This is a genomic window from Shewanella sp. SM87, assembly GCF_025653705.1.
In the GTDB taxonomy this organism is placed as follows: Bacteria; Pseudomonadota; Gammaproteobacteria; order Enterobacterales; family Shewanellaceae; genus Shewanella; species Shewanella oncorhynchi.
The window spans coordinates 173,014-288,356 of the sequence record NZ_JAKKSC010000001.1; the positions used below are offsets into that span (position 1 = coordinate 173,014).

At 44.2% G+C, this 115,343-nt stretch carries 108 protein-coding genes, 1 tRNA gene and 2 pseudogenes (2 of these 111 only partly in view); 41 read left to right on the plus strand and 70 right to left on the minus strand.

From position 1 onward, the window contains the following. The 12 genes and pseudogenes from L5M11_RS00795 to L5M11_RS23925 all read right to left on the minus strand — a co-directional run. Positions 1-28, minus strand: the beginning of a protein-coding gene (locus L5M11_RS00795; protein ID WP_263191063.1) for a MinD/ParA family protein. 854 nt of this gene lie to the left of the window's left edge; only the first 28 of its 882 coding nucleotides appear in the window; its start codon is at positions 26-28; its stop codon lies beyond the left edge, outside the window. A gap of 4 nt (positions 29-32) precedes the next feature. Then, entirely contained in the window at positions 33-1,415 is a 1,383-nt protein-coding gene (gene flhF, locus L5M11_RS00800; RefSeq protein ID WP_131523092.1) for a flagellar biosynthesis protein FlhF, read from the minus strand. 11 nt (positions 1,416-1,426) lie between these two features. Then, positions 1,427-3,526: a flagellar biosynthesis protein FlhA gene (gene flhA, locus L5M11_RS00805; protein ID WP_263191064.1), complete on the minus strand. Its 2,100-nt coding sequence runs from the start codon at positions 3,524-3,526 to the stop codon at positions 1,427-1,429. A gap of 182 nt (positions 3,527-3,708) precedes the next feature. Next, on the minus strand, positions 3,709-4,839 hold the full coding sequence (gene flhB / locus L5M11_RS00810) for a flagellar biosynthesis protein FlhB (protein ID WP_263191065.1): 1,131 nt from the start codon (positions 4,837-4,839) through the stop codon (positions 3,709-3,711). A gap of 18 nt (positions 4,840-4,857) precedes the next feature. Beyond that, complete coding sequence (fliR, locus tag L5M11_RS00815) at positions 4,858-5,655, minus strand: flagellar biosynthetic protein FliR (protein WP_028761179.1); 798 nt, start codon at positions 5,653-5,655, stop codon at positions 4,858-4,860. Positions 5,656-5,659: 4 nt separating this feature from the next. Further along, positions 5,660-5,929, minus strand: coding sequence for a flagellar biosynthesis protein FliQ (fliQ, locus tag L5M11_RS00820; RefSeq protein ID WP_012587225.1), 270 nt, complete (start codon positions 5,927-5,929; stop codon positions 5,660-5,662). An 18-nt stretch (positions 5,930-5,947) separates the two neighbouring features. Beyond that, entirely contained in the window at positions 5,948-6,694 is a 747-nt protein-coding gene (gene fliP, locus L5M11_RS00825) for a flagellar type III secretion system pore protein FliP (RefSeq protein WP_028761180.1), read from the minus strand. After that, positions 6,691-7,119, minus strand: coding sequence for a flagellar biosynthetic protein FliO (gene fliO, locus L5M11_RS00830; RefSeq protein WP_105251944.1), 429 nt, complete (start codon positions 7,117-7,119; stop codon positions 6,691-6,693). Before fliO ends, fliP begins: the two co-directional genes overlap by 4 nt. A 30-nt stretch (positions 7,120-7,149) precedes the next feature. Then, complete coding sequence (gene fliN / locus L5M11_RS00835) at positions 7,150-7,530, minus strand: flagellar motor switch protein FliN (RefSeq protein WP_028761182.1); 381 nt, start codon at positions 7,528-7,530, stop codon at positions 7,150-7,152. Positions 7,531-7,541: 11 nt separating this feature from the next. Continuing rightward, positions 7,542-8,570 (minus strand): flagellar motor switch protein FliM, encoded by a 1,029-nt coding sequence (gene fliM / locus L5M11_RS00840; RefSeq protein WP_105251943.1) that lies wholly within the window; start codon positions 8,568-8,570, stop codon positions 7,542-7,544. 39 nt (positions 8,571-8,609) lie between these two features. Beyond that, entirely contained in the window at positions 8,610-9,137 is a 528-nt protein-coding gene (gene fliL, locus L5M11_RS00845; RefSeq protein ID WP_028761184.1) for a flagellar basal body-associated protein FliL, read from the minus strand. Between the two features lie 84 nt (positions 9,138-9,221). Beyond that, positions 9,222-9,698 (minus strand): annotated as a pseudogene (locus L5M11_RS23925) (flagellar hook-length control protein FliK); the annotation flags it as partial. Between the two features lie 547 nt (positions 9,699-10,245). Between L5M11_RS23925 and L5M11_RS00855 the strand changes: the two are divergent. Next, positions 10,246-11,094, plus strand: coding sequence for a hypothetical protein (locus tag L5M11_RS00855; protein WP_263191068.1), 849 nt, complete (start codon positions 10,246-10,248; stop codon positions 11,092-11,094). 199 nt (positions 11,095-11,293) lie between these two features. Here the strand turns inward: L5M11_RS00855 and fliJ are convergent, their stop codons facing one another. The 28 genes from fliJ to L5M11_RS00995 all read right to left on the minus strand — a co-directional run bounded on the left by fliJ (position 11,294) and on the right by L5M11_RS00995 (position 39,270). Beyond that, a complete protein-coding gene (gene fliJ, locus L5M11_RS00860) occupies positions 11,294-11,740 on the minus strand; it encodes a flagellar export protein FliJ (protein WP_006082402.1) in 447 nt (148 codons plus the stop codon). Between the two features lie 29 nt (positions 11,741-11,769). After that, positions 11,770-13,107, minus strand: coding sequence for a flagellar protein export ATPase FliI (gene fliI, locus L5M11_RS00865; protein WP_028761187.1), 1,338 nt, complete (start codon positions 13,105-13,107; stop codon positions 11,770-11,772). Beyond that, positions 13,076-14,071 carry a flagellar assembly protein FliH gene (fliH, locus tag L5M11_RS00870; RefSeq protein WP_263139365.1) on the minus strand — a complete coding sequence of 332 codons (996 nt, stop codon included), beginning with the start codon at positions 14,069-14,071 and terminating at the stop codon, positions 13,076-13,078. The genes fliI and fliH overlap by 32 nt, the downstream gene beginning before the upstream one ends. Further along, entirely contained in the window at positions 14,058-15,110 is a 1,053-nt protein-coding gene (gene fliG / locus L5M11_RS00875; protein ID WP_028761189.1) for a flagellar motor switch protein FliG, read from the minus strand. The genes fliH and fliG overlap by 14 nt, the downstream gene beginning before the upstream one ends. Next, a complete protein-coding gene (gene fliF / locus L5M11_RS00880; RefSeq protein WP_263139440.1) occupies positions 15,103-16,785 on the minus strand; it encodes a flagellar basal-body MS-ring/collar protein FliF in 1,683 nt (560 codons plus the stop codon). The genes fliG and fliF overlap by 8 nt, the downstream gene beginning before the upstream one ends. Before the next feature lie 45 nt (positions 16,786-16,830). Continuing rightward, positions 16,831-17,166, minus strand: a complete 336-nt coding sequence (fliE, locus tag L5M11_RS00885) for a flagellar hook-basal body complex protein FliE (RefSeq protein ID WP_028761191.1) — start codon at positions 17,164-17,166, stop codon at positions 16,831-16,833. Positions 17,167-17,397: 231 nt separating this feature from the next. Continuing rightward, on the minus strand, positions 17,398-18,741 hold the full coding sequence (locus tag L5M11_RS00890) for a sigma-54-dependent transcriptional regulator (protein WP_028761192.1): 1,344 nt from the start codon (positions 18,739-18,741) through the stop codon (positions 17,398-17,400). Further along, positions 18,734-19,816 carry a sensor histidine kinase gene (locus tag L5M11_RS00895; protein ID WP_263191070.1) on the minus strand — a complete coding sequence of 361 codons (1,083 nt, stop codon included), beginning with the start codon at positions 19,814-19,816 and terminating at the stop codon, positions 18,734-18,736. The genes L5M11_RS00890 and L5M11_RS00895 overlap by 8 nt, the downstream gene beginning before the upstream one ends. 109 nt (positions 19,817-19,925) lie before the next feature. After that, positions 19,926-21,359 carry a sigma-54 dependent transcriptional regulator gene (locus L5M11_RS00900; RefSeq protein ID WP_317629857.1) on the minus strand — a complete coding sequence of 478 codons (1,434 nt, stop codon included), beginning with the start codon at positions 21,357-21,359 and terminating at the stop codon, positions 19,926-19,928. A 288-nt stretch (positions 21,360-21,647) separates the two neighbouring features. Next, positions 21,648-22,058 carry a flagellar export chaperone FliS gene (fliS, locus tag L5M11_RS00905; RefSeq protein WP_263191071.1) on the minus strand — a complete coding sequence of 137 codons (411 nt, stop codon included), beginning with the start codon at positions 22,056-22,058 and terminating at the stop codon, positions 21,648-21,650. Between the two features lie 6 nt (positions 22,059-22,064). After that, on the minus strand, positions 22,065-22,385 hold the full coding sequence (locus tag L5M11_RS00910; protein WP_263191072.1) for a flagella biosynthesis chaperone for FliD, FliT: 321 nt from the start codon (positions 22,383-22,385) through the stop codon (positions 22,065-22,067). Positions 22,386-22,415: 30 nt separating this feature from the next. Continuing rightward, on the minus strand, positions 22,416-23,786 hold the full coding sequence (gene fliD, locus L5M11_RS00915; protein WP_263191074.1) for a flagellar filament capping protein FliD: 1,371 nt from the start codon (positions 23,784-23,786) through the stop codon (positions 22,416-22,418). 44 nt (positions 23,787-23,830) lie between these two features. Then, positions 23,831-24,217, minus strand: coding sequence for a flagellar protein FlaG (locus L5M11_RS00920; protein WP_263191076.1), 387 nt, complete (start codon positions 24,215-24,217; stop codon positions 23,831-23,833). A gap of 144 nt (positions 24,218-24,361) precedes the next feature. Then, positions 24,362-25,180, minus strand: coding sequence for a flagellin (locus tag L5M11_RS00925; RefSeq protein ID WP_263191078.1), 819 nt, complete (start codon positions 25,178-25,180; stop codon positions 24,362-24,364). A 253-nt stretch (positions 25,181-25,433) separates the two neighbouring features. After that, the gene (locus tag L5M11_RS00930) at positions 25,434-26,255 is read right to left on the minus strand and encodes a flagellin (RefSeq protein ID WP_263191079.1); all 822 of its coding nucleotides are present in this window, start codon (positions 26,253-26,255) and stop codon (positions 25,434-25,436) included. 95 nt (positions 26,256-26,350) lie between these two features. After that, positions 26,351-27,562, minus strand: a complete 1,212-nt coding sequence (flgL, locus tag L5M11_RS00935; protein WP_263191082.1) for a flagellar hook-associated protein FlgL — start codon at positions 27,560-27,562, stop codon at positions 26,351-26,353. A gap of 11 nt (positions 27,563-27,573) precedes the next feature. Next, entirely contained in the window at positions 27,574-29,499 is a 1,926-nt protein-coding gene (flgK, locus tag L5M11_RS00940; RefSeq protein ID WP_028761201.1) for a flagellar hook-associated protein FlgK, read from the minus strand. Between the two features lie 40 nt (positions 29,500-29,539). Beyond that, positions 29,540-30,682 (minus strand): flagellar assembly peptidoglycan hydrolase FlgJ, encoded by a 1,143-nt coding sequence (flgJ, locus tag L5M11_RS00945; RefSeq protein ID WP_263191084.1) that lies wholly within the window; start codon positions 30,680-30,682, stop codon positions 29,540-29,542. 17 nt (positions 30,683-30,699) lie between these two features. Further along, a complete protein-coding gene (locus L5M11_RS00950; RefSeq protein ID WP_028761203.1) occupies positions 30,700-31,791 on the minus strand; it encodes a flagellar basal body P-ring protein FlgI in 1,092 nt (363 codons plus the stop codon). An 11-nt stretch (positions 31,792-31,802) separates the two neighbouring features. Further along, positions 31,803-32,477: a flagellar basal body L-ring protein FlgH gene (gene flgH, locus L5M11_RS00955; protein WP_028761204.1), complete on the minus strand. Its 675-nt coding sequence runs from the start codon at positions 32,475-32,477 to the stop codon at positions 31,803-31,805. A gap of 11 nt (positions 32,478-32,488) precedes the next feature. Then, positions 32,489-33,277: a flagellar basal-body rod protein FlgG gene (gene flgG / locus L5M11_RS00960; protein ID WP_028761205.1), complete on the minus strand. Its 789-nt coding sequence runs from the start codon at positions 33,275-33,277 to the stop codon at positions 32,489-32,491. A 10-nt stretch (positions 33,278-33,287) separates the two neighbouring features. Continuing rightward, on the minus strand, positions 33,288-34,031 hold the full coding sequence (gene flgF / locus L5M11_RS00965; RefSeq protein ID WP_105251930.1) for a flagellar basal-body rod protein FlgF: 744 nt from the start codon (positions 34,029-34,031) through the stop codon (positions 33,288-33,290). A 172-nt stretch (positions 34,032-34,203) separates the two neighbouring features. Further along, positions 34,204-35,565 carry a flagellar hook protein FlgE gene (gene flgE / locus L5M11_RS00970; protein ID WP_105251929.1) on the minus strand — a complete coding sequence of 454 codons (1,362 nt, stop codon included), beginning with the start codon at positions 35,563-35,565 and terminating at the stop codon, positions 34,204-34,206. Positions 35,566-35,647: 82 nt separating this feature from the next. Then, the gene (gene flgD, locus L5M11_RS00975; protein WP_168824475.1) at positions 35,648-36,418 is read right to left on the minus strand and encodes a flagellar hook assembly protein FlgD; all 771 of its coding nucleotides are present in this window, start codon (positions 36,416-36,418) and stop codon (positions 35,648-35,650) included. Between the two features lie 24 nt (positions 36,419-36,442). Beyond that, complete coding sequence (gene flgC / locus L5M11_RS00980; RefSeq protein ID WP_006085646.1) at positions 36,443-36,859, minus strand: flagellar basal body rod protein FlgC; 417 nt, start codon at positions 36,857-36,859, stop codon at positions 36,443-36,445. Positions 36,860-36,861: 2 nt separating this feature from the next. Further along, the gene (flgB, locus tag L5M11_RS00985; protein ID WP_113939454.1) at positions 36,862-37,266 is read right to left on the minus strand and encodes a flagellar basal body rod protein FlgB; all 405 of its coding nucleotides are present in this window, start codon (positions 37,264-37,266) and stop codon (positions 36,862-36,864) included. Positions 37,267-37,409: 143 nt separating this feature from the next. After that, positions 37,410-38,249, minus strand: a complete 840-nt coding sequence (locus tag L5M11_RS00990; RefSeq protein WP_168824478.1) for a CheR family methyltransferase — start codon at positions 38,247-38,249, stop codon at positions 37,410-37,412. A 100-nt stretch (positions 38,250-38,349) separates the two neighbouring features. Beyond that, positions 38,350-39,270, minus strand: a complete 921-nt coding sequence (locus L5M11_RS00995; protein ID WP_028761211.1) for a chemotaxis protein CheV — start codon at positions 39,268-39,270, stop codon at positions 38,350-38,352. Positions 39,271-39,475: 205 nt separating this feature from the next. On the opposite strand from L5M11_RS00995, the gene flgA reads away from it, so the two are divergent. The 3 genes from flgA (at position 39,476) to L5M11_RS01010 (ending at position 41,010) form a co-directional block, all read left to right on the plus strand. Continuing rightward, positions 39,476-40,183: a flagellar basal body P-ring formation chaperone FlgA gene (gene flgA / locus L5M11_RS01000; protein ID WP_263191086.1), complete on the plus strand. Its 708-nt coding sequence runs from the start codon at positions 39,476-39,478 to the stop codon at positions 40,181-40,183. A gap of 75 nt (positions 40,184-40,258) precedes the next feature. Further along, complete coding sequence (gene flgM / locus L5M11_RS01005) at positions 40,259-40,582, plus strand: flagellar biosynthesis anti-sigma factor FlgM (RefSeq protein WP_107948432.1); 324 nt, start codon at positions 40,259-40,261, stop codon at positions 40,580-40,582. Between the two features lie 2 nt (positions 40,583-40,584). Further along, the gene (locus tag L5M11_RS01010; RefSeq protein ID WP_263191087.1) at positions 40,585-41,010 is read left to right on the plus strand and encodes a flagella synthesis protein FlgN; all 426 of its coding nucleotides are present in this window, start codon (positions 40,585-40,587) and stop codon (positions 41,008-41,010) included. Between the two features lie 127 nt (positions 41,011-41,137). On the opposite strand, the gene L5M11_RS01015 is transcribed toward L5M11_RS01010, so the two are convergent. Next, a complete protein-coding gene (locus tag L5M11_RS01015; protein WP_263191088.1) occupies positions 41,138-41,587 on the minus strand; it encodes an LPP20 family lipoprotein in 450 nt (149 codons plus the stop codon). Then, positions 41,584-42,216 (minus strand): FlgO family outer membrane protein, encoded by a 633-nt coding sequence (locus tag L5M11_RS01020; protein WP_028761216.1) that lies wholly within the window; start codon positions 42,214-42,216, stop codon positions 41,584-41,586. The genes L5M11_RS01015 and L5M11_RS01020 overlap by 4 nt, the downstream gene beginning before the upstream one ends. A 280-nt stretch (positions 42,217-42,496) precedes the next feature. On the opposite strand from L5M11_RS01020, the gene L5M11_RS01025 reads away from it, so the two are divergent. The 18 genes from L5M11_RS01025 (at position 42,497) to L5M11_RS01110 (ending at position 59,378) form a co-directional block, all read left to right on the plus strand. Continuing rightward, positions 42,497-43,663 (plus strand): flagellar assembly protein FlgT, encoded by a 1,167-nt coding sequence (locus tag L5M11_RS01025; protein WP_263191090.1) that lies wholly within the window; start codon positions 42,497-42,499, stop codon positions 43,661-43,663. Positions 43,664-43,718: 55 nt separating this feature from the next. Further along, a tRNA-Arg gene (locus tag L5M11_RS01030) sits at positions 43,719-43,794 on the plus strand. A gap of 50 nt (positions 43,795-43,844) precedes the next feature. Beyond that, entirely contained in the window at positions 43,845-45,143 is a 1,299-nt protein-coding gene (locus L5M11_RS01035; protein WP_263191092.1) for a motility associated factor glycosyltransferase family protein, read from the plus strand. After that, on the plus strand, positions 45,140-45,409 hold the full coding sequence (locus L5M11_RS01040; protein ID WP_263191093.1) for a hypothetical protein: 270 nt from the start codon (positions 45,140-45,142) through the stop codon (positions 45,407-45,409). The genes L5M11_RS01035 and L5M11_RS01040 overlap by 4 nt, the downstream gene beginning before the upstream one ends. Before the next feature lie 172 nt (positions 45,410-45,581). Then, on the plus strand, positions 45,582-46,772 hold the full coding sequence (locus tag L5M11_RS01045; protein ID WP_263191094.1) for a UDP-N-acetylglucosamine 4,6-dehydratase: 1,191 nt from the start codon (positions 45,582-45,584) through the stop codon (positions 46,770-46,772). Between the two features lie 29 nt (positions 46,773-46,801). Continuing rightward, positions 46,802-47,959, plus strand: coding sequence for a LegC family aminotransferase (locus L5M11_RS01050; protein ID WP_263191095.1), 1,158 nt, complete (start codon positions 46,802-46,804; stop codon positions 47,957-47,959). Then, positions 47,952-49,109, plus strand: coding sequence for a UDP-N-acetylglucosamine 2-epimerase (gene neuC, locus L5M11_RS01055; RefSeq protein WP_263191096.1), 1,158 nt, complete (start codon positions 47,952-47,954; stop codon positions 49,107-49,109). The genes L5M11_RS01050 and neuC overlap by 8 nt, the downstream gene beginning before the upstream one ends. A 7-nt stretch (positions 49,110-49,116) precedes the next feature. Then, complete coding sequence (neuB, locus tag L5M11_RS01060) at positions 49,117-50,190, plus strand: N-acetylneuraminate synthase (RefSeq protein ID WP_263191098.1); 1,074 nt, start codon at positions 49,117-49,119, stop codon at positions 50,188-50,190. Then, positions 50,183-50,821, plus strand: a complete 639-nt coding sequence (locus tag L5M11_RS01065; protein WP_263191099.1) for an acetyltransferase — start codon at positions 50,183-50,185, stop codon at positions 50,819-50,821. The genes neuB and L5M11_RS01065 overlap by 8 nt, the downstream gene beginning before the upstream one ends. Before the next feature lies 1 nt (position 50,822). Then, positions 50,823-51,881 carry a nucleotidyltransferase family protein gene (locus L5M11_RS01070; protein ID WP_263191101.1) on the plus strand — a complete coding sequence of 353 codons (1,059 nt, stop codon included), beginning with the start codon at positions 50,823-50,825 and terminating at the stop codon, positions 51,879-51,881. Further along, a complete protein-coding gene (locus L5M11_RS01075) occupies positions 51,878-52,858 on the plus strand; it encodes a Gfo/Idh/MocA family protein (RefSeq protein ID WP_263191102.1) in 981 nt (326 codons plus the stop codon). The genes L5M11_RS01070 and L5M11_RS01075 overlap by 4 nt, the downstream gene beginning before the upstream one ends. After that, positions 52,855-53,553, plus strand: coding sequence for a cytidylyltransferase domain-containing protein (locus tag L5M11_RS01080; RefSeq protein WP_263191103.1), 699 nt, complete (start codon positions 52,855-52,857; stop codon positions 53,551-53,553). Before L5M11_RS01075 ends, L5M11_RS01080 begins: the two co-directional genes overlap by 4 nt. Beyond that, positions 53,547-54,305 carry an oxidoreductase gene (locus L5M11_RS01085; RefSeq protein ID WP_263191104.1) on the plus strand — a complete coding sequence of 253 codons (759 nt, stop codon included), beginning with the start codon at positions 53,547-53,549 and terminating at the stop codon, positions 54,303-54,305. The genes L5M11_RS01080 and L5M11_RS01085 overlap by 7 nt, the downstream gene beginning before the upstream one ends. 3 nt (positions 54,306-54,308) lie before the next feature. Continuing rightward, positions 54,309-54,848, plus strand: coding sequence for an acyltransferase (locus L5M11_RS01090; RefSeq protein ID WP_263191105.1), 540 nt, complete (start codon positions 54,309-54,311; stop codon positions 54,846-54,848). 192 nt (positions 54,849-55,040) lie between these two features. After that, the gene (locus L5M11_RS01095) at positions 55,041-57,458 is read left to right on the plus strand and encodes a 6-hydroxymethylpterin diphosphokinase MptE-like protein (RefSeq protein WP_263191107.1); all 2,418 of its coding nucleotides are present in this window, start codon (positions 55,041-55,043) and stop codon (positions 57,456-57,458) included. Between the two features lie 276 nt (positions 57,459-57,734). Next, complete coding sequence (locus L5M11_RS01100; RefSeq protein ID WP_263191109.1) at positions 57,735-57,887, plus strand: hypothetical protein; 153 nt, start codon at positions 57,735-57,737, stop codon at positions 57,885-57,887. 160 nt (positions 57,888-58,047) lie between these two features. Beyond that, a complete protein-coding gene (locus tag L5M11_RS01105) occupies positions 58,048-58,527 on the plus strand; it encodes a DUF2947 domain-containing protein (RefSeq protein WP_028761235.1) in 480 nt (159 codons plus the stop codon). 290 nt (positions 58,528-58,817) lie between these two features. Then, positions 58,818-59,378 carry a chalcone isomerase family protein gene (locus tag L5M11_RS01110; protein WP_263191111.1) on the plus strand — a complete coding sequence of 187 codons (561 nt, stop codon included), beginning with the start codon at positions 58,818-58,820 and terminating at the stop codon, positions 59,376-59,378. A 12-nt stretch (positions 59,379-59,390) separates the two neighbouring features. Here L5M11_RS01110 and L5M11_RS01115 read toward each other — a convergent pair whose 3' ends face one another. Both L5M11_RS01115 and L5M11_RS01120 read right to left on the minus strand, forming a co-directional pair. Next, positions 59,391-60,335: an autotransporter outer membrane beta-barrel domain-containing protein gene (locus L5M11_RS01115; protein WP_263191113.1), complete on the minus strand. Its 945-nt coding sequence runs from the start codon at positions 60,333-60,335 to the stop codon at positions 59,391-59,393. A 120-nt stretch (positions 60,336-60,455) separates the two neighbouring features. Then, on the minus strand, positions 60,456-61,085 hold the full coding sequence (locus L5M11_RS01120; protein WP_131523683.1) for a TetR/AcrR family transcriptional regulator: 630 nt from the start codon (positions 61,083-61,085) through the stop codon (positions 60,456-60,458). A 139-nt stretch (positions 61,086-61,224) separates the two neighbouring features. Between L5M11_RS01120 and L5M11_RS01125 the strand changes: the two genes are divergently transcribed. Continuing rightward, on the plus strand, positions 61,225-62,331 hold the full coding sequence (locus L5M11_RS01125) for an efflux RND transporter periplasmic adaptor subunit (protein ID WP_263191116.1): 1,107 nt from the start codon (positions 61,225-61,227) through the stop codon (positions 62,329-62,331). 2 nt (positions 62,332-62,333) lie between these two features. Beyond that, positions 62,334-65,414, plus strand: coding sequence for an efflux RND transporter permease subunit (locus L5M11_RS01130; RefSeq protein ID WP_263191117.1), 3,081 nt, complete (start codon positions 62,334-62,336; stop codon positions 65,412-65,414). Here L5M11_RS01130 and L5M11_RS01135 read toward each other — a convergent pair. Then, on the minus strand, positions 65,399-65,644 hold the full coding sequence (locus L5M11_RS01135) for a YdcH family protein (RefSeq protein WP_263191118.1): 246 nt from the start codon (positions 65,642-65,644) through the stop codon (positions 65,399-65,401). The genes L5M11_RS01130 and L5M11_RS01135 overlap by 16 nt on opposite strands. A 260-nt stretch (positions 65,645-65,904) precedes the next feature. Here L5M11_RS01135 and L5M11_RS01140 point away from each other — a divergent pair, with 260 nt between their 5' ends. Continuing rightward, positions 65,905-67,908, plus strand: coding sequence for a methyl-accepting chemotaxis protein (locus L5M11_RS01140; protein ID WP_263191119.1), 2,004 nt, complete (start codon positions 65,905-65,907; stop codon positions 67,906-67,908). Between the two features lie 640 nt (positions 67,909-68,548). Here the strand turns inward: L5M11_RS01140 and cydX are convergent. The 4 genes from cydX to purL all read right to left on the minus strand — a co-directional run bounded on the left by cydX (position 68,549) and on the right by purL (position 76,548). Continuing rightward, entirely contained in the window at positions 68,549-68,665 is a 117-nt protein-coding gene (gene cydX / locus L5M11_RS01145; RefSeq protein WP_011788717.1) for a cytochrome bd-I oxidase subunit CydX, read from the minus strand. A gap of 19 nt (positions 68,666-68,684) precedes the next feature. After that, entirely contained in the window at positions 68,685-69,824 is a 1,140-nt protein-coding gene (gene cydB / locus L5M11_RS01150; RefSeq protein ID WP_028761243.1) for a cytochrome d ubiquinol oxidase subunit II, read from the minus strand. 15 nt (positions 69,825-69,839) lie between these two features. Beyond that, a complete protein-coding gene (locus L5M11_RS01155) occupies positions 69,840-71,396 on the minus strand; it encodes a cytochrome ubiquinol oxidase subunit I (RefSeq protein WP_028761244.1) in 1,557 nt (518 codons plus the stop codon). A gap of 1,270 nt (positions 71,397-72,666) precedes the next feature. Then, a complete protein-coding gene (gene purL, locus L5M11_RS01160; RefSeq protein WP_263191149.1) occupies positions 72,667-76,548 on the minus strand; it encodes a phosphoribosylformylglycinamidine synthase in 3,882 nt (1,293 codons plus the stop codon). A gap of 279 nt (positions 76,549-76,827) precedes the next feature. On the opposite strand from purL, the gene mltF reads away from it, so the two are divergent. Continuing rightward, complete coding sequence (gene mltF, locus L5M11_RS01165; protein ID WP_168824519.1) at positions 76,828-78,258, plus strand: membrane-bound lytic murein transglycosylase MltF; 1,431 nt, start codon at positions 76,828-76,830, stop codon at positions 78,256-78,258. Between the two features lie 465 nt (positions 78,259-78,723). Here mltF and tadA read toward each other — a convergent pair whose 3' ends face one another. The 3 genes from tadA to guaB form a co-directional block, all read right to left on the minus strand. Next, positions 78,724-79,251, minus strand: a complete 528-nt coding sequence (tadA, locus tag L5M11_RS01170; RefSeq protein WP_411569072.1) for a tRNA adenosine(34) deaminase TadA — start codon at positions 79,249-79,251, stop codon at positions 78,724-78,726. 154 nt (positions 79,252-79,405) lie between these two features. After that, entirely contained in the window at positions 79,406-80,983 is a 1,578-nt protein-coding gene (gene guaA / locus L5M11_RS01175) for a glutamine-hydrolyzing GMP synthase (protein WP_263173080.1), read from the minus strand. Between the two features lie 120 nt (positions 80,984-81,103). Beyond that, positions 81,104-82,570 carry an IMP dehydrogenase gene (gene guaB / locus L5M11_RS01180; protein ID WP_006085677.1) on the minus strand — a complete coding sequence of 489 codons (1,467 nt, stop codon included), beginning with the start codon at positions 82,568-82,570 and terminating at the stop codon, positions 81,104-81,106. 120 nt (positions 82,571-82,690) lie between these two features. Between guaB and xseA the strand changes: the two genes are divergently transcribed. Continuing rightward, positions 82,691-84,037 (plus strand): exodeoxyribonuclease VII large subunit, encoded by a 1,347-nt coding sequence (gene xseA / locus L5M11_RS01185; RefSeq protein WP_168824523.1) that lies wholly within the window; start codon positions 82,691-82,693, stop codon positions 84,035-84,037. Positions 84,038-84,119: 82 nt separating this feature from the next. Here the strand turns inward: xseA and der are convergent, their stop codons facing one another. From der to L5M11_RS01225, 8 genes are all read right to left on the minus strand, one after another. Next, complete coding sequence (der, locus tag L5M11_RS01190; protein WP_105251897.1) at positions 84,120-85,586, minus strand: ribosome biogenesis GTPase Der; 1,467 nt, start codon at positions 85,584-85,586, stop codon at positions 84,120-84,122. A 79-nt stretch (positions 85,587-85,665) separates the two neighbouring features. Then, a complete protein-coding gene (gene bamB / locus L5M11_RS01195) occupies positions 85,666-86,853 on the minus strand; it encodes an outer membrane protein assembly factor BamB (protein WP_263177092.1) in 1,188 nt (395 codons plus the stop codon). Between the two features lie 11 nt (positions 86,854-86,864). After that, complete coding sequence (locus L5M11_RS01200; RefSeq protein WP_131523676.1) at positions 86,865-87,485, minus strand: tetratricopeptide repeat protein; 621 nt, start codon at positions 87,483-87,485, stop codon at positions 86,865-86,867. A 13-nt stretch (positions 87,486-87,498) separates the two neighbouring features. Then, positions 87,499-88,776 (minus strand): histidine--tRNA ligase, encoded by a 1,278-nt coding sequence (gene hisS / locus L5M11_RS01205; protein WP_131523675.1) that lies wholly within the window; start codon positions 88,774-88,776, stop codon positions 87,499-87,501. 144 nt (positions 88,777-88,920) lie between these two features. Further along, positions 88,921-90,036: a flavodoxin-dependent (E)-4-hydroxy-3-methylbut-2-enyl-diphosphate synthase gene (ispG, locus tag L5M11_RS01210; protein WP_105251894.1), complete on the minus strand. Its 1,116-nt coding sequence runs from the start codon at positions 90,034-90,036 to the stop codon at positions 88,921-88,923. Between the two features lie 48 nt (positions 90,037-90,084). Next, the gene (locus tag L5M11_RS01215) at positions 90,085-91,149 is read right to left on the minus strand and encodes a RodZ domain-containing protein (RefSeq protein WP_131523674.1); all 1,065 of its coding nucleotides are present in this window, start codon (positions 91,147-91,149) and stop codon (positions 90,085-90,087) included. Further along, positions 91,146-91,934, minus strand: a complete 789-nt coding sequence (pilW, locus tag L5M11_RS01220) for a type IV pilus biogenesis/stability protein PilW (protein WP_028761255.1) — start codon at positions 91,932-91,934, stop codon at positions 91,146-91,148. Before pilW ends, L5M11_RS01215 begins: the two co-directional genes overlap by 4 nt. A 32-nt stretch (positions 91,935-91,966) precedes the next feature. Beyond that, entirely contained in the window at positions 91,967-93,088 is a 1,122-nt protein-coding gene (locus L5M11_RS01225; RefSeq protein WP_028761256.1) for a bifunctional tRNA (adenosine(37)-C2)-methyltransferase TrmG/ribosomal RNA large subunit methyltransferase RlmN, read from the minus strand. Positions 93,089-93,239: 151 nt separating this feature from the next. On the opposite strand from L5M11_RS01225, the gene L5M11_RS01230 reads away from it, so the two are divergent. Together L5M11_RS01230 and L5M11_RS01235 are read left to right on the plus strand one after the other, a co-directional pair. Continuing rightward, positions 93,240-94,331, plus strand: coding sequence for a CNNM domain-containing protein (locus L5M11_RS01230; RefSeq protein WP_028761257.1), 1,092 nt, complete (start codon positions 93,240-93,242; stop codon positions 94,329-94,331). Positions 94,332-94,475: 144 nt separating this feature from the next. After that, on the plus strand, positions 94,476-96,221 hold the full coding sequence (locus L5M11_RS01235) for a bifunctional metallophosphatase/5'-nucleotidase (RefSeq protein WP_263191121.1): 1,746 nt from the start codon (positions 94,476-94,478) through the stop codon (positions 96,219-96,221). Positions 96,222-96,305: 84 nt separating this feature from the next. On the opposite strand, the gene L5M11_RS01240 is transcribed toward L5M11_RS01235, so the two are convergent. Then, complete coding sequence (locus tag L5M11_RS01240) at positions 96,306-97,199, minus strand: LysR substrate-binding domain-containing protein (RefSeq protein WP_263191123.1); 894 nt, start codon at positions 97,197-97,199, stop codon at positions 96,306-96,308. Between the two features lie 183 nt (positions 97,200-97,382). On the opposite strand from L5M11_RS01240, the gene L5M11_RS01245 reads away from it, so the two are divergent. Together L5M11_RS01245 and L5M11_RS01250 are read left to right on the plus strand one after the other, a co-directional pair. Beyond that, on the plus strand, positions 97,383-97,826 hold the full coding sequence (locus L5M11_RS01245) for a DoxX family protein (RefSeq protein WP_263142350.1): 444 nt from the start codon (positions 97,383-97,385) through the stop codon (positions 97,824-97,826). 13 nt (positions 97,827-97,839) lie between these two features. Further along, on the plus strand, positions 97,840-98,550 hold the full coding sequence (locus L5M11_RS01250; protein WP_219250964.1) for a pirin family protein: 711 nt from the start codon (positions 97,840-97,842) through the stop codon (positions 98,548-98,550). A gap of 258 nt (positions 98,551-98,808) precedes the next feature. Here L5M11_RS01250 and L5M11_RS01255 read toward each other — a convergent pair whose 3' ends face one another. The 5 genes from L5M11_RS01255 to L5M11_RS01275 all read right to left on the minus strand — a co-directional run bounded on the left by L5M11_RS01255 (position 98,809) and on the right by L5M11_RS01275 (position 101,468). Next, complete coding sequence (locus L5M11_RS01255) at positions 98,809-99,333, minus strand: GNAT family N-acetyltransferase (RefSeq protein ID WP_219250965.1); 525 nt, start codon at positions 99,331-99,333, stop codon at positions 98,809-98,811. A gap of 166 nt (positions 99,334-99,499) precedes the next feature. Next, positions 99,500-100,021: a GNAT family N-acetyltransferase gene (locus L5M11_RS01260; RefSeq protein WP_219250966.1), complete on the minus strand. Its 522-nt coding sequence runs from the start codon at positions 100,019-100,021 to the stop codon at positions 99,500-99,502. Positions 100,022-100,207: 186 nt separating this feature from the next. Next, positions 100,208-100,510 (minus strand): hypothetical protein, encoded by a 303-nt coding sequence (locus L5M11_RS01265; RefSeq protein WP_006082493.1) that lies wholly within the window; start codon positions 100,508-100,510, stop codon positions 100,208-100,210. Positions 100,511-100,635: 125 nt separating this feature from the next. Next, positions 100,636-100,845 carry a DUF3820 family protein gene (locus tag L5M11_RS01270; RefSeq protein WP_006082494.1) on the minus strand — a complete coding sequence of 70 codons (210 nt, stop codon included), beginning with the start codon at positions 100,843-100,845 and terminating at the stop codon, positions 100,636-100,638. 152 nt (positions 100,846-100,997) lie between these two features. Next, on the minus strand, positions 100,998-101,468 hold the full coding sequence (locus L5M11_RS01275) for a GNAT family N-acetyltransferase (protein WP_263191125.1): 471 nt from the start codon (positions 101,466-101,468) through the stop codon (positions 100,998-101,000). A gap of 526 nt (positions 101,469-101,994) precedes the next feature. Between L5M11_RS01275 and L5M11_RS01280 the strand changes: the two genes are divergently transcribed. The 6 genes and pseudogenes from L5M11_RS01280 (at position 101,995) to L5M11_RS01305 (ending at position 108,113) form a co-directional block, all read left to right on the plus strand. After that, entirely contained in the window at positions 101,995-102,801 is an 807-nt protein-coding gene (locus L5M11_RS01280) for an AAA family ATPase (protein ID WP_263191126.1), read from the plus strand. After that, complete coding sequence (locus tag L5M11_RS01285; RefSeq protein WP_131523666.1) at positions 102,761-103,225, plus strand: CopG family transcriptional regulator; 465 nt, start codon at positions 102,761-102,763, stop codon at positions 103,223-103,225. Before L5M11_RS01280 ends, L5M11_RS01285 begins: the two co-directional genes overlap by 41 nt. Positions 103,226-103,475: 250 nt before the next feature. Then, positions 103,476-104,880 (plus strand): annotated as a pseudogene (locus L5M11_RS01290) (ABC transporter substrate-binding protein). Next, positions 104,867-106,606, plus strand: a complete 1,740-nt coding sequence (locus L5M11_RS01295; protein ID WP_263191127.1) for a GGDEF domain-containing protein — start codon at positions 104,867-104,869, stop codon at positions 106,604-106,606. Before L5M11_RS01290 ends, L5M11_RS01295 begins: the two are co-directional and overlap by 14 nt. A 109-nt stretch (positions 106,607-106,715) precedes the next feature. Next, on the plus strand, positions 106,716-107,540 hold the full coding sequence (locus tag L5M11_RS01300; RefSeq protein WP_263177622.1) for a zinc-dependent peptidase: 825 nt from the start codon (positions 106,716-106,718) through the stop codon (positions 107,538-107,540). A 24-nt stretch (positions 107,541-107,564) separates the two neighbouring features. Then, the gene (locus L5M11_RS01305) at positions 107,565-108,113 is read left to right on the plus strand and encodes a nuclear transport factor 2 family protein (protein ID WP_263191128.1); all 549 of its coding nucleotides are present in this window, start codon (positions 107,565-107,567) and stop codon (positions 108,111-108,113) included. A gap of 97 nt (positions 108,114-108,210) precedes the next feature. Here the strand turns inward: L5M11_RS01305 and L5M11_RS01310 are convergent, their stop codons facing one another. Both L5M11_RS01310 and ltaE read right to left on the minus strand, forming a co-directional pair. Further along, on the minus strand, positions 108,211-109,686 hold the full coding sequence (locus tag L5M11_RS01310; protein ID WP_263191130.1) for an HDOD domain-containing protein: 1,476 nt from the start codon (positions 109,684-109,686) through the stop codon (positions 108,211-108,213). A 194-nt stretch (positions 109,687-109,880) separates the two neighbouring features. After that, positions 109,881-110,894, minus strand: coding sequence for a low-specificity L-threonine aldolase (ltaE, locus tag L5M11_RS01315; protein WP_263177620.1), 1,014 nt, complete (start codon positions 110,892-110,894; stop codon positions 109,881-109,883). 343 nt (positions 110,895-111,237) lie between these two features. On the opposite strand from ltaE, the gene L5M11_RS01320 reads away from it, so the two are divergent. The 3 genes from L5M11_RS01320 to tpx all read left to right on the plus strand — a co-directional run bounded on the left by L5M11_RS01320 (position 111,238) and on the right by tpx (position 113,405). After that, positions 111,238-111,828, plus strand: coding sequence for an OmpA family protein (locus L5M11_RS01320; protein WP_131523661.1), 591 nt, complete (start codon positions 111,238-111,240; stop codon positions 111,826-111,828). Between the two features lie 32 nt (positions 111,829-111,860). Then, complete coding sequence (locus L5M11_RS01325) at positions 111,861-112,688, plus strand: mechanosensitive ion channel family protein (protein WP_028761273.1); 828 nt, start codon at positions 111,861-111,863, stop codon at positions 112,686-112,688. A gap of 123 nt (positions 112,689-112,811) precedes the next feature. Next, positions 112,812-113,405, plus strand: coding sequence for a thiol peroxidase (tpx, locus tag L5M11_RS01330; RefSeq protein ID WP_131523660.1), 594 nt, complete (start codon positions 112,812-112,814; stop codon positions 113,403-113,405). Between the two features lie 75 nt (positions 113,406-113,480). Here tpx and L5M11_RS01335 read toward each other — a convergent pair whose 3' ends face one another. Both L5M11_RS01335 and L5M11_RS01340 read right to left on the minus strand, forming a co-directional pair. Next, positions 113,481-114,122: a trimeric intracellular cation channel family protein gene (locus L5M11_RS01335; protein ID WP_028761275.1), complete on the minus strand. Its 642-nt coding sequence runs from the start codon at positions 114,120-114,122 to the stop codon at positions 113,481-113,483. Between the two features lie 360 nt (positions 114,123-114,482). Further along, positions 114,483-115,043: a DUF4136 domain-containing protein gene (locus L5M11_RS01340; protein ID WP_028761276.1), complete on the minus strand. Its 561-nt coding sequence runs from the start codon at positions 115,041-115,043 to the stop codon at positions 114,483-114,485. Between the two features lie 179 nt (positions 115,044-115,222). Here L5M11_RS01340 and L5M11_RS01345 point away from each other — a divergent pair, with 179 nt between their 5' ends. Next, positions 115,223-115,343 carry the beginning of a hypothetical protein gene (locus L5M11_RS01345; protein WP_105253083.1) on the plus strand. The gene runs 197 nt beyond the window's last position, so 121 of the gene's 318 nt are visible here — the first part of the coding sequence; it begins with the start codon at positions 115,223-115,225; its stop codon lies off the right edge, out of view.

The following is a 115,343-nucleotide window of genomic DNA, read 5'->3' on the forward strand; positions in this document are numbered from 1 at the left end:
GTAAACCACTTGCTTGATCCAGGGTCATAAATCTACTCAAATGCACAGGCCATATTATCTGACCACGCTGTGTCTTGTAATGATTGTTGTTCTGTACTATCTAACGCTGCGAGTGCCTGCTGGGCTAAATCTAGGGTATCCGCAACTTTCATATCTTCAGGAACTCTTTGTCCATCAGTAATATAACTTAATGGTAATCCGTTTTGGATCAACACACTTAATGCCCCTGCTAACGACACAGATTCATCGAGTTTTGTGAGAACGACACCAGATAGGGGAATGCGTTTAAAATGATTGACTGCATCTTGCAGCACACGGCGCTGCCCTGTCGCAGACAGTACCAGATAACTGCGGATAGGTATCCTGCTATTTGCAGTTAAATTATCAAGTTGCTGGTAAAGGCGCATATCTCGCTGTCCCATGCCAGCCGTATCTATCAATACTAGCTTGCGATTCCTAAACTGATAGAGAATTTGCTCTAATTCATTTAGATCATGAGCTTGCTTTACTGGGCAGCCCATTATTTTGCCATAAGTTGCTAATTGCTCATAGGCTCCGATGCGATAATGATCTGTGGTAATTAAAGCAACATGTTCAGCACCATGATGTGCCGCAAAACGGGCAGCAAGTTTAGCTAATGACGTTGTTTTACCAACGCCAGTAGGACCAACTAATGCAACCACCCCGCCCTGCTTAACAATGTCATCGCCCTGATTATCAAGCATATTAGCGAGACTTTGTGGTAATGCTCTGACTAATTCAGCCGGCGTATAATGCTGGCTCAGCGCGGCTAATTTATTCGCAACCGCAGGGGAGAATTCAGCCTCAAGCAATTTGGCTTCGAGCATAGCACCGACGGGATCGATGCGTTTTTTATGTTCCGTCATCAAGGAGGATACTTGATGTGTCAGTAAATTACGCAATGATGCTAATTCATCACGCATAGCCTCAATATCAGCACTTTGTTTCTGTGATGTTTGTGGCTTTTTATCAAACGAGGAAGGCGCTTCACGACGTTCTGGTTTCACAGCAGTAGGGGCTTGTAAGCCCTTAGCCCATGCAGGTAACTCGGCATCAACTTGCTGATGTGACATTTGTTGATTCAAACGGCTTTGCTGCTTCTCAAGTAAGGCTTGTAATGAATCTGCTGGTGCGGCTGGCTTAGCGCGAGTTTCTACACGAACTGGCTGCTTAGCACCTAGGGACACGAGATCGTCGCTAACGTCCATAAAGGTCGGTGCTGGCGCAGTGGCTGCAGTTTTCGCTTTAGGTTCGTCATAGTCAACGGCAGCGACAATTTCGATGCCACCGTTCACTTTTTTATTTGACATAATGACGGCATCTGAGCCGAGTGTTTCTTTCACTTGGGCCAGTGCGGCGCGCATGTCTTTGGCAAAAAATCGTTTAATCTTCACTTATGCGTCCTCTACTGGCCGACTGCAGATACGATACGTATTTGCTTCTCATCAGGTATTTCTTGATATGAAATGACTCTGAGATTAGGAATAGTATGTTTAACAAAGCGTGACAGCGTCGCGCGTAACATACCTGACGTCAACAATATGGCGGGTTGTCCGACCATTTCTTGCTTCTGAGCCGCATCGGCAAGGGACTGCTGCATGCGTTCTGCAAGACCGGGTTCAATATTAGGACCATCACCACCGGTTGCTTGCATTGACTGATGCAACATCTGTTCCAACTCTGGCGCCAAAGTAATGACGGGGATTTCGAGCTCTGGGCCTGAGATTTCCTGAACTATCATACGTTTCAAAGCGATACGTACAGCGGCAGTCAAGACTTCAGTATCATTGCTCTTAGTGCCATATTCTAACAAAGTTTGCACTATAGTACGCAAGTCTCTAACTGAAACCCCTTCATTTAATAGGTTCTGCATCACTTTTACGACATGTCCTAGTGGCATGATATCTGGAATAAAGCCATCAACCAGCTTAGGTGAGTGCTTCGCAAGCATATCCATCAGTTGTTGCACTTCTTCGTAGCCTAACAACTTAGCGGCATTATTTGTGAGTAATTGACTAATATGAGTTGCAACAACAGTGGCGGCATCGACGACGGTATAACCTAATGTTTGTGCGTGCTCACGTAACTCAGGAGCGATCCATACCGCTTCTAGGCCAAAAGCGGGATCGCGCGTTTCGATACCATCGAGTTTGCCATAGACTTGACCAGGGTTGATCGCCAATTCGCAATCATGACGAATATCTGCCTCTCCGACGACGACGCCCATTAATGAAATGCGATAAGCATTAGGCGATAAATCTAAGTTATCGCGAATATGCACCGCGGGCACTAAGAAGCCTAGTTCTTGGGATAACTTTTTACGTACGCCTTTGATACGGCTCAGTAACTCGCCACCTTGGCCCTTGTCTACCAGAGGGATCAAACGATATCCAACCTCAAGACCAATAGTATCAACATGATGTACATCGTCCCAACCTAGCTCTTTAGGCTCTTTATCTTGTCTTTCTATTGGGCCCGATTTCACTTGTTCTAGCGCTTTAAGACGTTTGTTTTCATTTCGTTTATAAACAAAATAAGCTGCACCAGCAGTCATAAAGGCAAAGCTTAAAAACGCCATGTGTGGCATACCAGGAACAATACCCATGACAAACAGGACTCCGGCGGCGATACCCAATGACTTATGACTGTCAAACATCTGACTCATCATCATTTGGCCCATATCACCCGACTCATTTTGACGAGTCACCATCAAGGCCGCGGCGATTGACAATAATAGACCAGGGATCTGCGCCACTAAACCATCACCGATAGTCAGTAAGGTATAAATTTCAACCGCTTCAGAGAAACTTAAGCCATGCTGCACAATCCCTATGATGAAACCACCTACGATATTGATCACTAAGATCATGATACCGGCAATTGCATCCCCTTTAACGAATTTGGACGCACCGTCCATCGCACCATAGAAATCGGCTTCACGGGTCACTTCAGCACGGCGTAATCTCGCTTGGTCTTGGTTTAAGGTTCCGGCATTTAAATCGGCATCGATTGCCATTTGCTTACCAGGCATAGCATCCAAGGTAAAACGGGCGCTAACTTCTGCGATACGACCTGCACCTTTAGTCACTACCGCAAAGTTGATGATAATCAAAATGATAAAGACCACTAAACCAACGGCATAGTTACCACCGATAACCACAGAACCGAAGGCTTCAATCACCTTACCCGCGGCATCACCGCCATTATGACCCTCAAGTAAAACCACACGAGTAGAGGCAACGTTGAGCGCAAGACGTAATAACGTCGCCACCAGTAACACAGTTGGGAAGGCAGCAAAATCTAAGGGTCTATCGGTATAAATAGCCACCAGCAATACGATGAGAGCTAACGCAATGTTGAATGAAAAGAGTATGTCTAATAGAAATGGAGGGATAGGTAAAACAATCATGGCCAATGCAGCAAGCACAACCACCGGCGTGCCAATGCCTTTAAAAGTGCTGAGCCTAATTTGTTTTACTTGACCAAGAGTCGCTTTAACATCCATTCGCTATAACCTAAACTTTGACGTGTAATAGCATAAAGCAAAAAACGCGCCAACAAGATTAAAGCCATTAATGAAGGAAAGATATGTACTGTGACTGATTGATATACATAAAATTAGCTATAAAAAACAAATGAACTCGACATCATCAGCTTTACCAATGACTACCATCTGAGACTAGTGGTTCAATATTTCAATTCATCTGGTATAGGTTGATTAAGTGGGACAGGAATAGGTTTACGGCCGCGTCCTTTTTGATATTGGCGCAGCTGGAATACATAAGCCAAAATCTGTGCGACAGCAGTAAACAAACCTTCAGGGATCTGCTGGTCTAACTTAGTCGTATGGTAAATCGCCCTTGCAAGTGGTGGGGCCGAGACAATCGCAATATTGTGCGCGCGGGCAATCTCACGTATTTTAAAGGCCACATCATCAACACCTTTCGCTATCACAAAGGGAGCCGCAGAGCGCTGCACATCGTATTTAATCGCAACGGCAAAATGCTCAGGGTTAACGACAATCACATCGGCATTTGGCACTTCAGCCATCATACGCCTTTGTGCTAGTTCACGTTGCATCTGCCGTATATGCCCTTTCACCTCAGGTTTGCCCTCAGTGTCTTTATATTCATCTTTTACTTCTTGTTTGGTCATCTTAAGTTGCTTGTTGTGATTCCAAATTTGGAACGGCACATCGATGACGACAATAAACAAAATCGAGGAACATAACAGGATAAACATCCAAACCAACAAATCTAATGCATGGTAAACATTACCTGGAAGATGGTCGCTAGACAGCAACATGATGTCATTGAAATAGAAGCTTAATAAAAAATAAGCAGAAAACGCTACTACCGAAAATTTTGCAATGCCTTTGGTGAGTTCAACCAGAGCCTGTACGCCAAACATGCGTTTAAAACCAGCAAGGGGACTCATTTTACTGGCTTTTGGCATCATAGCTTGGGTCGAAAAATTGATCCCTCCAAGAGAGACATTACCGATAAACGCAACAACCACAATCAGTAGCATAATTTTAGCCATGGGCCAGGCTATTTCACTCGCAACAACGCCCCACACTTTGAACATTTCATTAGTATCAAAAATTTGCGCCCTATCCATGGTAAATACAATTTCAAACACCCGAGTTAGGCTAATGGCCAAGCTTGGGCCTAGCATATAAAACCCACATGCTGCCGAAATTAATACCGCTGCAGTTCCAAGTTCTTTCGAACGTGCAATCTGTCCTTTTGTTCGCGCCTGTTCTAGACGCCTCCCCGTGGGTTCCTCTGTACGTTCGCCACTTGATTCTTCAGCCATGGGCTTCTCCTAATCCCATCATATCAAGCCATCAGCGTTACATTGGAGCGCTAACATATCGCAAAGCAGCACTTGAGCCGTCGACCATACTTCATCGAAGTGTGCCATTACCGGTGTTAGGGTTAACCACAGAATAAACAGTCCACCAATCATAGTGATCGGAAAACCAATAGAGAAAATATTCAATTGCGGCGCGGCGCGGGTCATGACCCCGAAGGACAAGTTGACTAATAACAAGGCGATAATCGCAGATATCGACATAGTGAGTGCCGCACCAAACATATACGACCCCCAATCAGCCAGCGATCGATAACTTGTCAGTGTTAAGCCTTGATTAGAAATTGGCAAAGTTTCAAAGCTTGCCACTAGCATACGGATCATCAAAAGATGGCCGTCCACAGCTAAGAAAATCAATGTCGCCAATAAAAGGAAAAAGTTACCGATAACGGGTGTTTGTTGGCCAGAACCAGGGTCAACCATAGAGGCAAAGCCTAAACTGGTCTGCATACCAATGATCTGTCCGGTGAGCACAAAGACTTGCATCACCATTTGGGTCACAAATCCCATGGCAACACCGATAATAATTTGCTGCGCCGTGATGAACACTGCGCTTAACGAAAATAAATCCACATTTTGAGTTGGAGGAAGAACGGGTGCTATCGCAAAGGTAATTGCCATCGCCAATAATAAGCGAACTCGTGTTGGTGTCGTTGCCGCCCCAAATACTACCATGACCATCAACATGCTCGCGACGCGAAACAATGGCCAAATATAAGCGGCAATGGTTTGCATTAAGGTATCGAGCAGCAGCTCCATCGCGTTAGCCTATCACTTGAGGAATGCGATTCACCATCTCGATGAAAAAGTCCATCAGGGTTTCAACTAACCAATGTCCCATAAACATTAGGCCAAAAAGTGTCACTAACAAACGCGGAAGGAAACTTAAGGTCTGCTCGTTAATAGAAGTCGCCGCTTGAAACACAGCAACGATCAACCCAATTCCCAGCCCAGGCAACACAATAGCAGACACCATCATGACGATAACAGCGAGAGCTTCACGAAAAATATCAATTAGCGCCTCAGGACTCATGTGTTTACTCTCCCTTGGCTATCCGAAACTATTCGCTAATGTCCCGAGGACTAAACTCCAACCATCTACGAGCACAAACAACATGATCTTAAACGGCAGCGACACTATCATGGGGGATAACATCATCATACCCATAGCCATCAAGATACTCGCCACCACTAAATCGAGTACTAAAAAAGGCACAAATAGCATAAAGCCAATCTGAAATGCGGTTTTTAACTCACTGGTAATGAAAGCGGGCACTAACACACTCATAGGTGCTTCTTCTGGAGACTTAATATCCTTATAGCCAGAAATCTCAATAAAGGTCTTTAAATCCGTCGTTCTTACTTGGCCCAACATAAAGCCTCTCAGCGGCTCTTTCCCTTTATCAAACGCTTGCTGCAAGGTTAATTGCTCATCGATATAAGGCTTCACCCCTTCATCATAAATCCGGTCGAATACCGGTGCCATGATAAAAAAAGTCATGAACAAACTCATGCCAATTAAGACTTGATTAGATGGAGTCTGTTGTAATCCAATGGCTTGGCGTAATATCGACAGGACAATGATAATCCGCGTGAAAGAGGTCAACATGATGAGCATCGCAGGTAAAAAACTCAGCGATGTCATCAGCAGTAAAATCTGCATTGTGACCGAATATTCCGTTGAGCCGTCTGGCGCCGTTGTTACTGTTACAGCAGGTAAGACGCCATCTGCGGCCCATGCTGACGGCATCAATAGCAGCATAACTAACCCAACTAACGCGAGGATACGTGTTGTCATTGTTTTAATTTCGCCTGGCGTAATCGACTCGCAAACGAATCGGCTTCTAGATGGATAGGTTCAGCTAACTTATCAATCAAACTCACCTGCTGCGAGCTAACCCCAAGTAAATATTGTTGTTCTCCCACCTGAACCAAGACTAAACGCTCTTTTTGACCGAGGGAAGTCACAGCAATGGTCTTTAGTACGCCATTGGTCGTGGGGACTAAATTAAACCTTCTCAGTAAATAAGCTAACGCGAAAATTAATAATAAAACCAGAATCAAGCCGCCTAACATGCTTGCTAAGGTCGCAACTTGAGAAGGTTCTGCCATTTTTGTAGCAGCAGGCGCTATTGAAGCAATATTCGCTGCGCCTTCCCCACCGAGGCTATCGGCGCTCGCTTGAACCGCTACCACTAAACTCTGTATTACCGATGTGCTCATTTAAAGTTCCAACGACTTTTACATCTCGAATTATTTAAGCTTTTTAATTCGCTCAGTTTGACTGATCACATCCGTTAAGCGAATACCGAATTTATCGTTTACCACCACCACTTCACCGTGAGCGATAAGCGTGCCATTGACCATCACATCTAACGGTTCACCAGCGACTCTATCTAACTCAACCACAGAACCTTGGTTAAGTTGTAATAAATTTCGAATACTAATATAGCTACGGCCCACTTCCATCGAAATGGTGACAGGAATATCTAAAATTGTATCTAACTTAGCCGCTTCAGCCTTAGAAATAGGTCTTGAATCATCAACCAGCTCATCGAGTTCAATTGCGTTGGCTTCTTCTAACGCTTGTTCTGCCATTGCTGCAGCCCAATCATCCGTATCGTCTGTGCTCATCTTACTTCACCTTATAATTCTGATATATCACGAGATTTACCCTTACGCGTCACCAATTGCAGCTCAGATTTAACTGTCTCTGGCCGAGGGATTTTCTCACATATTTTAAGCGCTAGGTTATCTCTAGAACGGCCCATTTTACAACGATATGTCGGTAAATCCTCGATTTTCATCATGATAAACTCGGGTAACTCAATCGGAATAATATCGCCCGCTTTAAAATTCATGACCTCTTTGAGCGTTAATTCATGTTCAACAATATTGGCATCGAACCCGACCTTCACATCCATGATTTCATCGTGTAATGCCTGTGACCAACGCATATCAGTATCTTGCTTGTCACTTTGCACCCCCGCATCGAGTAACTCTCGGATAGGTTCAATCATGGAGTAAGGCATAGTGATATGAAAATCACCACCGCCTCCATCGACTTCAATATGGAATGAATTAATCACCACAACTTCGGTAGGACTAACAATGTTCGCCATGGCGGGATTGACTTCAGAGTCCAAATAATCAAACTCAACATCCATTACGGGCGCCCAAGCATCTTTATAATCTTCAAATATAATCTTAAGCAGTAACTGCACGATTCGTCTTTCTGTCGGCGTAAATTCTCGCCCTTCAATCTTGGCATGGAAACGCCCATCGCCACCAAAGAAGTTATCCACCAGGATAAATACCAGTCGCGCTTCCATGGTGATCAATGCTGTGCCTTTGAGTGGGCTAAAACGCACCATATTCAAGCTAGTAGGAACAAAAAGCGTATGTACGTACTCACCAAACTTGAGCATCTGTACACCGTTGATCGACACTTCGGCCGCTCGGCGCATCATATTAAACATGCTGATGCGCAAATGGCGCGCAAAACGCTCATTCACGATTTCCAGCGTCGGCATACGCCCACGAACTATTCGATCTTGGGAAGAGAAATCGTAGGAACGGGCATCTTCTCCAACAGCGTCAATTTCGTCATCATCGACGTCATCAACCCCGTGCAATAGCGCATCAATTTCGTCTTGGCTTAATAAATCACTCACTATATTGCCTTCGCCTCTTTTGGTGCTGAAGTTAAAGGGTTATTGCATTACAAAACCGGTAAATAGTACTTTCTCGACAACCTTACGCCCAGTTACTGACTGTAGAGTATTTTGCACACTCAAAAGTGCTAACTGCCGTAACTCATCTTTCCCCGCTTGCGTGCTGAGCTTTTGCACATCTGCACCACTAAAGGTCGTTAAAAGCGCATCTTCAATCAGCGGAATATGTTTTTGTGTTAGCACATCATCATCGGTACCACGCACCATAAGCTGCACTTTAATCTCAACTAAACGAGCCCTATCAGGCCCTGGTAAGTTGAATAAAAAAGGACGTGGCATAGGCACGTATGATGCGGTAGCTACTTCTCCTGATGCAGGTACTTCAGCCTGAACAGCACTATCTGCTGCTACGGCGGGAACCTCTTCGGTACTGCTTCCCATAAAGAACCAGACACCGCCACCGATTAACAGCGCGACTAAAACGCCCACACCAGCAAAAATAAATAGTTTCTTCTTACTCTTAGGCTCTTCAGTACTTTCAAGTTCTAACGATTCTTCCTTAGCCATCACTATTCTCTTTAATTTAGGCGGAAACTCATTACAGTTTTATTTGAAACGTAATTATGTCAGTCATTGCTATAGGTTACCTGCTTAAGCGTAATAATCTATACCTGAAGTTACACTAATCGCTTGATTTAAACCTAAATGTAACTCTTCTGCCGAGATTTCATCCATATCAGCCGCATTTGAACTGCCGCCATCACCGAAACTACCTTCCCGACGCTCACCTTGATCGCCTTGAGAAACATGGCTGTCAGCCAACTGCATCCCTTGCTCTTGCAATAACTCACGTAATCTTGGCATAGCTTGTTCAACCAGATCGCGCGTTTGCGGCTGAGTAACATGGAACTGTACTTGGGTTTGGTCGCCATGCACTTGGATCTTTACCAACATATGCCCAAGCTCAGGGGGATCGAGCCGGATTTCCGCATGTTGGATGCCTTGACTCACCATAGTAATCAATTGCTGCTTCATCACAGGTGAAAATCGTTGGATCATCTCCTGCATTTGGTTTTGCTGTTCTACTCCTTGACGCAATGACAGCTGAACTTGCATGGTTTCTTGGCGATTTAATTGTGACATCGAGAGTGTCTGTATGGATGATGTCGACTTAAGTTCTGAGAAAGTATTACTACTATCATCCATAAAACTTTCGTCTCTGGGAATATCCATCGCAACCGTCAATTTAGCATCTTTCAGTAATAGGTTAGCAGCCAAATCGGAATTGGGGCTCCCATCAAGATCACTTTCTGTTACAGATGTTGTATCTAATGGTTCAGATGAAATTGAAGAGCCTAAGGTATTCAGGTCGAAAGTATTTCCCGAGGTCGCGATATTACCCGTATTGAGACTATTCACTGTAGAGCTACTAGTCGTTGCTTTTGCCGCAGTGTTGGTTGCCGACTTTATCGTTGCACTGTTCGCTAAGCCCGCTTGATTAATCACAGCATTAAGTGTGACCTCATTCTCAACTAAAGACTCATCTATACTCACCCCGACTTCAGTGGCAGAGACAAGCTCAGTGTCTTCTAAAGGTAATTCTGAAGCGTCATCGGTCAAATTTGGATCAATCACAGCATCACTATCCGCTGACGCTTCAAGTATATTTGGGTCTATGGGAAGAATATGTACGAGTGACTTATCAGTCAAAGAAGATGGCTTCACGTCATCTGCGATTGAAATTGCTGCCATATCTGGGCTAGTAGAAACTAACTTTTGTAATTCAGCAGAAAAACCCGCTTCATCTATATCAGATGCCAGTTCAATCTCAGCAAAAACAGTAGAAACAGTAGATGCCAATGCTGAATCAGCAGAAACAGCAGAAACAGTAGGTGCCAATGTTGAATTATCAGGAACAGTAGGTGCCAATGCTGAATCAGCAGAAATAGTAGAGGCCAATGCTGAATCGGCAGAAACAGTAGAGGCCAATGCTGAATCAGTAGAAACAGTAGATGCCAATGTTGAATCAGTAGAAACAGTAGAAACAGTAGATGCCAATGTTGAATTATCAGAAACAGTAGATACCAATGCTGAGCTGGTTAATAAAGCTGGTGAAGTATCAATATTTTCTTCACCAGTTATATCTTCTTCAGCATTTAAAAATGCTAGCGGCAAACTATCTCCATCTGATGCCGTTTTCTTCATATCATTTGCCATGCTAATTTGGGCAAAAATGAGATTTACGTCGGCGTCATCAGTTGATATATCGTCATCTTTTACTTTATCAGCAGAGGTAACCTGCACAGCATCATCAGTGTTAGCAATGGTTTTTTTAGACGCAGAAATAGAAAATGAGCTAGCGGTGACTGACGCAAGTGTAGATGAAAAGTCTTCATTATTAGACTCTTGGGAAGATGTCTTAGCGGAGTTGGCCGCAGAGTTGCCTGTTTTACTTAACAGGATATTGGTCATTTGTTGCATAAGTGCTCCCAAACATCACCCAGCAAAAAAAGAAAATGGCTAGGTAGAAACGTCAATTAAACACTGCGGTTGCAGGGTCATGGACTAAACCAAAGCAAATAAGATGCCAAAACATGAGGTTTTACGACAGCATATCGAAAAGAATTAACTCTGAGAGGTGTCGAATTGATGCTTATGCCATCAATACAAAAAGACTAAAGAGCCTATCCGGCTCGCGAGCGGTAAAGATGCCTATCATTTCACTAACGTTGATGACGGCGATAAAATTGTTGGGAAGCAAATTCATCGGTCATTTTCTGCTCTCTTTTTTGTTCAACAACTTGGCGCTTCTTCTCTTTACTCGCTAACAGTAATTCCACTGCCTTACGTTTTTTCTGTTTTTCCAACCAATGCTGTTGTCGATATTCTTTTTGTTTTTCACCGTCGGCCACAACGCGATTTTGCTGAGTAATAGCGTCATCAATCTGACGAATAAAGCGATGAAACTGGTGATAGTGACTGGCACTAATGGCTTGACCTTGCTGGGATTGCATTTGCTTCATGTATTCTAAGCGATAGTTATTGAGTGCACTGAGTTGATTCAACCGCTTTTGACACTCTAACTGCGCCGACTTTAACAATAACGCCGCTTGTTCTTCGGCATCATTGGCGAGCTTTAACACTAACAACAAGGGATCGGCGTTAGCCATACTAGACCTCGATTAATTCGATGACGCCATTATTTGCACTGTGCAGCAAGTTGCCCAAGCATGACTTGGCTATCGGCAAAGCTAAATGCATCACGCATGGTTTGTCGCAAAAAAGCATTCATTGCTGGCTGCAGTCGTATCGCATTATCAATGCGAGGATCGCTTCCTTGGGCATAGGCCCCAATAGAAATCAAATCTCGATTTTGCTGATACAAAGAATAGGTTTGTTTCACGCGGCGCATCGCCTCCAAATGTTCATTGGAGATCACCATAGGCGCGACTCGGCTAATAGAAGCTTCAATATCAATCGCAGGATAGTGCCCCGAATCCGCAAGCGAACGTGACAAGACAATGTGACCATCGAGGATCGCCCGCGAAGCATCGGCAATGGGATCCTGTTGATCGTCCCCTTCCGTCAACACAGTATAAAATGCCGTAATTGAACCTTGCCCGGGGCCACCGTTTCCGGCGCGCTCAACTAAACGTGGCAATTTTGCAAACACAGAAGGCGGATAACCTTTAGTCGCAGGCGGTTCACCCACAGCCAAAGCAATTTCACGCTGCGCTTGGGCGTAGCGTGTTAAACTGTCCATAAGCAATAAAACGTTATAGCCTAAATCGCGAAAGTATTCGGCAATACGAGTCGAGGTTTCACAGGCGCGAAGGCGCATCAGAGGCGATGTATCCGCAGGCGCAGCAACAACGACTGAACGCGCTCGACCCTTCTCACCAAGAATTTCCTCAATAAACTCTTTCACTTCCCGGCCACGCTCACCCACTAGCCCAACCACAATAATGTCGGCGGTAGTACCGCGAGTCATCATACCTAAGAGCACACTCTTACCTACACCTGAGCCCGCAAACAAGCCCATACGTTGGCCTTTGCCCACGGTCAGCATAGCGTTGATAGCGCGAACGCCAACGTCCAGCGGTTCAGTAATAGCACGGCGGGATAAGGGATTAATGGCGGCGCTATGTCTTGGTGCTTGTTGATCGGTCTGCAACGCGCCTAAACCATCTAAAGGCACACCGTTACCATCGAGTACGCGTCCTAGCAGGGATAAACCAACATTGAGTCCAGTTTGTTCCCCCAAAGGCACAACCCGCGCACCGGGCAATACACCACGTAATTCTTCAATGGGCATTAAATATAATAGTTCGCCATCAAACCCGACCACCTCGGCGATTAACTCGCCCGCCATGGTTTCGATCGAACATAAACTGCCCACAGGCGCACGGCAACCGCTTGCTTCTAAGGTTAAGCCGACAACACGCACCAGTTGACCACTGGCCACAGCGCGAAATGGCGGCACCTTACCCTGATGATGATTAAGTCTATTCAGCAGTTGATGTTGGCGATTTTGCATCTGATTTTGCCTCTAATTGCTCACCTGTGTTTGAGGCAGATTGTATATCCTCAGCATGTTGAGAAACCGTATCGACAACCTGATCATCAAGCTCTGATCCCACAGCCTCAGAAGCAGCAACGTGTTTAGCGGTATCTTCAACCTCTATCGCCTCTTGCAATTGACGCTGCTTGTCACTTAAGTGAGCATGTTGGTTCCGTAAAGACTCAAACACAGCATCAATACGCGATGCGAGGGTCAAATCGACTAAAGAACGATGACTACTGAGAATACAGTCACCTGGGCTTAAGGAAGGGTCAACTTCAAGTTCCCACTTACTGCGGGTCAATTGAGCGCTGGAATAAAGTTGTTCGACTAAAATAACATCGTCAGGATGCAAGCGGATTGTGACTGTTTGTTCTTTTATCGGCAGTGATTCTATACCTAAGCGCAATGCCGAAAGCACTTGTTCTGGATGAGTTTTTAATTCGTGGCCAATGACAGATTTCGCTAATGTCATACTCAGGTTCAGTAGCGAAAGTTCAATATCGCCATCGAGCAATTGCAATGGTTTTTCAAATTGAGCTAATAAGGTTTCAAAACGCGAGAGCAATATTTTTGCTTGGGCTAAACCGGTTTCTAATCCTTGCTCATGCCCTTGGGCGAGCCCTTCAGTATGGCCCTGCTCTAACCCTTCTAAACGCCCTTTTTCTAGCCCTTGCTCATACCCTTGCTGCTTACCCTCGCTAAAGCCTTCTTCTTCGGCTTGGGCGCGAATGTCTTCAATCTCAGCCATAGTCGGTGGAGAAACACTTTCCACTGTAGTCGACTTAGCGGCTTGATGATTCGAATGGCCGAACAGATTTGAGATAGAATCATCATCGGCTTCAGTCACATCTGGCAGCGCCCAGTGACTAAATTCGACATCTCCTTCGCTCAAGACCTTATTCAACAATTTATTGTCGCTCGGATTAGAGGAACTCATCGCCACCACCGCCGCCTAACATGATTTCGCCGCTGTCACTTAAGCGACGAGCAATAGACAGGATTTCTTTTTGGGCGACTTCCACTTCACTGATACGGATTGGGCCCATAGCTTCAAGATCATCACGCAATAATTCAGCGGCACGTTTTGACATGTTACCCAATATTTTTTCTTTCAGCTGATCATCTGTGCCTTTGAGCGCCTTCATCAGTACATCTTGCTGCACTTCACGCAACAGGGCTTGAATACCGCGGTCATCGACATCGATTAAGTTTTCAAATACAAACATCAAATCTTGGATTTGCTGCGCCATTTCTTCATCAGACTCGCGCATGGTTTCCATCAACTGGCTTTCGATACCCGTGTCTAAGTAGTTCATTATGTTGGCGGCCGCTTTTAAGCCACCCATTTTCGCAGCCTGGGCGCCACCTTGACCGGCAAACTGTTTCTCCATGATGTCATTCAGCTCTTGCAATGCAGCGGGCTGCACTTCTTCAAGATTGGCAATACGCATCATCAAGTCTAAGCGGGTATTCTCAGGGAATTGACCAAAAATTTCCGCCGCTTGATCGGGTTCTAAATAAGACAGCACAATGGTTTGGATCTGTGGATGTTCGTTTTGAATAATGGTCGCCACTTGGCGTGCATCCATCCACTTCAACGAGTCCAAACCTTTAGCACCACTGCCCATGATAATCTGTTCAATCAGATTACCCGCTTTATCTTCACCCAGCGCAGCGGTTAAGGCTTTACGGACGAACTCTTCACTGTTGAAACCAATTGAAGAATACTTTTGAATATCATCAAGAAACAGCTTATGTACCCCGATAACTTTTTCCTGACCAAACTCATCCATTGCCGCCATGGCCATACCCACTTTTTGCACTTGCTTCGGCTCTAAGTGTTTTAAAATGGATGCAGCATCAGCCTCACTCAAACTGAGGAGTAAAATAGCGGTCTTTTCAACGCCACTAATATCTTTGATATTAAAGGCAGGTGCGGCCGCAGGAGCCACTTCTTTCGTTTTATTCTCAGCCATTGTCTTGTAACCAGTTTTTCACGACTTGAGTAGAGAGCTCAGGCTCATTCGCCACGAGCGCACGGATAGCTTTAATCATATCATCATCTTTGTGAAGATTAGGGATATGAATTGAACCATCGTCAGCATAACTGTATTCCGCCTCTTGAGTATTGAGCATCCCTAGCGTATCAGCCGCATATTGGTCCTCAATTTCTGCTAATTCATTACCTAATCTGCCATCCTCAGGCATATTCACACTGTCAGGATAGATTAAGCGTTTCAGCATAGGACGTACCACAGCTAAAATCAGCACCAAAATCACTAGCGCACCAATACCAAGCTTAATCGCACGCCAAAACCAAGGTTGCTCCCAAAGCTCAGGTGCGGGTAAATCTTCAACCAATTGATCCATAAAGGGAACGGTTACCACTTCCAGCACATCACCCCGTTGTGAGCTAAAACCAACCGCGCCTTCAAGCAAACGACGGATATTGGTCAGTTCTTGTTCGGTACGGGCAACACGGGCTACTTGACCATTTTCCCCAGCGGCGCCAGGTTTAAAGTCCACCGCGACTGACACACTAATACGGCGCACTGCACCAACTTGCTGGCGGGTATGGCTAATGGTGGTATCTAATTCAAAGTTACGGGTCGCTTCGCGGTGCGAATTACCTGCGGTGACAGACTCGGTCGCTTTAGTCGCATCTTCTGGAATATTTGACTCCATTGGCGGTTGATTGGATAACGCGCCAGGGATCCCACCAGAAGAGCCGCCAGTGGTGTTATTTTCAACTGTCATTTCACTGCGCAGTGCCGGTAAATCAGGGTTAAAACGCTTTGATGTTTGCTCAACAGCAGTAAAATCCATACTGACGTCGACTTGAGAGGTAAAATTATCAGGACCTAGAATTGGCACCAGAATCGATTCAATCTTAGTGCGATATTCAGCTTCTTTTTGCTGTACTAATTCAAGTTCACGCCGAGCCGTCGCAGACGCGCCATCTTGGCTACCCGAGTTCAATAAACGGCCGTTAGAGTCAGTTACCGTCACCCTTGATGGTTCTAAACCTTGTACTGCAGAAGCAACAATATCGACGATAGCATCGACTTCACCTTGGCCTAAACCACCGCGACGGGTATTGATCACCACAGTTGCACTCGGTTTAGAGGCATTGCGGGCGAAGACGTTTTCTTTAGGTAACGCAAGAATGACTTTGGCACGGCTGACACTTTGTAGTTGCTCAATCGCACGGGCGAGGTTTTCTTCTTGGCTATGCTTAAGACGAGCTTGTTCCATGCGTTGGCTGACACCAAAGCCACTGTCTTTATTCAAAAAATCTTGGTTGGCTGCAGGACTGTCGATACCAGCACGGCTCAACATCATTTTGACTTCTTGATATTTATCTTCAGGAACTTTGATAACGTCCACGTCGATTTGGTACTTAACTTTATTTTTATCAAGTACATCTAGCACTTGAACCATTTCCTGAGTTTCCATTTTACCCAATGGACGATACTCTGGCTCCTGCGCCCACAGCATGACAAATACCGCCAAGGCTAAACAAATCGCTAAGGCTAAAATCATAGTCACTTGGCGCATCATATCGACACCGCCAAGATTTCCCATCATTCCTGACTTATGTTCTTGCTGGACACCTTGGTCAGCTAAACCGGAATTGGATCCGACAATCATTTCTGTACTCACGATTCGTACCTGCTAATTGGGTTATTCACTGGCCTAGACAGGCATGCTCATTATTTCTTTGTAGGCTTCGACAAGCTTATTACGCACTTGCACTGTCGCCTCGAAAGCAACACTCGCTTTCTCACGGGCAATCACAGTGTCTGATAAAGAAACGGTAGTATCACCCATCTCTAAACGTGTCGCGAGGTTTGACGATGCGGACTGTAAGCCGCTGACATTGCCGACGGCTTGCGATAGCAACTGACCGAAGTCTGCACCACTGGTGTTATTCACTTGCTGCATGATATTTGGCTGAACGCCAAACGACGGCGTTATTTCGCCTTGGAGTTTCTGCATTTCCTGCAGGAATGAATTTGCGCCTATTTGCATGCTGAGCTCCCAGTCGTCGAATTCTTGACGATCAAAATACCGATAACGGGACAATGCAAAATAACGGCCAAGTTTTCAGATGGTCGTGATTGATAATAAATTGACGGGATAAGAAGATGCCAATATCTAAGGATTTTGGATGAAATGGGCCACTTTTGCGGTTGTGTTTTTTAATAAATACAGCCTCACACTCAATGTGGAGGCTGCGGGATGATAACTTGAATTTATAGACTAATTTGGCAGTTGGATCCCCATATCACGCATCCTTGCCATCTTGTATCTTAGGGTTCGTGCGCTAATTCCTAGCTTTTCGGCGACTAACTTACGACTTCCTTGGCATTGATTAAGGGTCTCTAAAATAATCACATGTTCTTGAGCTTTGAGCTCTTCACCTAAACCGTCTGGCTCAGAAGAAAATGGGTCTAGATCTTCACCGCTTAAAATCACATCCTGCGCATCGATAATAATGTCATTGGCAGTGATCAATTGACCGGCTCTTAATATCAAAGCACGCTGGATCACATTGTCGAGTTCACGTACGTTCCCAGGCCAGCGATGACTCAATAAACGTCGACGCGCATTCTCATCCAACTCAGGCACATCGGCAACATTCAATGCCTTAGCATGTTTAGCCAGTAAATGACGCGCAAGAGGTAAAATATCTGCAGGACGTTGACTTAACGCAGGCCAAGCTAAAGGAAATACGTTAATTCGATAGTAGAGATCTTCCCTAAATCCGCCAGCTGCGACCACTGCCTTTAAATCACGATTGGATGTGGCAAGCACGCGCACATCCAATTTAATGGTTTTACGGCCACCTAAACGCTCAACTTCACGCTCTTGCAAAACCCGCAACAACTTAGCTTGTAAGCCTAAATCCATCTCAGAGATTTCATCGAGCAGCAAAGTGCCACCTTGAGCCTGCTCAAATTTCCCCGGACACGCTTGATAAGCCCCCGTAAATGCCCCCTTTTCATAACCAAAAAGGGTGGCTTCGAGCATGTTCTCAGGAATAGCGGCACAGTTAATGGCCACAAAGGCTTGATTAGCACGGCTACTGTGTTGATGAATATAACGGGCCAAAACCTCTTTACCCGAACCGCTAGGACCTAAGATCATGACAGAGGCATCAGAAGCGGCAACCCGTTGAGCCAGTGCTAATAAGGCTAAACTTTTTTCATCAGCGACGACGGGCTGATCCACATTTTGTTTTAATGGCAAATAGCGTGAGACTTGATTGAGTAACACTTCTGGTGCAAAAGGTTTGGCTAAATAATCAACAGCACCTAATTTTATAGCGTTCACCGCGCTACCAATAGTCGCGTAGGCCGTCATCAACAGCACTGGCAACTTAGGATGATGCTGCTGCAGGTAGTTCAATAAACCTAAACCACCAATACCTTGCATCTGCACATCGCTAATAACTAAATCAAACTGATGTTGTTTCAAGGCTAAAATAGCGTCTTCACCGGAGGCAACATCAACACACTCATACTGAGCCAGCATTAAAGTATCCAACAAGGCTTCACGTAATGAAGCATCATCCTCAACGAGCAATAACTTTGCTTCAGACATGGGTAATCTCCAAAGGTAATATCACCGCGGATTTAGCCCGTGGGAATACTAAAGACACAGTACAGCCTTTATTCGGTAAACAACTGAGTTGCAGTTGTCCTCCATGATTGCGCACCACAGATTGCACAACGGCTAACCCAAGCCCAGTTCCCTGCGACTTAGTCGTAAAGAAAGGTTCAAATACCTTCTGCTGCATAGTGGCGTCTAAGCCTTTGCCATTATCGATTACATCCAATAACAACCGTTCGCCCTCTTCCTTCGCTTGGATACGAATTTCAGTGGCTCCGGCTTCTATGCTGTTTATGACTAAATTATTGATCGCCGAGCTTAACGCATTAGAATTAGCTAACATCGAGCTGCTTGATGCATCATAAAATGACAAGTCACAGCCTTGCTTTGCCGCTATCGGCTCACAATTTGCCAAAACATTGTCGATAACCTCAGCCAATGAGATTAGATCTCCAAGTTCATCCTGACGGCCTTTCGCCATCAATAGCATGTCGTTAACCTGCCGCTCGAGTTCATTGAGTCTATCAACAAGTTTTTGCTGGAATTTCGCTTTAGCGGCATCGGATAACTTAGGACTAGCAAGATTTGAAGCATATAACAAAGCGGCTGATAAAGGCGTGCGCACCTGATGAGCCAAAGTTGCTACCATCTTGCCCAGTGCAGATAAACGTTGTAAATGGGAGATATTTTTCTGTAATAACCGAGTTTCAGTCAGATCAGTTAGCACAATTAATTGACCAGGCTCTGGCGTCAATGGCGTAATCGCTAATTTAACGCGGCGGCCATTACGCAGTGACACTTCGTGGCCATCATCGTCCTGCGGCGCAAAGGCACTGTGGATCACATCAATCCAGCGAACGCCACATAAGGAGCGCTCAAGTAACTCAACTGCTACCGGATTGGCATCCGTGACTATACCGTCGCCATTGATAATCACCACGCCGGATGGCATAGCCTGTAAAATATGCTCCATTCGATTGGACATATTCGCGGCCTCACGCAATTGGTTCCATTGTTTGCTAGTGTGCTTGAATGACTCAATTTGCGCTAGTGGGTTGGCTGACATAGTCACTCCGTCAAAAAATTGCTTATGACGGGGTGACTGCAGTATCTATGCCAAATTGGAAATTGAACTTTAGAGGTTAAAACAACTTATATAACAATAAAATAGAAAACTAATCTTTGGTCATTCCGTACTTACGCATTTTTTCTACAAGCGTTGTACGGCGTATTCCAAGCATTTCAGCAGCGCGAGCTACGACATTATCTTGTAGCTCTAGCGCCTGACGTATCATGTCTATTTCTAGTTCTGCTAACAAATCCTTAAGGTTCACACCTTCAGGCGGCAGCTCACTAGGGAAACGCGTTTCAGGGATTTCAACCGGCTCTTCATCGCTAAAGATAGAAGCTAAAGCATCACGTTCCTGTTGCTCTTCACTCATCTCTACACAATATTCGGGCACATCGATATGGCGATATTTGACAGGTAAATCGTTAACATCGACCAATCCACCCGGATATAAAATGGTGAGGCGTTCGACTAAATTAGACAGCTCGCGCACGTTGCCCGACCAAGCATGTTCTTTCAGCGACTCTATCGCACGCTGCGTAAAACGCACCTTACCACGGCCTTCGTTATAGACTCGGCTAACTAACTCTTGTAATAGCAAAGGCACATCGTCCTTGCGATCACACAACGCTGGCATTTCAATCGGGAATACGTTTAGGCGGTAATAAAGATCCTCACGGAACTCATTAACGCTGATCATGGTTTCTAAATCTCTATGTGTCGCAGCAACTACGCGTACATCAGCATTAATAGTCTTAGTACCACCAACGCGCTCAAATACCCGCTCTTGCAGCACACGGAGTAATTTAACTTGCATTTGTAGTGGCATGTCTCCTATTTCATCGAGAAATAGTGTACCACCTTCAGCTAATTCAAAACGGCCTTTACGAGAACAGATTGCCCCAGTAAATGACCCTTTCTCATGACCAAATAGCTCACTCTCTAATAACTCAGGCGGTATCGCACCACAGTTAACAGGGATAAATGGACCATCACGGCGCTCAGACAAATAATGGATATTACGGGCGACCACTTCTTTACCTGTACCTGATTGACCCAGAACAAGCACGGTTGCCTCAGATGTTGCTACTTGATTTATCAAGTGCCTCACATTCGCAATACCATCACTGCGTCCCACTAAGCTTCTGAATAACTTTGTTTGATTCGCACTAGTAGGGACTTGAGGCCGTTTAACTTGACCGAATACTTGGCAAAAGTGTAATAATTCAGTGAACTGAGGATACGTTAAAGGTTCTTCTATATGTCCAAGAATATTAGACACTTGCAGATCGTCAACATTGCCAAGCAACAGCATAGGTTGCCATGGATGTTGACCTGCGATGTTTTTAAGCCCATCAGCATCCATAACATCAGTTAGGATAACTAAAGCTCGAAAACGGGTATCTTGGAGGCTAGCACTTAATTTTTCGGTGTCAATTTGTACAAATTGCTCACCTAAAAAATCCAAAATGCAACACAGGCGATTTAATCGCTCTGATGGAGGGCCGATAAGTAAAATTCGTTGATCTGTTTGCATCATTCAGTAGGCCGTAAAGCTCTAATATGTATTAATTCGCATTAATTATTTATGATTAGTTGCTGTAAAAGCTTAACAAATTCAATGTAACAATCTGTGCCACCATCACTACTTGTGATGAATATTGTATTATCAGCAGACGAGAAGCAAGCCTCAGATGAGGTTTATGCCAAACTGAATTGATTTTAGTTCATTTACATCATGATTCTAGTCTAAAACGTCAATACTTTGACTTTTAGCCAAAAAAAAAGACGCAACCAGTGCGTCTATTTTTAATCACGAAATAAGATATTAACCCGCTTCAGAATGCGCAGAAATATTATGTTTATCTGCAGGAATTGCATCCCAACCTTCTTTGATAGTAAGTAAAATATCACATACATCATCAATCGCTTTCACATCATTATTTAGGTTAGCTTCAGAAATTCTACGCAACATAAAGTCATATAAATCACTCAAATTTCTAGCTATCTGGCCACCAGCATCCATATCTAAGCTATTGTTTAAACCAGTAATAATCCCAATAGCTTTGCCAATGTACATGCCTTTATTAGACAAGTCATTTTGTTCAATCGCAAGGCGACTTTGTGCTAAACGTTGTAGTGCCCCCGCAAACATAAGCTGAATAATACGATGTGGTGACGCAACAGTAATTTCACTCTCTAAAGACACCTTACGATACGATTGCAGTGATCCTCTCATAAACACCTACCTGTTTAAATCTATAGTCTCATAAACACTAATCTGGCGCTTATTCTTATTACCTGCATGTAATAATGTTTGTCTATCTGCCATAACAACACTTGCTTTACCTGTGTACTCTTGAGTAAGTTCAAGCTGATGTTGAAGATAATCAACATCTGTCATATTAGCATCAGCCACTAATACATTGAGTAAAATTTGACGCTCTCCAACCAGTACCTGCAAGTTCGACACCAACTCGTCAGATTGAGACTCTTCAGCAGGAAGCTGAGTCAGTTTATTTAAAATTTCACTCAAAAGGACATTAAGCTCATCGAGTTGTTTCACTTATACTCCCCTTACTCATTTATAATTTCACTATCGTTTTTTAACAGCTCCAGGAAGCGAATTCAAACGATCAACAAGACCACTGCTCTGTTGATTGAGTTGGCCAACAACAAGATCCATCGCATTAAATTGCTTAGTTAAACGCGCGGTTAACTGATCCATTTTAAGCTTAAAGGCTTCTCTTTGATCTGTGATTTGGCTTTGCTGATTAGTATATCCAGTTTGACGAGAATCAATTAGGCCACGTGACTTAACATAATTATCAGCAAGATCATTAAAACGATTAGCAAGCCCTTTATCGGGTGTCGAGAATAATGCCTCAACACTGGCCATATCTTCAGAGATGACTTTATTAAGTTTAGTGTCATCGACAGATAACTTACCATATCTATCTGTTTTTATACCAATATCATATAATGCTATCGAACTGCCGCTATCAGTTGGCACTCGTTCACTCGATATACTTCGGAGTTGCGATTCTATAGAACGGATCATTGAGTCGCCCTGTAATGCAGCTGCTGTTTTTTTCTCTTTATCATAGGACGACATTTTATCAACTGCTGTCGCTAAACTATTGTAGGCATCGACAAAAGCTTTCACATTTGTCTTTACTGCATCATCATCTTGTTCAATTTTTAACGTAGTCGTCTTAGAAACATCAGCATCAGCTAAGTTTAACGTCACCCCTGCAATAGCATTTTTAACTTCATTAGTTTGTGAGGTAACCTTCTGGTTATCAATATAAATAATTGCATTTTTAGCATCTTGAAGCGTGGAGATATTTCCAGCACCGAACATATCATTGAGTCCAGTTCCAGTAGTGTCATTAGCTGTAATGCTGATTTGATTGTCTTCACCTGACTTATCTGAACTAAAAATCAATCGACTGCCTGCATCACTGGTAATAACAGTTGCAGTTACGCCCGCATTATCTGGGGATTCGTTAACTTTCTTAGCAATCGCAGCAAGTGAATCGGTAGCCGAAACATCAATGGAGAAATTCTTACCATTGATGCCAAAAGCTAAGCTTCCTTCGCCAACAGGCAATGCAGGATCTACAACGTTTTTTCCAGCAATTTTATGATTTACCGCAAGTTGCTCAACTTTAATACCATAGCTACCCGCTTGAGCGGTCTTGTCTGTCGTTGCAGATAAATAAGTTTGATTACTAACAGACGTTTTACGTTGATTAAGAGCATCACCAGTTTGAAGTTTTTTTAGGGCATCTTGAAATGTAGACAATGCGCTTTTTAAGGTTCCCATGGCAGAAACTTTTGCTTTGATGCTATCTTCAGTGTTATTGAACATAGCTTCTTTCGGTGTTTTTTCAGCATCGACTAACACTTTAACAATGTTGCCAATATCCAAACCAGAACCGATACCCATCGCTGTTAATGCCATACAAACCTCTCACTCTTCAACTATCACTATTAGTAATGTGAAATCTACGCCTCTGTTTTCATCAGAAGCCCAGTGACTTCAGATAATTTTTCAGCTAGGGCTAATGCTTCTTCACTCGGCATCTGCCTAATGACATCACCAGTATCCCTGTCAAGTACAGTAACAACAGCTTGCCCCGAAGTTTCATCAACCTTAAATGCTAGCCCTTTACGCATCATAGACATCATATCAGATAGATCGGTAGCAACCTGATTCAACTTACTTGGGTCCTGTTCATTACTTATTGCACTCTGTTCCACGGTTTGGTCAATCGTCGATACCTCGGCATCCCGCTTTAACTCGACATCTGAAGCAGATGTTTTAAGCGGTGCTTGAGTTAAATCAACTTTATTGTGAACCATAGAAGATGAACTTGCTATATTGATATCCATAGCCATACCTCAGCAAATTAAGTAATTGTTCTAACACAACCTCACAAAACAATTACACTATAAAGCTTAATTAACCTATTAATGTGGCAAAGGGAGATCCGTTGCCGAACCTCCCTTATCACTTATCCGTATTGCTACTGAAGACTACAGCAGTGACAAGGCCACTTGAGGTAACTGGTTGGCTTGGGCCAACATTGCAGAACCCGTTTGTTGCAACACTTGGTTCTTGGTCATTTGTGATGTTTCTTTCGCGAAATCCACATCAACAATTCGGCTCTTCGCATCAGCAACGTTTGCTTGAGTATTCGCACTGTTACTGATGTTGTGTGCTAAACGGTTTTGAATCGCACCGAGTTCTGCGCGTTGGGTATCAATCGTTTTAATGGCTTTATCAATCGCCACGAGCGATGTTGAGCGGCCTCCTGCAGTAGAAAGACTTAAAGCGCTAACTGATAAAGATGTTTTATCAGTTTTCTTCACCTTTACAGTCACATCTTCAGTTCTTTGATGACCAACTTGGAATTTTTTCCCTGCAGAGAACTCACCTTGCATTAATTTAGTCGTACCGAACGCCGTCGTTTTTCCAATATTATCAATTTCAGTAGCTAGCTCATCTATTTCAGATTTTAGCGCTTTAATGTCGTCGGTACTGTTTGAACCGTTTTCAGCTTGCACTGTCAAGTCACGCATACGTTGCAGCATATTAGTCTGTTCTTGCATCGCGCCTTCGGCAATCTGTGCGATTGAGATTGCATCGTTAGCGTTACGCATGCCGACTTCAAGGCCGCGTACTTGACTATTCAGACGGTTAGAAATGGCTAGACCGGCAGCATCGTCTTTGGCACTGTTAATACGCAGACCACTGGATAAACGTTCCATTGATGTGGCCAAACCGCCAGCTGATGTATTTAAGTTCTTTTGCGCTTTTAAAGATGTGACGTTCGTGTTTACTGTAATGGCCATGATTCGTTTCCTCTTTATACCTGGCTTGTTAACTTGCCTGTCTACTTAAGCCAGGCGGGTCTTAGTGGTTACAGTATATTTAACGGCAGCACCTTTTTTATCTTTAGGATTATTTTTAAAAAATAATAACTTTTTAAAAATAATCATTTTATTCAAATAGATAACTATCTTTAATAAAAACTTTGCCTACTTTCCTAGAAGATTCTAGAACAAGTAGGCAAAAGCACTTCAATACCATTTCACATCAATGGCATTAACCAAGGAGAGATAGTGCAACTTGAGGTAACTGGTTAGCCTGTGCAAGCATTGCAGAACCCGTTTGTTGTAATACTTGATTCTTAGTCATTTGTGAGGTTTCCTTCGCAAAATCGACATCCACGATACGACTCTTAGCATCAGCAACGTTGGCTTGCGTATTCGCACTATTACTAATGTTATGTGCTAAACGGTTTTGTACCGCACCTAATTCTGCACGTTGGGTATCAATCGTTTTAATGGCTTTATCAATCGCCACGAGCGATGTTGAGCGGCCTCCTGCAGTAGAAAGACTTAAAGCGCTAACTGATAAAGATGTTTTATCAGTTTTCTTCACCTTTACAGTCACATCTTCAGTTCTTTGATGACCAACTTGGAATTTTTTCCCTGCAGAGAACTCACCTTGCATTAATTTAGTATTACCGAACGCTGTCGATTTACCAATATTGTCAATCTCAGTGGCTAACTCGTCTATTTCAGCTTTAAGCGCTTTAATATCGTCGGTACTATTTGAACCATTTTCTGCTTGAATGGTTAAATCACGCATACGTTGCAACATATTAGTTTGTTCTTGCATCGCGCCTTCAGCAATTTGAGCAATTGAAATTGCATCATTAGCATTACGCATACCCACATCCAAACCGCGAACTTGACTGTTTAAGCGGTTAGAAATGGCTAGACCTGCGGCATCATCTTTAGCGCTGTTAATGCGTAGACCACTTGATAGACGTTCCATCGAGGTCGATAAACCGCTACTAGAAGTATTTAAATTCTTTTGTGCCTTCATTGAAGTCACGTTGGTATTAACTGTAATAGCCATGTTGAGTTCCTCTTCCTAGTTATACCGCCAAGGCTTGGGAGCTTGGCTAAATTTTTAACAATTTATCTTACAGATGGATAGGTACTTGCTTTCTGTTAAATAAAGTCGAACAGGGAAACAGAACCCACCTTACTAAACACGTTAGAGACTGCGTTCAATGCAAGCTGTTGCTTTTCAAATTCCGTAATCGCTGATGCATAATCGAGATCTTCCAAGAGTGATAGCGCTGATGTATTCACCACTTTCTCCTCGGTGTGAGTCTCTGTGTAACTTTCGACAACTTTCAGATTATTTCCCGCCACACTTCTGGCTGAACTAATTTGATTGACGCCACTATCAATGTTATCCAATATCTGTGCCAACTGAGCTCGCCCTTGGGGTGTGTTGGCAGAATTAGGGTCTTCGATTAATGCAATCGCACTGCTGATCGTATCAAAAATACTGACCTCAGCCTGGGGTTCCATGGTGAAACTATCGCCAGCGCTGGGTTTTCCATCAATTTTAACTTCTATACCATTAAAACTAACGGGATTAGTGGCATCAAAATTAGCGACGTTTGCGACAGGATTATTGGCAGAATCGAGCACTTGTAAATTCGTGCCACCAGCGCCATTACCAGTAAAACTAAACGTATATGTATCAGCAACATAAGTTGCAGTATCAGCAATTTTTGCTGTTTTAACGCTAAACTCCCCCTGCTGACTGGCCAAATAATTGACGCTATAATCACCAAGTCCATTGGGTGCTTTCATAAACGCGCTATCGCCAGGGATGTTTGTCCCCATGGCAACACCCGTTTGTACTAAACTATTTTTGACGCCAGAATCGCCGCTATACACTATTTTAGGCGGCGTCGAGTTATCAAAAGCAAAAGGTTCTTTATCGGTACTGAAACCAGAGAACATATAATTGCCAGATTCATCCTTACTATTGGCAATAGAGAGCAATTCTTCTAAGCTGCCTTTCATCTCTTCGGCAATCATTTGCCGCTCAGTTCCTGATAGTGTGCCGTTTATCGCTCGCATAACTTGCTCACGCATAGAGCCAGTTAAATCTTCAGCACTACCGAGTTTACTTTCTGCCACAGCAAGACGATTTGTCGCATAGTCAATATTTTTCATAAACTGATCGACGAGTGCATTTTTTTGATTCAGATTATCAATACCCTGTGACGCCACAGGATCATCACCAGCAGTATTGACTTTCTTACCACTGCTCAATTGGTCAAGAATTTTGCTGGTCGCCGTTTGCTTTTGCAGCACACTGGTAATGCTTTGATTAAAAATCTGCGCGGATGATAATCGCATAGTTAAATCTCCTAACGCACTGAGGATAATAAGGTGTCAAAAATCTGCTGTGCAGTCGTCATGATCCGCGCAGAGGCTTGATAGGCTTGCTGAAAACGCATTAAATTTGCCGCTTCTTCATCTAAGTTCACGCCCGACTCACTCTCAACTCGCGCATAAGCTTGTTGATACACGGCCTCTGCCGAACCAACACGCACTTCAGCCGCTTTCGTTTTACTGCCTACCTCGAGCTTAGTGTTCTCGAACACATCAGCTAGGGTCGACTTTCCCCCGTTCATCACCTTACTTTCGCTCAACTTAGCCATAGCAACAGCATTAGAGTTATCCCCCTCTGCGAAGGATAAATCGAAGGTAAATCTGTCATTGCCTGCAGCCGCTTTGCTGTCAACTTCAAAGGTAAAACCAAAAGCGCTAATACTCGGAGGCGTATAAGGGGCTGCAGCCCCTAGGGATGTTCCCGCGGCGTCAAATGCTTCATAGGTTGGAGGCACAACTGTGGTATCGAGCTTTATAGTCAACTCACTGCCCGTTACAGGGAAATTTGCGGCATTGCGATTGCTAATTTGAGTCAGCTTCACTTGGGTATTGCCAGAGTTAGCGGCATCTGCGGTAATCTTTGGTGATGCGGCGGCAATGCCTTTAGGGTCTTTCATGACCACTTCAATGCCATTTGAAGCACCCGCTGTCGGGCGAATCGCAAAACGATCGCCAGACGCCATAGCGCCCGCTTTTATGTCAATTGAAAATCCAGATCCACCCGATAAAGTCGAGCCAGTTAACGTCAGCGGCGTAATTGCCCCCGTTTTCGAATCTCTCAGCTCATAAGTTGCAGGCGCGGTAAATGACAGTTCGTAGGCACCACCAGTTAATAAGCTGGTGTCATCTATGGTGACGCCTAACGTTGCATTACCCGTATTACCAGAAAAACCTGCTGCACGGCCCAAAGACATCATAGGATCGTTGATATCTTTGAAGATATTGGCACCAACTTGCCCATTGAGGTCAATACCTTGTGCTTGCATTTTATTGAAGTTATCAGCCACGCCCAAGGCTAATTGATCGAGCTCATGACCCGCGGGAATTAACGTTTGATCACGATAATCAAAAATGGCCCCTAACTGACCGCCAAGTTTACTCGGATCAACAGTGACACTTTGCGAACCAATACTTGAAGTCAATTGGAGCTCATTCGGAAATGGATCACCCGCTTGGACTCCCATCGTCATAGCAATTTCGCCAGAAACCAACATCACTGAGCCACCGAGCATTACGCTCTTAGCACCATTTTCTAATGGAATAACATTCACTTGAGCGTACTGGCTTAACTCTTGAACAAGTGCATCTTGCTTATCAAGCAACTGCGCATCCTGATTCGGCGACTTCATTAACTCTAGGTTTAAATTTGCCAGTTCTGTACTGATCTCATTGATACGCTTAGTCATACCTGTGATCTGGTCATTGGTCTGATTAAGCTGGCCATTCAAATACGACTGCATCTGATTAAGACTGCTGGCAACTTGCTGTGCGTTTGTTAGGGTCGAACTCCGAATACCCAAATCTGCAGGTAAATCAGCCACACTATTCAGCCCCGAAAACAGGTCATTTAAGCTTTGTGGCACAACTTTACCTACCTGTGAAAACAGCTGATCTAACTCACTCAATTTACCGTAGCTGGCTTCGGCGGCGCTTAACGTTGTTTGGCCAATGCGTAACTCTCTTGCAGCATAGTCATTGTAGATACGCTTAACGTCATTAACGTAAGTTCCTGTGCCATAAAAACTACTACCAAAACGCTGCGATTCAAGAGTCGACTGGGTTGCCACTTGTCTGTGGTAACCAGCGGTATTGGCGTTAGCTATGTTATTACTGGTAACACCCAGTTGCGACTGGGAGGCAAGCACCCCAGTTCGCGCTATATTCAGTAGATCAACGGCCATTAGTTGACACTCCTATGAACAAACAGGGTTGTAAGATTCATCATTTGTCTTCTCCTGGCAGAATTGATTTCAGTTCTTCACTGATCGACTGCATCACTTTAATCACTTTTTCAGCGTATCGAGGATCAGTGGCATAACCCGCATCCTGCAAAGCTCGGATGAATTGGGTAGGGGAAGCGGCCACTTTCTTAGCATCTTGATAACGTTCACCTTCGGCAATGAAGGACACAAAATCGTTAAAGCTATGCTCGAAATCACTATAAACTCGGAAGTCAGCTTTTTGCTGAACAGCAACACCGTGCTCAAATTCTAAGGTACTGACGTTAGCCTTATCGCCTAACCAACGACGATCAGCTTTAATGTTGAATAGGTTATGACTTGGCGCACCGTTATTGCCGCGGACGATTTTTTGTCCCCAGCCAGTTTCCAGTGCCGATTGCGCCAATAATACTTCGGGTTGAGTACCTAATGTTTTTGCGGCTTTTTCAGCATGTGGATATAAGGTCGCTAAAAATTCTTCTCGACTACCAAACCTGACAATCTTTTGGGTTTCCCTAAATGCTGCCGTCGGCAAAACTTGGCCGCTAATCACAGGTTCTACCACTGAAAGTGATTGTTCACTCCAGCTCGGCTTAGGCGTATCGATAGCCAATGAACGATTAGGCGCATCAATGTCCATTGATGAATTTGCATCTTCAGCTCTATCCGGTTCAAATACAGGCCGAGCAATAGCAGCCGGCACACCATGATTTATAACTGTGGGTTCAACCACAGGAGCGGTTGAACTCTGCATAGGCACATTAAGCGCTTTATCGTCGTGGAGCATTTTCATGCCACCATCGTCACGCAATACCGATGCAGGCGTGAAATGACTTGTTTCAGGGGAAAGTTGCTGCACCATCATATCGGCAAGGCCCAATACCCCTTTGTCAGATAAATCGACCGATAACTGCTGATCGCGCATCTGCTCGTAAAACTGAGTGTATTGGCTATTGAGTGGACTATCAGACTGAAAAACCGCATTGGCATCGCGCATACTTTTCATCAGCATTTGCACGAAAATACCTTCAAATTGTTGGGCAACCTTTTTCAAGGCGCCCTTCTCATCTTTCTGAGCCTGGGCGCGGAGTGAATCTAGCCCGCCCAGGTCAAGAAAATGTGATGAACTTGAAAGCTTTTCCATGATTTTCCCGACAGAAATTAGATGATGATAAGTTCACCATGCAAAGCTCCTGCCACTTTTAATGCTTCAAGTATTGCTAACACATCTGAAGGGGCTGCACCGACTAAGTTAACCGCTCTAACCAGCTCATCCAGCGTAGTGCCTGGATTAAACATAAACATACGGCGGTCACTTTCTGTCGCTGTGATCGTACTATTACTCGTGACGGTTGTTTGACCATTTGCCAACGCGTTAGGCTGCGAAACCTGTGTCGCCTCCGCAATCGTGACAGTCATGCCGCCATGGGTAATCGCCGCAGGGAGTAAGCGTACGTTTTGCCCAACCACTATGGTTCCAGTACGTGAATTAACGATCACTTTGGCAGATTCCTCTGCGGGAACAACATCAAGGTTTTCAAGCGTTGCTAAAAAGGAGACCCGTTGTGATACATCACGTGGAGCCGTTACCTGAACAGACGTCGCATCTAAAGGACGCGCCATATCTGGACCTAATAGATCATTGATCGCATCAGCCATGCGCTGCGCAGTAGAGAAATCCGAACGACGTAGGTTAAACGTCAAATAATCGCCAGTTGAAAATGGGGTTGCTACACTACGCTCAACAATTGCGCCATTGGGTATACGACCTACAGTTGGCGTATTTTGAATCACCTTTGAACCATCTAAACCATCGGCACTAAAACCACTCACCACTAAACTACCTTGGGCGATCGCATACACATTACCGTCTACCCCTTTCAAAAAGGTCTGTAATAAGGTGCCACCGCGTAAGCTTTTGGCTTCACCTAAGCTAGATACCGTCACGTCAAGATCTTGACCAGGTTTGATAAAGGCGGGCATATCCGCGTGTACGGCTACCACTGCAACGTTTTTAATTTTCGGTTTGACGTTGTCAGGAAGATTAATCCCAAAGTTTTTGAGCATAGTCATAAAGGTCTGCTCGGTATAACTGGTTTTTTCCCCCGTTCCCGGCAAACCGACCACTAAGCCATAACCAATCAACTGGTTACTACGCACACCTTGCACATTGGCAATATCTTTAATTCGTTCAGCCTGACTAGGTAGAGAAAACACTAGCATGGCAACGGCTAACACCAGTTTATATTTCATGATACGACTCCTTAGAAGGGCCACCAGTCGCTCATAAAGAACTGGCTTAACCAGCCCACTTTTTGAGCATCTGCGAAAGTGCCTGTGCCACTGTATTGGATACGGGCATTAGCCATTCGCGTTGAATCGACAGTGTTATCGGGTTTAATGTCCTGCGAGCGAACGAGACCAGTGACACGAATAAACTCATCACCATTATTAATTGAAATCCATTTTTCACCACGGATCACTAAACTGCCGTTGTTCAGCACTTGCATCACGTTTGCCGAGATGCTGCCATCTAGACTATTGCTCTGATCCGCATCCGATTCACGCTTAGTGTTCATGCTATCTTTGTAACGCAAATCAATTGGCACTCCGCCAATGGACACATTACTACCACCTGCAAAGATGGGATCTAAGCTCATGTCTGAGCCTTTTTTGATCTGATTGCCTGCACTCTTCTTAGCTTGAGTCGATTCCTTCAATACGATAGTGATAATGTCACCGACTTTATGAGCGCGTATATCCGAATACAAGCTAGATGCTTGGCTGTCTTGATAAATAGAGCCAGTTGCGGCAATTTTTGTCGGCGGCGCCTCTGGGTATACCGGCGCGTAAAAGGGATCATCCGCAAGGGGTTTCTTTTGCGTCGAGCTACAAGCTGCAAGCAATAACGCGACGGCCAACACAAGATATCTAGCCATGATGTTTGCCTCTATAAATTCTGAGTCACATAAGACAGCATCTGATCTACCGCTGAAATCACTTTGGAGTTCATCTCGTAAATGCGCTGACTTTCGATAAGGTTCACCAGTTCCTCGGTCACGTTCACGTTAGAGGTTTCTAAGGCGCCTTGACGAATCGCTCCCATGCCATCTAACGAAGCGGTCCCTTGAATGGGCGTGCCGCTCGCACCAGTTTCCGTATATAAGTTTTGTCCCATAGGATCTAGACCCGATGGATTAATAAAATCCGTCATAGTCAACTGACCCACGACTTGGTTCTCAGCGGTACCAGGGGTTTTTACTGAAACTTCGCCCTCCGCGGAAACGGTAATACTGGTCGCATTATCAGGAATCGTGATCGCGGGTTGTAGCAAATAGCCAGAACCTGGCGTCACAATCTGACCCGTATCGTCTAGGGTAAACTGACCATTTCGAGTATAAGCAGTGGTTCCATCAGGGAGCTGGATTTCAAAAAATCCAGGACCTTCAATCATGAGATCCAGTGAGTTATCCGTCGTCAGCATGTTACCCTGAGTAAACATTTTTTGAGTGGCGACGACTTTCGTACCCGCACCTATGTTTAATCCGTTGGGTAGCTTAGTGTTAGATGCACTAACACCACCCGCTTGGTTAACTGTTTGATAGAGTAAATCTTCAAATACTGCGCGGCTTTTTTTGTAGCCCACAGTGCTAGCGTTTGCTACGTTGTTTGAAATCACTGAAATATCAGTTTGCTGTGCGTCTAAGCCAGTTTTACTAATCCATAACGCCGGATGCATAATCTATCTCCTAACTAATACGCATTAATGAAGATGAAGCGCGATCATTCTCTTCCGCGGTTTTCATCATCTTGACTTGCAATTCAAACTGCCGCTGAAGATCAATTAAAGACACCATTTCATCAACAGGGTTAACATTACTGCCCTCTACGGCGCCACTTTCAACTGCGACGAAAGGGTCAGCTGGTGCAGGTTCACCTGACATTTGTCGAAATAATCCATCTTCACCACGCATCATCTGCGCATTGCCGGGATTGACTAACTTCAATCTCGCCACTTCTTCTATTACTTCAGCAGTCGCCCCTTGAGGGCGAACAGACACTATGCCATCCTGTGAAATTGACACTTTATCAATAGGTAATGGCAGCACTATCGGGCCAGCGTCCCCCATCACGGGATTGCCTCTGTCGTTATACAACATGCCCGTCGCATCGAAACTGAGACTACCGGAACGGGTATAAGCTTCACTGCCATCTTTCGCCTGAACGGCAAACCAGCCATCACCTTTAATGGCAACATCGAGATCCCGTCCAGTGGTTTTAATCGGACCAGAGCGAAAATTAGCTGACGGAGATTCTGTCATCGCAAACACCCTTGAAGGCAACCCTTCACCGAAGGCTTGCATCGATCTGGCCTGCGCCATATCTGATTTAAAACCATCGGTATTAGCATTGGCTAAGTTGTTCGCACGGAGTGCCAGCTCATTCATATTTTGCTTAGCGCCACTCATGGCGACATAAAGGAATTTGTCCACAGACTGCTCCGTCAAATTTTCTACATGACGATATCAAAGCAAGCATTGTGCCAATAAAAATTGATTTTAATTTACTGATAAAATTGAAGAATAAAGAAATGAAGTGAGTTGACGGCAGGATAAAGGCTAAGTGTTGCCACTGGCGGCAACACTTAGTTAAATAAAGTAATGATTAGCGGATTTGTAATACGGTTTGTTGCAGCGTGTTATTCACTTCAAGGGTACGGGAGTTCGCTTGGAAGTTACGCTGCGCCGAAATTAAATCGACCAGTTCAGTCGTCAAATCAATATTCGATTGCTCTAACGCCGATGAACTGATGCTACCAAAAGTTCCACTATTTGCCTCACCCGCTAACGCTGGACCAGAGTTCAAACTAGCCTTCCACGACGTATTACCCACTTGCGTTAAACCTTGTTCGTTAGCAAAACGAACTAAAGCAACCCGTGCTAAAGGCACGGTTGAGCCATTAGAATAACTCGCGGTCACTAAACCATCTTCGCCGATTTCAACGTTAGTTAAGCGGCCTACAGTCGTACCATCTTGCGTCAACTCAGTTGCACCAAAAGGAGCCGCATATTGCGTTGGGGCATTAAACTTGACAGTCAAATCTTGAGTACCATCGGCCCCAGCCCCTAAAACACCCGCACCACTGACGCCTAAAGCCTCAGTCTTGACTATAGCAGGATCGCTACCTGTGTAGACACCAACTGAATTGAACTTGAGGACAGAGCCTTTCCAACCACCAGCAGTTTGAGCCGTGCCCGTTGCATCAGGTGTACCATCGCCAGTGGTATCTGTTTGATAAGTACCAGCAGGACCGGCTAAATCGACTTGCTTTCCATCAACAGCATAGTAAGCCACCCAATTGTTCTCACCATTGTACGAACCATCTTTGGGCTTAACAAAATAAGTGGTCATAATATGTGGCTCACCGAGTGAGTCATAAATTGTCATTGATGTAACGTTATTGTAGGTTTTTGCATCTAGAGGATCGAATGCCGCGGGGTCGAGTGCACTTTCCTTAGCATTTAAGTTCATTTGTAAAGTAACATTCTCAGTCTTTACAGGGCTACCTGCAGTGTCTGGTATTTGTACCGGCTTAGCCGTCGTTAAACTCACTGATGTTGAGTTCCCATCTTTATCCACTGGGAAAGTTTGCAAATAATTACCAGCAGAATCAACCATGTAATTATTTTTATCGACCTTAAATGCTCCAGCACGGGTAAACGAGTGGTCTAATGTACCCAGTTCAGAGGCAGTAACGAAAAAGCCACCACCTTTAATCGCCATATCAAGGGAGTTATTCGTCAACTGTAAGCTACCTTGATGGAATTGCTGTGCCACTTGACTCGTAGCAACACCACCACCGACAGCAGTTTTAGCATTTGAAAAAATAGAATTAGCGTAAACATCCGCAAATTCAGCACGGGACTCTTTAAAGCCAATGGTGTTCGCATTAGCAATGTTATTCGCCGTAGTGTTTAAATCTTTCTGCGCGGCAGAAATGCCACTCAATGCAATGTTAAACGACATAATTCACCTCTACACTTGACTCAATTCATTTATGAGCAACTTACGCCCAATTCGGATACTGCAAAAATTCTTTTATGCAAACTTAGGTTTCAGACACAGCTAACACATCGGTTAACTTGATGCCCATACCGCCTCTCAAGTTAAGAATCGCGCCAGTACTGGCCGTACCGAGAGAAACGCTGGTCACATGAGCATAGGTCGAGACTGGCAATTCTTGGGATTTCCCATCCACTAAACCACTCGCCTTGATCGTATAGTTACCTGCGGTTACAGGGTTTCCATCTTTATCGAGGCCATCCCAGTTAACATCGACATTGCCCCCCTTACTGCCATCAACTTTAAAGGTGGTCACAACTTGGCCTTTCTCATCCTCAACACGTACAGTAACTTCAGGAATTTTAGCTGGCGTGCTAATCACACCTTTTATTGTTGGGCTTTCAGCTGAAATGTTACCTGTATCAGTTGGGATCAACACCTTGCGACCAACAAGTCCTGATGCCTGTAATGCTTGGCTTGATGTCATAACACCGTTTAAATTAACGATTTCCTTATTCAACTTAGTAATACCATCAACCGTCGAGAATGATGCCATCTGCGCAATCATTTGGTCGTTGTCGACGGGCTTAAAGGGATCTTGCATCGATAACTGTTGGCTTAATAACGAGAAAAAGTCATCTTGAGTTAACTGCTGGCTTTTTGCTTCCGGTACTATTGAATCTTTTGGCAAACGTATGCCATCAAGAAACGGATTACCCGTTGAGCTGGTTGATGAATTCGTCGTAACGGCATTTGGCTGACTCTTATTTTGAGCCGTCTGCGCCGACGCTTGGTTAATTTGATTAATGAGGCTCACAGCTTACCTCCTAAGTAACACATGTTATTTACCCATCCCAAGTGTTTGTTGCAGCATAGACTTAGCTGCTTCAGCGACTTGAACATTCATTTGATATGAGCGCGAAGCAGAAATCATATCTGCCATTTCTTCCATGACATTAACATTCGGTTTATAAATAAAGCCGTCCGCATCCGCCATTGGATGATCGGGCGAATATTCTTTCAGTAGTGGTTTATCACTTTCTACAATGCCTTTTACCGCAACGCCTTGAGAAGCTTGTTGCTGACTTTGGGCTTTAGCCATTTCGGCTTCAAAAATGGGATGACGGGAACGATAGGTCTTATCTACACTACTCGAGACGGAATCCGCGTTAGCTATGTTGCTCGCGGTGGTGTTTAGCCTGACCGATTGAGCAGACATTCCCGAGCCAGCAACATCAAATATGCTAAATAAACTCATGATTAATCCCCTCTCAACGCTTTCTTCATGCCACTAAACTTACTGTCTAAAAAACCTAGCGACATTTGATATTCAAGTGCATTTTGCATGAATGCCGATTGTTCCTGTTGGATATCAACAGTATTACCATCACCGGTATCGGGTTGATTTGGCACACGGAACTTAACAAATTGCCCAGTCAACTCCGCAAGCCCAAAATGCTTATCTGGCTCTTGCATTTCAAGACTATTTCGCTGCTGCTGTTGGCCTCGAGCGGCCTGCATTGCCGCAGAAAAATCAACATCGCGGGCTTTGTAATGTGGCGTATCTGCGTTAGCGATATTGCTTGAAATAACTTCAGCCCGCTGCGCTCTAATACCGAGAGTGTATTGATGCACACCCAGTGCATTATCAAAATTGATCGCCATAAAATTGCCTCCTCGTGTTCTCACGAAAATAAAGCAATTCATGTGCCAACATCAGGGAAATTTTGAGAATAACAACAAGGATGAGCAAGTGATGGGTAAAAAATTACCGACAATTGTCGGTAATTTTCTTTAGAGCGGCTGAGTTAAGTCTTTTTCTGGTAATAAATGCCAGGGTTACAACGAACCATATCAAACTCGTCCGTTAAACCAGCGATAGATTCTGATGCACCGAGAAATAAAATCCCTTTGGGATTGAGAGCGGCAGCGAATTGCCGCAAAATTTTTGCCTTTGCCTCTGGTGCAAAATAAATCAGCACATTGCGGCAAAAGATAATGTCGAACTTGCCAAGCAGACTATAACTCTCAAGCAAATTATGCGCTCTAAAGTTCACCAACCGCTTCACATTATCCTTTAACTTCATATTACCTGAAGGTAATGCATCAAAAAACTGACGCTTACGTTCTTCAGATAAACCACGCGCTAATGCCAAACTATCGTACTCGGCATTTTTGCAGCGTTCCAACATGGAAGGAGATAAATCCGTTGCTTGAATCGAAGCACTACCAGCCAAGGCACCAGGCTTCTTCTGTTGATACTCAAGAATAGTCATAGCCAATGAGTATGGCTCTTGGCCTGACGAGCAAGCCGCAGACCAAATTTTAAGCGGACGCCCCAGACGACTGTATTCAGGTAGTAGGACATTATTCAACAACTCAAATGGATAACGATCACGGAACCAAAGGGTTTCATTGGTCGTCATAGCATCGATCACTTCAGCTCTGAGCGCACGCTCAGTAGGCTTCATCGAATGCTTAACCACATCAGATAAGGATGGCAGGTTATATTTGCCCATCAAAGGAGCAAGACGACTGCGCACAAGATATTGCTTATTTTCACCCAGTACGATGCCGCTGTGTTGCTCTAAGAACAACCTAAATTGATTATATTCAGCCTCAGCGAGTGATTTATTTGGCACATTCACATCCTAAATCCTATAGCAAGCACCAAAATCAGTGCGAAACCATCATGTTATAAAGTCGAGATTATAGCGTAAAGCGTATCTAGGTACTAACCTACAGCAATTACAAACTTAAATGCTTATTCACAGCAGCGGCCAATTCGTCGGGATTAAACTTAGCGATAAAGTCATTAGCCCCCACTTTTTGAACCATTGCCTGATTGAATACACCACTTAACGAAGTATGCAGTACCACTTTAATATGCTTAAGCTTAGGATCATCTCGGATTTCAGCGGTCAGGGTGTAGCCATCCATTTCAGGCATCTCAATATCAGAGATAATGAGGGGGATCTCATCGGCCACATTATCCATCTCTTTGGCGATCTCTTTAAGCTTGTCTAATGCTTCGCGACCATCTTTTGCGGTATCAATTTGTAAATTCAATGACTCGAGTGAACGAATAATTTGTTTACGCGCCACGGCAGAATCATCAATAACCATAATATGGTAATGCTGAGTTCTATCGAGGGTTAGTTTTTCATTGGCTTCTTCACTGATAGCCGTTTTAACTGGTGAAATCTCATCTAAGATTTTTTCCACATCGAGAATTTCAACTAATTCACCTTCAATTTCAGTCACAGCTGTCAGATAAGAATAACGACCAGCACCTTGCGGCGGAGGCATAATCGCTTCCCAATTCATGTTGATGATCCGCTCAACAGAACTGACCAAGAAGCCTTGAACACTGCGGTTATATTCAGAAATAATGATGAAACAGTTTTCAGTGCTTGCTAAAGGTTTTCCCCCTGTTGCCGCACTCAAATCAATCACTGAAATGGTTGTTCCACGAATATGAGCAACACCCTTCACATAAGGATTAAGTTTAGGCAAAGTGGTCAGTGGTGGACACTGCAGTACTTCTTTCACCTTAAACACGTTAATCCCAAACCGTTGACGACCGTTTAATTTAAAAAGCAGCAATTCTAAACGGTTTTGTCCAACGAGCTGGGTTCGTTTGTTGACTGAATCAAGAATACTCGACATAACTCTGCCTTGTTGTTCTGTTTATGTTCGGCCCTATAACTCAGTTGAGTATAGGCATATTAATTGCTTAAGTCTTATCTATCGATAAACATAGTCGAAACTGAGTCAATCTTCTGACAGTGATGCAAATTATTATTACAGTGGTCAGCTTCGAACTTAATAAAAGTATAGGTGCATTCTGGCGTTACAAGCTAGTCTCTTCATTATGAAAGTAAATTTAGTCTGTTTTTTTTGTCTTTTCACCCTCTTCATGCCCGCTTTTGCGAGTGCAGAGCCTATTGTCCCCACCGTATCGGCAATCTCAGAATTAGCTAAAGCGCTTATTTCAGAAAAAATATCCGTTCCAGAAAATGCCAAAGTAAATATTTCGCCACAGATGGTTGACGCAAGAATGCTGCCGTCACAATGTTCGTCTCCAATGAAAGTTGAACTGGCTAGCGATAGGGAAATTAGCCGTAATAACACCTTAAAAGTCAGCTGTGATACGCAAGACTTAGCTTACCCTTGGCAAATCTATATCTCGGTTCGGGTGGATATCTTATTCCCCGTTGTTGTCTCAACCGAAATCTTAGCACCAGGCGAACTCATCTCTCCGAGTCAAGTAGAAGTCCGTTACATTGAACAAAATAGCTTGAGAGGTGCCGAATTCGATGACCCGAGTAAATTGGCTGGCGTGCGAGTAAAACGACGAGTAGCAAAAGATAATCCCATATTAAGCAACAACTTATGCTTCGTTTGTAAAAATGATTCGGTCTCTATCTACGTTCGTTCTGGCTCATTCGAGCTAAAAACAGCGGGCGAAGCCCTACAAGATGGCAATAAAGGTGATCGGATCAGAGTCAAAAATAGCAGTTCAAACAAAGAACTAGATGCTATAGTCACAGGCATTGGCGAAGTTGAAGTAAGAATGTAAAATAATCTAAAGCTTTTTTGTAAGCTGCCGATACCCCAGTTAAGAAATCCCGTACACACGACGCTGGAGCCTAAAATGGCAATTGATATTAGCAAACTCAACACTGCAACGACTGCGCAAGTTCGTTCAGGCGCAACGAAAACGAGCAGCGATCAATCTGCTCAAGTTGCTACAAAATCGACAACACCACAGAGAAGCGACTCAGTGGTCATTACGGCCCAGGCACAACAACTTCAAGGAGCTCAGACTAAAATGGCTAGCCTTCCTGAAGTTGATCAAAAGAAAGTAGCCGAAATCAAACAAGCTATTGCCGAAGGTCGCTATAAAATTGACCCTGAAAAGTTGGCTGCCAATATTGCAAGTTTTGAAGCCGAACTTAATGACTTAAATAAAGAGTAACTATGACTGAAATAGCTAAACTGGTAGATCTACAACACGCCCATTTGGCTGTTCTTAAGCAAATCATACTCAAGGAAAAAGGCGCTTTGGTTGACCAAAACGCCGATTTACTGCTTTCCCTTGCTAACGAAAAATCGCAATGTCTGAAAGAACTAAAGACTAATGATGATATTCTGGCAAAACACAGTGATAAATCGCTACTCACTCAGCAAGTCGAACTCGTGCATAAAATGGTCGAGATCAAAGACGCATTGACTGAATGCAAAGAATTAAACGAACAAAATGCCAGTTTAATTGAGATGAATTTAGCGAGTTTAAATCGCTTTGCTCAAGCTTTACAAGCCAGTAGAAACGCCTCCAGCCTCACCTATAACGATAAAGGCAAGACCTCGACTATCTCAAGTTTAGGCAATGATTTAAAGGCCTAACAAGCGCATCACTCCCACTTAGCATTACCTTTTCTAAGCTCTGATTAGATATTAATGTCTTGTACAAAAAGAAAAGCCGCGTAAATACGCGGCTCAATACATGCTGTTGAACATACTCTCAAAAACGCTAGAAATACGTCACTTCCTTCACTCGTTGTGGACGGTTCTGTTGTTGATAAAGCGCCCAAACCTGTGAAAAATCAAGTTCTAACTCAGTGACATAATGCTCGCCTGCTGGATAACTCTTAACGACTCGTGCACCGCGGATCACGCCAGAAACTGACGCTTTGACATTATCGTCCGTCAACATCCAATCACTGACACTGCTGTTTGCCGTTATTTTCTGCCCATAAACTTGTTCCGCTAATTCACGATAAGCCACAATTTTTGATGCCTGCATAGCCATCAACACTCTTTGTGATTGCTCTTTAGCCGGTTGAGTCGCTAAGGGCGCATATCCTATAGCCGTTAACTTAGGAAAACTCGGCGGCGGCACATCTTCCCATTGCACATATCTATCTTTAGCAGCGCAGCCAGTTAGCATTAGCACCACAATAACTAAAAGGTAGCGTTTCATTTTCCATCTCCTAAAACACGCACTTCATTCATACCTGGACTCGCCTGACGATATAAGATGCCATTTTGTGATACAATTTGCTCCGAAGGCTGCATGTAGTTTGCCAACTCTTTTTGAGTCACAAAAGTTTGAGATGCCGATACCACGCGATTGTTACTAATGTTCACAATCCGAGTATTGATCGCCATACCATTGGTTACTACGCTCATAGTCGAAACGACAAGATGCTCAACAGGAAGATCTTTCGACAATTTTTGCCAATCTCGCGTCAAAATAAAATCCCCGTCAGATGTGACTCTCAAGCCATCAGCTAAGTTTAAATCCACCACATTAAACTGAAAGCTATGGAGCGATGTCATTAATCCTTGCTGTAACTGTTGCGCTAACGCATTAGTGCCATTCAAATCACCCACTAATACTGGTGTTGCAACTACGATAGGTTGATCAGAACGCAGAGCATCATTTTGCTTAACGAGCTCAGTCACTATTCGCTGTGCTAAATGGTTAATCACTGCCGTTGGCGGCAACCCATTGCCATCCACTAAACTCGGTTTGGGCGGCGTAACCGGTTTAGCTACACATCCACCTAACATTATCAATGTTAAGGGAATAATCACACGCTTTAGCATTGGATTTACCTCATCTATGGGTGCATTGGCAGTCAAGTGACTCACTTTCTAAGCTTCAAATTTTTAATGAGTAACAAAAACCAGCAATCTTTGGACCAATATTAACCTCAGTCCGACAATATTCTTCTATTACGCAGTATATCGACTGTAACAATGGAAACTTTATCAAAAGTTCTCATACTCAGGCACGAAATTTGCTTTATTGACATATTAGATTAAGAGTCAGAAAACTGGCTCGATTGGTAATATCGCCATTAGCTTAGCGATAAGGATTGAATTGATGCACATACCAGGTTCAGCTTCGCTCATCATTTTGAGCCTTTTACTACTTTCTTTGCCCACCAGAGCCGAATGGATAGAAGCCAGCGGAGAAGCAACTATTATCAATGGTAATACAGCTCAAGCAAGGGAAGAAGCAATTAATCAAGCAGTTAGCTATGCGACATTAAGCACAGGTATTCAAATATCCAGTGAGCAACAAACCTCTAATGGTAACCTCACACAAAATAACTTTGCGATAAATCGCAACGCCCAAGCCATAAACATCCAACTCGTAAGTGAACAAATTCAGGGAAATAAAATATATGTATCCCTACGCCTCGATCTAAATGATGATCCAACACAACAGTGTCCTAATGGCCAATTAAAGGCCGCTATTTTAATACCTCAAACACAAATAAAAGATCGTTCTCAGCTTAGATATGGACAACTTTCAGGCTTTGAAGAGGTCATTTCAGAGGCGTTAGGGAACACTATAGAAGATTACTCTTCAACTGGCTTTAGTCACATCCATGCTAACGAGCGACTCGATATTGAACAAGACCTAGTGGATATTCACGGTTATCGACTCCCAAGCTGGCTCAGTGAAATTACCGACAGCCAATATATTCTTCAACCGCAGATCATTGATATATCGATAGAGCCTGTACAACCCACCTTCTTAGGATTTTGGGATGAAGCTCCGCTAAGGCAATTTCAATTCAAACTCAGCCTCTATCATGGGATCAGTGGCGAAGAGGTCTGGAGCAAAAGCTACAACACATCGGCCCCATGGGAATTTGAAGAACAGGCTATCATTGCTCCCAACAGTAATAGATTCTGGCGTTCCTCCTATGGAAAAAGTATTACTCAATTAATATTGCAAGCTACCCGAGATTTAGACAGCACACTTAATTGCAGGCCATTACTTGGCCAAGTCGTTAGCCGACAAGCAGACAGGATTATATTAAATCTAGGCCGTAAACATGGCATTCGTGTCGGTGATAAATTCCAAGTAGTATTACAACAAAACTTACCCGATAGACTCAATGAAATGCGCGCCGTCGCGACCAAAAGTCGTGCAACGGTAAAAATTGAGCAAGTAAGCGAAGAAAGCGCCACCGCAGTACTTGTAGACCAAAATGCCGCCTACAATGTACAGATAAACGACATAGCGCTTAAGATTTAAGCAACCAAATCATAAGCCTTTTAATCAAAGATAAAACCAGTATAATCACTGTCGTCTCTTCATAGCTCAACAGGATAGAGCAGCCGCCTCCTAAGCGGCCGATCGGGGTTCGAGTCCCTGTGGAGAGACCAGTTCGCAGGCTTCTCTTGATAAATTAAAAATACTTTCAAGGATACCGTTAATGACTGTACTTTTTGATGACAATTTAGAAGTTATAAACAGACGTTGGCCATTACTAAGTCAGGTACTCAACACTGCTTCAGTCTCAGATTTAAATGCCCATTTAGTGCAAGGTCGTGAGCAAACCATTAGCGTTAATGGTATCCAGTTAAGTAGTCGTCATAACCGTATTGCAGAAGCACAGCTTTTAATTGGTCAATTGCCAGGAAATTATAGCAGGGCGACGGTTTATGGCGTCGGTATGGGTGATGTACCCACAATTCTCGTACAAAACTCTACTATAAAACGCATTAACATATGTCTGCTTAACGTGAATCTGTTTGCCCTATTATTGACTTACACCGATCAACGAGAATGGTTAAGCGATCAACGCCTAGAACTGGAATATCAGCCTCAACAAAACCGATTACCGCAACACTATATCGCGATTACACCTGAATTATTACTGAGCAGTGATGAAAATGCTAGGCTGCGTGACTTACTCGCATTTAATAATAACATTACCTATGCCAATAAAAAGCATAACAATGTTGATGCTAAGCTTAAGCAACGGATGATAGAAAATCTTGCTACAATAAAAAAAGACAGTGATGCTGCCGATTTAAGCTCCTACTACCAGCCTAATAAGACCTTAGTTATAGCTACAGGACCAACATTAGAGCAACATTACACCTATCTGAGAGTGCAACGGGCGTTGCCAGAGTCGACTAGACCACTAATGATTAGTGTTGACACTGCATTAAAAGCGTTACTCAATGAAAATATTATCCCTGATATTGTTGTTAGCCTAGATCAACATATGTCACGACAGCTGTTACCAGACAACATCCCCGCCAGTGTGAAACTAGTCTATTTCCCCAAGTCACGACAGGATTTATTGCAATGGTGGCCAGGACAACGTTTTGCCGCCTATTCGCTGAGCCAAGACTATGATGAGTTATACCAACTAGCTCCAAAATTACGCTTATTTACTAATGGCAGCGTAATTCACCCTGCCATAGATTTAGCGGTACACCTAAAAAGTCAAACTATTATCTTATTCGGTTGCGATTTTAGTTATCCGCATAATAAGACTCATGCCTTCTGGCAAGACGGCGAGTTGGGCATATCTATAGCCCATGCAAAAAAACACTGGGTAATGAATGGTTATGGGGAAAAAGTTGCAACTGATCTTAGTTTTCGTGGATATTTACTTGCATTAGAAAATTATATTTATTCTAAACCACATGTAACATTTTATAACGCAAGCTTAGATGGCGCCACCATTAATGGCGCTCCATATCAGGAGTGTAAGTCATGAACAATAAACCAATTGACATACTCACCATGAAATTAATATCTACTGCTAGTAAGTTTCGATTAGGCAATGAAGCCGATGGTTCACATGACTTTGCTCATTGTATAGACCTGCTTAAACCCCTGCTGCCGGAACTAACAAATGCAGTGACTGTTGCACAATTATTTCGTGAGATGCTTGCAGAACAAGAACGCCACGACTGGCTTGCTTTGGCTGACAGTCTTGAATATGACTTACCTCTGCTTTTAAAAGTGTCTTTTAAACCATAATCACACCGCACTTATAGTAATCTGGTCCATTTTTTGCTTTTGTTTATACGTAAGTCGAACTAGATTCATCTTGTTGAATACAAAAATAGGATAAAATTTAGTTCTCTGTACAGTAACTCATATTTTCTGACTCAATTTGGCATAAAAATTCCCAACACCAATAGGATTCCCAATGACGGACATACTAAAATTGATAGGAAGGGAGAGCGCACTTTTCGTATCAGATATCAGCCATCATAATCCCTCATTAAATCAAGAGGTCAATCACTCACGTTTTCTCGTTATCGGTGGCGCTGGCTCTATTGGTCAAGCGGTTGTTAAAGAAATCTTTAAACGCTCTCCACTCAAGTTGCATGTTGTCGATATCAGTGAAAATAATTTAGCCGAGCTGGTCAGGGACATACGCAGCTCATTTGGCTATATTGCGGGTGACTTTCAAACGTTTGCCCTTGATGTCGACTCCATTGAATATGACGCTTTCATCGCTGGAGATGGCCAGTATGATTATGTTCTAAATCTGTCTGCACTTAAGCATGTGAGAAGCGAGAAAGACCCCTTCACCTTGATGCGCATGATTAACGTCAATATTCTTAATACTGACAAAACGATTAAGCAATCGATTGCCAATGGGGTTAAAAAATATTTTTGTGTTTCTACCGATAAAGCGGCTAACCCAGTGAATATGATGGGAGCGTCAAAACGTATCATGGAAATGTTTTTGATGCGCGGCAGTGAACAGTTGGCTATTTCTACTGCACGGTTTGCCAATGTTGCCTTTTCCGATGGTTCTTTACTGCATAGCTTTAACCAACGAATGTTAAAACAACAACCCATAGTTGCACCTACTGATGTAAAACGCTATTTTTTGACGCCTCAGGAGTCTGGAGAGCTTTGTTTGATGTCGTGTATTTTCGGTGAAAATAGAGACATTTACTTTCCCAAGCTCGATGAGTCACAACACCTTATCTCCTTTGCCGATATCGCAACCCGCTACCTGTTAACTCGTGGTTATAAAGCCTATATTTGTAACAGTGAAGATGAGGCAAGAGAACTCTCATTTACTTTACCAGCCAAAGGGTTATGGCCGTGCTATTTCAGTGTTAGTGATACCTCAGGTGAAAAGGATTTTGAGGAGTTTTTCACGGAAAAAGAGACTCTGGACATGAATAGCTTTGCTGAATTGGGCATTATCAAAAATGAGCTCAAGTACGATGCCAAGTTAATCGCGTTTTTCGAGCAGAGTATTCAAGCTATGCTTTTAGAAAAATCATGGACTAAAAAACAGTTATTGGATCTTTTTTTGTTAATGTTACCCGATTTCGCCCATAGGGAAACGGGAAAGTCTCTCGATGAAAAAATGTAAATTCGCTAGATTTTAAAGGTAGCAACCTAATGTGGTCATTGATTGAGTTTATTCGCGACACTTATCAAACCAATGAGTTTATTCCCTTACATGCGCCAACTTTTCCAGGGAATGAGCAAGCTTATGTGGCTGAAACTATTACTAGCACTTTTGTGTCTAGCGTTGGCCGATTCGTAAACGATTTCGAGCGCAAAATAGAAACCTTTACCAAATCACCTAAAGCGGTTGCGACCTCTAGCGGTACGAGTGCTTTGCATACGGCCCTGTACATGGCTAATGTGAAGCGCGGCGATCTCGTTATCACACAAGCGCTCACTTTTGTGGCGACCTGTAATACCTTATACCATCTAGGTGCTGAACCCATTTTTATCGATATTTCAACAACGAGTCTCAGTCTATGCCCTCAAGCTGTCGCCGTTTATTTAGCCGAAAATGGCATTATCGATGAACACAGAAAATGCATCCATAAAAAAACTGGCCAAACAATAAAAGCGCTATTGCCGATGCATACTTTCGGCCATCCAGCACAACTGGATGAATTACTTCAGATTTGCCAGCAATGGAATCTGGCCTTAATTGAAGATGCGGCAGAAAGTTTAGGTTCTTACTATAAGGGAACACACACTGGTACTATGGGGGATTTTGGGGCACTGAGTTTTAATGGCAATAAAATCATCACCACTGGCGGCGGAGGTATGTTATTAGCCCGCAATAAAGTCAGTGGCGAGCGAGCAAAACACATTACAACAACCGCGAAGGTGCCCCACCCTTATGAGTTTTACCATGATGAGGCGGGGTTCAATTATCGAATGCCCAATCTAAATGCGGCCCTTGGCTGCGCCCAAATGGAAAGCTTACCTCTCTTTATTGAGCAAAAACGAGCACTGGCACAACACTACCAAGATTTCTTTAGCAACACCGAATGGCAATTTGTGAATGAACCCGATTATGCCAAGTCTAATTATTGGCTTAACGCAATTATTTGCCCAGATTTACGACGTCGTGATGAAATATTAAAAGCAACTAATGATGCGGGAGTGATGACTCGGCCAGTATGGAAATTAATGCATAAACTGCCGATGTTTAAAGATGCAATACGTGGCCCAATGGACAATTCTGAAATGCTTGAATCCCGTCTAATTAATCTTCCAAGTACTCCAATTGCGATAAGGTCTCACCATGCATAGAAAAATTGCAGTGTTCACAGGAACCAGAGCAGATTACGGGCTCCTATATTGGCTACTTAAAGATATCCAAGAGAATGCAACGCTGACTCTACAACTGATCGTCTCTGGTAGCCACTTATCGCCAGAATTCGGAAATACGTTTGAGCAAATAGAAAGGGATGGCTTTTCCATTGATGAAAAAGTCGAAATATTGTTGTCATCCAATTCAGCGGTGGGCACAGCCAAAAGTGTAGGACTTGGAATTATTGGCTACGCCGAGGCTCTCGACCGGCTCAAACCCGATGTGTTGGTGATATTAGGGGACAGATCTGAAGCGCTTGCCATCGCCCAAACTGCAGCAATCCTAAAAATCCCCCTATTGCACATACACGGTGGCGAGATCACAGAAGGTGCCTACGATGATGCGTTTCGACACGCAATAACCAAACTCAGCCATATCCACTGCACGGCAACAGAAACCTACAAGCAACGCGTGATCCAGATGGGTGAAATGCCAAACCGTGTCTACAATGTTGGAGCGATTGGCTTAGATCACATGTATCGCAGTACATTAATGACGACTGAGCAATTATCATCCGATTTGAATTTTGACTTAAACCATCCATATTTTTTAGCCACTTATCATCCGGTTACGTTGGCTAATGAACCCGCTATTGAGACATTCAATGCCCTACGAACGAGCCTAGAACAGTTTCCCCAGCATAATGTGATTGTCACCTATCCCAATGCCGACAATGGCAGTAGAGAGATAATCAGTTTGATTCAGGATTATGCACAGCAATCTAAGGGAAAAGTGTTAGCAATGGCGTCTTTAGGTCAAGTCAGATATTTAAGCTGTGTTAAATATGCCACCGCAGTGATAGGAAACTCTTCAAGCGGGATTATTGAGGTTCCCTCATTTAATGTCCCGACCGTCAATATTGGTGCCAGACAACAAGGCCGCCTAGCAGCCCAAAGCGTTATTCATTGTCAACCCGACTCATTATCTATTACAACGGCAATAAATAAGGCAATTTTACTCTTACCACAACTACAACTGACCCCAGTTACTAACCCATATGGACAGGGCAAGGCGAGCCAATTCATTGTTAAACTATTGACAACTACGCGCCTAAAACCCACCAAATTTTTTTATGATCTTAAGGTATAAAAATATTATGACGCTAATTATTGCTGAGGCGGGAGTCAATCATAATGGTAACGAAGCACTAGCAATTGAGCTGATTAATGCTGCCCATAAAGCAGGTGCTGATGCAGTAAAATTTCAAACGTTTAATGCTAAAAACTTAGTGATCGAAAGCGCACAACAAGCCGCTTATCAGGTCGCGAATACCCAAAAAATAGAGCCGCAACTTGCGATGTTAAGTCGCTTAGAGCTGAGTTTTGAAACTCATCAGCATTTGATCCACTATTGTCAAAAACTGGGGATCCAGTTTTTATCTACCGCATTTGATTCTGAAAGCTTGGCATTTCTTGTCGATACTCTGCAACTCAAGATGCTCAAAATAGCATCAGGAGAAATCACCAATGCTCCTTTTTTACTTGAGCATGCCCGTACTGGCTGTGATCTTATTTTATCCACAGGCATGTCAACCTTAGCTGAAGTTGAAGCGGCATTGGGGGTCATTGCGTTTGGCCTAACATCCCCCCTCAACACTCCCCCGGATCTCCAAACTTTCCAAGCCGCCTATGCCTCTACCCAAGGCCAACAGGCATTACAAGCAAAATTAACCTTACTGCATTGCACAACTGAATATCCAGCTCCCTTTGATCAAATCAATCTTAAGGCTATGGACACTTTAGCTTCGGCCTTCTCTTTACCTGTAGGGTATTCAGACCATAGTCAAGGGATCACTATTCCTATTGCGGCCGCAGCACGGGGCGCGTGCATTATTGAAAAACACTTTACGTTAGATAAAGAATTACCAGGTCCAGATCATAAGGCTTCACTAGAGCCCCATGAACTTAAGGAGATGGTGACAGCGATTCGCACCGTTGAGCGGGCAATGGGTAATGGTATAAAAACGCCTCAGCCCGCCGAACTAACAAATCTAACCCTTGCAAGAAAAAGCTTAGTGACTACGACAAACATAAAAAAGGGCGAGCTATTTTCAGTCAATAATCTTGCGGTCAAACGCCCTGGAACGGGCACAAGCCCATACAAATATTGGCAAAAACTCAATACATGTGCAGAGCGAGATTACCAGTCAGGTGAGGTGATCTATGACTAAACCTATCATAATGCTTGGCTCTGGCGGACATGCCAGTGTACTAACAGAAATATTACTGCAACAAGGTTACACTTTGTTAGCAGTGATTAGCCCTAGCAAAGGCCGTAGCCCGCTCTTTAGCGATATACAACACTTTGATTCTGATGATGATATTTTGCAATTCCCTTGTGATAAGGTTAGATTAGTCAATGGTTTAGGCTCCTTACCAGGGCAACATTTACGCCATAAACTATTTGCTCACTTTACTCAGCTTAATTATGAATTTGAATCCGTAATATCTAAGTATGCGATGTTATCGTCATATGCCACTATTGGCGCTGGCGCACAAATTTTAACTGGGTCTATCATACAAACGGGTGCAAGCATTGGCAGAGGTACAATAATTAATTCAGGCGCAATCATTGAACACGATTGTGATATTGGCAATGACTGCCATATCGCCCCAGGTACAATTATTTGTGGCGGAGTTCATATAGGCGAATGCACTCATATTGCTACGGGTGCCAATGTGATACAAGGTATATCAATAGGTAAAAATTGCATTATCGCGGCAGGAGCCACAGTGACTAAAGATATGCCCGATAATTCGATAACTTATGGATACCGCAGTAATATAAAGGAAAGGTCATAATATGAACCCAACATTGAGTAAAATCACAATATCACCTGACAAAACACTTCGTGATGCCTTACAACTAATTAATTCACAAGCACTTCAAGTAGCTTTAGTGACTGATAAGAGCAAACGCTTGTTAGGCATCATCACCGATGGTGATATTCGAAGAGGCTTACTCAATAACCTATCACTCGATGCCCTTGTGACTGAAGTGATGAACACCAATCCTAAGACCGCTTCCCCTACCACCTCAAAAAAGAAGCTGTTGCAATTAATGCAACAGTACAGTGTTCTATCTATTCCGCTCGTTAAAGATCATATTCTTGTAGGATTAGAGACCTTAAAAAGTGCACAACAAAAAGCGCATTATGAGAATCCAGTGCTTATCATGGCGGGAGGCTTTGGAACACGTCTAAAGCCCTTAACTGATAAATGCCCCAAGCCTATGCTTAAGGTTGGCAATCGCCCCTTGCTAGAGATTGCGCTCTTTAATTTTATTCAAGCTGGTTTTACTAATTTTTATATTTCTACCCACTATATGCCAGAACAAATTGCATCGTACTTTGGAGATGGTAGTCGGTGGAATGTAAACATTAACTACGTCCATGAAACGACACCATTAGGCACAGGTGGAGCCGTCGGCCTGCTTCCAAAAGACCTTTCAACATTACCCACCATTGTGATGAACGGTGATATTTTAACTAAAGTCGATTTTCAACACTTACTTAAATTTCATGGCGACAATAATGCCGACGCAACTATGTGTGTTCGAGAATATGATTACCAAATCCCCTATGGTGTGATTAGTGGCACAGGAAATCGTATTACAGAAATGGTTGAGAAACCCGTGCAACGATTTTTTGTTAATGCCGGTATTTATGTTATAAACCAAGATATTATAAAAAGCGTCCCCGCTAACACTCATATTGATATGCCAACACTGCTAGAACAAAAAATCGCAGATGGTGGACAAGTTCTTATGTTTCCTATCCATGAGTATTGGCTCGATATAGGGCGTATGGATGACTTCAAACAAGCCCAAATTGATATTTGTGCTATCGGTTTTGAACAATGAATACACTCGCTGTGATTGGACTGGGTAACATAGCCAAACGTCATAGACAAAACCTAAAAACACTGTACCCACAAGCGAATATTATTGCGCTTTCTGCAAGTGGCAGAGTCGCAAATCAGCCAATAGAATTTGCTGATCTTGTACTCTCTAATATAAACGAGCTAATCGACTACAAACCAGAACTAGTGATTGTCGCCTCCCCTGCTTCGTTGCATGAAATCCATGCCACGACGTTAATGACACACAATATTCCCGTATTGATAGAAAAACCATTAACCGCAGAACCAGAAAGTGCGGAGCGTATTTTAGCCCTTGCTCAAAGTCACAACAGTCTAGTTATGGTGGGGTATTGTCTACGATATCTCAGTTCTGCAATCGTTATCAAACAACTATTATTTGAAGAGATTATTGGCAAAGTATATAACTGCTCCGCAGTTGTAGGACAATATTTGCCGGACTGGCGCCCGAATAAACATTATTCTGAGTCAGTCTCTGCCCAAAAATCCCTTGGTGGCGGAGCCCTATTAGAATTAAGTCATGAGTTGGATTATTTGCATTGGTTATTAGGTCCATTAAAACTCAACTACGCACAGCTAAGAACGACAAATGAGCTCACATTGGAAGTGGAAGAAATTGCAGATCTCATTTTAACCAGTCAGCAGGGCACTGTTTGCTACATCCATATGGATTTCATTCAGAAACAAGCTCAACGAGAGTGCACTTTTATCGGATCTAAAGGCAGATTACATTGGGATTTAGTCGCCAATACAATCCGCCACTACAGTTCATACGGTACTCAGGTTCTATATTCACAACCTGAATGGAACAAAAACCAAATGTACCTCAATATGGTGACAGAATTTGTATCCCATATTCAGCATAAAAAACATACAAATACTTCTCTAATAGACGCACACCAAACAATTCGCCTAATCGCAAAAATTAAGCAGCAGGCAGAGTGGGGAGCCACTCAATGACACGATACGCCTTTATTTTCGCCCGCGGGGGCTCAAAAGGACTTCCAGGAAAAAACATTAAAGACTTACTCGGTAAACCCCTTATTGTTTATTCCATTGAAACCGCACTGCAAACAGCGAAAATTGATAAAGTTTTTGTCTCAACCGACGATGAGCAAATTGCGACCATTGGTTTAGCCGCAGGGGCGGAGATCATACCCAGACCGGCACATTTAGCCACAGACAAGTCACCAGAATGGCTTTCTTGGCAGCACGCAATCGACTGGGTAAACCATAACTATGGCGAATTTGAGCAATTCATCAGTTTACCCGCAACAAGTCCATTACGAAGTGTGGAAGATGTCGAATCTGCGATGAATAAGCTTATTAGTTGTAAGGCTGATATTTGTATCTCCACCACTCCGGCAAATCGTAGCCCATACTTTAATATGGTCAAAGAAACAGCATCCGGTAATGTTGAATTGGTCAATGCGCCTTCAACTGAAGTATATCGGCGGCAAGATGCCCCACAAGTTTATGATATTACGACTGTTGTTTATGTGGCAAAACCAAGCTACATTCAGAGAGTCAACAATCTTTTTGCAGGTAATGTCGCGCATATTATCGTGCCTAAAGAGAGAGCAGTAGATATCGATGATATTTATGATTTTAAGCTGGCTGAAGCCATTTTAAGCAGCAAAGGACAGTTATGCTAACGGGAAAAACAATACTTATCACAGGTGCCGCAGGTTTGCTCGGCTCCCAAGTCACGGCATCTATACTCACCCAAGGCGCGAAAGTAATAGTGGTTGATCGTTCAAATTCAGCAATGAAACATAAGTTTCAAGATCTCATTCAGAATTATGGGAATTCGTTAACCTTAGCTGAACTAGACATTACTGATGAAGTCGCGGTGAAACAGTTTTTTTCAGGCCTTAATGAACTTTCTGGCGCGGTTAATTGTGCCTATCCTCGAAATACACAGTATGGCACATCATTTTTAGAGGTCAGCCTAGAGAGCTTTAATGAGAATCTATCACTACATTTAGGTTCTTCATTTCTGTTTATGCAGCAATGTGCAACCCTATTTGTCAGGCAACAATCCCCCATGTCGGTAGTCAATATTTCATCAATTTATGGTGTTGTAGCACCAAAATTTTCGTTATATGAAGGCACCCCAATGACTATGCCAGTTGAATATGCCGCTATCAAATCGGCCCTGTTACACCTAAGTAAATACGTGGTGGCATTTATTAAAGATAGTCGCTTTAGGATCAACAGTATCAGCCCTGGAGGTATTTTTGATAACCAACCGGCTTCATTTCTAAAGGCATATCAAGACTCAACAAATGGCCATGGAATGTTAGCCCCGAGTGATATTGTTGGTTCAATAACATTTTTACTGTCGCAACAATCTCAATATATTACTGGGCAAAACATCACTATTGATGATGGGTTCACATTATAAATTATGCTAAAAAAACTTTGCTATTGGTTAAACGTAAAACGCATTGGACCAGACATACCTCTGACTCATTTGCTTTTACACTCTAAGCGCCTTGGTAGATGGTTGTGTCAAAATAAATTTGCAAAATTTGGCAATAACAGTGCAATGAGACCAGGCAGTTATGCTATCTGCTGTGATTATATTAGTATTGGCGATGAAGTAGTACTTAGACCAGGAACTATGCTTTTTGGCTCCGAACACGGCGGTAACTCAGTCAACATCATTATCGAAGATTTTGTCCTGATTGGTTCTGGAGTACATATTTATACCTCTAACCATGAATTTGCCAATCCGAATCAAGCCATTTTCTTTCAGGGACATAAGCCTGTAGAACCCGTACTTATCTGTCGAGGCGCATGGATTGGGGCTAATGCTATTATTTTACCTGGGGTAACAATCGGTGCAAATAGTGTAGTAGGAGCGGGCTCTGTGGTCACCAAAGACGTGCCGCCCTATGTCGTTGTTGCAGGGCAACCAGCAAAAATAATTAAACATATTAAGTAATTAGTTAAGTATAGTGATTAATTAGGCTGTTTAAGTAGCTAAAAATATAGAATATTATTTTATCTCTATATTAATTTTCATAGAAAAATCGATTTTAACGAGGAACTGATGAGTTTACATAAATCCAATATACAAAACACTTTCTCTATCAGTCGATTTAATGAGTATTATCTCCCAAGTGTGAATCGGAGTATGTTTGAATCGATTGATTCAAAAACTCAATACGATAAAAAATTCAAAAATGACTTCGCCAAAGAAGATATGTTACAAGTCGTTACCGGATTAGACTCTGGTTTGCTGGTAAACTACCTTCTTGAACAAGGCATACCTAAGGGCAGCATTTTTATTTTTGTTGAATTAAATGAGGTACTCAATCTCCTGAACATTGATATCCCCAAAGAAATAGAAAATCAATTATTTATTTATAATTATGAAGACTTCCAAGAGAATTTCTCCTCTGATACATATGGAGTCTATATACTTAAAAGTCACTTTAAGCATTATCGAAGCTTAGGCGCGACATCAAGCCACCTTCCAGAATACAGTATTCTTAATACTCAAATTGTCAAAATTCTAGAGGCTGGCTACTTAGAGCAAAGAGTAAACTCATCCCAAAAAAAATACTTTGAAGAACAATTTAAAAATATTTCTGAAAATATGCTTCCAGCATCCCTATTAGCAAATAGATTCACCGGGCATACTTGTCTTATCGTTGCAGGTGGCCCTTCATTAGATGATCACATAGACTGGATACGATCTTACTCTAAGCATCTCTTTATCATTGCGGTATCACGTATTGCAGGTAAATTGTATAAAGCTGGGATCACGCCTCATATTATCGTATCAGTAGATCCATATGATTTTAGTTTTGAAGTCAATAGAGATATGATGCCCCTTGCAAATTCCAGTTTATTTGTAAACTCTTTTCATGTGAATTCCAGGCTCCTAGGCCAATGGCAAGGAAAAAACCTTTTCATGGATAATAAATATCCTTGGCAACTGGAAGACAAAGAAAATATTGAAACAATAGGACCAACAGTAACTAATGCTGCCGTTCATCTGGCAACTAAGATGGGCTTCTCAAGCATTTTACTCACGGGAGTTGATTTATGTTTCACCAACACAGGTTTTACACATACCAAAGATTCTGTTGAATCGGCCCTTGGACCTAATTTGGGGATCATGGGTGAATGGATAGATACCTATGGAGGAGAAAAAGCTGAAACTGTTACCCAACTAAAATTGGCTATTGAAGCTTTAGCTGTGGAAGCTAATATAAATCCTGAAATTGAGTTTATCAATCTGTCACTGAATGCCGCTAAAGTGAAAGGCATGAAATATAAAAATACAGAAAATATAAACCTACAGACCGAAGAACCCTCTCCACTTGAGTTACTTGACTGTGTCCCTTATTTTAGTTTGGAAGATAAAAAGAAAGATAATCTTATTTCTAAAAAAGAAATTAACGGACTAATCACTACACTTAGTAATATTATCACTTTATCTAAGGATATTTTAGAATTAAGCAAAAAACTTAAAAATCAAACAAAACCACCTCATGCAGTACAAAAAATATTTAATAAGATTGATTTTATTGATAAAAAAATAAATAAAAGTCACTCTGGTATAGTTAAATTAATCAAAACCTATGGTTTTTCAGAGTTTTCTGCCTTTCTAACCACCAAAAAAACCGAGGAATGGGATACTTTACATGTGTTAGATATGACCGAAAACTACTATAAAGCATTTATCAGTATCGCAGAGAAATTGATACAATTAGCTCATGATAGTCAGGCAAGATTAACTCATAGAGTGAATGAACTATCTCAAAACACCGATCTAGAACCTCTAGTAAGATTTTGGCGTACTGAAAAACAACATGGTCGCATCAATATATGGTTAGAAAATCATCAAAATTGGCAAGAGCATCAAAAATTTAAGCAGAATGCTCAATTATTGGAAGAATATTGCCATCTTATACAATCAGTTCGCGATGAATACCAAGAACAACTCACGGTTATACCAGAGGAATACATAGAGAACGTCAAAGAGTCGGCCTCTATGGAGAATGTCTTCGAAAAGATTATTGTGCTTATTAGAGACAATGATCATACTGGCTTGGTCAAGATGACATTAAATTTAAAGGAATTAGCTAAAAAAGATGAAGCAGCTAAGCGTCTTTATCATCTTGCATATAGTCATCAGCTACTTTTAGAGAAAAAAGATAATGAGGCCCTTCAAGTTTTAATCAAGCTCGGTGATGATTTGAAATCAGAAATTGAGCTAAAGCAGATATCTATACTAGCATTAAAACTAGGACATATTGAAATTGCTGAATCAGCTATCGCTAGATTAGCTGAAAATATTGATGAATACATTCCTCAGCATGCCCATATATTAAAAATTCAAGGTAAACTTCAAGCTTCTATTAATTTGTACTTAGATTATTTAGAAAAATACCCCAATGATGTATCCACATGGATCAAACTAGGCGTATTTATGATAGATATAAACGATCTACCAAACGCTAAAACCACATTTTATCAAGCTCTACAAGTTGATCCTGAAAATCGAGTTGCACTAAAATATATGCACTTGTTACAATCATAAATTTGAGCTCTAGAATAAGTGCTCGCCGAAGTACACCTTCATAACTTGGATCGTCAGTCGACTTTATTGTTTTTCTGAATTAGATGAACGATATGTTTAGTCGCACCCAGAACGATGTCACTTTGAGCTGTAGCACCACTGATAATACGCAGCGCCATTGATGGTCTAAGTAACCAAACATTGAACTAATGCCCCTCCAAGTGATCGGATCTTTCGACCAAGAGAAACCCCATCACACCGGAGGGCCTATGCATAAATTAGTGGAAGTATTTTGCGATGTCGATGATTTTTTGCGCTGTTTTCACTCCTGAATGGAAAAACGCCTATGAGTTAGAACAAGAGCACTGTAATGAATATTTGTTTTTTGCAACCGCCAGCGCATTAGCTGGAAATATTGCAGTGGACCAGCAATGGATTTTAGCTAAATGATAAACGAGTCGAGCAAAATACCTTTAACTGCCCGAGGATAAACCCGCTCAAGATCACCGAACTCGCATATTCGTGTTCGGTGATTTCACTATTACTTCGCTAGACCGTATAATTAGCCTCGTTTCAGCATTGCTCATCTGCATATCCTAGGAGATTTTGTTTGGCTCATACCTATATACCTTTAGAAACTTACCGCCGTAAGTGGATTTTCAACCACAAAGACTTGCCTGTCACCGACGAGGACAAGGCGCACATCCTGCCGTTAACAGATAAAAGTGCGATGGAAATCTGGAATCAATGGATCAGCAACAAGAGTAGTCGTGCGGAGCAATTTACTAAGGGAGATTGGGCGGCGAAGGCTGATGCTTGGGTGGAAACAGATCATTGGCAGAGCGCTTGGGATAGTGAAGATAGCAGTTTACCCACCATGTTAGCTGAGTTTATACAATGGCCCGATGAGACGCCGGTGTATTTTTGCTATGAAAAATATCAGATTATTGAAACTCGTTGGGATGTGTTCGTCCGCAATTGGAAGTGTTTTCTTTTCTTTGACGACGGTCCCATTTTGATCTCGCCAAAACAGAAACAAGCGGTGATGTTCGAACAGAGTGGTCAATACAAGCTAGGCACTCGCGGATAATTTATACAGGGCGCTTAACGCTGATGATTTCCCATCGATAGCTTTACGCCAACACTTTTACGCAATAGTTTAGCGCGAGGAGTCATCTTGTTGGCATGCTCATACTTAATGATGAGTATGCCATACTCGAAAGATACTTAAGCACAATTAGCCTATCTCTCCCCTCTTCTTTAGATTAACATCCGTTTTCGGTGTCGAGTATTTGAGAAGTTTGGGTCAACTTTTTGCTGTAAATACTCATAAAAATCTGCTTAAAACCCAATAATTAAAATAGAAAAATGAGGTGTATTATGAAGTTACTCTCCACTCTTACCCTAGCAAGCGCGCTGTTATTACCCCACACATTAATGGCCAAAGAAGTCTCAGGAGTGCAAGTCGCCGAGACAGTGACATTAGATAGCCAAACATTACAGCTCAATGGCGCGGGCGTTCGCAGTAAGTTCTTTATGGATTTATACGTAGGTAGTTTGTATTTGCCAGCAGCATTGAATAGTTCGGCTGCGGTTATTGATGCACCAATTGCGGCAATCCGCCTTAACATTACCTCAGGCATGATCACCTCAGAAAAAATGCGCGATGCGATCACTGAAGGTTTTGAGCAAGCGACGGCAGAAAACACCGCCGATATTCAACCGCAAATAGATACCTTTATGGCGCTGTTTAAGGAAGAAATTAAAGAAGGTGACCAATTTACCTTAGTCGCCAATAAAGCCCGTGGCGTGACAACCTATAAAAATGGTCAGGAACAAGCCACCATCGAAGGTGAAATGTTCCGTCAAGCACTGTTAAAAATTTGGCTAGGTGATAAGCCAGCCCAGAAAAGCCTCAAAGAGGCCATGCTGGGCAAATAACTGACATTAACGTTAGAATTTGAATTCGATATCCAAGGCCGCTGCGCCTTGGTTATCCATTTCAAGCGCGGCTTGATTTGTCACTTCTAACTCACCATCAAAGTAATAACCAGCATAGAGATTTACAGTTAAAGAAGGCGTTGCTCGCCAACCGCCACGCAGATAACTCACCCATTCGTTCGTTTCCACAGCAATATCATCATCCTCAATAAGGAATCGCTCAGTACGACGTGAACTCCCCAAACCAATATTCCAATCAGGATTGAATTGATAACTGAGCTCTAGTCCTGCTGGACCACTAAAACCAGCTTGGAATGGATTAGCCAGTGTCCAATGTTCATCTATCTGCCAACGCATGGCAAGATAAGGCACAGTGCGAACTTCATCGATATCATTAAGATACGCGACGCCAAAGCCAATCATGTTTCCCGAATCAAATGCATACATGGCCGATGCCACAATACCGTAACTCTGAGCTTGGCTAGCCGATGCAGTATCGGCGTAGGCATATTGGATCTGCGGCGCTAAAAAGAAGGCCCAATGTTTATCCATGCGATAATTTAACGACACTCCGGCACGGTAACGATTAATATGATCCCAATTCTGTCCGTCGGTGCCAAACAGCGGTGCGACATTGTTTGCGCCAGTAAGCGTGATGTTACGCCAGTCATAATCAAGTCGGTCATAGCCCACACGAAAGCCTAGCGACCATTGCTTATCCAGTGATACATTCATCCCAGCATTCAGTAATAAGCTGTCCCTTTGTAGCTCAGTATTGCCATTAGCTACCTCGGCGCTTTGGGTGCTGATCTGCGTGACACTTAATCTAAAAGGTTTGTATTCCTGCGAAGGTTTATCCGCTGCAATAGCGGCACAGCTCATTAACGGTAACAATAACAAACTGCCTTTCAGCAACCGCTGTTTTACGCTTAATGGTGCGAGTTTTCGATTAGCCACGCTAGCTCCTTGCATTTAAAATAATGGATAAATTTTTGTGCATAATACGCGCTATTGAATAAAAAGGTTCACACTTTCAAAATGAAGATACAAACTAATACCTTTGAAACAAACAAGCCTTTACTCTACCCTATGCGCCCTCAAGAACATGTCAGCACAACCCAATATATAATGATTCCTGTCGTCAAAAAGCTCATCGGCCGCTAACCCCAATTCTAATTTAAGTTTTAGCTCACCAAACAGCATTAAACATAAACGCACTGCACTATGGTGAGCATTACCAAATCGATATTGCCCTAACGCCTCTACAGCGACTAAATAATCCGCCAATAAGCCCACTATGTGTTTAGGGCCCGCGTCAAAGAACAATCGCGACACTTCAGGATGACTTTCGGATTGCGCCACACAGGCTTTGAATACGGTAATAGCTTCAGGACTGACGATCATTTCCCCAAATTGCAAAGCAAATTGGGTTAATGCCGATTCCGGCTTAGTGGGATCACTTAACAAATCATCATTAAGATTATGGCCAACACACTTAGATTCAATTGCCGCAACAAATAATTCATCTTTGCTGCCGTAATGGGAATATACGGTTTGTTTCGACACGCCCGCAAGCTTTGCAACCTCATCCATACTGGTATGAGGGAAACCTTGACGACAAAACAAATCAATAGCAGCCACAAGGACTTGCTGACGTTTTTGTTCACTACGGCTCAAAGGTAATTGCGTCTCAGAGGAATGCGTCATATCAACTCTCAAATAGATAGACATAATTAATTGGCATTAGTTAAGCACAAAATAGACTAGACAGTCTAGTTTCGTACAACTAGACTGGAAAGTCTAGTTACATAGTATTAACGTTTAACTTACAGCGGAAGCCTTTAAAATGGATCGAACTGCCCGACTTTCTTGGCGCACTCTTAGCGTCTGCGTGTTTGCTTTAGCCACATTATCCGCCTGTCAAAAGGAAGTCACCGAACACGCTACGACAGCCACGCTACCCACAGTCACAAGCCAAGCGTTGATCCAGACCCCAAGTTATGAACACTTTCAGACCTTCACTGGCACTATCCGTGCAGGTAACACCACAGGTGTAGGCTTTGAACTAGCAGGAAAGTTAAACAATTTACTGGTCGATTCTGGGAGTAAAGTTAAGCAAGGACAAATACTTGCAGTTCTCGATACCCGACTACTCGAAGCCGAGCGTCAAGAGATCCAAGCAAGTCTGGCACAAACCCAAGCCGATGTAGATCTGGCCACCAGCACTCTAAAACGTAATCAAGAATTGAAAAAATCGGGCTATGTCTCTGAGCAGCTATTAGATGAAAACCGCTCACAATTAAATAGCTTAGCCGCAGCGAAAAACCGTCTACTTGCCTCGCAGCATGCCAACCAACTTAAGCTCGACAAATCCATTTTAATAGCTCCCTTTGACGGTACCATAAGCCAAAGGCTACATAATCTTGGCGAAGTGATTGCCGCAGGCAGTCCTATCTTCACCTTAGTGGGTAACATCAATCCTGAAGCTTATATTGGTGTTCCTGTTGCGCTAGCAGAACAATTTAACACCAAACAGCAAGTGCAAGTTAGTGTACGAGATCAAACCTTTACTGCTGAAATCGCCGGTATTAGCGCTGAAGTCAATCCCATCAGTCGTACCCTACAACTGAGAATAAGCCTGCCCCAAGATGCACATGTAATCAATGGCGAAATTGCGTATCTGCATCAACAACAGCAAATCCCGCAACCGGGCTACTGGGTACCCATTTCCGCACTGACGGATGGTATTCGTGGATTATGGAATCTCTATGTCATCGCAAACTATGAACAGCAATCCATCATAGAGCGCCGCGATGTGGAAATCCTCTACACCACCCAAGACATGGCCTACATTCAAGGCGCGATTCAGCCTAATGAAATCTATGTAAGTCAAGGGCTGCAAAAGCTGGTCGTCGGCCAAACTGTATCTCCCATTGCTGCAGCCACGAGGTAATTATGATTAAAGCCTTTGTTGAAAACGGCCGCTTAGTCAGCCTCGTTATTGCGCTATTACTTGTCGCAGGCTTTGGTGCGATATCGAGCCTACCGCGTACTGAAGATCCCCACATAACTAACCGTTTCGCCTCTGTGATCACCCCTTATCCTGGCGCCTCAGCCGAGCGGGTCGAAGCCTTAGTGACTGAAGTCATTGAGAACCAGCTCAGACGTTTGGAAGAAATTAAGTTGATCCAATCAACCTCTCGACCAGGGATTTCAGTTATACAGTTAGAATTGAAAGACACAGTTAAAGAAACGGCTCCCGTATGGTCTAGAGCGCGGGATTTATTGGCCGATGCGAAAATTAATTTACCTGAGGGCATACAATCTCCCACACTCGATGATCAAATTGGTTATGCCTACACCGCCATCTTAAGTTTAGTGTGGAATAGTAATACGCCCGTACAAGTCGACATGCTAAACCGCTACGCAAAAGAATTACAGAGTCGGCTCAGGCTGTTATCGGGCACGGATTTTGTCAAACTTTACGGCGCACCGACCGAAGAAATGCTAGTGCAGCTTGATGGTAACAAGATGAGCCAGTTACAGCTCTCTCCTGCTTCAATCGCCCATATTCTCAGTGGCGCCGACAGTAAAATTGCTGCCGGTGAAATCAACAACCGTGAATTTCGTGCCTTAGTTGAAGTCTCCGGCGAGCTTGATTCTTTAACCCGTATTCGCCAAGTGCCGCTTAAAATTGATAGCCAAGGACAAATTATTCGCCTCGGCGACATAGCCACTGTGACTCGCCAAGCTCAAACCCCAGCGGATAGCATAGCCTTAGTCGATGGTGAACAAGGCGTAATGGTTGCAGTACGAATGATCGATAATACCCGTGTTGATCTTTGGCAAGCGCTAGTCAATAACGTCGTTGACGAACTCAATCGCGACGTCCCCGCCAATATCCAGATCCAATGGCTATTCGAGCAAAACAGTTACACCAGCGAACGACTTGGCGGGCTAGTGGTTAACCTGCTGCAAGGATTTGTCATCATCTTGCTGGTATTACTCCTCACCCTAGGCTTAAGAAACGCCATCATAGTGGCGATTTCATTGCCGCTCACAGCGCTGTTTACCTTGGCATGCATGAAATATATCGGCCTGCCGATACATCAAATGTCGGTGACAGGACTCGTCGTCGCCCTTGGGATCATGGTGGACAATGCGATAGTGATTGTCGATGCCATATCGCAAAGGCGTCAGCAAGGAATGAGCCGTTTAGCCGCAGTGAGCGAAACCTTACACCACCTTTGGCTGCCCTTAGCGGGATCGACTATCACCACTATTTTGGCTTTTGCGCCCATAGTACTCATGCCCGGTGCTGCGGGGGAATTCGTCGGTGGCATTGCCATGTCAGTGATGTTTGCGCTGCTGGGCTCTTACGTGATTTCCCATACGTTAATTGCAGGGCTCGCGGGACGTTTTAGTCATGAAGGAAAACAGGATGTCTGGTACCAACACGGGATCAACCTCCCGCTAGTGAGCCAATATTTTCAAGCGAGCCTGAGAATTGCCCTTAAACGCCCTATCGTCAGCGCGCTGCTTATCGGCATTACACCAGTATTAGGGTTTTTCGCCTCGGGTAAGATGACAGAGCAATTCTTTCCGCCATCGGACAGGGACATGTTCCAAATTGAAATCTATCTTGCGCCCCATGTGAGTTTAGAAAACACCTTGAACCAAGTGCAGTTGATGGATAAAAAACTCCACGCAGTCACAGGGATCACTCAAGTCGATTGGGTGGTCGGCGGTAATACGCCCTCATTTTATTACAACCTGACGCAGCGCCAACAAGGGGCGACTAACTATGCACAAGCCATGGTAAAAGTGACTGACTTTGAGCGTGCCAATGAGTTAATCCCCGAATTACAACAGCAATTTGATAGCGCTTTTCCCGAAGCGCAAGTACTAGTACGAAAACTCGAGCAAGGCCCGCCCTTTAATGCGCCAGTGGAGTTAATGATCTTCGGCCCGAATCTAGATACTTTGCGATCATTGGGCGACGACGTTCGTAATATTCTCGCGCAAACGCCGGACGTACTTCACACACGTGCAACCTTAAGTGCCGGTGCACCTAAGCTGTGGCTACAGGTAAATGAAGATGCCAGTCTAATGAGTGGGTTAAGCCTGACGGACATTGCCAAACAGATCCAAATGTCAACCACAGGCGTTATCGGTGGTAGCGTGCTTGAGCAAACAGAATCCTTACCCGTACGAGTTCGCCTTGCTGATGACAGTCGCGAGCAGGTGAGCCGCCTTTCTGAAATTCAATTAATGACACCTTCGGGTGAGTCTGTTGCATTATCCGCCCTCGCCCACAACGAAGTGCAAGTGAGCCGCGGCGCCATTCCAAGGCGCAACGGCCAAAGGGTTAATACCATAGAAGCCTACATCGTCAGTGGGGTATTACCTGCTCAAGTACTTAATGATGTCAAAGATAAAGTGGCTCAATTACCGTTGCCATCGGGTTATCGCATTGAAATCGGTGGGGAAAGCGCTAAGCGTAACGAAGCAGTCGGTAATTTACTGTCCAATATGATGTTGGTCGTCACCTTGTTATTAGCCACTGTGGTATTGTCGTTTAACTCCTTTCGGCTCACAGCGATTATTCTATTGAGCGCGATACAATCAGCAGGACTAGGCCTATTAGCCGTGTTTGTGTTCGGGTACCCATTTGGATTCCCAGTCATCATAGGACTACTTGGATTAATGGGACTTGCCATTAACGCTGCGATTGTGATCTTGGCCGAACTAGAAGATATGCCGAGCGCTCGGCTCGGCGATATGGAAACCATAGTCTCTACCGTCAGCAGCTGTGGTCGTCATATCAGCTCAACAACCATTACCACCGTGGGCGGTTTTATTCCGCTCATCATTGCTGGCGGCGGGTTTTGGCCTCCCTTTGCCATTGCTATCGCGGGCGGCACCCTGCTGACGACTTTACTTTCTCTGGTATGGGTTCCAACCATGTATTTGCTGCTGATGAAAACCCGTACGGCAAACACCCCATCCGCGATTCAAGCTCAAATCGCATCATGAACTAGATATTGGTACAGTTTATCTTTAAGGTTTAATCGCTCTAATTTTAACGCTAAAAAGTGCTCATCGGCGGTGGGCACTTTTGTTAACTCCAGCGCCCTAATTTTATTATCGAGCTCATGGTAACGACTAGCCATGGTCGCGAAGGCAGTATTATTGACTTTTAAATGCTTAATTTGTTCGACAAAATCAGGAAACTCATAAACCAACGCATGATTCTCACCTAGCATATACACTTCTCCTATAATGTGGTTCTAACACTATGAACTCCATTCACCTTAAGCAGCTTAGTCTATACCTTCAGAATACAGCCAGTACTTGGGCATGTTATCTGCTAACATTTCTGCAAAATAAGCTGATGAGTCCAAGTCTAAAACTGCAAAAATATCAACGAAATGAGTTTAAAATTGCAGAAGTTTTAGACCCACATCAAGACTACAGAGTAAAACTTAGGCTACATTGATGTAACCGTTACCTATAGGATCTTACGATGAATTATAAAAATTGGCCTATTGCAAAACAAATTGGCGCCCTCGCGTTTATTCTCACTCTTCTCATCTTTGGCGTATTGAGTACCGTCTCCTATAAAGCCGCTTCAAATGTATTAGAAGATAAAGGTATCAGTGCCATGAAATCTGAAATGCGTGCAGTTTCAGACATGTTAGAGCTGCAGTACGATAGTCTTCTGCAGCTTGCGAGACGCAACGCCGATGTTTTTAAGGAAATGTATCCTGGACAATTTAGTCTGCAAAATAAAACTGTCAATGTGATGGGAGTAGGCTCTCCAGCCCTAATGCATGAACAAGAACAAGTGAACTCATCAAAAAGTAAAGTCGATCGTTTTGCTAATCTAACTGGCGGTACCGCTACAGTATTTGTGCGTGATGGCGATGACTTTATGCGAGTTTCGACTTCGCTCAAAAAAGCCGATGGCAGCCGTGCACTAGGTACTTCCCTTGGCAAAACACATCCAGGCTATCAAGTGCTGCTCAGCGGTAATGAATACGAAGGTTATGCCAAACTTTTCGGCAAAGACTACATGACAGTCTATCGTCCAGTGAAAGACACACAGGGCAAAGTTATTGGTATCTTGTATATTGGCTTCGACATCACCAGTTCCTTAAAACAATTACAAGAAGCAGTTAACAGAATCACCTTAGAAGAAAGTGGCCATTTTCTATTAGTACGCAAAGCAGACAATGTGTTAGTCGCCCATCCTAAGTTCAACGCAGGTGACATCATCACCGAAAGTATGCTTGATGGCTTAAGTGTTGCGTATGCCACCCAAAATGATGCGGAATCCCATTACAGCAATAGTAAAAATGAGCCCATGTTTGCCTATAGCCAAACCGTAACAGGCTGGAATTGGGTGCTAGTGGGTCAAGTCAAAGCAAGTGAGCTTAATGAAGAAAGTATGCAATTGCTCACCATCAACGCCATCGTTGCTATCACAGGGATCGCGCTGATCACAGCGCTATTATCAGTTGTCTTAATTCGCGCACTCAAACCTTTGCATGCCCTCCAAGTGCATATGGAAAATTTAGGCAGTGGCGATTTTAGCCATCACTTAGCGCCATCAGAACCACAGAGTCAAAACGAAGTGGATCGAATTACGACCAGCGTATCAACTATGTCCTCAGAGCTCAGGCAATTGATTATTGCATTGCAGGATTCAGTCATGAGTCTAGAGCAACAGGCCTCCAAGGCACAAAGTATCGCGAAGCAAAATGGTGAAGAAGCTCAAGCCCTAATGCTACAAACGGATCAAATCGCAACTGCCATCGAAGAAATGTCGACCTCGATCCGTGATGTGGCTAATCATGCCCAAGATGGCGCAGTTCAAAGCCAGCAAGTGGATGCCGCAGCCAAAGAAGGTCAAAACCAACAGACGAAAGTGGTGCAGGATTTACTCAAACTCAGTCAGCAACTCAGCAACAGTCATCAATCGGTTGAAAAAGTCAGCCATGAAAGTGAAGCGATCAGCAAGGTGACCGAAGTCATTAACAGCATTGCCGAACAAACTAATTTACTCGCATTAAATGCAGCGATTGAAGCGGCGCGCGCAGGCGATCAAGGTCGAGGCTTTGCTGTCGTTGCCGATGAGGTGAGGACTCTCGCCCAGCGGACCCAGTCATCCATTGTAGAAATTGGCCAAACAATTGAAAAGCTGCAAACTCAAGTGAAAAGTACCACAGAACAAATGAGCCAAAGTCATCAATTAGGAATGGAATCTGCAGCACAGGGTGAAGCAACGGGTGAACAACTGAAGGAAATCACCCGTAGGATTGGCGAACTCGCGATTAGCTCACGCAATATAGCTTCGGCTACTGAGCAGCAAAGCAGTGTTGCACAAGAGATAACCCACAATTTGCATCAGATCAGCGAACTCGCTAACGAAGGCGAGCACCGTGCCACTGAAACAGTGCATTCTGCCAATGAACTGTCTTCCTTAGCCGCCGCCTTAAAACGCCAAATAAGCCAGTTTAAGGCATAACTCAAATACGGACTTAGATAACCTGAGCTCGGGATAAGCAGAGCCGCTGAATAGACATCTTTTCGGGCCTCTCTGCGTTGCTCTGTCTAACCATAGCTCGCTATGGCGTACGACAGAGCGCCTTGATATGCGCAAAAATCTGCGCATTCAGTCAGGAAATAGATTTTTCGCTTTAAACGAATAATTTTATGTAATTGATTTTATTTGTTAAATTTAGATTTTTTCGACACTCGTTATCCCGAGTTCAGGTTAGATACAGAGTTAGTGCTTTATCAAACGTTAAATGCCGCCCTAACTGGGCGGCATTTTTTATAACAGCACTACATCAAAACGATAGGAGCAACATTTAAGAAAGGGATTTGGGACTTTGATTTAGGATCCTGACGTAAAGGAGTAATGGAGTAATGGAGAAATGGAGAAAATATCTTAAACCATGCGAGCAAGCATCTGCAGAGAGCACAATCAAAAAGCGATGATATCAGGCCTATTCGCTGCAGTTATACCACCACTCTGCAGCGAAGTTAACTGCTTGGCCTAATACAATAACGCAGCTCTACTTCAAACTAAAATAACCTCAGCCCATCAAAAAATCCCAATAAAAAACCCCGCTAATGCGAGGTTTTTAAATCGAGTTTAGACGTTACTCGGCATCTTCTGCCGATCTGTCCATGTTCTCTGTATTTTCAAGCCACAGGGCATTGATAATCCCGAAAGAACAGGCCAACAAAACCCCTAATATCCACGTAAAATACCACATAGCAGATGCTCCTTAATGCCTAATAGAGTGAGGCTTTGTTATCTTCAATATGCTTACGGCCGATACGACCAAACATCTTGTAGTAAGTCCAGACAGTGTAGCTCAACACTATAGGTACGAAAATCGCTGCAGCAGCAGTCATAACACCTAAGGTCATTTTACTGGCTGTTGCATCCCACATAGTCAAACTGACGTTAGGGTTAAGTGATGATGGCATGACGAATGGGAACATTGCTGCACCGCAAGTCAAAATCACCATAGCCACAGTGAGTGAGCTGAATAGGAACGCAAAACCTGAACGGTTAAAGCGGCTAACCAAAATCACTAGCAGAGGCAATGCCACACCTAAGATGGGGAACAGCATAGTGATGGGGTATTTGTCATAGTTGGCAAGCCAAGCACCCGCTTCAATTGCGACGGTTTTCATGGCTGGGTTAGAAACCGCATTATGGTCCAGTACTGAAGTCACTACATAACCATCAATACCATTGGCTAACCACACACCCGCAGCAGCAAACAACACAGCCACTAACAGTGCGAAGAATTGCGTGGCTTTCGCAGCACGAACACGCAGCTCACTGTCAGTCTTCATTTGTAGCCAAGAAGCGCCTTGCATCATAAACATGCTCACGCTCACAAGACCTGCCAGCAAACCGAAAGGATTCAACAGGCCGAACAGACCACCATGATAAGTCGCACGTAGGAACTCGTCGAATTCAAAAGGCACACCTTGCAACAAGTTACCAAAGGCCACGCCTATGATTAGCGGAGGTACAAAACCACCGGCAAACAAAGCCCAGTCCCACGACTTACGCCATTTTGGATTTTCGATTTTAGAACGATAATCGAATCCGACTGGACGCATGTAGAGGGCAAACAGCACTAACATCATGGCGACATAGAAGCCAGAGAAAGACACTGCATACACCATAGGCCAAGCGGCAAATAACGCACCGCCTGCTGTGATTAACCACACTTGGTTGCCGTCCCAATGGGGAGCAATAGTGTTAACCATGATACGGCGTTCAGTATCGTCTTTGCCTATAATTGGCAGTAACGCACCGACACCCATGTCAAAACCATCAGTAACCGCAAATCCGATGAACAGTACGCCGATCAGAGCCCACCAGATAACTCTTAATATTTCATAATCAAACATAATGAAATCCTCTGCTTAGGCTTCTAGGTTCTCGAAATGATAACGACCAGTTTTCAAACTGCTCGGACCAATGCGGGCAAACTTAAACATCAAGAACATCTCAATCACCAGCAGTACAGTGTAGAACAAGGTGATAGAAAGGATACTGAACCATAAGTCGCCAGTCGTTAAGCTTGACGCAGACATAAAGGTCGGTAGTACCTCAGAAATCGTCCAAGGTTGACGACCATACTCAGCCACAAACCAACCACACTCAATCGCGATCCAAGGCAATGGCAAGCTATAAAGTGCAGCTTTAAGTACCCATTTTTTCTCGGCAATTTGATGACGTGTGCTTTGCCAGAATGCCGCAGCAAATACGAACAACATGATAAAGCCTAGACCTACCATCACACGGAAGCTCCAGAAAATCGGTGCTACGTTCGGGATAGAATCTTTAGCTGCTGCTTTAATTTGCTCTTCAGTCGCATCAACCACTTTGTCTGTGTAGCGTTTCAGTAAGAAACCGTAGCCTAAGTCGACTTTCGCTTCTTCAAAAGCAGCACGTAGTTCAGGCGTTTCTTCACCCGCTCGCAGTTTCACTAGCATGGCATAGGCTTTCATACCGTTACGGATACGCACTTCATGCTCAGCAATCAAGTCATGAATACCAGTCACTTCTTCATCCAACGAGCGTGTTGCCACTATACCCATCGCATAAGGAATTTTGACTGCAAAATCTGTTTTCATGGTTTCTTGATTCGGAAAACCGACAGCAGTAAAGGCTGCTGGAGCAGGCTCGGTATGCCACTCAGCTTCAATCGCTGCTAACTTAACGCGCTGTGCTTCACCCACTTTATAGCCAGATTCGTCACCTAACACGATAACCGACAGAATCGCCGCCATACCAAAGCTTGCCGCAATCGCGAATGAGCGACGGGCAAAAGGTAAGTCACGTTTCTTGAGGATGTAATAAGCACTGATCGCCAGTACAAACATGGCACCCGCCACATAACCCGAAGCGACGGTGTGAACAAACTTAACCTGCGCGACAGGGTTAAACACAACCTCAGCGAAGCTGGTCATTTCCATACGCATGGTTTCGTAGTTGAACACTGAACCCACAGGGTTTTGCATCCAACCGTTTGCCACTAGGATCCACAATGCCGACATGTTAGAACCAAAGGCCACTAACCAAGTCACGACTAAATGCTGACGCTTAGTGAAACGATCCCAACCGAAGAAGAACATACCCACGAAGGTAGATTCAAGGAAGAAGGCCATTAAACCTTCAATAGCCAGAGGCGCACCAAAGATGTCCCCTACGTAATGCGAATAGTAAGACCAGTTAGTACCAAACTGGAATTCCATTGCCAAACCTGTGGTAACCCCCAAGGCAAAGTTAATACCAAATAACTTACCCCAGAACTTAGTCATATCTTTATAAATTTGTTTATCTGTCATCACATACAGTGATTCCATGATAGCCAGCAAAAATGCCAACCCCAAAGTCAAGGGAACAAATAGGAAGTGATACATGGCTGTCAGCGCAAACTGCAACCGCGATAGCTCAACAACCTCTTCAACAATCATCGGTGACTCCTTACTTGGTGCGTCCAATTGCTATGACAAAAACCCGCGTCAATCACAGCAAGTGCCTTTGTAGGATAGTGAGTTTTCATTTTGTGTTTATATCTGCGACAACAGTATAAACCGTTAAATTTAATCTTTTGCATTAGTTCGAAGCAGCAAGGGCTAAAAAGTACCAATATCCGTTGCATATTGAGACGCGAGTCACACTATCGCAAGTAACTGAGACCGACACCCTACCACTCACTCAATCAAATGATTTCATCGATATAAATATCAGATAGTTAAGATATTTATTCATTTTCATTTGTGGCTATTTTATACCACCTCGCTTTGATGCAAATCAATCAAACTCAGGGGTTTAGGTGGGTTTTGCGGTGAGGCACACACTTCCCCACCAGAGAGGATTGACAATCGATAAAAACAAGAGTAGTGAGCAACCATTAATTGATATAAAGTCATACTTTCACTAACTAGGCAGCAAAAATAAGCTCTAATCATCAAAAAACCAACAAATAAATAATGTTGCAACAAATTAACTAAAAAATATTGTCACAAATTTAAGTATTCCATAATTTAAAACCTTTAAAATCAAACATAAATACATATAAATATAAAAAATCACAATCAAACAGTCTAAAATGCATTAGTTTTAATAATGAATATTTGTATTTTTTCTCGTTTGAGAAGCTAACCTAAGTTGTTTAATATATGTCCTGTGTTAAGGAGACAATTTGGTAGAACTGGTGTCGTAGCCCAGCCAAGACCAACTTCGCGCACATAGGTACTAACTTTTGGTGTGGAGATATCGATATGACTAAATTATTTGAACGTCTGGTTAACAGCTACAAGCGTGTTTTTGTTGAACTTTATACAGCTAATGAGCTGAAATAATCCCCAGAATTACTCGTGAAATTAATTGCATTTATGTGAAGTTTTGTTAGCGCAAAACGGGCCCCATCTCCCTGAGATTGGGGGCTTTTTCTATATTAAGACCCTAGCATCCCCCAACAACTCCAGAACCCCATAAAACACCACGCCCCGTATCAAATGCGCAACATACCTATTAATAGGTATTTACCGATTAAAGTGGCTATTTTGCCACTTTAGTCCATTAGATTATTTGCAATAAGCGTTAATAATTTAAAATACAATCACTTCCATAAAATGCATTTTATATATAAAAAAGGAGCGAAATTATCGCTCCTTTTTTACGCTTTCATTAACCTGCTTTTGCCCCTCAACAAAGGCAAAAGCCGTTGACTTTAAACGCTTAACCTAAGGTCACTCGCGCATTACGGAACATACGCATCCAAGGGCTATCTTCACCCCAAGCATCTGGATGCCAAGAGTTCGCCACTGTTCTGAACACACGTTCGGGGTGCGGCATCATCAAGGTTACGCGGCCATCGGTGGTACAAATCCCAGTCAAGCCATTTGGCGAGCCGTTCGGGTTTTGTGGATACTGAGTCGCGATATCCCCCTTACCATTGACAAAACGCAGCGCAATCGTGCCTGACGCTTCGGCAATCGCCAGCGCTTCAGGGCTAGCAAACTCAGCCAAACCTTCACCGTGGGATACAGCAATGGGCATACGTGAACCGGCCATACCTTGGAAAAATAACGACGGGCTCTGTTGCACTTCAACTAAGCTGAAACGCGCTTCGAAACGCTCTGAGCGGTTACGCACAAAACGTGGCCAGTGCTCGCTGCCTGGGATAATTTCCTTCAGGTTCGACAGCATTTGACAACCATTACACACGCCAAGGGCGAAACTTGAGTCACGTTCAAAGAAACGAGAAAACTCATCGCGAGCACGCTCATTAAACAAAATCGACTTAGCCCAACCCTCACCTGCACCTAATACGTCACCGTAGGAGAAGCCACCACAGGCCACTAGGCCTTGGAACTCATCTAGGCTGATACGGCCAGATAAAATGTCAGACATGTGCACGTCGCGGCTTTCAAATCCGGCGCGGTCAAAGGCAGCAGCCATTTCCACGTGGGAGTTAACGCCCTGCTCACGCAAAATCGCCATCTTAGGCGCAGCGCCCTTAAGGATATAAGGTGCGGCAACATCAGTGCTTGGATCAAAACTTAAGTTAACAGTTAAGCCTAAATCGGTTTCGTCTTGCTTAAGTTTGAACTCTTCAAGCGCACAGGCTGGGTTATCACGTAGAGCTTGCATACGATACGTGGTTTCTGACCACAGAGTACGCAGCGCCACACGGGTATCACTGAAGATTTCACGCGCGCCATCTTTAATAGTGATGCGTTGATCGTCGGCTAGAGTTCCGATCACATGGCAAGGCACACCAGCGATAGCGAACTGAGCGGCAATTTTCGCAGCATTGTCACGGCTCACTTGCAGCACAGCGCCGAGTTCTTCATTAAAGAGTCGCTCTAAATCCGTGCCCTGCAAGTCTTCTACATCTATGTCTAAACCTGTATTACCGGCAAAAGCCATTTCCACTAAGGTAGTGAATAAACCACCGTCGCTACGGTCGTGGTAAGCGATAACCGACTTCTTAGCCACCAGATTTTGCATGGTTTCGAAGAAACCACGCAGCAGTGCAGCATCGTCAAGATCCGGCGCAATATCACCTAACTCACCAAACACTTGAGCTAAACAAGAACCGCCTAAACGATTTTTACCCGCACCTAAATCCACTAACAGTAAAGACGTTTCGCCTTTATCGGTGCGTAGCTCTGGCGTCACTGTGTTGCGAATATCTTGCACCACACCAAAGGCGGTGATGACTAATGACATAGGCGACGTCACGGTTTTATCCGCGCCATCTTGTTGCCATGCGGTCTTCATCGACATAGAGTCTTTACCGACCGGAATGGTCAGGCTCAGCTCTGGACACAGTTCTTCACCTACGGCTTTCACCGCTTCATAAAGACCCGCATCTTCACCAGGGTGACCCGCGGCAGACATCCAGTTGGCAGAAAGCTTAATACGCTTAAATGAACCGATATCGGCACCGGCGATATTCATGATTGATTCAGCCACAGCCATACGGGCAGAGGCGCCAAAGTCCAGCAGCGCCAGCGGTGTACGCTCGCCCAGTGACATAGCTTCACCGGCGTAAGTATCAAAGCTTGCCGCAGTGACAGCGCAATCGGCTACTGGCACTTGCCATGGACCCACCATTTGGTCACGGTTCACTAAACCTGTAACTGTGCGGTCGCCAATGGTGATAAGGAAGGTTTTATCCGCGACCGTCGGCAAGCTCAGTACGCGTTTAACCGCTTCTTTAACATCAATCTTGTTTTGTTCGAGCGCTGGCGATACGGCTTTGGCCGATACCACATCGCGGCTCATCTTAGGCGCTTTGCCTAATAAGACTTCGAGCGGTAAATCGATAGGATTATTGTCGAAATGGCTGTCGCTAAGCGTTAAATGTTTCTCTGCCGTCGCTTCACCCACAACCGCAAAAGGCGCGCGCTCACGCTCACAGATGGCAGTAAATAGTGCGAGGTTTTCAGGGGCAACTGACATCACATAACGCTCTTGTGATTCGTTACACCAGATTTCCAGCGGGCTCATGCCAGGCTCATCCGAAGGCACGTTACGCAGATTGAATAAACCGCCACGCTCGCCGTCATTCACGAGTTCAGGGAAAGCGTTCGACAAACCGCCCGCGCCCACATCGTGGATAAATTGGATCGGGTTTTTATCGCCAAGCTGCCAACAGCGGTCAATCACTTCCTGACAACGACGTTCCATTTCTGGGTTTTCACGTTGCACAGAAGCAAAATCTAAGTCTTCACTCGATTGACCCGATGCCATAGACGAAGCGGCGCCGCCGCCCAGACCTATGTTCATCGCAGGGCCACCGAGCACAATCAGCTTAGCGCCAACAGTAATTTCGCCCTTTTGTACGTGTTCTTCACGAATGTTACCTAAACCACCGGCTAGCATAATAGGCTTGTGGTAACCACGGACTTCAACGCCGTTGTGGCTGCTGACTTCCTGCTCATAGGTACGGAAATAACCGACCAGTGCCGGACGACCAAACTCGTTGTTAAATGCCGCACCGCCGAGAGGACCTTCGGTCATGATGTCCAGCGCGCTCACGATACGTTCTGGCTTGCCATAGTTACCTTCCCATGGTTGAACAAAACCTGGGATTTTTAAATTGGATACGCTAAAGCCTGTTAAACCCGCTTTAGGTTTAGAACCACGACCCGTCGCGCCTTCATCACGAATTTCACCACCCGAACCGGTTGCAGCGCCAGGATATGGGCTGATGGCGGTTGGATGGTTGTGAGTTTCCACTTTCATCAGGATGTGCATTGGTTCAGTGTGGTAGTTGTATACCCCATCAGGATCGGGGAAGAAACGACCCGCAACCGAACCTTCCATCACAGCAGCGTTATCTTTGTAGGCAGATAACACGTGATCAGGCGTGGTTTCAAAGGTGTTCTTGATCATCTTGAACAGTGACTTAGGCTGAACTTCACCGTCAATGGTCCAATCTGCGTTAAAAATCTTATGACGACAATGCTCAGAGTTCGCCTGAGCAAACATCATCAATTCGATATCGTGAGGATTACGACCTAAACGGACGAAGTTCTCGACTAAATAGTCGATTTCATCTTCGGCTAAGGCAAGGCCCAATGTAGTGTTAGCCACTTCAAGTGCGCGGCGACCTTCCCCAAGAATATTGACGCTCTTAAACGGCGCAGGCTCAGTGCGTTTGAACAGCACATCGGCTTTGGTAAAATCATCGAGGATAATTTCAACCATGCGATCGTGCAGCAACGCATTTAAAGCTTGTTGCTGAGGCGCTGTCAGTGCATCTGACTCGACATAATACGCAACGCCTCGCTCCAAACGCTTCACTTTACCAAGGCCACAATTGTGCGCGATGTCAGTGGCTTTTGAAGACCAAGGAGAAATAGTACCGGGGCGAGGAGTGACAAACAGGAGTGAACCTTGGGGGATATGAGCTTCTATCGCAGGTCCATAGGTGAGAATTTTTTCAAGTTGCTGGCGTTCATTTGTGTCGAGCAACTCGCTCAAATCCGCTAAATGGACATACTCAGCATAGATTTGGCGTACCGGAAGCGCAGCGTTTTCGCAGGCCTCCATCAGCTTTTGCACCCTAAACGTCGAGAGTGCAGGGGCTCCGCGGATGATCTCCATCACGTCTATTCACCTTATTATTTATTATTGCAGGGGTCAGAGGTGGCGCTATTATAAGGAAATGTCTGTCACAAATCACCTGCGACCTTACGCAAAACAGTGTTTCCTGTGATATAAAAAGCCCAGTATTGTGTCGACTGCACTTTCCCCCAGAATGATTTTTTTTCGAAATCGCAGACAAACGGATATAATCCCACCAATGTCAGCCAGTTCACCACTAATGCCTCACTGTTAACTCGCTATCTATAATATTGATTTTATTTACTATAAGTACATTTAATGACTCGATTTCTGTTCGCTCTTATCTTAGGTTTCCTACTGACTGCCTGTCAGCAGGTGACCGTGGACGAAACAGAATTCGTGCCAAAAAAATTAACTGAGCTAAGAGTCGGTACACTTTACGGCCCACAGATTTATATGACCTCGGGCCAAGGTGATAGCGGTTTCGATTACGATATGGCGGTATTGTTTGCCGAATACTTAAATGTGCCCTTAAAAATGGTGCCCTACACAAACCGTATCGAGTTGTACGAAGCCCTCAAAAAGAATGAAATCGATATTATTGCTGCAGGCATGACAGAAACGCCCACAAGGCGAGAACAGTTCCGCTTAGGTCCACCGCTATACCGGGTGAATCAAGTGTTGGTGTATCGCGAAGGCATGCCAACCCCAAAAGACATCAGCGACTTAAAAGGCAAGATCACCGTTATCGCCGACTCTTCCTTCGTCGAGACCTTGACCCAGTTGCAAAAGCATTATCCAACGCTGGTGTGGGATCAAATTACCGACAAAGACAGTGAAGAGTTGTTGGCTATGATTGCCAACAAAGAAATTGACTACACTATCGCCGACTCTAGTAGCGTACAGATCAACCGTCGCTACCTGCCCGACTTACGCTCAGGTCCTGTGCTAGAAGAAAAACTCGATGTGATCTGGCTATTACCTCCCACTCACAGTGATGAACTTATGAGTAAATTGCTGGCCTTTTGGCACCAAGAGAAGCTTGCCGGCACGCTGGATCACCTCAACGAGAAATACTTTGGTCATGTAAAACGCTTCGATTATATCGATACTCGCGCATTTATCCGTGCCATTGAGACAGTATTGCCGCGTTATCGACAATTATTTGAAACCCATGCAGGCAATTTAGATTGGCGTAAACTGGCAGCAACCAGCTATCAAGAATCACATTGGAATCCTAATGCCCGCTCGGCCACAGGAGTGCGTGGCATGATGATGTTGACTCAGCCAACCGCCAAAGAGATTGGGATCACCAACCGACTCGATGCCGAAGAAAGTATTCGCGGCGGCGCGGCGTATTTGAACGATATGATCAATCGCCTGCCAGAATCGATCCCCGAGAGTCAACGCATGTGGTTTGCGCTGGCCTCTTACAACATAGGATATGCCCATATTGAAGATGCACGTAAGCTTGCGGAATCGATGGAGTTAAATCCCAATGCTTGGCGAGATTTAAAAAAGGTACTACCGCTACTGCAAAAGCGTAAATATTATCAAAAAACACGTTATGGTTACGCCCGAGGCAGTGAAGCCGTTCATTACGTCGACAGCATCCGTCGCTACTATGACACGCTAGTCTGGGTGGATAATCAGTCGAAACAACCCGACCCCGATGATGACTCGAGCGACCTTACTGCGGAAGAACCCGTACTTCCTGCGGGAACGTTAAGCCCTGATCAACCTAAATAGCTTAACTCGTTAGCGCTCAGGTGCATGGGCCAAACGACAATCCAACAACTCACTTCTTATATATCAAGTACAGAGTTTTACGTAACAAGAACATCAACATAAAAACTCAAGATGTACATAGATGTCTTCAACAAGGTGCGATATCAAACAACAGGAGAACCGAATTAAGGTTTGCCAACCTAACTCAAATTTGCGATGAAAAACATCGCTTAGTTCAGCTTATCTGACCAGTGCTATTGCTGCACTCCTGTGCAACTGCTACTGTCTTGGGGTATGACCTAAGATAAATCTCTGTAGGGCATCGATAATAACAATTAATGGGGTCAATATGAGAAGAAAAACCATCAACAATACCGTTGCGCGTCGTCGTACTTTGCTAAAAATTCGTCATCGCCGTATTTTAAATCGTCAAAAACTCTTCTTTACTTTTATTCAGTCTCAGGATTAATTCTGTCACGTTAATCGTCACTTACCAATAGCTTGCTGCGCCTTTTGAGCCTGTTTCAGGGCTTTTTTCTCTTCCCTGCGACGTTTAAAAAAACGACTCAATTGCGCGCTACAAGCATCGGCCAGCACCCCTGATGTGACTTCAACTTGGTGATTAAACGCCGGATGTTGCAATAAATTCACCACAGTACCCGCTGCACCCGTTTTTTCATCCCGTGCGCCAAATACCACACGAGCAATTCTGCTATGCACCATAGCGCCCGCACACATAGCGCAAGGCTCGAGGGTGACATATAAAGTCGCATCTAAAAGACGATAGTTTTCGACCAAACGCCCCGCTTCCCGCAAACATAAAATTTCCGCATGGGCGCTAGGATCGTGCTGGCTAATGGATAAATTGTAACCCGTCGCAATCTGCTGACCGTCTTTGACCAATACCGCACCCACAGGTACTTCGCCCTCAGCTTCAGCTTTCTCGGCCATCAGCATCGCGACTTGCATCCAATGTTCATCTTGCTGAGATTGTTCGTCTTGTTGCGTTTGCACCACTTACACCTTATCTCTTTTAGCAAAAAATAAAGCCGGATTATATCAGTCAAGCACAGATATTTCACGGCTGAGCCATTCAACCTAAGTTAATCCATCAAACAACAAAAAAGGCGCACTCGGCGCCTTTTATTCGTTAATTCAAATAATTAACTTATTCCCATTCGATAGTCGCTGGCGGCTTGCCAGAGATATCGTAAACTACGCGGGAAATGCCATCGACTTCGTTGATGATGCGGTTTGATACGCGGCCTAAGAAATCATAGGGTAGATGTGCCCAATGGGCCGTCATAAAATCGATTGTTTCGACGGCGCGCAATGACACCACCCAATCGTATTTACGGCCATCACCCATCACGCCAACAGAGCGTACTGGTAAGAACACAGTAAAGGCTTGACTGACTTTATTGTATAAGTCGGCTTTATGCAGTTCTTCGATGAAGATAGCATCGGCGCGGCGCAGCAAGTCACAGTATTCTTTTTTCACTTCACCTAATACGCGCACACCAAGACCTGGTCCTGGGAACGGGTGACGATATAGCATGTTGTATGGTAGGCCTAACTCAAGACCAATTTTACGCACTTCATCTTTGAACAGTTCACGCAGAGGCTCGACTAAACCGAGCGCCATATCGGCTGGCAAACCGCCAACGTTATGGTGAGATTTAATCACATGGGCTTTGCCTGTGGCACTGCCGGCAGATTCAATCACGTCTGGATAAATCGTGCCTTGCGCTAACCATTTGGCATTGGCGCATTTTTTCGATTCTTCATCGAAAATTTCCACGAATACGCGGCCGATGATCTTACGCTTAGCCTCTGGATCGGCTTCGCCTTTCATCGCATCGAGGAAACGGTTTTCCGCATCAACGTGAATAATATTCAGGCCGAAATGATCGCCAAACATTTCCATCACTTGCTCGGCTTCATTCAAACGTAATAAACCGTTATCAACGAATACGCAGGTCAGTTTTTTGCCGATAGCGCGGTGTAGCAGCATAGCCACAACCGAAGAATCAACACCGCCCGATAATCCTAAAATCACTTCATCATCACCGATTTGCTTCTTCAAGCGCTCAATCGCATCTTCAATGATAGAGGAGGGTTTCCAGTTGGCTGCACAGCCACAAATGTCTAAGGCAAAGTGCGATAACATGCGCATACCTTGGCGAGTGTGGGTCACTTCTGGGTGGAACTGTACGCCGAAGAATTGCTTTTCTTCGTTTGCCATAGCGGCAAATGGGCAAGTGTCTGTTTTAGCGACCGCCACAAACCCTTCAGGAATAGCCGACACTTTATCACCGTGGCTCATCCATACGTCGAGTAAGGGTTTGCCTTCGCTACTAACGGCATCTTCGATGCCTTTGAATAGCAATGAATCTGTCAGCATTTCAATTTGAGCGTAGCCGAATTCACCTTCGCCCACACCTTGGATCACTTTACCGCCCAACTGCTCAGACATAGTCTGCATGCCGTAACAAATGCCCAGTACCGGCACACCTGCGGTAAAGACGTATTCAGGCGCACGCGGCGAGTTTTCAGCCGTGACACTTTCTGGTCCGCCCGCAAGAATAATGCCGTTCGGGGCAAATTCGCGGATTTGGGCTTCTGTTACGTCCCAAGCCCATAATTCACAGTAAACGCCGATTTCACGGATACGACGGGCAATCAGTTGAGTGTACTGAGATCCAAAATCGAGGATCAGTATCTTGTGCTCATGAATATCGCTCATGGGTAACCTTTATCTCATCTATTGTTTTAACATTGCTCAACGCGGCGAGGGCCAGCCTTGAGTATTGGATCACACGCTTTACAAAGGGGCGGCTTATTGCCGCCCCCTCTTATCAAACGATTAAGAACCTGAACGATAGTTCGGCGCTTCTTTAGTGATAGTCACATCGTGCACGTGGGACTCGCCCATGCCTGCTGAAGTCACTTTCACAAATTGGGCTTTTTCATTCAGTTCTAGAATGGTGGCACAACCCGTTAAGCCCATGCATGAACGCAGACCGCCCATATGTTGATGGATGATTTCCTTCAACTTGCCTTTGTAAGGCACGCGCGCCTCTACACCTTCGGGGACTAACTTATCGGCAGCATTATCGGATTGGAAATAACGGTCAGATGAGCCTTGAGACATAGCGCCTAAAGAACCCATACCACGGTAGGATTTATACGCACGGCCTTGATATAACTCAGTTTCACCTGGTGCTTCCTCAGTTCCCGCAAACATTGAGCCCGCCATGATGCAAGATGCACCCGCCGCTAATGCTTTGGCTAAATCGCCAGAGAAACGAATGCCGCCGTCGGCAATCACAGGAATACCTAGGCTCTTCATGGCTGCAGCGGCATCGGATACCGCGGTAATTTGTGGTACGCCCACGCCAGTCACGATACGAGTCGTACAGATAGAACCAGGGCCAATACCCACTTTAACTGCGTTAACACCCGCTTCGACTAAGGCTAATGCACCTTCAGCCGTGGCAACGTTACCGCCAATGATTTGCAAATCAGGATGTTTAGCGCGAGTTTCACGAATGCGTTGTAAAACGCCTTCGGAATGGCCATGGGAAGAATCGATAAGTAAAACGTCAACACCGGCTTTAACCAGAGCGTCAACACGCTCTTCATTACCAGCGCCCGCACCTACGGCGGCACCAACACGTAAACGGCCTAACTCATCTTTACAGGCATTCGGTTTACGTTCGGCTTTTTCGAAGTCTTTAACTGTAATGAGGCCTTTCAGCTTATAGTTATCATCAACCACAAGAACTTTTTCGATACGATGTGAGTGCATCAATTTTTGCACTTCATCTAATTTAGTGCCTTCGGCAACAGTGACTAAACGCGCTTTAGGCGTCATCACTTCTTCTACCGTTTTGCTCCAATCTGTCACGAAACGTACGTCACGGCCAGTGATGATACCAACCAGCTCGTTGGCTTCGTTGACCACGGGATAACCCGCAAAACCATTCTTCAGTGTTAACACTTTCAGATCGGCTAAGGTCGTTGATGGCGTCACAGTTACAGGTTGTTGAACCACGCCCGCTTCGTAAATTTTTACTTTACGAACTTCTTCGGCTTGTTTTTCAATGCTCATGTTTTTATGAATAAAGCCTAAGCCGCCTTCCTGCGCCATCGCGATCGCAAGACGAGCTTCGGTAACTGTGTCCATAGCGGCAGACACTAGTGGGATATTCAATTCAATGGTATTGGTCAGGCGAGTTTTTAGAATGGCGGTATTTGGGAGTACAGTCGAATGCGCAGGAACAAGCAACACATCGTCAAAAGTAAGCGCTTCTTTAATTAAACGTAGCATATGCAACATCTCCCCAGTTGAGTAGGATTTAGAGGTGAAATATTGCGGCGGGATTATACCTTGCATATCGCCACAGGTAAATGGAAAATAGTAAATATCCCCATTTTATTGAGTTATTCGATGCAAGGCACCAAAAACAACATTTATACTGTCTCGCGGCTCAATGGTGAAGTCAGGCAAATCCTCGAGGGGCAACTGGGTAAAATCTGGCTCAATGGCGAAATATCCAACTTTTCCTCCCCCAGCTCAGGGCATTGGTATCTCACCTTAAAAGACCACTCTTCGCAGATCCGTTGCGCCATGTTTAAGGGCCGTAACCAAACGGTCAGCTTTAAGCCCATCAATGGTCAGCAAGTGCTGGTCAAAGGCGCGATCAGCGTTTATGAACCCAGAGGCGACTATCAATTATTAATTGAGTCCATGCTGCCCGCTGGGGATGGATTACTCGCCCAGCAGTTCGATGCACTCAAGATGAAGCTCGCAGCCGAAGGCTTATTCGCCGCCGACACCAAAAGATTGCTACCCAAAAATATTCAACGCATTGGCGTTATTACGTCACCTACGGGTGCGGCGATCCGAGATGTGTTACATGTATTGGCAAGGCGCGATCCTTCGATTGAAGTCATTATCTATCCGACCCAAGTTCAGGGCGAAACCGCGGCGCAGAGTATTTGTCAGGCAATCAATATCGCCAACCAACGTTTAGAAGTCGATGTATTACTGCTCACCCGCGGCGGCGGTTCGCTTGAGGATTTGTGGTGTTTTAACAGCGAAGCCCTCGCCCACACGATTTATAACAGCGCCCTGCCCATTGTCAGCGCCGTCGGCCACGAGGTTGATACGACTATCAGTGATTATGTTGCTGATATCCGCGCCCCAACACCCTCTGCGGGCGCGGAGCTATTATCACAAGACAGTGATAATAAGGCGCAAAAACTCGCCACAGCCTTATCGCGCCTGCAACAAAGCGCGAAACATTATCAGCTTAAACAAGAAAGACGACTTAGTTTGCTAGAGCACAGACTGCAACGCCAAGACCCTAAACGGACTTTGCAGCAGTTCGAACAAAGATTCGATGAGATGCAATTACGACTAGAGTCCGCGCTGTCGAATCGCTTGCATCTGCTCAGCCGCCGTCAGCAGTTGCTCGCAAGCCGCCTTGAACAGCAATCTCCCAAGCATAAACTCGCCATTGAGGGTAACCGCTTAAGTTATCTTGCGAGCCGCTTACAGGATGCATTGCAGGACAAACTCAGCCAAAGTGAACAGCGGATAAAATACGCGGCCCATCAACTCGAAACCGTCAGTCCGCTTGCCACTTTAAGCCGTGGTTACAGCATTACCACTGACATCCACAATCAAGTGGTCGACTCTGCTGATAAACTGGCCATAGGTGATAGTTTGCAGACCCGCTTGCGCCATGGACAAGTGATTTCAACCGTCACTCAGATAAAGCCGCTCGAATAAATCTACATGACGCTGAAATAGTCTTAAAACACAAAAGGAACCCTAAGGTTCCTTTTGTTTCAAATGTGTCTGGTAAAAAACACTATTTGGTTTTTCTGTCTTTGATATGGCTTTGTGCGCGTTTGCGACGGCGCTCTTGGCTCATAGTTAACTTCTCAGTCTTGTTTTCAAATGGGTTATCACCCTCTTGGAAACGTAGCTGGATTGGCGTACCCACCACTTTCAACGAACGACGGAAGTAGTTCATCATGTAACGCTTGTACGAGTCAGGCAGTCTACTCACTTGGTTACCGTGAATGACCACGATTGGCGGATTGTAACCACCGGCGTGAGCGTATTTAAGCTTCACACGGCGACCATTCACTAATGGCGGCTGGTGATCGTCCTGCGACATTTGCATAATACGAGTCAACATAGAAGTGCTGACGCGGCGTGTGGCACTGTCGTAAGCTTCTTCAATCGATTCAAATAAATGGCCAACACCAGTACCGTGCAGCGCCGAAATAAAGTGAATACGGGCAAAGTCGATAAAACCAAGACGACGGTCAAGCTCGCTTTTCACACGATCTTTAATCCCTTGGTCGATACCATCCCACTTGTTGACGGCAATAACCAAAGCGCGACCCGCATTGAGCGCGAAACCTAACAGACCCAAATCTTGCTCGGCGATACCTTCACGGGCATCGATGATAAGTAACACCACGTTAGCATCTTCAACTGCTTTCAAGGTTTTGATCACTGAGAATTTCTCAATGACTTGATGTACTTTACTGCGGCGACGAACACCCGCGGTATCGATAATCACGTACTCGCGACCTTCACGTTCCATTGGAATGTAAATACTGTCACGTGTCGTGCCGGGCTCATCAAATACCACAACGCGCTCTTCACCTAGAATACGGTTAGTCAGGGTTGACTTACCTACGTTAGGTTTACCTATGATCGCCAGCTTGATAGGCAAATCTTGCAGACGCTTTTGCTCAGCTTCCGCTTCTTCTTCGGTATATTCACGCTCTTCAGTAACTTCGTCTTCACCTTGACGCACAATGCCCATCGCTTCGGCATAAGGGGTCAGCGCGTATTCGATCATATTGGTCACGCCACGTCCTTGGGACGCCGCCATTTGGTAAACTTCACCTAGACCTAAAGACCAAAACTCGGCACAAGCTGAATCGGCATCAATACCGTCAACTTTGTTAGCAACCACAAAGGTGGTTTTTTGACGGCTACGTAAGTGCTGTGCAATCGACAGATCCGCAGCGGTTAAACCCGCGCGCGCATCGGTCATAAATAGAACGACATCGGCTTCTTCAATGGCAGCAAGGGATTGCTCAGCCATTTTCGTCTCGATCCCTTCTTCAGTGCCATCGATACCGCCGGTATCGACCACAATGAACTCATAGCCGGATAAGAATGCTCGACCATATTTACGGTCACGTGTTAGGCCAGGAAAGTCAGCAACCAGCGCATCACGCGTGCGCGTAAGACGATTAAATAGGGTGGATTTACCGACGTTCGGCCGACCAACAAGGGCCACTACAGGGATCATGATTTTGCCTCTAAAAAACTTTTCAATAAAAAGCCCCCGGAACACACTTCCAGGGGCTCAGCAAGGATAACACTTTTAACTATGGAAGTGTTACAACAGCCAACTTTCCGCTGCGACCTTGAACATAGATTTTATCATCCACCACTAACGGCTGGCTGTATAATCCTGAGCTGTCCACTTGGACACGACCCACAATCGTCCCTGTACTGCGATCGATGAAGTGTAAATAACCTTCGAAATCACCCACAACTAAATAGTCTTTATATACCGACGGAGATGTCAGAGTGCGGTTAGCTAACTCAGAATTACTCCATAGTTCCAAACCGTTACGTTTATCAACTGAGTAGATACGGCTGTGATCGTCAACTAAGTACAAGCTTAGGCCCGCTGATGCTAACTCGTTAAAGCTAGAATACTTACGCGTCCACACAACTCGACCCGTGCGCAGTTCCATCGACACTAAGTTACCGTTGTAGCTCACTGCATATAAGTTGTCGCCAAGGATCAAGGGCGTCATATCCACGTCGGCCATACGCGTAAACTCGTTACCGCCCGTTGGATTGTAAATAGCCTGTTCCCACGCAGCTTGACCATTGTTTTTAATCACAACAGCCACTTTGCCATCGGCGGTACCTATGAAGAAACCACCCGCTTCGTAAGCTGCAGAACCTGTACCGCGCAGGGTCAGATTCGGCAATTGCATTTCATACACCCACAGCTTGGCGCCAGTATCAACGTTAAACGCTTCGAGTGAACCAGAGCTGGTACTGACCACCACGACGTCATCGGCCACAGTGGGAGCAGACAGTAATTCACCGCCCGCAACGACATGCCATAACACTTGACCATCTTCAGCGTTCAATGCAGCAAGCAGCCCACTTTCGCCACCTAAAAAGACTTTATTACGCGCAGCAGTCACACCAGCAGCAATACGCGCACCTTTATTTTTTGCTAAAGCGTTATCACGAAACTCTTCGCTGAAATCTTTAGTCCAAACGCGCTCGCCAGTGGCCTCATCGAAGGCAACCACTTCACCATAACGGTCGGCGGCAAAAATTTTTCCGTAACTAACGGCGGGGGCGAGGCGAGAATAATAATCACCAACACCATTACCGACAGAGGCGCTCCAACTCACTTCAGGAAACACTGTCGCCTGAATGGCAGTTAACTCACTTACCGGTTCTTCTTCGACATCGCTCGACGAACAGGCGGATAACATGGCCAGACTTAATCCAGCGGCTAGCAGGTTTTTGCACCAAGACTTCATCAAGGGATCCCTTATGCCTGATTTAGGCTATCAAGTTTGATTTTAAGCGCAGGGCTTGTCACCACACCACCATTGTCCATGGCAGCTTGATAAGCTGTTTTTGCCTTCTCAACTTCACCTTGACGTACTAAGAAATCACCTTTCAACTCATCGCGCTGAGCGAAGAAAGCTTTATCTGTTACTTGATCTAAGGTCGCTAGAGCTGCATCAATTTGACCTTGCTCTGCTTGTACTCGTGCTAAACGCAAAGTCGCAATCACATCTAAACCAGCACCGGGTTTAGCCGCAATCACCTTGTTCAAGGCATCAATCGCTTTTGGATAATCCTTCGCTTCTACCGCAGTTTTGGCCACGATCAGTTCTAACAAGGCTTGATAGCCCTTTTGATCGTGATTTTGAGAAAACTCGGCGACACCCGCAAGCATTGCGGCTTCATCGGCAGATTTAGTGGTCAAATTTTGGAACGCTTTTGAAGCTTCTTCCGCTTGCGCCACTTTAACGTCAGAATAATAATTCCACGCATATAAGCCGCCTAAACCCACTACGGCACCGATTAAAATTGAATTTCCGTAATCTTTCCAGAACTGCTTGATAGCATCAACTTGTTGTTCTTCTGTGCTATAAATTTCCACGCGCACGTCCCCTTTATTTGATCAGTTCAGCCAAAAATGTGCCTAAGGCACTTCGAGCTACCCGTTGTTGTTCGATGTCATTGCGTAAATGTTTAACCGTAACCATACCTTCGGCAAGTTCATCTTCACCTATCAGTAGTGCCACACTCGCACCGCTTTTGTCGGCACGCTTCATTTGTTTCTTCACGTTACCGCCGCCACAGTGACTCATCACTTTAAGGTTTGGCAGTGCGTTACGTAATTCCTGCGCGACCTTGATGGCTTCGACCAGACAGCTATCACCCATGGCCGTGACATACACATCCACTTCTGGCGGAATATCTTTGGTCAGCTCTAAGGTTTCAAGCAGCAAGACAATGCGCTCTAAGCCCATAGCAAAACCGACCGCTGGAGTATCTTTACCACCTAACTGGGCGACTAAACCATCGTAGCGACCACCCGCAAGTACAGTACCTTGTGAGCCTAAACTAGATGTAACCCATTCAAATACAGTGCGATTATAGTAATCTAAACCACGTACTAGACGCGGATTAATGGTGTATTTGATACCCACAGCATCAAGTAGTTCACGCAATTGTGAAAAATGTGTCTTCGATTCTTCACCGAGAAAATCCATTAACTCAGGTGCATCAACCAATATGGCTTGGACATTTTGATCTTTTGAATCCAATACTCGCAGCGGATTGCTGTACATGCGACGCTTACTGTCTTCATCAAGCGCATCTTTATGCTGCTCTAAAAACGCAATCAAGGCATCACGATAAACAGCTCGCTCAGCAGGATCACCTAAGGTATTTAGCTCTAGCGAGACGTGCTCGCTAATACCGAGTTTTTCCCACAGGCGTGCCGATAGCATCAAGACTTCAGCATCAATATCAGCCGAGCCAATGCCATACACTTCAACGCCAAATTGGTTAAACTGACGATAACGGCCTTTTTGTGGACGTTCGTGGCGGAACATAGGACCCATATACCAAAGACGTTGCTCTTGGTTATATAGCAGACCGTTTTCGTTACCTGCACGCACTGTCGACGCGGTACCTTCAGGGCGTAGCGTTAAGCTGTCACCGTTATTATCTGCGAAGGTATACATTTCTTTTTCAACAATATCAGTCACTTCACCGATAGAGCGTTTAAAAAGATCGGTATTTTCCACTATTGGAGTGCGGATTTCGCTGTAACCGTAAGCACTGACGCTCGAACGTAGTACCGCTTCCACTTTTTGCCATAGAGGACTTTGAGTTGGCAGAATGTCATTCATTCCGCGAATCGCTTGGATCTGTTTTGCCACTGTATCGACTCGTCCGATTTCGCTAAATTAATAAAAATGTCACGCATTATAGGCTTTTGAGCGTAAAACGTAAAACGACCCCGTCGGTTTCGGGGCCTAGCTCAACATCATTAGGCGTAATCTATGCCCAAATGCGGGTACATATTACTCAGTTGTATCTTTGATTTGAATACGGTTCGCCATTTGACTGGCTTTTGCGCGAATTTTCGCTTCGAGGGAATCGACAATGTTGTCGTTGTCAAAGCGTTCTTTTTGACGTTCACCCTCATCATAGTAACCGCTCTTATTGTGCCCACCCGTTAAACCGATGTGCGACACTAAGGCTTCACCTGGGCCGTTAACTACGCAGCCGATAATAGACACATCCATGGCGGTAGTCACGTCTTCGAGGCGACGCTCTAACTCATTAACGGTACTGATCACATCGAACTCTTGACGAGAACAAGATGGACAGGCAATGAAGTTAATGCCACGGCTACGAATACGCAGCGACTTTAAAATGTCAAAACCGACTTTGATTTCTTCGACCGGATCAGCGGCCAAGGAAATACGTAGGGTATCACCTATGCCTTCAGCCAATAACATACCTAAGCCTACGGCCGATTTCACTGAACCCGCGCGCGCGCCACCAGCTTCGGTAATGCCTAAATGCAAGGGTTGACGAATTTGTTTCGCTAATAAACGGTAGGATTCGACCGCTAAAAATACATCGGAGGCTTTAACGCTGACCTTGAACTGATCAAAGTTCAATCTGTCCAGAATATCCACATGGCGCATAGCTGATTCAAGCAAGGCTTCAGGAGTGGGTTCTTTGTACTTGTCCATTAGATCTTTCTCTAGTGAACCACCATTCACACCAATACGGATGGGAATATTATGGTCACGGGCACATTCCACCACGCTACGAATACGCTCTTCATTGCCTATATTACCCGGATTGATTCGAAGGCAATCGACACCGTACTCGGCAACTTTTAAAGCAATGCGATAATCAAAATGAATGTCGGCCACTAAAGGAACATTGACCGCTTGCTTAATGAGTTTAAAGGCTTCAGCCGCATCCATAGTGGGTACAGAGATACGCACTATATCGGCACCGACTTTCTCTAAGGCACGAATTTGAGCAATTGTCGCTTCAACATCTGTGGTCTTAGTATTGGTCATTGACTGAACAGCAATCGGCGCCCCATCACCAATCGGTACATTACCCACATAAATGCGGGTGGAAGGACGTCTTTTTATGGGAGTTTCATTATACATGCTTAATACGCTCTATTTCGGTACGTGCTGCAGATCATTACGCGGTCGTTAGGCTTTAGGCAAGGTTAACCGCGCGACTCGTCCCTTGGGGAAATCCGCTAGGCTAACAATTTGTCCATCTAAGCTTAAAGTCGCTACATGGGGCGCACCTAAAATGACTTTAAACGGCGGTACACCGCTCACTTGCACTGTTGCGCCAGCGCCTTTAACACCATCGACTAATGCTTTACCTTTAGCATCAACAATGTTTATCCAGCAATCACCCGTCAACTGGACATCTATAATCGATTGTCCTGCAACAGCAACCAAAGTACTTGCTGCAGTGGTCGTTGATGTTGTGGTCGGTGAAGGCGTTGCACTAACAGGCTGTTGGACTACAGGAGCTGTCGTTTGCGGAACCGATGGCGTTGTCGTAGTGGCTGCGATTGCTGAACCACCATCTTCATTACTCGTATCAACGGTCTGAGGATAATTATTGTCCGTTGGTCCTGTGCTGACATCAATAGTGCTTGCATCAGTATCTTTAATTGGACCATCGATAGACATTGAGCCGTTTGCGGCAATCTCAGTCAAACGAGGACTGGCATCCGTTTCGGTCAATAACACATCACCTGGAAGCGTCTGATTCGCTGCTGCGACCTCTTCAGCCGTGGGTTGCGACACATCAATAGTGCTTAGCAAGGTCGTTTTTTGCATCCACCAGACGACTAACGAACCGAGTAACACTATGACGATAAAAATACTCAGCCAAGTTAAACGTGTATCGCGAGCTTGATATGTGGTTTTGCGTGAAAAACTTTGCATTGCAGGCTCAGTCACGACTGGCACTTGCTGCACAAGACAAGCTTCAATCAAAGCCGCATCGGCACTGACCATACGCGCGTAGTTTTTCACATAGCCACGTACATAAGTCGATGAGGCTATATTAGTAAAATTGTCAGCTTCAATATCTTCAATAATACGAGGACGTAGATGCAGCTTTACAGCAGCATCTTGAATACTAAGGCCCATTTTTTCGCGGGCGGCTTTTAATAAAGTACCAAGCGTGACATCTAGCGCGACTGATTGCGGTGCTACCGACTCAACTGGCGCATTGGTTTCATGATCTTTCATTGATGCAAATTAACTCTGTATTGCTTGGCCTGAGGTGATGCTGGGAATTTGGCAAGCAATAAAATACCAAATCTCTTCACAGCGGCATCATCATTCACTGCCTGCTCTATTTTGATCCCGAGCGCTAAACTTTCTGGAGTTTGCTCAGCCACTTGGTGATAGCGCGCTAATTGGTTTCGCGCCTGAATAAAATCACCTTGATCGACTTCTAACTCTGCCAACTCCAGTAATGACACCGAGCGTCTCGGGTCATACTTTAACGCCATCTGAAAATACTGTCGTGCCTTTTCTGCTTGTCCTGCTTCGCGACTACAAAGACCTAAGTTCTCATAGCTTGAGGCAGTGCGCGTATATTTGGGCATTTCAATTGCGGCCAAAAACATTTTTTCAGCTTTGTTGTATTGCTTTTGTTGGCACAAAAACACCCCGAAATTATTCATGGAATCGCCAGAGGCATCCTTAGTACTAATGGCATTCATGTACGACTCTTCGGTACGCACTAAATCGCCCACGGTTTGATAGTAATAAGCCAGAGCGGTATGCACATCTTCGAGCTCTGGAGCATATTCTAATGCTTTATCAAGATTGTATTTGGCTTGTTCCGTGCTACCTCGATTTAAATAGGTTAAACCGAGCTGCATCCGCTCTCTTGCGGCGGCGACTTTGTCTAACTTTCGTTCCGAAACAGGAATATCTGTCCCAGTATAAGTACGCTCAGTGACGCATCCTGTCATCAATAACGACAGGCTTAAAATCAACGAAAACCTTGGCAATCCATGCTTCATGGGCAAGCCTATAAATCTGTGCAAACAAAGAGTTAATTCATTGTGACTGAAATCTGGTTTTCTTGCATGCGTTTTTTCGCTAAACGTTTCGTTCTGTCGCGAATATCGCCAGCTAACTGACCGCAAGCGGCATCAATGTCATCACCACGGGTTTTACGTACGATGACAGTAAAACCGTATTCCATAAGAACCTTAGAAAAACGGTCGATACGTGAATTAGATGAGCGGCCATAAGGCGAGCCAGGATACGGATTAAATGGGATCAGATTCACCTTACATGGCGTATCTTTCATTAACTTAGCTAACTCATGGGCTTGGTCTGTGCTGTCGTTGATATGATCTAGCATCACATATTCAACCGTCACGCGGCCGCGGTTAGCATTTGATTTAGCAATATAGCGACGAATACCCGCTAAAAACTCATCCAGCGGATACTTTTTATTGATCGGGACCAGAATGTCACGCAACTCATCATTGGGTGCATGAATACTGACAGCAAGTGCCACATCGATGGCATCGCCCAGTTTATCTAACGCTGGCACTACGCCTGATGTTGATAAAGTCACGCGGCGCTTTGATAGACTAAAACCAAAATCATCGAGCATGATGTCCATCGCAGGGATCACATTGGCTAAATTGAGTAATGGCTCACCCATGCCCATCATCACGACGTTAGTGATAGGACGCTCGCCCGTGTCTTTTGCAAATCCTAAAAAGTGCGACACGCGCCAGATTTGACCGACGATTTCAGAAACCGTTAAGTTACGGTTAAAACCTTGCTGACCCGTCGAGCAGAAAGTACATTCCAGCGCACAGCCAACCTGTGAAGATACACACAAGGTCGCACGATCATCCTCAGGAATATAAACCGTTTCCACTTCTTGGCCTTGGCCAACATTAATTGCAAATTTTATCGTACCATCGGTCGATTTTTGGAAACTCGAAATTTCTGGTGCAACGATCTCGCAGCGGGCCGCCAACTTTTGACGTAACACTTTGTTGATGTTGGTCATCTCTTCGAAGTCACTGACACCGAAATGATATAGCCATTTCATGAGCTGATCGGCACGAAAGGGTTTTTCACCCATTTCCGCAAATAATGCGCGCATCGCCTTACGATCAAGGTCTAATAAATTGATCTTCTTTTCACTCATATAGCTAACCTCAACACCAAAAACCGGATCCTGCAACAGGGCGGCGAATTATACAGACGCAAATAAATTTTAGCCAGTAACTCAATTCACCTATGATAGAATCTCCAAGGGCTAATATTGGCCTAAAATACGGAGTTGTAATTCCACCTATATGTTAACCCTCATCATTATAGTGCTTGTCGCTGTCGCTGTTTCTTTTCTGTGCAGTGTGTTCGAAGCTGTTCTGTTATCGGTTACCCCAAGTTATATCGCATCACTCGAACAAACTGACAGTGCCGCAGCCGCGCGCTTACGTAGATTGAAAGAGAATGTCGAAGCCCCTTTGGTGTCAATCCTTACCCTAAATACTATCGCTCATACCGTCGGTGCCGCCGTTGCAGGTGCGCAAGCGGCTAAAGTATTTGGTGACGATATGTTAGGTGTTTTCTCGGGCGTATTAACCTTTATTATTCTGTTTTTCTCAGAAATCATTCCTAAATCATTGGGTGCAAACCATTGGCGCCGCCTCGCACCAAGTGTTTCTGTTGCCGTGCTGTGGATGAAGCGTACCACTAAACCGCTGATCTGGATGTCACAGCAAGTCACTCGCCTAATGGGCAAAGGTGATGAAGGCCACTACATACGCCAAGAGATGAGTGCTATGGCCAAAATTGGCCATGAATCCGGTGAGCTTGATGAGCAAGAGTCAAAAATTTTGACGCAAATGCTGAAGGTGCGAGATATGCCAGTCACGGCGATCATGACGCCGCGCACTGTGATGTTTTCTTTGCCCATAGATCTCACCCAAAATGAGTTTGTGCGCCAATACCGCGACAAGCCTTTTACCCGAATTCCAGTATACGACCAAGATCATGATGATGTGATTGGTTACATTACCCGCACCGATGTATTGCTAGCAGAGCGTTACACGCCAGAAGCACCGATTGGTGAACTTAAACGAAGTTTATTTGTGGTGCCTGAAACCGCAAAAATACTGCCACTTTTTGAGCGTATGATTAAACGTAACACCCAAATTGCGATGGTGGTCGACGAGTACGGCAGTAGCCAAGGTATCGTAACTCAAGAAGATATCATCGAATCTATGTTAGGATTAGAGATTGTCGATCTAAACGACCCCGCGACCGATATGCAGCAATTGGCACGTAAACTTTGGACTAAGCGCATGAAGCAAAAAGGCATTCGCCTATCCGATGACGGTGATTTTGAAGCCGCATCCGATGATGACGAAGCCAAATCCGGCTGAAGGCTAACCAAGTTTAGTGCTTGTTAATATAAAGGGAGCCTAGCTCCCTTTATTCTTTTAGAATGCGGATAACTCAGAGCCCTCTGAAACTCGCATTTTCAGGTTGCTTGGGTATATACTCACCCGCCGTAATAGAGGTAAGTTATGACACAGAGCTACACACTCTCACTCGCGCACATTAATGACACCCATTCGAATTTTGAACCCTGCCGCGTCCAATTTAGCCTTAACATAGGCCAGAATAAGCTAGATGTGACCAGCCATAGCGGTGGTTATGCCCGCATCGGCCATCACATCACAAAAGCGCGTCACACCGCTGCACAAACCAATACGCCTTTTATTTTCCTGCATGGTGGTGACAGCTTTCAGGGCACGCTGTATTTCAGCCATTTTAAAGGTAAGGCCAACGCCCACTTACTCAATCTGTTGGCACCTGATGCTATGGTCATTGGCAACCACGATATCGATGAAGGTAACGCCAGACTTGCCGAGTTTGCCAAGCAAATTGATTTTCCATTGCTTGCGGGCAATATGGATTTAAGCCAAGAAGATCTCAACAAACCCGGTTGTCTGCGAGGTTTGCCTAATATCTTGGATTATGATCATGAGCAAAAACGCGCGAAATACCTGCTTAAGCCCTTCCACGATAAGACCTTAGCCATTGTCGGTATTACCTTAGATCAGATGAAAGAGATCGCTCGTCCCGATCCCGACACCCATTTTGTCGATGCTATCGCCACTACCGCGCGCACGGTTGAGCACCTTAAAAATCAAGGTATTAAGCATATTATCGTGCTCAGTCACTTAGGCTTAGATCAGGATAAACGCCTCGCGGCCGAAGTCGATGGTATTAGCCTTATCGTAGGCGGTCACACGCATACGCTACAGGGGGATTTTCGCGCCCTAGGTTTGAGCAACCTGCCCTACGGTGAAGTTATTAATAACACACCCATAGTGCATGCGGGTAAATATGCCGAAGTCGTCGGCTTAGCCGAGATAACGTTTGACTCTGATGGGAAAGTGCTGAATTTAAAGGGCGGCAACTATTTCATGCTGGATCAGCATTTTATCTTAAGTGCTAACACGGCCGTCGATAACCAAGATTACCAAGCGGTGCGCCAACAGCTCAGTCAGCATCCGAATATCTTTTGGGATGATGCCGATGCCGATATCGATGGCGTGATCCGAGAAATCTACAAACCCGCTATCGCAGAGATGGAAAACAAAGTGTTAGCACTGGTGCCGAAGAACTTAGTCCATACCCGCTTACCCTCTAAAGCCCTGCCCCACGGCAGTGAAATAGCACCTTGGGTGAGTCGCAGCATGTTCCAAGAAGCCAAACTGGTCGACCCAAGAGTGAACTTTGCTCTGCATAATGCTGGCGGTGTGCGCCAATCGGTGGCCCAAGGACAATTGACACTAGCCGATGTGATGGGGCAATTACTCCCCTTCGAATTACCATTAGTTAAGTATGAAATTCAAGGTCAGTTTCTCTATCAAGCGCTCGAATCGGCGATTAACGCGGCGACCAACAACAGCGCCCGTGGTACAGGTGCGGGTAGTTTCCCCTACACTTACGGCCTACGGTATTACTACGATGGGCGACGCCCACTGGGTGAACGTTTATTCAGACTAGAGATGATGCAGCAAGACAGTCAATCTCTTTGGTATCCGGTTGAGCCTGAGTCACTGTATGTCGGGGTATCGACCTCTTACACCGCTGCGGGTAAAGAAGGTTATTCTCCATTGCTGCAAGCCCGCTGGCAGGAGTCGATGGAGTCACTGACTTTGCCACAGGCCTTTATTCGATTCTTGAATCGCTCACCGAATTTGTCTGATTTATTGTCACAGCATGTGCATTACACCAGCCACAGCCAACGTATAGGTTAGGCGCTATGATCCTCATGGCGTAAGCATTAATGCTGTGAGGAACAAAGTGAGTGGTTGCTTACAAAGCGCTAAACAAACTTGAGCTTAAAATTGCCAATCACATTGCGGTAAACGCGCAGTAAACCAATCCTGCGCCTTGCCTTCAGCATATTTACGCCATGCCATAAACACAGCTTGCGTTGGGCGCGGCATTTCCACATGACAAGCCACTAGGCTTCCCGCCGCCAACGCATCTAAGATCAAGTGCTTTGGAATGTAACCCACACCTAATCCCAATTGCTGTGCCTTAATTTTGGTCTGCATATTCGGCACTCGGATCACTTGGCGACTATCAAATAAACCACTTGATCGCTGTGCTAGGGCGGTCGAACTGTCTGCCACCACAATAGAAGGAAATTGCAACAATGCCTCGGTCGGAATTGGGCCAGCATGTTGCGCCAATGGATGCGAAGGATATAAAGCAAATACAAACTCCAACTCCCCAATTTCAACCACATGATATTGGCCTTTGGGCAACTCCCCTGTTACGCCGATGGCGATATCGGCACGGCCAGAATAGAGCGCATCCCAGCCGCCACCTAAGGACTCTTCGCTGATATTCACAGTCACTTGCTTACCCAGCTCAGTAAACTCACCAATCAACTGCAGCAGAGGTAAATCCGGCACCACTGTATCTATAGCTAAGGTCAATGAAGACTCCCAGCCTGTCTCGAGTTGACGCACCGCCTCTTCGAGCCTTGATGTTGCCGCAAGGATTTCTCGGCCTTGGCGCAGTACAAGTTGACCGACTAAGGTCAGCTCGGCGCGCTGGCCCTTACGTTCAAATAATTTTGTGCCTAAATCGCTTTCCAGTTTCTGCACTGTGTAGGTCAGTGCCGATGGCACCCGAAACAAGGACTCGGCAGCAGCGGAAAAACTGCCTTTTTTATCAATAGCATCAAGTACGATTAATCCATCAAGACTAATAGATGGCAACATATAAACCTCATATTCAAATTATTTGAAATGAACATTGAAAATGTTCCGATTTTCTTTGCCAAAGGTCAAGTCTACACTGCTTAGCAATGGAGAAGTTCTTCGGAACTGTAGCCAAACTGACTTAAGACTGAGTGAACAATACCCTTAACTATTCGTTAAATAATTTGAAATGAGGAATATCCCATGAAAGCACTGATCACAAAAACACTGAAATCAGCCCCGAGTTTTGCCCCACTGGCACTGCGCATTCCTATCGGGATCATCTTAATCGCCCATGGTTCACAAAAACTGTTTGGCTGGTTTGGCGGTTACGGCTTAGAAGGCACTGGACAATGGATGGCATCCATTGGTTTGACACCAGGTTACTTAATGGCATTGATGGCAGGTTCAAGTGAATTTTTCGGCGGCCTGTTCCTGTTGCTCGGTCTGCTGACTCGCCCAACGGCCTTCGTCTTGTCATTCACTATGGTTGTGGCGATTTTCTCGGTACATATAGGCAACGGTCTGTTCCTTGCCAATAACGGTTACGAATTTGGTCTCGCCCTATTAGCAGCCACAGTCTCATTGACGGTATCAGGTGCTGGCAAATTCGCTGTAGATAACCTATTCGCTAACCGCATCAAATAAAGGGGAAAGCAAGATGATCACATTAAGAAAAGCACAAGATCGCGGTCAAGCAGACTTAGGCTGGCTAAAGAGTCAACATACCTTCTCTTTCTCTAGCTACTATGACCCAGAGCACATGGGAATATCATCCCTAAGAGTCATCAACGATGACAGAGTGGCACCCGGCGCAGGTTTTGATACCCATGGTCATAAAGACATGGAGATCATCAGTTACGTAATATCCGGCACTATCGCTCACAAGGATAGCTTCGGCAATATCAAAACCTTACCCGCAGGTGAGTTTCAATTAATGTCCGCAGGTAAAGGCATTTACCACAGCGAGTTTAATGCCTCTAAAACCGAGCCGCTGCACTTTTTACAGATTTGGATCCGCCCAGATACTTTAGGCATAGATGCGGGTTATCAGCAAAAGGCATTTGAGCAAAGCTCACCACTGACGGCCGTGGTGACACCAAACGGTGAAAATGGCACGCTCAAAGTGCAACAAGATGCGACCCTATATCGTTTAGTGTTGAGTGAAGGCGAAAAAGTAACGATGAGTAGAAACGCCGCTCAAGCAAATCGTCATCTATATATTCAATTAATTGAAGGTACGTTGGATATCAATGGCACAACACTCACGGCTGGGGACGGCGCACATCTGACACAACTCGCGAGTGTCGACTTTACTGCAACAAGCGGCCCAGTTACCGCATTAGTGTTCGACTTGTCGCCTAACGCGTAATACAAATGATTTAACAAAGCGATTCAATAATGCGGCTTCACTATTTATTAGTTATTGGTTATTGGTTATTCGTTATTCGCAAACTACCAAGCAAACGATTGAGTAAGTGATTAGATGCCAGCTTAATAAGCACTCACCTAGAAGCACTGCCACAAGTCATCTTTGGCAGTGTTTTTTATTGGCGCTTCTATGGCGATGTTATAAAACAGTGCTGACGGCCTCGTTTAGCTAACCAGATCAGCACCTTGATAAGCTGAGTTAGAGGGCGAGCGTCATGCTGAAGTTAACCAACACTTGAGCTTGGCCCTGTGCTTTATCCGTCGCATTCAAAAAACGCTTATGTTCATTACGACGAATACTGCGAAATCCCTGTTTCTCAAAAAAAGGTCGCGCGAGATAGGATGCTTCAACCGTTAATCGTTTCAGCGCTAAGATTTTAACTTCTTCAAACAACGCAAAATACAAAGAGGTAGCCACCCCAGAACGGGCATATTCTGGATGAACAAACAAGCATTCCACTTCGGCAGCGGCTTCAACATCGCTGTCGGCGCCTATCTTAAGATTGATAAAACCAACCAGCATATTATCGGTTTCGGCAACCCAAATAGTGGTTCCCTGTAAGCGTTCAAGCCAATAACTCTCGCTGCGGGTCTCACCTTCGATATAAGCCCATGCTGAGCGCTCGGCGAAGGAGTAAAACTCACCAGAACCTTGCATTACACTCGCCTCAAAGATTGCCGCCAACTGCGAGACATCCGATGGCGTAAATAGTCGAATCTTCATTCTCAGCCCTCCATCTTGAATCATTAATTGACTTAGATTAACCGAATTCTAATTTAAGCTAAACAGTGCTTATTTAGTTAAATAGTGTCACTAAACGGCGTTAAGCTAATGTTTTACTGTGGAATACCTTACATCACTTTCTAGCTGAAACCATAGTAAACGCGCGTTAAATATTCTTTCCTATATTCTTTTCCATATAGAAACCGGGGATCACTTGCCCAAGTTTTTGCTGATAACTGCGCTGTATTTGAATAAATCCCATCCGAGTAAACAACCCTTTAGAGAGATAAGATGCGTCCAAGCTCAAGCGCACATAGCCTTGTGCCTTAGCCCAAGCTTCTAAAACAAGATAAGCGCGCTCACCTAATCCCTGACCTTGATAATCTGGATGTATATATAAGCTATCTAAGTAACCTTGACGGGGGAAATGGGTTTCGACATTGATAAAACCGCAACAAACAGAAGAAGCAGTCGCTTCATCTATGGCTAAAACCACCCACGCCTTCGAGCGACGTAACCGTAAATCCCAATGTTTAGCCGATCTTGGCGCCGCAGACCAAGCCATAAGCTGCGCCTGCGCATAACGAACATGGGTAATGCTGTGCACGCAAAGGTGAAATAACTCACTCACTTCACGTGCATAACATGACTGATAAGGCTGGATCTCGAACTGTTCAAACGCCATCACTTGAGTGATCCCCTGCTGAGTAATAACGGCTAGAAAAATAGCCGCTATTTTGCCGCCTTTGTCCCCATCGAGATAGTCACAAACTCAGATTTAGCGGCATTGAACGCTAAAAACAAAAACGGCCTCGAAAGTATCGAAGCCGTTGAATTACAGAGGCACTCAGGTTAGCGCACTCGATACTGCTGACTATTTCTTATCGATTTGGCCAACAAATAACAGTTTATCAAAGGTGCGGTTCAAGGTTTTGCTGGTGAATTCGTTCATCCACATTTGCTCAACCACAGCCACTTTATCGCCTTTGCTCACTTCAGTTTGAGGACCCGCGGCCCAAAAAGTGGTATCAGCTTCTTTAATCTGTACGTAGGTGTAACCACCACCGTTCATCGTATCAACAACAGTACCTTCGTGGGTGACACCCTGAGCCCAAGCACTTGACATGCCTAACGCTAAAGTCGCTACTGCCGCTAATTTTACCCATTTTGCCATCATGCCTGCGTTCCTTTTGTTTTGCTAATATGCTGCATTAAAGCACGCTAAAAACAATAAATCGCTAATCTCTATCACGAAATACAACACTTATCGCAAAAGCAATATTTTTCTTAAAAGAAGGGAACTCATTTCAACAGCGGTTTTAGCATGCCTTCTAAGCCATTAAGTTTGATTTCGTACATTAGGGCTAATTGCTCACCAAGTTTCCCTTGAGGAAAACCTTGCTTATGGAACCACACCAAATAAGGTTCGGGTAATTCGAGCAACTTACGTCCAGCGTACTTACCAAAGGGCATTTTTTGATTAACAGCATCAATAAGGAGTTGCTGATCCATAGGTTGTTATCTCATACAGAACGTCACGATAATCCTACGGATGCTACAACATAAGCGAACGAATGTCGCCGTTAACTCACGCAAAAGTGACTATATACCCAAGGGCTAAAATACGCGCTAGCTAACACCTAAAAGGCATTCTCACACGAATATTAAGCGATAATTTTTAACAGATTAGGCCCTAAATTAGCGCAGGGAGCATACTGAAAACCATATTCACTACATAAGCGCTCATGTTCACCATGGGCGGTCATACTGACACAAGTTCCCGCACTCGCATGGTCATCAACAAAGGCCATCACCCGCTCAAGTATTATCTTTGCTAGCCCATAGGATTGGTATTCGGGTAAGACAATAAAATCTTCAATCATCAAATGCCCGGGCTTGTTGCCATAAACACACGCCGTTGCCAATAGATTAGACTTAGCGGCCCCAGCGCCTACATGTTCCAATTCAGTCTTGTCACTTAATCGAATAGAGACCCAGAACAATGCCTGTACATCCGCAAGTTCAACGCCAATAGAAGGGAGGCCAACTGTGGCCCGCAGATTAAGTAGTTCATGAAATAACGGTGCAGTTTCAACGAGTTCAAACTTAATAGGCATAATAGTTTTGATATCCATTTGGCATCCCTTCTCCATGGTTGAAATTTCAAGCGATTTAGACGTCAGTCTATAGAGATGATAAAGCCAGCATTTGGCAGTTTGATGACAAGTGCCTCACCAAACAAGACCACTTTCGACTGAGAAGCTGATAATTTACCCAGATCAGTTAATAACATTTAGAAATATAAAATTAACATTTGTACCGAGGAAGAAATAAAAAACTACACCCTAAGTCCTATGCACAGTTACCGAACACCACAAACAAACCTTTTAGCTGACGGATAACAGATAAAACAATGTAAAACCAATAAGATAAAAAAACATTTTTATAAATCCCTCGTCTCATCTTTTTTGTCAAATTAACGGCATATGACCAGATACTGACAGAAAAACGCCTACGACAATTTAATTAAAAAACGTCAAAAATCAGCCAATTGACCGAGATTAACATTAGGCTTACATTCGATTTCGGACATCAATGCGGATAGCTCCAAACACATCAACTCGCTGCACAAGGGTCATCAAAAGAATTAAGGAATGCGTCATGATAGTCTTAATCGGTGGAGAAAAAGGCGGCAGCGGTAAAAGTTGCTTGGCCCAAAATATAGCGGTATTTTTAACCACAGAATGTAACGCCTCGGTCATTATGGTGGACTGCGATCCCCAGCGCACTACCTCTGACTGGATCCATGCAAGAAACAACAATCCGCAACTGGCCAGCATCAATTGCGTGCAGCTTTACGGTAAGATCCGTAATGACTTACTCAGTCTTGAGCAACACTATGATGTCGTTCTCGTCGACTGCGGTGGTCAAGATAACCTAGCGCTACGAGCAACCATGTCAGTCGCCTCTTACATTTTAATGCCCTTAAGACCTAAGCGCCGCGATTTAAAAACTGTGTGTCACATGGACGATATCGTCGCGACGTGTAAGATGATTAATCCCAAATTACAGGCTTCTTTTGTGATCACCCAATGTCCAAGTCTCCCCAATCAAGCTAACCGAATTTTAGAGGCCAAAGAAGTCTGTAAAACCTATGATATCCATGTCCTTGACGCGATAACATATTGCCGCAATGTTTATGATGACAGTGAAGAATCAGGATTATCGGTAATTGAAATCGAGTCCGCAGGAAAAGCAGCCGAAGAAATTCGCACTATCGCCTGCGAACTATTCCAAGTCGATTGTGCTGCCAGCTTAGCCAATCTCCTACATCCCGCGATACACGCTCAGGGAGTGAGTCAAATGCATCATCATTTGACCCATCAAACTCAATCCACTCACACGACTACTCAACGAAGGGGGCAAAATGGGACTCAGCGATCTCAAGAAAAACGCTATGTCATCTAGCAGCTTACAGCACTCGCTTTCGTTAGATGAGTTTATTGAGGCGGCAAACTTGTACGCAATGGGACAAAGTCTGAATAAGATAAAAAGCAATCTAGATCATAAAGCAGATGCAATTGTCACAAAAAACACAGGCTCACAGGCAAATCACATCACAACTGACATGGCCCAGAGCCATTCCAATGTGTTGAGCTTGCACAAACAAAGCCTAGAAACAAACGTATTATTCCCGACAAAAGTAGAAACTAAAACACACTATCGCAAAGCAACATTTTCCCTCAGTGAAGCGGCTATAACCCATCTTGCTACACTGGCAGAAGAAAGCAGTATACCCAAATCAAAGCTGCTCCGACTCTTGATTGAGCAACACTTCGACCTACCTATTGCCTTGAGGCAATTACGAGAACAACAACGCCAAAACCGTTAACGATTCGCACTACTCCCACCCTTTTCCGGTAACTTAGCTAAGATCGAGTTACCGGCTTTTTACTCAAAAAGTAAAAAACACAATAAAAAACATCATAAAAATCGCGGCATAAGTTCTGATCCCACCTATCCTTAAATATACATAATGCTGAATTAATGATATTAACTCAGAGTCAATACGTAACATTAAGGTGTTATTTTTGTTAAACCGGATCAGATTTATTTTTCTTTGTTTAACCGCTGCGATAATGATGCCCTGTTACGCAGAATTTTCATTGGCACAAATCCCGCCGCTAACAAACAAAACACCTATCACTTTGGTCGCTGAAAAAGGATTTTGGACCGACTATTTAACCCAAGAAATGTTGCCTAAATTCACCGCAAAAACCGGCGTAAAAGTGCAAGTGGTCAGTACTGAATTAGAGGATATGTTTAACTTACAGACCCAGAATTTACTTCAAGGTTCAGGCAAATACGATTTACTTACAATGGAAGCGGGCTGGGCTAAAGAATGGGCTGCCAATGGTTATACAGTGCCCTTAATTGAACTCGCTAAACTTTACGATCCCGATGGCGAAAAGGCCATGGAGAAATACCTAGAACCCTATTACCCATCGCTACTTAACATCTTGTCCTATCAAGGTGAAATCCATGCTATTCCCTATAACAATTATGTTATGGGAAATCATTATCGAGCAGATCTCTTTGATAATAAAACTGAAAAAGCTCACTTTCTGCGTCAGTTTGGCTATCCACTCGCACCAGCAAAAACCTTAACAGAGTTACGAGATCAAGCTCAGTTCTTCACTCGTAAAGCAGGCACTATATTGGCGGATAAAAATACTGACTCATGACTTTTACGGTCTAGCGCTAATGTCGGGTGATAAACCCCATATTAACGATGAATTCTCTAGCATGATTTGGAGCTTAGGTGGCACTTGGATGCAGCCCGTCTATAACAGCCAGAAACAGATCTCCCATTTTGCAGTGCCCACCATCAACCATGAAGCCATTGAAGCAGCCAAGCAATATCGCGAATTAATGCCCTATGCCGTTCCCGCTAACGAGCAGTTTGCTTTCAATGAAGCAGCTAATGCTATTGCGACAGGTCAAGCGGCAATGTGGCCTTTTGCCTACAATAATCTGTGGTATAAATCATTTAAAGTTGAACAGAACATTCTCGGCGCGCGTCTAGCCGTAAGCCAAGTGCCTGGCGGTTATCCCTACAATGGCGCTTATGCCTTTGCCGTTAGCTACGACAGCAAAAACCCTCAAGCTGCCTATTGGCTGCTCAAATATATGGGCACCTATGAGGCACAACATGCCTATGCTATGGGGGGGGGTAATCCCTGTCGTATGGATGTAGTAACAGCCCCAGAATTTAAAGATGAATCTTTAAGAGGCATAGCAGGCGCATTTGAGGCAAGCCACATAGCCAATATGTTTTGGTCTACTAAGGTCTTATCCTTTGGGCATTTCACCAGTACTGCCATGGGACAAATTTACCCTGAACTCAGCCACGCCTGTTTTAGCGCAAGCCGCAGACCCGCTAACAGTGAAGATATTTTCATTAAATTAAGTGCAGAGATAAAACACCTCCAAAATACCTATGGAGAGGTACCTGCTATTGACAAAGAAAATAATGCCAAGCACTAAACCACTGAAAAGTTTGAAACAAAAAATAACCTCAGCCTTCTATATCATAGTGGGCATGGCGCTATTAAATGGTGTTGTCGCCATACTACTGTCACAGCAACTCAAATCAGAAATTGAACACTTAGTCGGGGTAGATGTGGTAAAAGTCACCACTGCGCTGCAACTGGCAAAAAACAGTGAAAAACTACAAATCATTACTGCACGATTGAATAATTATTATGATGAAAAACAAAGAACTAGCCTGTTAGACGAACTTTCTGCACAATGGGAATTACTCATCAATGACTCACGACTACTGGCCTCAATAGAAACTTCTACTGTCAATAAGCAAGAATTAAATCACGCCTTAGATACTCAACTGTATTACTTACAACAACTGCCATTACTCAACACGTTAACCGATACTGCCTTACAAGCCAATTCACAGGCAGCCAATATTCAAGCCAACTTAACGTCAATGGCGTCGGGATTTAGCGATGAAATGCAAACCCAATTTCAGCGTATTAATACGGACTCTGAACGTCAGCTTAAGCTGAGAAACGTTGACCAGATTGCTTTAAATATCAATACCAATCAGCAGCTATCTTTATTTAGTCATCTAGGAGAACACTTATTTACCCAGTTAACTCAAGTGAATATCATCGACAATCTAGTTGAACTAAACCAAACCCAAAGAGATGCTATGCGACTGCTGTTAAGCATGGAGGCTATGCTTGATAGTATCGGTGGCGATAAAAACTTATATTTTAATTTGTTATCACAAATAAAACAGACCATGGTCGGTGAAGACAACCTCTTTGAACTTTCTCGCAAAGCAATTAGAAGCACTCATATCGCCAATGCGCATTTAGAATACCAAGCTGATGCCGCACAAATCGTTGCGACCTATACGCAGGATCTCGTTAACCAAGTTGAAAATGAAATTCAGCAAACAGGCCGCGGACTTAAAAACGATAGCACCGCATTTATCGTATTAATTTTCTGCAGTGGCATCTTATATTGCTTCTTCATCTGGCTCACTAGTTGGCACTTTATCACTAAGGGAATCATCAAGCCTGTCATGGCGACTCGAGATGCAATGAATGCCATTGCCAATGAAAAACTCGACGCCAGAATGCCTGTCACTGATAACTTAGAGCTCCAGCAAATGGTCAGCTCCTTAGAGACATTAAAAAGCTACGCAGCTCAGGTTAAAGGCATGGCCGAAACCGACGGATTAACTGGCTGCTATAATCGCCGCTATTTAGATTTACAACTCCAAAAAGAATTAGAGTATGCAAGGGACCACAACATGCCCCTAGGTATAATTCTGTTTGATATTGATAATTTTAAACAATTTAACGACAGGTATGGTCATGTCGCAGGCGATCAATGTCTTAAGAAAATCGTTAATGCCACCAAATCGATCTTGAAACAACCCACTTACATGCTTGCCCGCTATGGCGGAGAGGAGTTCATGATAGTACTACCATCGAGCAATCTCGAGGAGGCATATCATTTTGCTGAAGTATTACGCAATAAAATCATCAGTTTAACAATACCACATGAAGACTCCCCCCATGACGGCATACTGACCATCAGCGCTGGTATTACTTGCTGGGAGCGATCACAACCTATGGATACGAATAGCTTAATTAATCAAGCTGATGAGGCTCTCTATCACGCCAAACTAACAGGTCGTAATCGTACAGAGACACGACTAAACCAACCTGTTCGCTATTCCTAACCATAAAATGCGGCGACTGTTCAGTTTCTTTTTTCAGCAGAGGATTGAGTTAAGCTAACTTCACCCCCATTAGCTAATACTAAGTTAATCAGGATTAAGTCAGGGAAGTATGCTCGCTATTGTTATCACGCTTATCCTAGGAATTGGCGCAATTACCTGGCTACTGTCGAGTCGTTGGCGCAGGACCTTACATCGTCGACGAGTCACGATGAAACCTTTTCCAAAAGAATGGCGCAGCATTCTCAAAAAAAGACTGCCTTACTTCCATGCTCTACCCGCAGATCTACAACTGCAACTCAAACGGCATATCCAAATTTTCATCGATGAAAAAGTCTTTATCGGCTGCGATAATTTTGAGATCACGGATGAAGTAAGAGTCACTATCGCGGCCCAAGCCTGTCTACTGCTACTCAATCGTAAAACCGACTTTTACCCCAAACTGAAACAGATTTTGGTCTATCCCGATGCCTTTATCGTCAATAATCAACATAAAGACACTAGCGGTATCGTGTGGGAACAACGCAATGTGCTGGCAGGGGAATCATGGGAATACGGTAAAGTTGTGCTCTCATGGAGAAATACTTTAGACGGCGCCGCCGATCCCCATGATGGTAATAATGTCGTAATCCATGAGTTTGCCCATCAGCTCGATCAAGAAGATGGCCAAGCCAATGGCGCACCCATTCTGCAGCATTTTGCCGACTACAGCACTTGGTCTGAAGTGCTAAGTAGGGAATTTACCCAATTACAACACAGTGCAAATTTTGGCACCCCCTCATTATTTAATTATTATGGAGCGACTAATCCCGCTGAGTTTTTTGCCGTCATCACCGAAGTCTTTTTTGAGAAACCAGAGGATTTTTACCAACAACACCCAGACTTGTATAGAGAACTGAGCCGCTTTTATCAACTCGATCCGATAAACTGGCATTAACCCATAAAAGTAGAGGCACGTAAAATGCTCAAAGACACTCATGCATTCTCAGCTAAAGGTTCCAATATTAATCGCGCTACCTCGGGGTTACTGCTCAGTGCGTTAATGCTTGGCGGCCTTAATGTAAGCGTACAGGCGCAGGACTCGCCAACACAAAGCGCTCAAACGACTTCGAATCCTGATCAACAAGCGGCGGGTCACGTATTAGATTTACTCAACCAATATTCAAGCGATGCCAATTGGGATAAATACTTTGCCCTGTACCGAAAAGACGGCATTTTTATTGGCACGGATGCGAGTGAGCGTTGGGGAATGGCGGAATTTGAACGTTACTCGCGCCCCACAAAAGGTTGGCGCTATGATTTAACTGAGCGTCATTTAATCCAACACGGCAATGTCATATTGTTTGACGAGTTATTAAATAGTCCAGCCTATGGCGTCAGTCGAGGAACTGGCACTTTAATCAAAACCAATGGCAACTGGGAAATAGCGCAATACCATTTAAGCTTCCCCATTCCTAATGAGGTAGCTAAGCAAATAACTGCCGAGATTAAAGCCGCAAACAAACAATAGCGCAGCACTCCCAAAAATACGGTTTGAAAGAGTGCAATTTCGAAAGAATACAGCTTGAAATAAAATCACTTAAAAAGCAATCACTTAAGTTATACCACTATCTCAGGGACACAGTAAAACACACATTAGCTAATTGGGAGAAGTGGATGAAACTTTGAAAATCCACGTCTTCAAATGCCCTTTCCGAAGGGCCCCTATCCGCGTAATAAAACCCGATCACTTTACTATCGACTAATAATGGCGCCAATAAAAAGCCTTGACGTGACACATGTCGCGCTTGTAATTCTTTACACTGCTCTTGCCATTTCTTAGAGCTAGGATCATCTACCCAAAGCGGTAACTTATGCTCCATCGCTTGGTAAAATAATCCCCGCCTATCGCTCAAATCGATAATAAACTCTTGCTTAATAGCATCTGCATCACGACCTAATATCACTCTAGGTTGAAGTTGTTTACGGCTTGGCGACAATAACAGCACGCCGCACCGGTCAACACCAACGCCCTCAAGTATACCTTCGAGAACCGTTTGCATGATTTGGTTAAAATCGGCTTTATTAATGGCGAAGCCTGTAAGTTCTCGTAGCTTAGCTAACTGAATATTCAAGTTAACTTGATAGACAGGCATATCTAACGGAATGGGAAGTGGAACAGGTTTAGCTGTGACCATACGCTTGGGATCAGGTAGATAGTCTAGCAACACCTTAGCACCATATACTTCAGCTAACTTATGGGTCGCATTCGCGCAGCGTTGCATCCGCACCATAAACTCATTTTCTTCTAGTCCAGTAAAACTCGCCGCTTGCGTGATACGTTTCCCTAATTCCTGCTTATCAAGATTAGGTTGAGATAAAATATCGCAGAGCTTATCCGCAATAAAAATAGACCGAATTTCAGGTCTTTGGTCTTCAGGATTATTAACTGCATGGACCAACAGTTCTCCCAATCCCCAATTGCGGGCAATACTTTGAGTTAATAGTGAAAAAGAAGTGCCGAGGGCTTCGCGGGTTATACTTCGTTCCTCTGCTGGCGTTACACATTCACGCAGTTTTAGATCTAACTCTTCGGTGAACTCACCACCAATACTCCAAAAAGCACTCTCACCTATGTGATACAGTAAAGAGGCTATAAAAGCTTCCTCCTGCATTTCTTCGTCATAATGGCTCAACATCATCCGTGCAATCATGGCGGCTTGAAATGCTTTAGCCATCAACTTTATTAATCTTTGATATACGTTAGGTGCCAAATTTTTACTCTCTAACAAGCTTGAGAGTAACTTGGCTGTGATACAAATATTTCGCACCGCATCAAAACCAAGCACTATAGCCGCTCGGCTGACAGTAGAGATTTGGCTACTACCTTTATGGTAAATAGCGCTATTAGCAACTCGAAGAATACGAGAGGTTAAGGCGTTATCGTGCATCACGCTACGCCCGAGTAATGCGAGAGAGGAAACGTCATCCTTGGCGAGCTTTTCTAGCGATTTAACAGTCGAACACAGTGCTGGCATTTCCAATTCACTGATCCGATTTGTCCAATAATCGACCCCTTTATTAGTATTGTTATTAGGCTTCAACCTAAAGTTACCTTAGCGATATAATCTTGTTGTTTTTAGTATAGATAAACGCAAACATTTCGCCTGTTGTCTAAAGCTTGTTTTAGCAAATCATTCATTAATTGCTTAATAATTCAACATTAAGCAATATCTGCCGATAAAAATGCCCAAGACAAAGCTCGGGCATTTCAGTAAAACAGGAAATCAATCCACACTTAGGCTTTGAGGTACTGCTTAACAACACGCAACACTTTATCTATATCCTGACGGCTGATATCTTTATGAGTCACAAGCCGAAGTGTACGCCCTGGGCTTATCAGGATGCCTTCCGCTCGACAGTGTTTAGCCAATAAGTTCGCATCAATATGGGGTGCTAATGTAACAAATAACATATTTGTTTGTACTGCGGCTAAATTGACGTCGAACTCACTGAATTCTGCCAACTGCCGAGCTAAGTACGCCGCATTGTCATGATCTTCACTCAGCCGTTGTACTTGCTCAGTTAAAGCAAGCTTACCCGCAGCGGCAAGTATCCCAGCTTGACGCATGCCACCACCAAGCATTTTACGCCAACGAATGGCTTTCTTAATCAAGCGTTCATCACCTAAGAGTAATGAGCCGACTGGCGCACATAATCCTTTGGATAAACAAATCGACACTGAATCAAAGTGCGCCGTGATATCACTTATCGCGATATTCTGCGCCACCGCAGCATTGGCAACTCGCGCACCATCTAAATGAATTTTTAACCCGCGATTAAAGGCTAATGCCTGCACGTCCGCCAAATAGCTTTGCGGGAGAACCTTACCGCCAATCGTATTCTCTAAACTAAGCAAACGAGTACGAGCAAAATGGATATCATCAGGCTTAATTGCGGCTTCAATGTCAGCTAATGCAATAGTGCCATCTAATTGATTCATTAAAGGTTGAGGTTGAATGCTGCCTAGGACAGCGGCGCCGCCGCCCTCGAACTTATAATTGTGAGCCTGCTGACCGCACAGGTACTCATCTCCACGATCACAATGGGCCATCAAAGCCAATAAATTTGCTTGAGTACCCGAACAGGTAAATAATGCACTTTCAAAGCCAAACATCTCCGCAGCCATATCCTGCAAACTATTTACCGTAGGGTCATCACCGTAAACATCATCACCCACTTCGGCTCTGGACATGGCTAACCGCATGGCTGCTGTTGGCTGGGTAACAGTATCACTGCGTAAATCTATCATCTTGTCCTCAACTTAAAGTTTGGTTGGCGCATAATGGGCTCAAGACTCTAGCGCTAAAGGCTTATTTTGTATAGTTTATCGTCATACTTGTCGACAAATTTACCGATGTAGAACCTCGCTCATGCTTGAAGCAAGTATCGACATACTGACATCTACTAATAAAAACATAAATATACTCAAGATCTTGCCGATATCTATCTGTCGATGTATGGACGCTTGTACGCGTTTAGCTTGGCGAAAAGAGTCTTACTCGTTAGAATGCCACACTAAGATGGTCATGCTACAACAATGCGATCGCTTTAGTAATTTTGACTAATACTTATCGTTCAATAGGTGATTTGTAGTGAAAAACTCCCAATCTCGATGGATTCAGCTAGCGCTTTTGCTATTAAGTTTAAGCCTAACATCACAGGTATTTGCTTGGTCTGACACTGACCGAGATGGAGTGCCAGATATCAAAGATGCCTGTCCTAACACAGAGCCAAATACACCTGTTATGGCTAATGGTTGTGTGGAAGAAATCGCTGTGGAAATGACTGCATCACCAGTTTGCGATATGAGTCATTCAAATGCTGAGTTAAACACAGATTGTCATAATATTTCTGCAGCTATGGTGTATTTTGAATTTGCCATTGCCGAGGTTGACTTTTCTCAATGGAAAACTTTAGCCTTAGTAAAAGCATTCTTAGAAATAAATGATGCTGAATTAACCTTAGTAGGCCACACAGATATCGTTGGTACACCAGAGTTTAATTATCAACTATCACTTCAACGGGCTCAAAATGTAAAACGTATTTTGGTTGAAGATTATGGCTTTAATCCAAATCGCTTTACCGTAATGGGTAAAGGTATATCTGAACCTGTAGCGGACAACCGTTCTAGCGAAGGGCGCAGTTTAAATCGACGAGTAGAATTTATCGTCAATAATAAATAGTTTTTGTTAGCGTATATTTAGGGAGTTATTCAATGGAAAACCTCGAAGGTTTATTAAAGCAAGCACCAGATCTGATCGTGACTTATGGCTTAAAAACATTATTCGCCATTATCATCTTCTTTGTTGGTAAATACTTTGCGGGCGTAGCACAGAAGCTTGTTCGTAAATTACTTAACAGCCGTAAAGTTGATCCGACAGTCGTTTCATTTGTCGCTAACCTCGCTTGGGCAGTGGTATTTGTTTTCGCGGTTATTGCTACGTTAGGCCAAATTGGCGTACAAACCGCATCACTGGTAGCAGTTATCGGTGCTGCAGGTTTAGCAATAGGCTTAGCGCTACAAGGTTCTCTGTCTAATTTTGCATCGGGTGTGTTAATGGTGTTATTCCGCCCTTGCCGCGTAGGTGACTATATTGAAGCTGCAGGTATCGCCGGCACTGTTGATGAAATAACCATATTCTCAACCAAGCTTCGCACTCCTGATAATAAAGTTATCGTAGCGCCAAACTCATCTATCATGAATGGCACTATCACTAACTACTCAGCAATGGATAGTCGTCGTATCGATTTAGTGATTGGTGTATCTTATTCCGCTGATATCGCACTCACTAAAAAAGTATTGACCGATATTTTAGATAACAACCAGTATGTGTTAAAAGATCCAGCATATACAGTTGGACTTTCTGAATTGGCTAGCTCTTCAATCAATTTCGTGGTTCGTCCTTGGGTAAAAACATCTGATTATTGGACTGCACGTTTCCAACTGCTTGAGCAAATAAAAAATGCATTAGACGCTGCAGATATCGGTATTCCATTTCCACAAATGGATATCCATGTCAAAGAATTGCCACTAAGCAAATAACAATTAGTGGATAAAAAAGGTCGGTAATTACCGACCTTTTTTTATGGTTCTACGCATCATTTTAGCGTACCTTAATGGACAGATATTAGCAAAGGCACAGATATTCATGTGTGAGGGAATCCAATGCAAAAATATGTTTCATTTTTAGCAGCAAGCTGTATTTATAGCCTAGTTCTGATGAGCCCCAGTACAATCGCCAGTGAGAAAACACAGGTTTTAATGGGTGAAAAAACAGTTACCTTAGAAGGGAAAAGACCAAAATTGTCGCAAATGGCACCGGGGTTTAAAGTCGTTGATGAGCATTTCACGCCAGTGATGCTAAGTGATTTTAAGGGTAAAACTGTACTGATAAGTGCCGTGCCAAGCCTAGATACAGGTGTTTGCGCACTGCAGACGAAGCGCTTCAACAGCGAAGTTGGCCATTTTTCCGATGATGTCATCATGCTAACGATCAGTACCGATTTACCCTTCGCACAAAAGCGTTTCTGTAAAGTGGAAAACGTAGATAAAATCAAAGTGCTATCAGATAGCGTGTGGCGTGATTTTGGTGAAAAGTATGGTTTGTTAATTCAAGATTACGGCTTGCTGGCTAGAGCCATTTTCATCATAGATGCAGAAGGCAAGCTCCAATACCAAGAGTTAGTACCAAACATCACAGAGCATCCTAACTATGATGCTGCCCTTGAAGCCTTGAAAATCCTTCAAGCCCAGCAGTAATTTACCGCTAAAAACAGGGCAGCCTTAGCTGCCCTTTTGTTTAACGGTTCTATTTCTACGATTTGGTTTTACGATTTAATGTGTATGCTGATCGCCACTGGATTGGTAGTCAAAGGTTGGCATAGACCAATGATATCGCAGCGCCAACATCCGTAAGCTAAAACCAACGCTTAAACAAATAACCAGATTAATCCATTCCGTTAACTGATAGGCTTTTAAGACGATATACAAGCCTGCCGTCAGTAGTGAAATCACCGCATAGAGTTCTTTCTTAAAAATCAAAGGCACTTGGTTACACAGAATATCGCGGATAACGCCACCAAAGACACCTGTGACCAATCCCATGACTACGGCAATTGTTGGGCTAAATCCCAGCATTAACGTCTTTTGTGCGCCCACGATGGAGAATACGGCTAAGCCTAAGGCATCAATAGCCAAAAATAACTTAGACAGATAACGCATCACAGGGGCGATAGCGACAGTGAGCAAAGAAGCGAATGCAATCGCAATAAGGTAATGCACATGCTCAACCCAAATTAAGGGGTAATTTCCGAGCATCATATCCCTTAGTGTACCGCCACCAATTGCCGTTGCGCAGCCAATGATCACCACACCAAACAAATCCATCTGCTTGCGGCCAGCCGCCAGAGCGCCCGTCATCGCCTCGGCAATAATCCCAATCAGCCAAAGTAATCCAATAATCTGCGTCTCATGCATCTTTGCTACTACCAACAACTCAAAGAATTGATTCTGCCTGATAACCTCTCAGTTCTATAATGATTTTATTTTGAATTCATCATTAGAAAAATTAATTCATCATCTTATTAATAATCTGATGCAGATTCCTACAACCTTATTAAGTTATAGAATAAATATTATACAAAATAGTTAGTTATAAAAATGTCACCTTCACATTGTCATCTATGAAAATAGAATTTTTAATAAGTATTAATAACGTAAATCCAATCAGATGATAAATAACTGCAGATCTTCTAATACCGTAGACAAAAAGCATAAAAATCAACCACAAAAAAGCGGCCCTTAGGCCGCTTAATGTTCATTCAAACTGAATCAGAACTATTTAGTGTCAGGCTTAGGTGGATAATTTGCCATTACACTGCCCACTGCTTGATTGATGATCTGTACTCTTTCTTCTGGGGTATTTTTGTCGCGAATGGTATCGGCAACAGAACCACGCCAGATCAGTTTAGTGGTTTTATTATCAACCAAATCAATAATCAGGGTACCGACTTCATATTCTCTTACTGTGGTTTGGGTCTGCATATTGCCGCCCCAACCCCATCCTGGACCATAGTATGGGTTGTAGCCAAAATTACTATTGAAGGTATCAACATTAATCTTCTTATCAACTTTGGTCAGATAATTAACAAGTACATCAGCATCTTTTGCATCAACTAATGTCATCCCCTTACTCGCTAACTGGCTATTCACCGCTTCTCTGACCCGTTGATCCATCAAGCCATCTAGATGATATCCGGCAGAATCCGTTTTCTGAGCAACCCAAGCATAGGTTTTATATTGGGTAAAATTTGCGCTAGGGTCAAAATCCCAACCAGACTTCATCGAACTACAGGCACTGAGTGCCAACACAGCTAATGCTACAAAAATATTTTTCATCTTAATTTCCTCAGATGTTCGACCCGAACAAAGACAAGTATCAGAGATATGAATTTAGCTTACAGAGCAATAGCCTAATCTACAACTCAATTGATTAAAAAGCAGCATCTCATTCAGCTTGACTTCAGCAAAGCCAAAGATGATAATGATTATCAATTAAGATTTAAAGGGGTGTTGAAATGTACTGGTTTATTAGCGCGTTTATGGTTGCATCTGCCATTTTTTTCCTTGCACCAGAAAAAATTTCTCTCGAGGCGAATAACGCAAAAATTAAACGTCATTTGCCTACCAGTTTACTGA

What these genes read in the sequence shown, in the direction of transcription:
- L5M11_RS00895 (WP_263191070.1), bottom strand. Translation starts at nt 19,816, where the DNA reads ATGTCAGCCAACCCACTAGCGCAAATTGAGTCATTCAAGCACACTAGC.
- neuC (WP_263191096.1), top strand. Translation starts at nt 47,952, where the DNA reads ATGCATAGAAAAATTGCAGTGTTCACAGGAACCAGAGCAGATTACGGG.
- L5M11_RS01295 (WP_263191127.1), top strand. Translation starts at nt 104,867, where the DNA reads ATGCCAAGCACTAAACCACTGAAAAGTTTGAAACAAAAAATAACCTCA.
- L5M11_RS01245 (WP_263142350.1), top strand. Translation starts at nt 97,383, where the DNA reads ATGAAAGCACTGATCACAAAAACACTGAAATCAGCCCCGAGTTTTGCC.
- fliL (WP_028761184.1), bottom strand. Translation starts at nt 9,137, where the DNA reads ATGGCTAAGGAAGAATCGTTAGAACTTGAAAGTACTGAAGAGCCTAAG.
- flgA (WP_263191086.1), top strand. Translation starts at nt 39,476, where the DNA reads ATGAAAGTAAATTTAGTCTGTTTTTTTTGTCTTTTCACCCTCTTCATG.
- L5M11_RS00995 (WP_028761211.1), bottom strand. Translation starts at nt 39,270, where the DNA reads ATGTCGAGTATTCTTGATTCAGTCAACAAACGAACCCAGCTCGTTGGA.
- L5M11_RS01225 (WP_028761256.1), bottom strand. Translation starts at nt 93,088, where the DNA reads ATGAGTGAAAAGAAGATCAATTTATTAGACCTTGATCGTAAGGCGATG.
- fliH (WP_263139365.1), bottom strand. Translation starts at nt 14,071, where the DNA reads ATGAGTTCCTCTAATCCGAGCGACAATAAATTGTTGAATAAGGTCTTG.
- L5M11_RS01075 (WP_263191102.1), top strand. Translation starts at nt 51,878, where the DNA reads ATGAATACACTCGCTGTGATTGGACTGGGTAACATAGCCAAACGTCAT.
- L5M11_RS01010 (WP_263191087.1), top strand. Translation starts at nt 40,585, where the DNA reads ATGACTGAAATAGCTAAACTGGTAGATCTACAACACGCCCATTTGGCT.
- L5M11_RS00900 (WP_317629857.1), bottom strand. Translation starts at nt 21,359, where the DNA reads ATGATGCAAACAGATCAACGAATTTTACTTATCGGCCCTCCATCAGAG.
- fliN (WP_028761182.1), bottom strand. Translation starts at nt 7,530, where the DNA reads ATGAGCACAGACGATACGGATGATTGGGCTGCAGCAATGGCAGAACAA.
- L5M11_RS01235 (WP_263191121.1), top strand. Translation starts at nt 94,476, where the DNA reads ATGACACAGAGCTACACACTCTCACTCGCGCACATTAATGACACCCAT.
- L5M11_RS00950 (WP_028761203.1), bottom strand. Translation starts at nt 31,791, where the DNA reads ATGAAATATAAACTGGTGTTAGCCGTTGCCATGCTAGTGTTTTCTCTA.
- L5M11_RS01110 (WP_263191111.1), top strand. Translation starts at nt 58,818, where the DNA reads ATGAAGTTACTCTCCACTCTTACCCTAGCAAGCGCGCTGTTATTACCC.
- cydX (WP_011788717.1), bottom strand. Translation starts at nt 68,665, where the DNA reads ATGTGGTATTTTACGTGGATATTAGGGGTTTTGTTGGCCTGTTCTTTC.
- cydB (WP_028761243.1), bottom strand. Translation starts at nt 69,824, where the DNA reads ATGTTTGATTATGAAATATTAAGAGTTATCTGGTGGGCTCTGATCGGC.
- flgJ (WP_263191084.1), bottom strand. Translation starts at nt 30,682, where the DNA reads ATGGAAAAGCTTTCAAGTTCATCACATTTTCTTGACCTGGGCGGGCTA.
- L5M11_RS01250 (WP_219250964.1), top strand. Translation starts at nt 97,840, where the DNA reads ATGATCACATTAAGAAAAGCACAAGATCGCGGTCAAGCAGACTTAGGC.
- L5M11_RS01325 (WP_028761273.1), top strand. Translation starts at nt 111,861, where the DNA reads ATGGAAAACCTCGAAGGTTTATTAAAGCAAGCACCAGATCTGATCGTG.
- L5M11_RS01140 (WP_263191119.1), top strand. Translation starts at nt 65,905, where the DNA reads ATGAATTATAAAAATTGGCCTATTGCAAAACAAATTGGCGCCCTCGCG.
- L5M11_RS01080 (WP_263191103.1), top strand. Translation starts at nt 52,855, where the DNA reads ATGACACGATACGCCTTTATTTTCGCCCGCGGGGGCTCAAAAGGACTT.
- flhB (WP_263191065.1), bottom strand. Translation starts at nt 4,839, where the DNA reads ATGGCTGAAGAATCAAGTGGCGAACGTACAGAGGAACCCACGGGGAGG.
- flhA (WP_263191064.1), bottom strand. Translation starts at nt 3,526, where the DNA reads ATGGATGTTAAAGCGACTCTTGGTCAAGTAAAACAAATTAGGCTCAGC.
- L5M11_RS01300 (WP_263177622.1), top strand. Translation starts at nt 106,716, where the DNA reads ATGCTCGCTATTGTTATCACGCTTATCCTAGGAATTGGCGCAATTACC.
- L5M11_RS00855 (WP_263191068.1), top strand. Translation starts at nt 10,246, where the DNA reads ATGGGAAGAATATGTACGAGTGACTTATCAGTCAAAGAAGATGGCTTC.
- purL (WP_263191149.1), bottom strand. Translation starts at nt 76,548, where the DNA reads ATGGAGATCATCCGCGGAGCCCCTGCACTCTCGACGTTTAGGGTGCAA.
- flgL (WP_263191082.1), bottom strand. Translation starts at nt 27,562, where the DNA reads ATGCGATTATCATCCGCGCAGATTTTTAATCAAAGCATTACCAGTGTG.
- fliP (WP_028761180.1), bottom strand. Translation starts at nt 6,694, where the DNA reads ATGACAACACGTATCCTCGCGTTAGTTGGGTTAGTTATGCTGCTATTG.
- L5M11_RS01270 (WP_006082494.1), bottom strand. Translation starts at nt 100,845, where the DNA reads ATGGATCAGCAACTCCTTATTGATGCTGTTAATCAAAAAATGCCCTTT.
- pilW (WP_028761255.1), bottom strand. Translation starts at nt 91,934, where the DNA reads ATGAAGCATGGATTGCCAAGGTTTTCGTTGATTTTAAGCCTGTCGTTA.
- fliR (WP_028761179.1), bottom strand. Translation starts at nt 5,655, where the DNA reads ATGGAGCTGCTGCTCGATACCTTAATGCAAACCATTGCCGCTTATATT.
- guaA (WP_263173080.1), bottom strand. Translation starts at nt 80,983, where the DNA reads ATGAGCGATATTCATGAGCACAAGATACTGATCCTCGATTTTGGATCT.
- L5M11_RS01130 (WP_263191117.1), top strand. Translation starts at nt 62,334, where the DNA reads ATGATTAAAGCCTTTGTTGAAAACGGCCGCTTAGTCAGCCTCGTTATT.
- L5M11_RS01050 (WP_263191095.1), top strand. Translation starts at nt 46,802, where the DNA reads ATGTGGTCATTGATTGAGTTTATTCGCGACACTTATCAAACCAATGAG.
- L5M11_RS01085 (WP_263191104.1), top strand. Translation starts at nt 53,547, where the DNA reads ATGCTAACGGGAAAAACAATACTTATCACAGGTGCCGCAGGTTTGCTC.
- L5M11_RS01340 (WP_028761276.1), bottom strand. Translation starts at nt 115,043, where the DNA reads ATGAAAAATATTTTTGTAGCATTAGCTGTGTTGGCACTCAGTGCCTGT.
- L5M11_RS01265 (WP_006082493.1), bottom strand. Translation starts at nt 100,510, where the DNA reads ATGATGGCAAAATGGGTAAAATTAGCGGCAGTAGCGACTTTAGCGTTA.
- L5M11_RS00890 (WP_028761192.1), bottom strand. Translation starts at nt 18,741, where the DNA reads ATGTCTGAAGCAAAGTTATTGCTCGTTGAGGATGATGCTTCATTACGT.
- guaB (WP_006085677.1), bottom strand. Translation starts at nt 82,570, where the DNA reads ATGCTACGTTTAATTAAAGAAGCGCTTACTTTTGACGATGTGTTGCTT.
- L5M11_RS01020 (WP_028761216.1), bottom strand. Translation starts at nt 42,216, where the DNA reads ATGCTAAAGCGTGTGATTATTCCCTTAACATTGATAATGTTAGGTGGA.
- L5M11_RS01285 (WP_131523666.1), top strand. Translation starts at nt 102,761, where the DNA reads ATGGGACTCAGCGATCTCAAGAAAAACGCTATGTCATCTAGCAGCTTA.
- L5M11_RS01305 (WP_263191128.1), top strand. Translation starts at nt 107,565, where the DNA reads ATGCTCAAAGACACTCATGCATTCTCAGCTAAAGGTTCCAATATTAAT.
- flgE (WP_105251929.1), bottom strand. Translation starts at nt 35,565, where the DNA reads ATGTCGTTTAACATTGCATTGAGTGGCATTTCTGCCGCGCAGAAAGAT.
- fliI (WP_028761187.1), bottom strand. Translation starts at nt 13,107, where the DNA reads ATGCAAAATCGCCAACATCAACTGCTGAATAGACTTAATCATCATCAG.
- L5M11_RS01240 (WP_263191123.1), bottom strand. Translation starts at nt 97,199, where the DNA reads ATGTTGCCATCTATTAGTCTTGATGGATTAATCGTACTTGATGCTATT.
- tpx (WP_131523660.1), top strand. Translation starts at nt 112,812, where the DNA reads ATGCAAAAATATGTTTCATTTTTAGCAGCAAGCTGTATTTATAGCCTA.
- mltF (WP_168824519.1), top strand. Translation starts at nt 76,828, where the DNA reads ATGACTCGATTTCTGTTCGCTCTTATCTTAGGTTTCCTACTGACTGCC.
- L5M11_RS01100 (WP_263191109.1), top strand. Translation starts at nt 57,735, where the DNA reads ATGTCGATGATTTTTTGCGCTGTTTTCACTCCTGAATGGAAAAACGCC.
- L5M11_RS01120 (WP_131523683.1), bottom strand. Translation starts at nt 61,085, where the DNA reads ATGACGCATTCCTCTGAGACGCAATTACCTTTGAGCCGTAGTGAACAA.
- fliO (WP_105251944.1), bottom strand. Translation starts at nt 7,119, where the DNA reads ATGAGCACATCGGTAATACAGAGTTTAGTGGTAGCGGTTCAAGCGAGC.
- fliD (WP_263191074.1), bottom strand. Translation starts at nt 23,786, where the DNA reads ATGGCATTAACAGCGATGGGTATCGGTTCTGGTTTGGATATTGGCAAC.
- flgM (WP_107948432.1), top strand. Translation starts at nt 40,259, where the DNA reads ATGGCAATTGATATTAGCAAACTCAACACTGCAACGACTGCGCAAGTT.
- flgK (WP_028761201.1), bottom strand. Translation starts at nt 29,499, where the DNA reads ATGGCCGTTGATCTACTGAATATAGCGCGAACTGGGGTGCTTGCCTCC.
- flgB (WP_113939454.1), bottom strand. Translation starts at nt 37,266, where the DNA reads ATGGCGATCAATTTTGATAATGCACTGGGTGTGCATCAATACACTCTC.
- L5M11_RS00930 (WP_263191079.1), bottom strand. Translation starts at nt 26,255, where the DNA reads ATGGCTATTACAGTTAATACCAACGTGACTTCAATGAAGGCACAAAAG.
- neuB (WP_263191098.1), top strand. Translation starts at nt 49,117, where the DNA reads ATGACGCTAATTATTGCTGAGGCGGGAGTCAATCATAATGGTAACGAA.
- L5M11_RS01070 (WP_263191101.1), top strand. Translation starts at nt 50,823, where the DNA reads ATGAACCCAACATTGAGTAAAATCACAATATCACCTGACAAAACACTT.
- L5M11_RS01280 (WP_263191126.1), top strand. Translation starts at nt 101,995, where the DNA reads ATGATAGTCTTAATCGGTGGAGAAAAAGGCGGCAGCGGTAAAAGTTGC.
- fliG (WP_028761189.1), bottom strand. Translation starts at nt 15,110, where the DNA reads ATGGCTGAGAATAAAACGAAAGAAGTGGCTCCTGCGGCCGCACCTGCC.
- L5M11_RS01230 (WP_028761257.1), top strand. Translation starts at nt 93,240, where the DNA reads ATGTTAACCCTCATCATTATAGTGCTTGTCGCTGTCGCTGTTTCTTTT.
- L5M11_RS01065 (WP_263191099.1), top strand. Translation starts at nt 50,183, where the DNA reads ATGACTAAACCTATCATAATGCTTGGCTCTGGCGGACATGCCAGTGTA.
- L5M11_RS01040 (WP_263191093.1), top strand. Translation starts at nt 45,140, where the DNA reads ATGAACAATAAACCAATTGACATACTCACCATGAAATTAATATCTACT.
- L5M11_RS01155 (WP_028761244.1), bottom strand. Translation starts at nt 71,396, where the DNA reads ATGATTGTTGAAGAGGTTGTTGAGCTATCGCGGTTGCAGTTTGCGCTG.
- flgC (WP_006085646.1), bottom strand. Translation starts at nt 36,859, where the DNA reads ATGAGTTTATTTAGCATATTTGATGTTGCTGGCTCGGGAATGTCTGCT.
- L5M11_RS01215 (WP_131523674.1), bottom strand. Translation starts at nt 91,149, where the DNA reads ATGAAAGATCATGAAACCAATGCGCCAGTTGAGTCGGTAGCACCGCAA.
- L5M11_RS00925 (WP_263191078.1), bottom strand. Translation starts at nt 25,180, where the DNA reads ATGGCCATTACAGTAAACACGAACGTCACATCTTTAAAAGCGCAAAAG.
- xseA (WP_168824523.1), top strand. Translation starts at nt 82,691, where the DNA reads ATGCAAGGCACCAAAAACAACATTTATACTGTCTCGCGGCTCAATGGT.
- fliJ (WP_006082402.1), bottom strand. Translation starts at nt 11,740, where the DNA reads ATGGCTAACGCCGATCCCTTGTTGTTAGTGTTAAAGCTCGCCAATGAT.
- fliS (WP_263191071.1), bottom strand. Translation starts at nt 22,058, where the DNA reads ATGAGAGGATCACTGCAATCGTATCGTAAGGTGTCTTTAGAGAGTGAA.
- fliE (WP_028761191.1), bottom strand. Translation starts at nt 17,166, where the DNA reads ATGCAAATAGGCGCAAATTCATTCCTGCAGGAAATGCAGAAACTCCAA.
- bamB (WP_263177092.1), bottom strand. Translation starts at nt 86,853, where the DNA reads ATGAAGTCTTGGTGCAAAAACCTGCTAGCCGCTGGATTAAGTCTGGCC.
- der (WP_105251897.1), bottom strand. Translation starts at nt 85,586, where the DNA reads ATGATCCCTGTAGTGGCCCTTGTTGGTCGGCCGAACGTCGGTAAATCC.
- L5M11_RS01025 (WP_263191090.1), top strand. Translation starts at nt 42,497, where the DNA reads ATGCACATACCAGGTTCAGCTTCGCTCATCATTTTGAGCCTTTTACTA.
- L5M11_RS01015 (WP_263191088.1), bottom strand. Translation starts at nt 41,587, where the DNA reads ATGAAACGCTACCTTTTAGTTATTGTGGTGCTAATGCTAACTGGCTGC.
- L5M11_RS01335 (WP_028761275.1), bottom strand. Translation starts at nt 114,122, where the DNA reads ATGCATGAGACGCAGATTATTGGATTACTTTGGCTGATTGGGATTATT.
- flgH (WP_028761204.1), bottom strand. Translation starts at nt 32,477, where the DNA reads ATGGCTAGATATCTTGTGTTGGCCGTCGCGTTATTGCTTGCAGCTTGT.
- L5M11_RS01125 (WP_263191116.1), top strand. Translation starts at nt 61,225, where the DNA reads ATGGATCGAACTGCCCGACTTTCTTGGCGCACTCTTAGCGTCTGCGTG.
- L5M11_RS01035 (WP_263191092.1), top strand. Translation starts at nt 43,845, where the DNA reads ATGACTGTACTTTTTGATGACAATTTAGAAGTTATAAACAGACGTTGG.
- fliQ (WP_012587225.1), bottom strand. Translation starts at nt 5,929, where the DNA reads ATGAGTCCTGAGGCGCTAATTGATATTTTTCGTGAAGCTCTCGCTGTT.
- fliF (WP_263139440.1), bottom strand. Translation starts at nt 16,785, where the DNA reads ATGATTGTCGGATCCAATTCCGGTTTAGCTGACCAAGGTGTCCAGCAA.
- ispG (WP_105251894.1), bottom strand. Translation starts at nt 90,036, where the DNA reads ATGTATAATGAAACTCCCATAAAAAGACGTCCTTCCACCCGCATTTAT.
- L5M11_RS01255 (WP_219250965.1), bottom strand. Translation starts at nt 99,333, where the DNA reads ATGAAGATTCGACTATTTACGCCATCGGATGTCTCGCAGTTGGCGGCA.
- L5M11_RS01275 (WP_263191125.1), bottom strand. Translation starts at nt 101,468, where the DNA reads ATGGATATCAAAACTATTATGCCTATTAAGTTTGAACTCGTTGAAACT.
- L5M11_RS01135 (WP_263191118.1), bottom strand. Translation starts at nt 65,644, where the DNA reads ATGCTAGGTGAGAATCATGCGTTGGTTTATGAGTTTCCTGATTTTGTC.
- flgG (WP_028761205.1), bottom strand. Translation starts at nt 33,277, where the DNA reads ATGCATCCGGCGTTATGGATTAGTAAAACTGGCTTAGACGCACAGCAA.
- L5M11_RS00920 (WP_263191076.1), bottom strand. Translation starts at nt 24,217, where the DNA reads ATGGATATCAATATAGCAAGTTCATCTTCTATGGTTCACAATAAAGTT.
- ltaE (WP_263177620.1), bottom strand. Translation starts at nt 110,894, where the DNA reads ATGATAGATTTACGCAGTGATACTGTTACCCAGCCAACAGCAGCCATG.
- L5M11_RS01045 (WP_263191094.1), top strand. Translation starts at nt 45,582, where the DNA reads ATGACGGACATACTAAAATTGATAGGAAGGGAGAGCGCACTTTTCGTA.
- L5M11_RS01090 (WP_263191105.1), top strand. Translation starts at nt 54,309, where the DNA reads ATGCTAAAAAAACTTTGCTATTGGTTAAACGTAAAACGCATTGGACCA.
- L5M11_RS01095 (WP_263191107.1), top strand. Translation starts at nt 55,041, where the DNA reads ATGTTTGAATCGATTGATTCAAAAACTCAATACGATAAAAAATTCAAA.